General features: G+C 64.5%; 93 protein-coding genes and 2 pseudogenes (1 of these 95 cut by a window edge). 58 read left to right on the forward strand and 37 right to left on the reverse strand.

What is annotated here, in order from left to right:
* The 4 genes from CAG00_RS14350 to CAG00_RS14365 all read right to left on the reverse strand — a co-directional run.
* Positions 1-144, reverse strand: the beginning of a protein-coding gene (locus CAG00_RS14350) for a hemagglutinin repeat-containing protein (protein WP_085664559.1). The gene continues 4,380 nt to the left of window position 1, outside the view; the window shows 144 of its 4,524 coding nt (coding positions 1-144); it begins with the start codon at positions 142-144; its stop codon lies beyond the left edge, outside the window.
* A 27-nt stretch (positions 145-171) separates the two neighbouring features.
* A complete protein-coding gene (locus CAG00_RS14355) occupies positions 172-1,854 on the reverse strand; it encodes a ShlB/FhaC/HecB family hemolysin secretion/activation protein (RefSeq protein ID WP_085664560.1) in 1,683 nt (560 codons plus the stop codon).
* 160 nt (positions 1,855-2,014) lie between these two features.
* Positions 2,015-2,569 carry a murein L,D-transpeptidase family protein gene (locus tag CAG00_RS14360; RefSeq protein ID WP_025337906.1) on the reverse strand — a complete coding sequence of 185 codons (555 nt, stop codon included), beginning with the start codon at positions 2,567-2,569 and terminating at the stop codon, positions 2,015-2,017.
* Between the two features lie 22 nt (positions 2,570-2,591).
* Positions 2,592-3,143 carry an NUDIX hydrolase gene (locus tag CAG00_RS14365; RefSeq protein WP_085664561.1) on the reverse strand — a complete coding sequence of 184 codons (552 nt, stop codon included), beginning with the start codon at positions 3,141-3,143 and terminating at the stop codon, positions 2,592-2,594.
* Positions 3,144-3,267: 124 nt separating this feature from the next.
* Here CAG00_RS14365 and CAG00_RS14370 point away from each other — a divergent pair, with 124 nt between their 5' ends.
* The 5 genes from CAG00_RS14370 (at position 3,268) to purT (ending at position 6,554) form a co-directional block, all read left to right on the forward strand.
* The gene (locus CAG00_RS14370; protein ID WP_003252125.1) at positions 3,268-3,867 is read left to right on the forward strand and encodes a CoA pyrophosphatase; all 600 of its coding nucleotides are present in this window, start codon (positions 3,268-3,270) and stop codon (positions 3,865-3,867) included.
* A gap of 45 nt (positions 3,868-3,912) precedes the next feature.
* Complete coding sequence (locus tag CAG00_RS14375) at positions 3,913-4,437, forward strand: gamma carbonic anhydrase family protein (RefSeq protein ID WP_015269134.1); 525 nt, start codon at positions 3,913-3,915, stop codon at positions 4,435-4,437.
* Entirely contained in the window at positions 4,430-4,624 is a 195-nt protein-coding gene (locus CAG00_RS14380) for a DUF1289 domain-containing protein (RefSeq protein ID WP_024086383.1), read from the forward strand. The genes CAG00_RS14375 and CAG00_RS14380 overlap by 8 nt, the downstream gene beginning before the upstream one ends.
* 204 nt (positions 4,625-4,828) lie before the next feature.
* On the forward strand, positions 4,829-5,296 hold the full coding sequence (locus tag CAG00_RS14390) for a VUT family protein (protein ID WP_003252131.1): 468 nt from the start codon (positions 4,829-4,831) through the stop codon (positions 5,294-5,296).
* 76 nt (positions 5,297-5,372) lie between these two features.
* Positions 5,373-6,554, forward strand: a complete 1,182-nt coding sequence (gene purT / locus CAG00_RS14395; RefSeq protein WP_025337909.1) for a formate-dependent phosphoribosylglycinamide formyltransferase — start codon at positions 5,373-5,375, stop codon at positions 6,552-6,554.
* A gap of 114 nt (positions 6,555-6,668) precedes the next feature.
* Here the strand turns inward: purT and CAG00_RS14400 are convergent, their stop codons facing one another.
* The 3 genes from CAG00_RS14400 to CAG00_RS14410 all read right to left on the reverse strand — a co-directional run bounded on the left by CAG00_RS14400 (position 6,669) and on the right by CAG00_RS14410 (position 10,270).
* Entirely contained in the window at positions 6,669-7,970 is a 1,302-nt protein-coding gene (locus tag CAG00_RS14400; protein ID WP_054573205.1) for an MFS transporter, read from the reverse strand.
* A 275-nt stretch (positions 7,971-8,245) separates the two neighbouring features.
* On the reverse strand, positions 8,246-9,451 hold the full coding sequence (locus CAG00_RS14405) for a transporter associated domain-containing protein (RefSeq protein ID WP_085587600.1): 1,206 nt from the start codon (positions 9,449-9,451) through the stop codon (positions 8,246-8,248).
* 9 nt (positions 9,452-9,460) lie between these two features.
* Positions 9,461-10,270, reverse strand: a complete 810-nt coding sequence (locus tag CAG00_RS14410; RefSeq protein WP_025337912.1) for an inner membrane protein YpjD — start codon at positions 10,268-10,270, stop codon at positions 9,461-9,463.
* A gap of 324 nt (positions 10,271-10,594) precedes the next feature.
* Here CAG00_RS14410 and ffh point away from each other — a divergent pair, with 324 nt between their 5' ends.
* From ffh to CAG00_RS14470, 12 genes are all read left to right on the forward strand, one after another.
* Positions 10,595-11,971 carry a signal recognition particle protein gene (gene ffh, locus CAG00_RS14415; protein ID WP_013971189.1) on the forward strand — a complete coding sequence of 459 codons (1,377 nt, stop codon included), beginning with the start codon at positions 10,595-10,597 and terminating at the stop codon, positions 11,969-11,971.
* Between the two features lie 259 nt (positions 11,972-12,230).
* The gene (gene rpsP, locus CAG00_RS14420) at positions 12,231-12,482 is read left to right on the forward strand and encodes a 30S ribosomal protein S16 (protein ID WP_003259424.1); all 252 of its coding nucleotides are present in this window, start codon (positions 12,231-12,233) and stop codon (positions 12,480-12,482) included.
* Positions 12,483-12,487: 5 nt separating this feature from the next.
* A complete protein-coding gene (gene rimM / locus CAG00_RS14425) occupies positions 12,488-13,024 on the forward strand; it encodes a ribosome maturation factor RimM (RefSeq protein WP_025337913.1) in 537 nt (178 codons plus the stop codon).
* Positions 13,025-13,027: 3 nt separating this feature from the next.
* Positions 13,028-13,780 carry a tRNA (guanosine(37)-N1)-methyltransferase TrmD gene (gene trmD / locus CAG00_RS14430; RefSeq protein ID WP_085664562.1) on the forward strand — a complete coding sequence of 251 codons (753 nt, stop codon included), beginning with the start codon at positions 13,028-13,030 and terminating at the stop codon, positions 13,778-13,780.
* 42 nt (positions 13,781-13,822) lie between these two features.
* The gene (gene rplS / locus CAG00_RS14435; protein ID WP_003252148.1) at positions 13,823-14,173 is read left to right on the forward strand and encodes a 50S ribosomal protein L19; all 351 of its coding nucleotides are present in this window, start codon (positions 13,823-13,825) and stop codon (positions 14,171-14,173) included.
* A 94-nt stretch (positions 14,174-14,267) separates the two neighbouring features.
* Positions 14,268-14,675, forward strand: coding sequence for an acyl-CoA thioesterase (locus CAG00_RS14440; RefSeq protein ID WP_025337914.1), 408 nt, complete (start codon positions 14,268-14,270; stop codon positions 14,673-14,675).
* Between the two features lie 170 nt (positions 14,676-14,845).
* Complete coding sequence (xerD, locus tag CAG00_RS14445) at positions 14,846-15,742, forward strand: site-specific tyrosine recombinase XerD (RefSeq protein ID WP_046616083.1); 897 nt, start codon at positions 14,846-14,848, stop codon at positions 15,740-15,742.
* 153 nt (positions 15,743-15,895) lie between these two features.
* Complete coding sequence (locus CAG00_RS14450) at positions 15,896-16,639, forward strand: thioredoxin fold domain-containing protein (protein WP_085664563.1); 744 nt, start codon at positions 15,896-15,898, stop codon at positions 16,637-16,639.
* A gap of 83 nt (positions 16,640-16,722) precedes the next feature.
* Positions 16,723-18,027: a homoserine dehydrogenase gene (locus tag CAG00_RS14455; RefSeq protein ID WP_046616085.1), complete on the forward strand. Its 1,305-nt coding sequence runs from the start codon at positions 16,723-16,725 to the stop codon at positions 18,025-18,027.
* Between the two features lie 58 nt (positions 18,028-18,085).
* Entirely contained in the window at positions 18,086-19,495 is a 1,410-nt protein-coding gene (gene thrC / locus CAG00_RS14460; RefSeq protein WP_010952565.1) for a threonine synthase, read from the forward strand.
* A gap of 216 nt (positions 19,496-19,711) precedes the next feature.
* On the forward strand, positions 19,712-20,131 hold the full coding sequence (locus tag CAG00_RS14465) for a response regulator (protein WP_085664564.1): 420 nt from the start codon (positions 19,712-19,714) through the stop codon (positions 20,129-20,131).
* Positions 20,132-20,210: 79 nt separating this feature from the next.
* Positions 20,211-20,492: a DUF3509 domain-containing protein gene (locus CAG00_RS14470; protein WP_085664565.1), complete on the forward strand. Its 282-nt coding sequence runs from the start codon at positions 20,211-20,213 to the stop codon at positions 20,490-20,492.
* Between the two features lie 286 nt (positions 20,493-20,778).
* Here CAG00_RS14470 and CAG00_RS14475 read toward each other — a convergent pair whose 3' ends face one another.
* Positions 20,779-21,654 carry a TIGR02285 family protein gene (locus CAG00_RS14475; RefSeq protein WP_085664566.1) on the reverse strand — a complete coding sequence of 292 codons (876 nt, stop codon included), beginning with the start codon at positions 21,652-21,654 and terminating at the stop codon, positions 20,779-20,781.
* Positions 21,655-21,674: 20 nt separating this feature from the next.
* Positions 21,675-22,874: a CaiB/BaiF CoA-transferase family protein gene (locus CAG00_RS14480; protein WP_085664567.1), complete on the reverse strand. Its 1,200-nt coding sequence runs from the start codon at positions 22,872-22,874 to the stop codon at positions 21,675-21,677.
* Positions 22,875-23,007: 133 nt separating this feature from the next.
* Here CAG00_RS14480 and CAG00_RS14485 point away from each other — a divergent pair, with 133 nt between their 5' ends.
* Together CAG00_RS14485 and recJ are read left to right on the forward strand one after the other, a co-directional pair.
* Complete coding sequence (locus tag CAG00_RS14485; RefSeq protein ID WP_013971198.1) at positions 23,008-23,550, forward strand: YaeQ family protein; 543 nt, start codon at positions 23,008-23,010, stop codon at positions 23,548-23,550.
* 8 nt (positions 23,551-23,558) lie between these two features.
* Entirely contained in the window at positions 23,559-25,268 is a 1,710-nt protein-coding gene (gene recJ / locus CAG00_RS14490; protein ID WP_085664568.1) for a single-stranded-DNA-specific exonuclease RecJ, read from the forward strand.
* 417 nt (positions 25,269-25,685) lie between these two features.
* Here recJ and CAG00_RS14505 read toward each other — a convergent pair whose 3' ends face one another.
* On the reverse strand, positions 25,686-25,949 hold the full coding sequence (locus CAG00_RS14505) for a DUF3077 domain-containing protein (RefSeq protein WP_085664569.1): 264 nt from the start codon (positions 25,947-25,949) through the stop codon (positions 25,686-25,688).
* Positions 25,950-26,506: 557 nt separating this feature from the next.
* Here CAG00_RS14505 and CAG00_RS14510 point away from each other — a divergent pair.
* Complete coding sequence (locus CAG00_RS14510) at positions 26,507-27,613, forward strand: NADH:flavin oxidoreductase/NADH oxidase (RefSeq protein WP_085664570.1); 1,107 nt, start codon at positions 26,507-26,509, stop codon at positions 27,611-27,613.
* Between the two features lie 364 nt (positions 27,614-27,977).
* On the opposite strand, the gene CAG00_RS14515 is transcribed toward CAG00_RS14510, so the two are convergent.
* From CAG00_RS14515 to ydcS, 5 genes are all read right to left on the reverse strand, one after another.
* Positions 27,978-29,402 (reverse strand): gamma-aminobutyraldehyde dehydrogenase, encoded by a 1,425-nt coding sequence (locus tag CAG00_RS14515; protein ID WP_085664571.1) that lies wholly within the window; start codon positions 29,400-29,402, stop codon positions 27,978-27,980.
* Between the two features lie 17 nt (positions 29,403-29,419).
* Positions 29,420-30,226, reverse strand: a complete 807-nt coding sequence (locus CAG00_RS14520) for an ABC transporter permease (protein WP_085664572.1) — start codon at positions 30,224-30,226, stop codon at positions 29,420-29,422.
* Positions 30,216-31,127 carry an ABC transporter permease gene (locus CAG00_RS14525; protein WP_085664573.1) on the reverse strand — a complete coding sequence of 304 codons (912 nt, stop codon included), beginning with the start codon at positions 31,125-31,127 and terminating at the stop codon, positions 30,216-30,218. The genes CAG00_RS14520 and CAG00_RS14525 overlap by 11 nt, the downstream gene beginning before the upstream one ends.
* Position 31,128: 1 nt before the next feature.
* Entirely contained in the window at positions 31,129-32,160 is a 1,032-nt protein-coding gene (locus tag CAG00_RS14530) for an ABC transporter ATP-binding protein (protein ID WP_085664574.1), read from the reverse strand.
* 152 nt (positions 32,161-32,312) lie between these two features.
* The gene (gene ydcS, locus CAG00_RS14535) at positions 32,313-33,464 is read right to left on the reverse strand and encodes a putative ABC transporter substrate-binding protein YdcS (protein WP_085664575.1); all 1,152 of its coding nucleotides are present in this window, start codon (positions 33,462-33,464) and stop codon (positions 32,313-32,315) included.
* A gap of 216 nt (positions 33,465-33,680) precedes the next feature.
* Here ydcS and CAG00_RS14540 point away from each other — a divergent pair, with 216 nt between their 5' ends.
* The 15 genes from CAG00_RS14540 to CAG00_RS14605 all read left to right on the forward strand — a co-directional run bounded on the left by CAG00_RS14540 (position 33,681) and on the right by CAG00_RS14605 (position 50,108).
* Positions 33,681-34,373 carry a tellurite resistance TerB family protein gene (locus CAG00_RS14540; RefSeq protein ID WP_075043955.1) on the forward strand — a complete coding sequence of 231 codons (693 nt, stop codon included), beginning with the start codon at positions 33,681-33,683 and terminating at the stop codon, positions 34,371-34,373.
* A gap of 256 nt (positions 34,374-34,629) precedes the next feature.
* Positions 34,630-36,252, forward strand: a complete 1,623-nt coding sequence (locus CAG00_RS14545; RefSeq protein WP_085587625.1) for a methyl-accepting chemotaxis protein — start codon at positions 34,630-34,632, stop codon at positions 36,250-36,252.
* A 5-nt stretch (positions 36,253-36,257) separates the two neighbouring features.
* Positions 36,258-36,764, forward strand: coding sequence for a chemotaxis protein CheW (locus tag CAG00_RS14550; RefSeq protein WP_025337931.1), 507 nt, complete (start codon positions 36,258-36,260; stop codon positions 36,762-36,764).
* Entirely contained in the window at positions 36,761-38,035 is a 1,275-nt protein-coding gene (locus CAG00_RS14555; RefSeq protein ID WP_085664576.1) for a protein-glutamate O-methyltransferase CheR, read from the forward strand. The genes CAG00_RS14550 and CAG00_RS14555 overlap by 4 nt, the downstream gene beginning before the upstream one ends.
* Positions 38,032-38,694 carry a chemotaxis protein CheW gene (locus CAG00_RS14560; RefSeq protein ID WP_084785060.1) on the forward strand — a complete coding sequence of 221 codons (663 nt, stop codon included), beginning with the start codon at positions 38,032-38,034 and terminating at the stop codon, positions 38,692-38,694. The genes CAG00_RS14555 and CAG00_RS14560 overlap by 4 nt, the downstream gene beginning before the upstream one ends.
* On the forward strand, positions 38,691-40,994 hold the full coding sequence (locus tag CAG00_RS14565) for a hybrid sensor histidine kinase/response regulator (RefSeq protein ID WP_085618257.1): 2,304 nt from the start codon (positions 38,691-38,693) through the stop codon (positions 40,992-40,994). The genes CAG00_RS14560 and CAG00_RS14565 overlap by 4 nt, the downstream gene beginning before the upstream one ends.
* Positions 40,991-42,004, forward strand: a complete 1,014-nt coding sequence (gene wspF / locus CAG00_RS14570; RefSeq protein WP_025337935.1) for a Wsp signal transduction system protein-glutamate methylesterase WspF — start codon at positions 40,991-40,993, stop codon at positions 42,002-42,004. The genes CAG00_RS14565 and wspF overlap by 4 nt, the downstream gene beginning before the upstream one ends.
* Positions 42,005-42,055: 51 nt before the next feature.
* On the forward strand, positions 42,056-43,060 hold the full coding sequence (wspR, locus tag CAG00_RS14575; protein ID WP_085618259.1) for a Wsp signal transduction system regulator diguanylate cyclase WspR: 1,005 nt from the start codon (positions 42,056-42,058) through the stop codon (positions 43,058-43,060).
* Positions 43,061-43,297: 237 nt separating this feature from the next.
* Positions 43,298-44,393 (forward strand): peptide chain release factor 2 gene (gene prfB / locus CAG00_RS28080; RefSeq protein WP_108480361.1). Its coding sequence is split into 2 segments (ribosomal slippage): positions 43,298-43,369 and positions 43,371-44,393, totalling 1,095 coding nucleotides; the frame shifts between segments, so codons are not numbered across the junction.
* Positions 44,394-44,486: 93 nt separating this feature from the next.
* Entirely contained in the window at positions 44,487-45,989 is a 1,503-nt protein-coding gene (gene lysS, locus CAG00_RS14580; protein ID WP_013971217.1) for a lysine--tRNA ligase, read from the forward strand.
* 205 nt (positions 45,990-46,194) lie between these two features.
* Positions 46,195-46,899, forward strand: coding sequence for a TetR/AcrR family transcriptional regulator (locus CAG00_RS14585; RefSeq protein WP_025337938.1), 705 nt, complete (start codon positions 46,195-46,197; stop codon positions 46,897-46,899).
* 29 nt (positions 46,900-46,928) lie between these two features.
* Complete coding sequence (locus CAG00_RS14590) at positions 46,929-47,477, forward strand: hypothetical protein (RefSeq protein WP_003258915.1); 549 nt, start codon at positions 46,929-46,931, stop codon at positions 47,475-47,477.
* A 135-nt stretch (positions 47,478-47,612) separates the two neighbouring features.
* Positions 47,613-48,890: a flavohemoglobin expression-modulating QEGLA motif protein gene (locus CAG00_RS14595; RefSeq protein ID WP_085618263.1), complete on the forward strand. Its 1,278-nt coding sequence runs from the start codon at positions 47,613-47,615 to the stop codon at positions 48,888-48,890.
* Positions 48,862-49,785 (forward strand): alpha/beta hydrolase, encoded by a 924-nt coding sequence (locus CAG00_RS14600; RefSeq protein WP_085664577.1) that lies wholly within the window; start codon positions 48,862-48,864, stop codon positions 49,783-49,785. The genes CAG00_RS14595 and CAG00_RS14600 overlap by 29 nt, the downstream gene beginning before the upstream one ends.
* A complete protein-coding gene (locus CAG00_RS14605) occupies positions 49,782-50,108 on the forward strand; it encodes a hypothetical protein (RefSeq protein ID WP_003252219.1) in 327 nt (108 codons plus the stop codon). Before CAG00_RS14600 ends, CAG00_RS14605 begins: the two co-directional genes overlap by 4 nt.
* Positions 50,109-50,269: 161 nt before the next feature.
* Here CAG00_RS14605 and CAG00_RS14610 read toward each other — a convergent pair whose 3' ends face one another.
* The 3 genes from CAG00_RS14610 to CAG00_RS14620 form a co-directional block, all read right to left on the reverse strand.
* Positions 50,270-51,061 carry an OmpA family protein gene (locus CAG00_RS14610; RefSeq protein WP_025337942.1) on the reverse strand — a complete coding sequence of 264 codons (792 nt, stop codon included), beginning with the start codon at positions 51,059-51,061 and terminating at the stop codon, positions 50,270-50,272.
* Positions 51,062-51,111: 50 nt separating this feature from the next.
* Positions 51,112-51,525, reverse strand: coding sequence for a DUF4398 domain-containing protein (locus CAG00_RS14615; RefSeq protein WP_003258911.1), 414 nt, complete (start codon positions 51,523-51,525; stop codon positions 51,112-51,114).
* A gap of 275 nt (positions 51,526-51,800) precedes the next feature.
* Entirely contained in the window at positions 51,801-52,145 is a 345-nt protein-coding gene (locus CAG00_RS14620) for a type 1 pili tip component (RefSeq protein ID WP_013971223.1), read from the reverse strand.
* A gap of 283 nt (positions 52,146-52,428) precedes the next feature.
* Here CAG00_RS14620 and ppc point away from each other — a divergent pair, with 283 nt between their 5' ends.
* The 7 genes from ppc (at position 52,429) to CAG00_RS14655 (ending at position 59,787) form a co-directional block, all read left to right on the forward strand.
* Positions 52,429-55,056 carry a phosphoenolpyruvate carboxylase gene (ppc, locus tag CAG00_RS14625; RefSeq protein WP_085664578.1) on the forward strand — a complete coding sequence of 876 codons (2,628 nt, stop codon included), beginning with the start codon at positions 52,429-52,431 and terminating at the stop codon, positions 55,054-55,056.
* 257 nt (positions 55,057-55,313) lie between these two features.
* Positions 55,314-55,964, forward strand: coding sequence for an adenylate kinase (adk, locus tag CAG00_RS14630; protein WP_003259830.1), 651 nt, complete (start codon positions 55,314-55,316; stop codon positions 55,962-55,964).
* Positions 55,965-56,269: 305 nt separating this feature from the next.
* The gene (gene tsaB, locus CAG00_RS14635; protein ID WP_085664579.1) at positions 56,270-56,944 is read left to right on the forward strand and encodes a tRNA (adenosine(37)-N6)-threonylcarbamoyltransferase complex dimerization subunit type 1 TsaB; all 675 of its coding nucleotides are present in this window, start codon (positions 56,270-56,272) and stop codon (positions 56,942-56,944) included.
* A 131-nt stretch (positions 56,945-57,075) separates the two neighbouring features.
* Positions 57,076-57,366, forward strand: coding sequence for a hypothetical protein (locus CAG00_RS14640; protein WP_025337946.1), 291 nt, complete (start codon positions 57,076-57,078; stop codon positions 57,364-57,366).
* Between the two features lie 3 nt (positions 57,367-57,369).
* Positions 57,370-58,239: a DUF72 domain-containing protein gene (locus tag CAG00_RS14645; protein ID WP_085664580.1), complete on the forward strand. Its 870-nt coding sequence runs from the start codon at positions 57,370-57,372 to the stop codon at positions 58,237-58,239.
* A gap of 28 nt (positions 58,240-58,267) precedes the next feature.
* The gene (locus CAG00_RS14650; protein WP_085664581.1) at positions 58,268-59,098 is read left to right on the forward strand and encodes an oxaloacetate decarboxylase; all 831 of its coding nucleotides are present in this window, start codon (positions 58,268-58,270) and stop codon (positions 59,096-59,098) included.
* Entirely contained in the window at positions 59,098-59,787 is a 690-nt protein-coding gene (locus tag CAG00_RS14655) for an extensin family protein (protein ID WP_085664582.1), read from the forward strand. Before CAG00_RS14650 ends, CAG00_RS14655 begins: the two co-directional genes overlap by 1 nt.
* A 12-nt stretch (positions 59,788-59,799) precedes the next feature.
* Here the strand turns inward: CAG00_RS14655 and CAG00_RS14660 are convergent, their stop codons facing one another.
* Positions 59,800-60,420: a hypothetical protein gene (locus CAG00_RS14660; RefSeq protein WP_025337950.1), complete on the reverse strand. Its 621-nt coding sequence runs from the start codon at positions 60,418-60,420 to the stop codon at positions 59,800-59,802.
* Positions 60,421-60,523: 103 nt separating this feature from the next.
* Between CAG00_RS14660 and CAG00_RS14665 the strand changes: the two genes are divergently transcribed.
* Positions 60,524-61,300, forward strand: coding sequence for a class I SAM-dependent methyltransferase (locus CAG00_RS14665; protein WP_085664583.1), 777 nt, complete (start codon positions 60,524-60,526; stop codon positions 61,298-61,300).
* Positions 61,301-61,429: 129 nt separating this feature from the next.
* Here CAG00_RS14665 and CAG00_RS14670 read toward each other — a convergent pair whose 3' ends face one another.
* A complete protein-coding gene (locus tag CAG00_RS14670; RefSeq protein WP_085664584.1) occupies positions 61,430-62,071 on the reverse strand; it encodes a TetR/AcrR family transcriptional regulator in 642 nt (213 codons plus the stop codon).
* A 149-nt stretch (positions 62,072-62,220) separates the two neighbouring features.
* On the opposite strand from CAG00_RS14670, the pseudogene CAG00_RS29065 reads away from it, so the two are divergent.
* A pseudogene (locus CAG00_RS29065) lies at positions 62,221-62,369 on the forward strand (DNA-binding response regulator); the annotation flags it as partial.
* A gap of 38 nt (positions 62,370-62,407) precedes the next feature.
* On the opposite strand, the pseudogene CAG00_RS14680 reads toward CAG00_RS29065, so the two are convergent.
* Positions 62,408-62,802 (reverse strand): annotated as a pseudogene (locus CAG00_RS14680) (DUF5801 repeats-in-toxin domain-containing protein); the annotation flags it as partial.
* Positions 62,803-62,974: 172 nt separating this feature from the next.
* Between CAG00_RS14680 and CAG00_RS14685 the strand changes: the two are divergent.
* Positions 62,975-64,075 (forward strand): efflux RND transporter periplasmic adaptor subunit, encoded by a 1,101-nt coding sequence (locus CAG00_RS14685; RefSeq protein WP_085664585.1) that lies wholly within the window; start codon positions 62,975-62,977, stop codon positions 64,073-64,075.
* A 6-nt stretch (positions 64,076-64,081) separates the two neighbouring features.
* Positions 64,082-67,147: an efflux RND transporter permease subunit gene (locus CAG00_RS14690; RefSeq protein WP_025337956.1), complete on the forward strand. Its 3,066-nt coding sequence runs from the start codon at positions 64,082-64,084 to the stop codon at positions 67,145-67,147.
* A gap of 129 nt (positions 67,148-67,276) precedes the next feature.
* Here CAG00_RS14690 and CAG00_RS14695 read toward each other — a convergent pair whose 3' ends face one another.
* From CAG00_RS14695 to plsB, 3 genes are all read right to left on the reverse strand, one after another.
* On the reverse strand, positions 67,277-67,966 hold the full coding sequence (locus tag CAG00_RS14695; protein WP_085664586.1) for a DUF4197 domain-containing protein: 690 nt from the start codon (positions 67,964-67,966) through the stop codon (positions 67,277-67,279).
* A 33-nt stretch (positions 67,967-67,999) separates the two neighbouring features.
* The gene (locus CAG00_RS14700) at positions 68,000-68,398 is read right to left on the reverse strand and encodes a YbaY family lipoprotein (protein WP_085664587.1); all 399 of its coding nucleotides are present in this window, start codon (positions 68,396-68,398) and stop codon (positions 68,000-68,002) included.
* Positions 68,399-68,474: 76 nt separating this feature from the next.
* On the reverse strand, positions 68,475-70,961 hold the full coding sequence (plsB, locus tag CAG00_RS14705; RefSeq protein WP_085664588.1) for a glycerol-3-phosphate 1-O-acyltransferase PlsB: 2,487 nt from the start codon (positions 70,959-70,961) through the stop codon (positions 68,475-68,477).
* A gap of 231 nt (positions 70,962-71,192) precedes the next feature.
* On the opposite strand from plsB, the gene CAG00_RS14710 reads away from it, so the two are divergent.
* Positions 71,193-71,402 carry a cold-shock protein gene (locus CAG00_RS14710; RefSeq protein WP_003252255.1) on the forward strand — a complete coding sequence of 70 codons (210 nt, stop codon included), beginning with the start codon at positions 71,193-71,195 and terminating at the stop codon, positions 71,400-71,402.
* A 153-nt stretch (positions 71,403-71,555) separates the two neighbouring features.
* Here the strand turns inward: CAG00_RS14710 and CAG00_RS14715 are convergent, their stop codons facing one another.
* From CAG00_RS14715 to CAG00_RS14730, 4 genes are all read right to left on the reverse strand, one after another.
* Positions 71,556-71,936: a hypothetical protein gene (locus tag CAG00_RS14715; RefSeq protein ID WP_039614802.1), complete on the reverse strand. Its 381-nt coding sequence runs from the start codon at positions 71,934-71,936 to the stop codon at positions 71,556-71,558.
* A 17-nt stretch (positions 71,937-71,953) separates the two neighbouring features.
* Positions 71,954-72,766, reverse strand: a complete 813-nt coding sequence (locus CAG00_RS14720; protein ID WP_025337963.1) for a putative RNA methyltransferase — start codon at positions 72,764-72,766, stop codon at positions 71,954-71,956.
* Complete coding sequence (dapE, locus tag CAG00_RS14725; RefSeq protein ID WP_085587666.1) at positions 72,766-73,917, reverse strand: succinyl-diaminopimelate desuccinylase; 1,152 nt, start codon at positions 73,915-73,917, stop codon at positions 72,766-72,768. The genes CAG00_RS14720 and dapE overlap by 1 nt, the downstream gene beginning before the upstream one ends.
* A 202-nt stretch (positions 73,918-74,119) precedes the next feature.
* Positions 74,120-76,711, reverse strand: a complete 2,592-nt coding sequence (locus CAG00_RS14730; RefSeq protein ID WP_075043974.1) for a glycosyltransferase — start codon at positions 76,709-76,711, stop codon at positions 74,120-74,122.
* 119 nt (positions 76,712-76,830) lie between these two features.
* Here CAG00_RS14730 and tcdA point away from each other — a divergent pair, with 119 nt between their 5' ends.
* Positions 76,831-77,640: a tRNA cyclic N6-threonylcarbamoyladenosine(37) synthase TcdA gene (gene tcdA / locus CAG00_RS14735; RefSeq protein ID WP_162276773.1), complete on the forward strand. Its 810-nt coding sequence runs from the start codon at positions 76,831-76,833 to the stop codon at positions 77,638-77,640.
* A gap of 212 nt (positions 77,641-77,852) precedes the next feature.
* Here tcdA and CAG00_RS14740 read toward each other — a convergent pair whose 3' ends face one another.
* The 6 genes from CAG00_RS14740 to CAG00_RS14765 all read right to left on the reverse strand — a co-directional run bounded on the left by CAG00_RS14740 (position 77,853) and on the right by CAG00_RS14765 (position 81,711).
* On the reverse strand, positions 77,853-78,263 hold the full coding sequence (locus CAG00_RS14740; RefSeq protein WP_085664589.1) for a SufE family protein: 411 nt from the start codon (positions 78,261-78,263) through the stop codon (positions 77,853-77,855).
* Positions 78,260-79,465, reverse strand: coding sequence for a cysteine desulfurase (locus tag CAG00_RS14745; protein ID WP_085664590.1), 1,206 nt, complete (start codon positions 79,463-79,465; stop codon positions 78,260-78,262). The genes CAG00_RS14740 and CAG00_RS14745 overlap by 4 nt, the downstream gene beginning before the upstream one ends.
* Before the next feature lie 120 nt (positions 79,466-79,585).
* The gene (dapD, locus tag CAG00_RS14750; RefSeq protein WP_025337969.1) at positions 79,586-80,620 is read right to left on the reverse strand and encodes a 2,3,4,5-tetrahydropyridine-2,6-dicarboxylate N-succinyltransferase; all 1,035 of its coding nucleotides are present in this window, start codon (positions 80,618-80,620) and stop codon (positions 79,586-79,588) included.
* A gap of 30 nt (positions 80,621-80,650) precedes the next feature.
* On the reverse strand, positions 80,651-80,998 hold the full coding sequence (locus CAG00_RS14755; protein ID WP_075043977.1) for an ArsC family reductase: 348 nt from the start codon (positions 80,996-80,998) through the stop codon (positions 80,651-80,653).
* A gap of 126 nt (positions 80,999-81,124) precedes the next feature.
* Positions 81,125-81,424, reverse strand: a complete 300-nt coding sequence (gene graA, locus CAG00_RS14760) for a type II toxin-antitoxin system antitoxin GraA (RefSeq protein WP_004375387.1) — start codon at positions 81,422-81,424, stop codon at positions 81,125-81,127.
* Between the two features lie 8 nt (positions 81,425-81,432).
* Positions 81,433-81,711 (reverse strand): type II toxin-antitoxin system RelE/ParE family toxin, encoded by a 279-nt coding sequence (locus CAG00_RS14765; RefSeq protein WP_082810539.1) that lies wholly within the window; start codon positions 81,709-81,711, stop codon positions 81,433-81,435.
* Positions 81,712-81,959: 248 nt separating this feature from the next.
* Here CAG00_RS14765 and CAG00_RS14770 point away from each other — a divergent pair, with 248 nt between their 5' ends.
* Positions 81,960-83,606, forward strand: a complete 1,647-nt coding sequence (locus tag CAG00_RS14770) for a Na+/H+ antiporter (protein ID WP_085664591.1) — start codon at positions 81,960-81,962, stop codon at positions 83,604-83,606.
* 151 nt (positions 83,607-83,757) lie between these two features.
* On the opposite strand, the gene dapC is transcribed toward CAG00_RS14770, so the two are convergent.
* Genes dapC through map form a run of 3 tightly spaced genes read right to left on the reverse strand, consistent with a single transcriptional unit; the run spans position 83,758 to position 88,512 of the window.
* Positions 83,758-84,954, reverse strand: a complete 1,197-nt coding sequence (gene dapC / locus CAG00_RS14775; protein WP_085664592.1) for a succinyldiaminopimelate transaminase — start codon at positions 84,952-84,954, stop codon at positions 83,758-83,760.
* Between the two features lie 30 nt (positions 84,955-84,984).
* Positions 84,985-87,687: a [protein-PII] uridylyltransferase gene (locus CAG00_RS14780; RefSeq protein WP_085664593.1), complete on the reverse strand. Its 2,703-nt coding sequence runs from the start codon at positions 87,685-87,687 to the stop codon at positions 84,985-84,987.
* Between the two features lie 42 nt (positions 87,688-87,729).
* The gene (map, locus tag CAG00_RS14785; protein WP_025337973.1) at positions 87,730-88,512 is read right to left on the reverse strand and encodes a type I methionyl aminopeptidase; all 783 of its coding nucleotides are present in this window, start codon (positions 88,510-88,512) and stop codon (positions 87,730-87,732) included.
* A gap of 346 nt (positions 88,513-88,858) precedes the next feature.
* On the opposite strand from map, the gene rpsB reads away from it, so the two are divergent.
* The 9 genes from rpsB to CAG00_RS14830 form a co-directional block, all read left to right on the forward strand.
* Positions 88,859-89,596 (forward strand): 30S ribosomal protein S2, encoded by a 738-nt coding sequence (gene rpsB, locus CAG00_RS14790; protein ID WP_003252287.1) that lies wholly within the window; start codon positions 88,859-88,861, stop codon positions 89,594-89,596.
* 186 nt (positions 89,597-89,782) lie between these two features.
* Positions 89,783-90,646, forward strand: coding sequence for a translation elongation factor Ts (gene tsf / locus CAG00_RS14795; RefSeq protein WP_075043981.1), 864 nt, complete (start codon positions 89,783-89,785; stop codon positions 90,644-90,646).
* A gap of 180 nt (positions 90,647-90,826) precedes the next feature.
* Entirely contained in the window at positions 90,827-91,570 is a 744-nt protein-coding gene (gene pyrH / locus CAG00_RS14800) for a UMP kinase (RefSeq protein WP_003252294.1), read from the forward strand.
* Complete coding sequence (gene frr / locus CAG00_RS14805; RefSeq protein ID WP_025337974.1) at positions 91,567-92,124, forward strand: ribosome recycling factor; 558 nt, start codon at positions 91,567-91,569, stop codon at positions 92,122-92,124. The genes pyrH and frr overlap by 4 nt, the downstream gene beginning before the upstream one ends.
* 15 nt (positions 92,125-92,139) lie before the next feature.
* On the forward strand, positions 92,140-92,895 hold the full coding sequence (gene uppS / locus CAG00_RS14810) for a polyprenyl diphosphate synthase (protein ID WP_015269194.1): 756 nt from the start codon (positions 92,140-92,142) through the stop codon (positions 92,893-92,895).
* Positions 92,895-93,710: a phosphatidate cytidylyltransferase gene (locus CAG00_RS14815; RefSeq protein ID WP_013971253.1), complete on the forward strand. Its 816-nt coding sequence runs from the start codon at positions 92,895-92,897 to the stop codon at positions 93,708-93,710. The genes uppS and CAG00_RS14815 overlap by 1 nt, the downstream gene beginning before the upstream one ends.
* Positions 93,707-94,897: a 1-deoxy-D-xylulose-5-phosphate reductoisomerase gene (gene ispC / locus CAG00_RS14820; RefSeq protein WP_085587678.1), complete on the forward strand. Its 1,191-nt coding sequence runs from the start codon at positions 93,707-93,709 to the stop codon at positions 94,895-94,897. The genes CAG00_RS14815 and ispC overlap by 4 nt, the downstream gene beginning before the upstream one ends.
* A 71-nt stretch (positions 94,898-94,968) precedes the next feature.
* Entirely contained in the window at positions 94,969-96,321 is a 1,353-nt protein-coding gene (gene rseP / locus CAG00_RS14825; protein ID WP_085587702.1) for an RIP metalloprotease RseP, read from the forward strand.
* 74 nt (positions 96,322-96,395) lie between these two features.
* Positions 96,396-96,932: POTRA domain-containing protein (locus CAG00_RS14830; RefSeq protein ID WP_305880048.1), on the forward strand; the 537-nt coding region annotated here is incomplete at its 3' end.

A 96,932-nucleotide genomic window follows, 5' to 3' on the forward strand; every position in this document is an offset into this window, starting at 1 on the left:
GTCGTTGATGACCGGTGTACCGCCGGGGCCGCTGGTTGCTGTCAGGCCGCCCTGGGCCAGTGCGGCGCCGGGCCCGAGCAGGGCGAGGAAGATGGCCCAGCGCAAGGTATCTGGGCGGGAAGACGACTGCGAGAGTGTTTGCATGTTCTCGTTCTCTTTGTTGTGGGTGAATCAGATGTTCAGGGCCAGTTCCACTACCCAGAAGCCAGGTTCCAGCAGCGGACGGGGCAGGTCGCTGGCGTACAGCGCGCGTTGGTAGCCCAGGCGCAGGTGGCTGCCGGGCAGGCTCAGTTCGGCACCGGCGGTGGCCCCGGCAAGGCGTTGTGAAGGCTTGCCTTCGGCAGTGCGGGTCCAGCCCAGGTCCAGGCCGATGTAGGGGCGTATTTGCAGGGGAGCGGTCCAGCCCTCCGGCAGCGGCTGACTGACGGTGTTGCGCCAGGCGGCGCTGCTGGCACCGGAGTAGGTACGCAGGCGAAACCCGCGCACGGCCGAATCGTCGCTGACCAGCAACTGCTCGACGGCGGGTAGTGGGTCACTGCTGTATTGCAGACTCAGCTCGCTCTGCCAGCGCCATGGGCGGCTGGCCGGGCCCTGGCGCAGGTGCAGCAGGTTGGCGCGGTACTTGCGAAAATCCGGGCGCAGGCGTTCCGCCCCCAGCGGTGAGCGGTCAGCGCCGAAGGCGTCGATACCCTGGGCGACACCGAGGTAGCCATTCCACAGGCCTCCCTGGAGCCAAAGCAGGTTGATACCCGCCTCCACGGAGACCAGGGTGGGGCTCTGCTGGACGATCACCGCGCCAGCGCTGCGGTTGACCATTTGCTTGCGGTCCAGCCGGGCGTTGGCGCTGAGCATGCCTTGCTGGTTGCGCCACAGTACCCGCTCGACGCTCAAGCCCTGGTAGCTGCTGCTGCCGTCGGTTACCTGGCGGCTGTGGGGGAGCGGCGCCTCGTAACGCAGTTCGCTGGCGCTGAGCGCGAAGGTCCAGGCGCCGTAGGGGATGCTGTAGTACAGCGAGATGCCTTGGCTTTGCCCGGGCGCATCGAGCACCGTGCGGTTCAGCGACAGGCGCAGGTCATCATTTAGGCCCAGCGGGCTGTCCAGGCCGAAGCCGAGGTTCAGGCGATGACGCCCGGTCAGGTCGCTGCCGCGGTTGTCGAAGCGGCTGTCCAGGTGCCCGCGCGAGGCCACCTTGCGCGGCTGCACGACAACCCGGGTGCCGCCGTGCAGTTCGCCGGGCAGCAATTCTGCTGACAGGTCATAAGCGCGAAGGCGATTGAGCTGGTCGAGGCCTTGCTCCAGGGCTGGCAGGTACAGTGGCTGCCCGAGCAGGCCGGGAAAGGCGCCGGGGAGGGACAGGGGCAATTCAGGGCCGGCCATTTCGATGGACTCGACGAACCCCTCGACGATGACCAGGTTCAGCGGTGCGCCGTCTTGTGGCGGTTGCTGCAGGTAAGGCCGGCTGGTGGGGTATCCGGCTTGTACATAGCGCTGGGTTATGGCTTTCAGCAGCCCGTTGATTTCCGCAATGCCCATGCACGGGGTAATGAACCTGCGAAGGGTTGGCGTTAGCGCCGAGTCGGAAAGCTTGCGGTTGCCGGCCACGCGTACGCCGGTGATGGCCCAGCAGCGCTGGTCGTGCGGGAGGGGGGCGGTGGTGTCGTGGCTTTCAGCCGGGGCGGGCTGGCGCTGCCAGCGTTCCAGCCGCTGTTGCTGTTCCAGCTGTTGCAGCCCGCGCTGCTGATCGCGCAGTTGCTGGCTGGCGGGGTCGTCGGCCAGCGCCTGGGGCGCGGCCAGCAAACCGGACAGGCAGCAGGTGAGCGCCCAGCAGGTGGCGCGGTGAATGTGGAACGGCATTGAAGCACCCCGCAAATGATGTACGGATTTCGTACTCGTCTGCGTGGATGCTAAAAATTAAGGGGTTCGCCTGGATGCAGTACCCGGCCTAAGCGCTTGTAAGGCGCGTTCTTGCCTGGAGGTGGGAAGCTTCCTACAGCATCAGTTGAAAGGCCCGCTATCAGGGCCGAATTTCGATCAACGTGCCATCCCGCACCAGGTCCCACACTTCCTGCATGTCGCGGTTACGCATGGCAATACAGCCGTCCGTCCAGTCCAGGGTGTGGAAGTACCACTCTGGATACTCGTCGTTGATCGGCGTGCCATGGATCATGATCATGCTGCCGGCGCTCACCCCTTCGCGGGTGGCACGGGCGGCATCGGTGATGTTCGGGTAATTGATGTGCATGGCCAGGTTGAAGCGGTCGCTCTGCTTGCGCCAGTCCAGCCAGTACAGGCCCTCGGGGGTTTTCTTGTCGCCTTCGCGCTCCTTGGCGCCTTTTGGCTGCTTGCCCAGCGAGATACGGTAGGTTTTCAGCGGTTCGCCACGGCTGATCAGCTGCAGGCGGCGCTCGGACTTGATCACCAGTACCTTGTCGATCAGCGGTTGCATGGCCTGCTGCGAAGGCGATGGGGTTTGCGCTGCCGGCTGGGGCTTGCGGATGATGGTCTCGGTGAAGGCCGCCTGGGACACCGAGGTAACGCAAAGGCAGAAAAGGGCAAGCAACCAGCGCATGTAACGGTATCCCTGAAGGCTTCTAGGTAATGGGCGAGACGTTCATCGGCGGCAGGTATTCATGGCCTATGGGGTAGTGCTGCCCGATGCGATCGCGATAGTAGCATTCTAGTGTGCGAGTGACGGTGCGGAAAGCCAGCTCGCCCCACGGTATCTCATGTTCCTCGAACAGCCGCACCTCCAGGCTTTCTACACCGACAGCGAAATCAAGGTCCGCCAGCTCGGCGCGGAAGAACACATGCACCTGGTTGATGTGTGGCAGGTCGAACAGCTGGTACAGGCTCATGCTGCCGACCCGGGCGCAGGCCTCCTCGACGGTTTCGCGACGGGCGGCCTGATCGAGGGTTTCGCCGTTCTCCATGAAACCGGCAGGCAGGGTCCAGAAACCGCGGCGTGGCTCGATGGCGCGCCGGCACAGCAGCACCTGGCTGCCCCAGGTCGGCAACACGCCGGCGACGATGTTGGGGTTCTGGTAGTGGATGGCCTGGCAAGACTCGCAGACATACCGCAGGCGGCTGTCGCCCTCGGGGATCCGCTGAGTGACCGGCTGGCCGCACGCGCTGCAGAATTTCATGTGTCGTTCCTTTTGCTCTGGGCTATCTTGGCGCGCCGGCCGTGCTGCCGCAAGCGCACGGGGCTTGGGTGCTTCGCGCCTTTGGTGCATCATGCAAGGCAGGTCTTGGATACGAGCGTGCGCAATGCTGGACGAGCTACTTCGCCGAATGAGCAACCACCAACCCGCATCACTGGAAACCGACCGGCGGTTCCCCGAAGCGGCGGTCCTCTTGCCCATTACCCGCAGCGAAGCGCCCGAACTGGTCCTGACCCTGCGCGCCAAGGGCCTGTCCACCCACGGCGGCGAAGTGGCCTTTCCCGGTGGCCGCCGCGACCCGGAAGACCCGGACCTGGTGTTCACCGCGCTGCGTGAAGCGGAAGAAGAAATCGGCCTGCCGCCAGGCCTGGTGGAAGTGATCGGCCCACTCAGCCCGCTGATTTCGCTGCACGGCCTGAAAGTGACGCCATTCGTCGGGCTTATCCCCGATTTTGTCGAATACCGTGCCAATGATGCCGAGATCGCGGCAGTATTCACCGTGCCGCTGGAATTCTTCCGCCAGGACCCGCGCGACCATACCCACCGTATCGATTACCAGGGGCGCAGCTGGTATGTGCCCAGCTATCGCTATGGCGAATACAAGATCTGGGGGTTGTCGGCGATCATGATCGTCGAACTGGTCAACCTGCTGTTCGATGCCGGCATCAGCCTGCACCAACCCCCTGAGCGTTACATCGAAAACTGAGCGGGGCCCAACCCCGTCGTCTGCGTTGCAGCCTGAGGAGCAAGCATGAAATACCGCCTGGGCGACCTGCGGGTCGAGAGCCACCCTACCAGTTGGGCCGCACCCAACGCCACGCTGATCGGCAAGGTGCGCCTGCAGGCCGATGCCAGCGTGTGGTTTGGTGCGGTGCTGCGCGGGGACAACGAGCTGATCGACATTGGCGAGGGCAGCAACGTGCAGGATGGCACGGTGATGCACACCGACATGGGCTCGCCGCTGACCCTGGGCAAGGGCGTGACCGTTGGCCACAACGCCATGCTGCATGGTTGCACGGTGGGCGACTACAGCCTGGTAGGCATCAATGCGGTGATCCTCAATGGAGCGCGTATCGGCAAGCATTGCATCATCGGCGCCAATGCGCTGATTGCAGAAGGCAAGGAGATCCCCGACGGTTCGCTGGTGATGGGCTCGCCGGGCAAGGTGGTGCGCGAGCTGACCGAACAGCAGAAGCGCATGCTCGAAGCCAGTGCCGCGCATTACGTGCACAATGCCCAGCGTTATGCACGGGAGTTGGTGGTTGACGATGAGTGATGTGGTGGAGCGGCCGGTGGCCTCGCCGTGCGTGAGTATCTGTGCGTTGGACGAGCAGGATATCTGCACAGGTTGCCAGCGGACCGTGGCCGAGATCGGCCGCTGGGGGCGGATGGACAACGACGAGCGCCGGGCGGTGCTCAAACTTTGCCATGAAAGGGCAGTAGAGGCCGGCCTCATCCTGTAGGGCTGACTCGCCCCCCCTGTGGGAGCGGGTTCACCCGCGAACACCGGCGCAGCCGGTGCCATCCACCGTGTTGGATTCTTCGCGGGTGAACCCGCTCCCACAGGCTGCGCGTAGCCCTCGAACCTGATGCTGTACCTTTGAGAGCGGGTTTACCCGCGAACCAGCCAGCGGTAATCTGTGCGGCTTGCCCACAGACTACCCGCCATGTTCTATCTGATTGCCTACATCAGCAGCGTAGTGCTGATCAACTACGCCTTCTCCAGCGCGCCACACCTGGACATCATCTGGTCCGCCTGGGGCGGCCTGGTGTTCATCCTGCGCGACATGGTGCAGACCCGCTTCGGCCATGGCGCCCTGGTCGCCATGCTGGCGGCACTGGTGCTGTCCTATGTCACTTCGGAACCGGCCATCGCCCTGGCCAGCGCCACCGCGTTCTTCATTTCCGAACTGATCGACTGGCTGGTGTTCAGCATCACCCGCCGGCCGCTGCGCGACCGCCTGTGGCTGAGTTCGGCGCTGAGCATCCCGGTGGACACCTTCATCTTCTTCGGCATGATCGGCGCCCTGACCCCAGCCGTGATCGGCACCGCCATGGCCTCGAAATTCGCCGGTGTCACCGCTGTGTGGCTGGCCATGGCATTTCGCGCCCGGCGGGCCGCCGTGGCGGGTTGATGGTGTAGAATAGCGGTCCTTTTTCAGCGGGCGGCGCCAAGCCTGGTGCGGCCCCGGACGCCTTCGAGGACCTGAAATGACCCGTATCGGAACCCCCTTGTCGCCCACCGCGACCCGTGTACTGCTCTGCGGCTGTGGCGAGCTGGGCAAGGAAGTGGTGATCGAGCTGCAGCGCCTGGGCGTCGAAGTGATCGCCGTCGATCGCTACGCCAATGCCCCGGCAATGCAGGTGGCGCACCGCAGCCACGTGGTCAACATGCTCGATGGCGTGGCCCTGCGCGCGGTGATCGAGGCCGAGAAGCCGCACTACATCGTCCCTGAAATCGAAGCCATCGCCACCGCCACCTTGGTCGAGCTGGAGAACGAAGGTTTCAACGTGGTGCCGACCGCCCGCGCCACCCAGCTCACCATGAACCGTGAAGGCATCCGCCGCCTGGCCGCCGAAGAGCTGGACCTGCCAACCTCGCCGTACCACTTCGCCGACACCTACGAAGACTACGCCAAGGCCGTGGCCGATGTTGGCTACCCATGCGTGGTCAAGCCGGTGATGAGCTCGTCGGGCAAGGGCCAGAGCCTGCTGCGCAGCGATGCCGACCTGCAGAAGTCGTGGGACTACGCCCAGGAAGGCGGCCGCGCCGGCAAAGGCCGGGTCATCGTCGAGGGCTTCATCGACTTCGAATACGAAATTACCCTGCTGACCGTGCGCCACGTTGGCGGCACCACCTTCCTCGAGCCAGTCGGCCACCGCCAGGAGAAGGGCGACTACCAGGAATCGTGGCAGCCGCAGGCCATGAGCCCGAAGGCGCTGGCCGAGTCGCAGCGGGTGGCCAAGGCGGTCACCGATGCCCTGGGCGGTCGTGGCCTGTTTGGCGTGGAACTGTTCGTGAAGGGCGACCAGGTGTGGTTCAGCGAAGTCTCGCCACGCCCGCATGACACCGGCCTGGTGACCCTGATTTCCCAGGACCTGTCGCAGTTTGCCCTGCATGCCCGGGCCATTCTTGGCCTGCCGATTCCGGTAGTGCGCCAGTTCGGCCCTTCGGCTTCGGCGGTGATCTTGCCCGAGGGGCAGTCGCAGCAGACCAGCTTTGCCAACCTGGGCGCGGCGCTGAGCGAGCCGGATACTGCCATTCGCCTGTTCGGCAAGCCGGAAATCAACGGTACCCGCCGCATGGGCGTGTGCCTGGCGCGTGACGAGTCGGTCGAAGCGGCGCGTGCCAAGGCGACCCGTGCTTCGCAGGCGGTCAAGGTCGAGTTCTGATCCGATCGGGGCTGCGTTGCAGCCCTTCGCGGGCACGCCTGCTCCCACAGGTTTCGGCGCTACCCCTGTGGGAGCGGGCGTGCCCGCGAAGGGCCGCAACGCGGCCCCAATTACTTACAGCTGCGTATTGCGGGTCTCTTTCAGGCACAGCACGGCAATCAAGCTGATCACCGCCGCCACCGACACATAACCTCCCACCCAGCTCAACCCACCCATGCTCACCAGCTTCTGGGCAAAGAACGGTGCCGCCGATGCGCCGACGATGCCGCCCAGGTTGTATGCCGCCGAAGCGCCGGTGTAACGCACGTGGGTCGGGAACAGTTCAGGCAGCAGTGCCCCCATCGGCGCAAAGGTCACGCCCATCAGGAACAGTTCGATGGCCAGGAACAGCGCCACACCTGCGGTCGACCCCGAAGTCAGCAGCGGCTCCATGGTAAAGCCCGAGGCCACTGCCAGCAGGCCGCCGACGATCAGCACCGGTTTGCGCCCGTAGCGGTCGCTGAGCCAGGCCGACAGTGGTGTGGCCAGGGCCATGAACACTACCGCGAAGCACAGCAGGCCAAGGAACGTCTCGCGGCTGTAGCCCAGCGTGGTCACGCCATAGCTCAGCGAGAACACCGTGGAGATGTAGAACAGCGCGTAGCACACCACCATCGCCGCTGCGCCCAGCAGGGTCGGCAGCCAGTATCTGGAAAACAGGTCGACCACCGGCATTTTCACCCGCTCGTGGCGGGCGACGGCCTTGGCGAATACCGGGCTTTCTTCAAGCTTCAGGCGCACATACAGGCCCACCAGTACCAGCGCGGCGCTGAGCAGGAACGGAATGCGCCAGCCCCACTCGCGGAACTGCTCGTCGCTGAGCACCAGGGCCAGGGTCAGGAACAGGCCGTTGGCGGCCAAAAAGCCGATCGACGGGCCCAGCTGCGGGAACATGCCGAACCAGGCGCGCTTGCCTTCGGGCGCGTTCTCGGTGGCCAGCAAGGCCGCGCCACCCCATTCGCCACCCAGGCCCAGGCCTTGGCCAAAGCGCAACAGGCAGAGGATGATCGGCGCCCATACACCAATGCTGTCGTAGCCTGGCAGCACGCCGATGGCCGTGGTGGACACGCCCATCAGCAGCAGCGAGGCGACCAGGGTCGACTTGCGGCCGATACGGTCGCCAAAGTGGCCGAACAGTGCCGAGCCCAGCGGGCGCGCCAGGAAGGCGATACCGAAGGTGAGGAAGGCCGCCAGCATCTGCGCGGTGCCCGACCCGGACGGGAAGAACACCGGGCCGATCACCAGGGCGGCGGCAGTGGCGTAGACGTAGAAATCGTAGAACTCGATGGCGGTGCCGATGAAGCTGGCGGTGGCTACCCGCGCGGGCGAGTTGACCGGTGCGGCAGGCGCTTCGGCATAGGTGCTGCTGGTTGTCATTGAATAGGTCCCTGACAGTCTGGTCCGGCTCCATTGGGATAAGCCCCGCGGCGTGCAATGCAAAAGGGCAGGCACGGTGGCGCGGGCGCCGGAGCGTTTTGTTGTTGTGTGCGCCCGACTGACGATAGCCCAAGGGGGATAGGGGCGGGGGCGGGCACTGTTCGGGGTGTTGAAGCAGGACCGCAGGGCGTGTCAGTGGAGCGGACTGGCCGTGGAGCGCCGGGTGCGGGTAGCAGGCGGGACGGCGGGGCTGGGTAAGCGTGACCCGAGTATAGCTATCGGGTCACGGTCCACACCAGTACCTTGCTGGCACAATTGTCCTCTGTTTCGAGGATTTCCAGGCGATAGCGGCCGATCTTCAGGCAAACGGCGCTTTCCGGGATGCTTTCCAGCGCTTCGGTGACCAGCCCGTTGAGGGTCTTCGGCCCGCCGTCGCAGGGCAGGTGCCAGCCCAGGCTGCGGTTGATCTCGCGCAGCGAAGCGGTGCCGTCGATGACGAAGGTGCCATCGGGCTGCGGGTGCACGTGAGGGTTGTCCAGGCTGTGTTCATCCTCGAACTCGCCAACGATCTCCTCGAGGATGTCTTCCAGGGTGACGATGCCCAGCACTTCGCCGTACTCGTCCACCACCACGCCCATGCGGCGCTGCTGTTTGTGGAAGTTCAGCAGCTGCATTTGCAGGGGCGTGCTCTCGGGCACGAAATAGGGCTCGTAGCAGGCGCCGAGCAGCATCTCCAAGGTCAGCTCGGCCTTGGGCAGCAGGTGGCTGATCAGCTTGGTATTGAGGATTGCTTCAACCTGGTTGATGTCGCTGTGGTACACCGGCAGACGGGTGTGGCGGCTGACGATCAGTTGCTCGATGATGCGCTCGATCGGCTCGTCGAGGCTGATGCCGTCCACTTCGTTGCGCGGTACCAGGATGTCGTTGACGGTCATCTTGTCCAGTGACTGCAAGCCGTCGAGCAGGCCGTGACGCGGTGCTTCGTGTTCCTCATCCTCGTCGAACTCATCGGCCTCCTGCGGGTGCAGGGCCACGGCCGTGGGTTGCACGCGGAACGGACGCAGGATCAGCTTGGCAATGCCATCCAGCAGGTAGGCCAGCGGTTGCAACAGGGCGAGGGGGACTTTCAGCAGGCTGGTGCCGAGGCTGACGAACGCCTGCGGGTTGCGCCGGGCCAGGCGCCGCGGCAGGTATTCGGCAAACACCAGCAGGACGAGGGTGGCGGCCAAACCGGCCAGCCAGAAGCCGTGCTCGCCGCTATGGCGCTGGCCAACCAGGCAGGCCAGGCCCAGCACCAGCAGCTTGCCCAGGCTGGCGCACAGCACCAGGGCCTGGGCCGGCAGCACGGGCTGGCCATCCTCGCCGGTGCGCAGCGCGCCATTGAGTTGCAGGCGGGCGGCATCCACCGCGGTGAACAGCGCCGACCACAACAGCGCCAGTGCCAGGGTGCCGAATAGCGGTGCGTACGGCAGGGTATCCATGGGCGGCCGTCAGATATGCAGGATGAATTCGCGAACCAGCTTGCTGCCGAAATAGGCCAGCATCAGCAGGCAGAAACCGGCCAGCGTCCAGCGGATGGCCTTGTGGCCACGCCAGCCCAGGCGGGTGCGACCCCACAGCAGCACGCTGAATACCACCCAGGCGACACAGGCCAGCAGGGTCTTGTGTGCCAGGTGCTGGGCGAACAGGTTGTCGAGGAACAGCCAGCCGGAGATCAGCGACAGCGACAGCAGGCACCAGCCGGCCCAGAGGAAGCCGAACAGCAGGCTTTCCATGGTTTGCAGCGGCGGGAAGTTGCGGATCAGCCCGGACGGGTGCTTGTTCTTCAGCTGGCGGTCCTGCAGCAGCAGCAACAGTGCCTGGAACACCGCGATGGTGAACAGCCCGTAGGCGAGGATCGACAGCAGAATATGCGCGAGGATGCCCGGCTCTTCGTTGACCAGCGGCACCGTGCCGGGGGGCGCGAACTGGGCCAGCAGCGCGGTCACCGCGCCCAGCGGGAACAGCAGCACCAGCAGGTTTTCCACGGGTATGCGCAAGCAGGCCAGCAGAGTCAGGGCGATGACCGCCACGGCGATCAGGCTGGCGGCACTGAAGAAGTCCAGGCTCAGGCCCAGCGGGGTGATCAGCTGGAAGAACAGCGCACCGGCCTGGGCGAGTACCGCGAAGGCACCCAGCAGGGCAAGCAGGCGCTTGTCGGCCTTGCGGTTCTGGGCAAGGTAAGAGCCCTGGTAGATTGCCGCAGCTATATATAGGCCGGCGGCGATCAGGTTGGGGATGAGGCTGGGTGAGGAGAACATAAGTCCTGGTTGGCGAGCCTTAAAGAGACGGAGTTTGGCATAGATCGCGCTGGTCTAGGAAGACTGGCAGACCGCGGTGCGGCATTCGCGGGTGAACCCGCTCCCACAGGTACGGCGCCGGTTTCGAATGTGGTGCAGACCCTGTGGGAGCGGGTTCACCCGCGAAGAGGCCGGCACAGCCACCGAATATCTACCAGGCCGCCAGCAAGGTGTGCGCCGCCGCCGCACTTCGCTATAATCGCCGCCTTGCTGTGCCCGGCGGGTATGCATTCCCCCCTGGGCGCCTGACAAACCTCGGCTTTTACTGGGCCTGAAAGGATCACCATGTTCGAAAACCTGACCGACCGCCTGTCACAGACGCTGCGCCATGTCACCGGCAAGGCCAAGCTGACCGAAGACAACATCAAGGACACGCTGCGCGAAGTGCGCATGGCCCTGCTCGAGGCCGACGTTGCCCTGCCGGTGGTCAAGGATTTCGTCAACAGCGTCAAGGACCGTGCAGTCGGCACCGAAGTGTCGCGCAGCCTGACCCCGGGCCAGGCGTTCGTGAAGATCGTCCAGGCCGAGCTGGAAAGCCTGATGGGCGCGGCCAACGAAGACCTCGCGCTGAACGCCGCCCCGCCCGCCGTGGTGCTGATGGCCGGCCTGCAGGGCGCCGGTAAGACCACCACCGCCGGCAAGCTGGCGCGCTTCCTCAAGGAGCGCAAGAAAAAGAGCGTGATGGTGGTGTCCGCCGACGTCTACCGCCCGGCAGCGATCAAGCAGCTGGAAACCCTGGCCAACGACATCGGCGTCACCTTCTTCCCGTCCGACATCAGCCAGAAGCCGGTGGCCATCGCCGAAGCGGCCATCCGCGAAGCCAAGCTGAAGTTCATCGATGTGGTCATCGTCGATACCGCCGGCCGTCTGCACATCGACGCCGACATGATGGACGAGATCAAGGCGCTGCATGCCGCGGTCAAGCCGATCGAGACCCTGTTCGTGGTCGACGCCATGACCGGCCAGGACGCCGCCAACACCGCCAAGGCCTTTGGCGAGGCGCTGCCGCTGACCGGCGTGGTGCTGACCAAGGTCGACGGTGACGCCCGTGGCGGTGCCGCGCTGTCGGTGCGTGCCATCACCGGCAAGCCGATCAAGTTCATCGGTATGGGCGAGAAGACCGAAGCCCTCGAACCGTTCCACCCCGACCGCGTCGCCTCGCGCATCCTCGGCATGGGTGACGTGCTCAGCCTGATCGAGCAGGCCGAGCAGAACATCGACAAGGCCAAGGCCGACAAGCTGGCCAAGAAGCTGAAGAAGGGCAAGGGCTTCGACCTCGAAGACTTCCGCGACCAGCTGCAACAGATGAAGAACATGGGCGGCCTCGGTGGCCTGATGGACAAGCTGCCGAGCATCGGCGGGGTCAACCTGTCGCAGATGGGCAACGCCCAGGGCGCCGCCGAGAAGCAGTTCAAGCAGATGGAAGCGATCATCAACTCCATGACCCCGGCCGAACGCCGTGATCCGGAGCTGATCAGCGGCTCGCGCAAGCGCCGTATCGCCATCGGTTCCGGCACCCAGGTGCAGGACGTCGGCCGCCTGATCAAGCAGCACAAGCAAATGCAGAAGATGATGAAGAAATTCTCCGCCAAGGGCGGCATGGCCAAGATGATGCGCGGCCTTGGCGGGATGCTGCCGGGCGGCGGCATGCCGAAGCTGTAAACCCTATTCCGGGGGCCTGCCGTTTGTCCGGCAGGCGCCCAGAACCCCCGCCGTGGCGGGGCAATGGCCGCGGATTTCGCGGCTCAACCGGCAGATCTGGACGGCAGGGCAGGGCCTTGCCGAAAAAGTCATTTGCAAATGTCCGTGTATTCCCCGAGAATATGCGGCCTTTTGGGCACCCGTGTGCCTATTTGGCATTCAGATTTGCAGTACCAGCTGCTGTATCAACTGCAGCACCGACTATAGGAACGATGTTCACATGGTAACCATTCGTCTGGCCCGTGGCGGCTCGAAAAAGCGCCCATTCTATCACCTGACCGTGACCAACTCGCGTAACGCCCGTGACGGCCGTTTCGTTGAGCGCGTAGGTTTCTTCAACCCGATCGCTGCTGGCGCCGAAGTCAAGCTGTCGGTCAACCAAGAGCGCGTCAACTACTGGCTGAGCCAGGGTGCACAGCCGTCTGAGCGCGTTGCTCAGCTGCTGAAGGACGCTGCCAAGGCTGCTGCCTGAGTAGTATGAACGCGACGCCAGAAAAGGCTGACGACCTCATCGTCGTTGGCAAGATTTTTTCGGTTCACGGCGTTCGCGGCGAGGTGAAGGTGTATTCCTTTACCGATCCGATTGAAAACCTGTTGGATTATCCGCGCTGGACGCTTCGGCACGAAGGCAAGGTAAAGCAGGTCGAGCTGGTCAACGGTCGTGGCTCCCAGAAGGGCCTGGTCGTGAAACTGAAAGGCCTCGATGATCGTGATGAAGCCCGTCTTCTGAGCGGTTACGAAATCTGCATTCCGCGGAGCCTTTTGCCCAACCTGGCTGCTGACGAGTACTACTGGTACCAGTTGGTGGGCCTGAAGGTCATCAACCAGGACGAACAACTGTTCGGCAAGGTCGATCACCTGTTGGAGACCGGTGCGAACGATGTAATGGTGGTCAAGCCCTGCGCAGGCAGCCTGGATGATCGCGAGCGTCTGTTGCCCTATACGGCGCAATGCGTGCTCGACATCGACCTGGAAGCAGGCGTGATGCGGGTTGAATGGGACGCGGACTTCTAAACGATGGGTAACCTTCGCGTAGACGTCATCACGTTGTTCCCCGAGATGTTCTCGGCCATCACGGAGTACGGCATTACCAGCCGCGCGGTGAAACAGGGGTTGCTTCAGGTGACTTGCTGGAACCCGCGGGACTACACCGCAGATCGTCACCACACGGTGGATGATCGGCCGTTTGGCGGTGGTCCGGGCATGGTGATGAAAATCAAGCCTCTGGAAGACGCCCTGGTTAGCGCCAGGCAAGCGACCGGAGCAGCGGCGAAGGTGATCTACCTTTCGCCACAAGGCCGCAAGCTGACTCAGCAGGCGGTCAAAGGCCTGGCCGAACAGGAATCGTTGATCCTGATCGCCGGTCGTTATGAAGGCATCGACGAGCGCTTTATCGAGGCTCATGTCGATGAGGAGTGGTCGATTGGCGACTATGTGCTTTCCGGTGGCGAGCTGCCGGCCATGGTACTGATCGATGCGGTTACACGGCTGCTGCCCGGAGCTTTAGGGCATGTGGATTCGGCGGAAGAAGATTCCTTCACCGACGGTCTGCTCGATTGCCCGCACTACACCCGGCCTGAGGTGTATGCGGATCAGCGTGTTCCCGACGTGTTGCTAAGTGGCAACCATGCACACATCCGGCGTTGGAGAATGAAGCAGTCCCTTGGTAGGACCTTCGAACGACGCGCCGATCTTCTGGAAAGTCGCTCGCTTTCTGGAGAAGAGAAGAAGCTGCTCGAGGAATATCTCCGCGAGCGGGACGATAGTTAAACGTATCGATGGTGGATCACGTATCCATCTTAGGAGCACAGCATGACCAACAAGATCATCCAGCAGCTCGAAGCCGAGCAGATGAGCAAGGAAATCCCGACCTTCGCACCAGGCGACACCGTTGTCGTTCAGGTTAAAGTGAAGGAAGGTGAGCGTTCCCGTCTGCAGGCGTTCGAAGGCGTCGTTATCGCCAAGCGTAACCGCGGTCTGAACAGCGCCTTCACCGTGCGCAAGATCTCCAGCGGCGTTGGCGTAGAGCGTACCTTCCAGACCTACAGCCCGCAAATCGACAGCCTGGCCGTGAAACGTCGTGGTGACGTGCGTAAAGCCAAGCTGTACTACCTGCGCGACCTGTCCGGCAAAGCCGCTCGCATCAAGGAAAAACTGTCCTGAGTGCAGTTTGCCCGGTGGCCAAGGCCGCCTAGCGAGAAAAAAGCAGCCTTCGGGCTGCTTTTTTGCGTTTTGAACCCCCGAAGATGTGATTGCCATGACTACCCGAGACCAGGAAATCCTGCGCCGCACCGAGCTGTCGGTGACCCGCGTGACCAAGGCGGTGTTCCCCAACACCACCAACCACCACAACACCCTGTTCGGCGGCACCGCCCTGGCCTGGATGGACGAAGTGTCGTTCATCGCCGCCACGCGCTTCTGCCGCCTGCCGCTGGTGACCGTGTCCACTGACCGCATCGACTTCAAGCACCCGATCCCGGCGGGCTCGATCGTCGAGTTGGTGGGGTCGGTCATCAAGGTGGGTAATACCAGCTTGCAGGTGCAGGTGGATGTGTTCGTCGAGAACATGTACCTGGATGGGCGCGAGCGAGCGATTCATGGGGTGTTCAGCTTCGTCGCCATCGACGAGGACAAGCGGCCGGTGCCGGTTTTGCCCCAGGCCTGAGTTCTCCTGCACTGGCCCTTTCGCGGCTAAAGCCGCTCCCACAGGGATCGCACATACCTCGAGGGCGGTGATATTCCTGTGGGAGCGGCTTTAGCCGCGAAGAGGCCAGTACAGACAACAATTATGCTGCTGTGAAACACTAAGCCATCTCCAACACCCAGCAGCCCCGAATGCCCGCCCTAGACCACCCCCTGATCGACCAGTTCCTCGACGCCCTGTGGCTTGAAAAGGGCCTGTCCGACAACACCCGCATGTCCTACCGCAGCGACCTGGCTCTGTTCAACGGCTGGCTGCAGGAACACGGCGTCAGCTTGCCCGACGCCGGCCGCGACCTGATTCTTGACCACCTGGCCTGGCGCCTCGACCAGGGCTACAAGCCGCGCTCCACGGCACGCTTCCTGTCCGGCCTGCGCGGCTTCTTCCGCTACCTGCTGCGGGAAAAGCTGGTGGCCATCGACCCGACCCTGCAAGTCGACATGCCGCAACTGGGCAAGCCGCTGCCCAAGTCGTTGTCCGAAGCCGACGTCGAAGCCTTGCTGCAGGCCCCGGACCTGGGCGAAGCCATCGGCCAGCGTGACCGCGCCATGCTCGAAGTGCTTTACGCCTGCGGCCTGCGGGTCACCGAACTGGTCAGCCTGGCCCTCGACCAGGTCAACCTGCGCCAGGGCGTGCTGCGGGTGATGGGCAAGGGCAGCAAGGAGCGCCTGGTGCCCATGGGCGAAGAGGCGGTGGTGTGGCTGCAACGCTACCTGCGCGATGGCCGCGCCGAACTGCTCAATGGCCGCCCCAGCGATGTCTTGTTCCCCAGCCAGCGTGGCGAGCAGATGACCCGCCAGACCTTCTGGCATCGCATCAAGCACCATGCCCGGGTCGCCGGCATCGACAAGCCGCTGTCGCCGCACACCCTGCGCCATGCCTTCGCTACTCATCTGCTCAACCATGGCGCCGACCTGCGCGTGGTACAGATGCTGCTGGGCCACAGTGACCTGTCGACCACGCAGATCTATACCCATGTCGCCAAGGCCCGCCTGCAGCAATTGCACGCCCAGCACCACCCGCGTGGATGAATGTTTTTCATGTTCCGCCGACCGGTCCTTGCAAGGCCCTTCACCGGCGGTGTGATGTGGTAGGCTTGGGCGGTTTGCACCAAGGGCCGCACGGTCACCGCGTATTTTCCGCAGGTGGCGCCCTCCGGCCCCTGTCCGCCTTCAGGAGTTCCCATGCGCGTGACCCAGTTTTTCGCCGCCGCCGCGTTGGCGCTGGCCAGTACCTTTGCCGTTGCTGCGGCAACCGACAGCAATGCCACCGCCGAGCAGGCCATCCGTAAGTCGTTGCAGAACCTCGAGCTGGAAGTGCCCGTCGAAAGCGTGGCCAGCAGCCCGGTCAGTGGCCTGTATGAAGTCAAGCTGCAGGGCGGCCGCGTGCTTTATGCCAGCGGCGACGGCCAGTTCGTGATGCAGGGCTACCTGTTCCAGATCCAGGACGGCAAGCCGGTCAACCTCACCGAGAAGACCGAGCGCCTGGGCATTGCCAAGCTCATCAACGGCATTCCAGCCGCCGAGATGGTGGTTTATCCTGCCAAGGGCGAGACCAAGTCGCACATCACGGTATTCACCGACACCACCTGCCCGTACTGCCACAAGCTGCACGCCGAGGTGCCCGAGCTCAACCGCCGCGGTATTGAAGTGCGCTATGTCGCCTTCCCGCGTCAGGGCCTCGGTTCGCCGGGTGACCAGCAGTTGCAGGCCGTCTGGTGTTCCAGCGACCGCCGTGCGGCGATGGACAAGATGATCGAGGGTGAGGAAATCAAGGCTGCCAAGTGCGCCAACCCGGTCAGCAAGCAGTTCCAGCTGGGCCAGTCGATCGGCGTCAACGGCACGCCGGCGATCGTCCTTGAAAGCGGCCAGGTCATTCCGGGCTACCAGCCGGCACCGCAGGTCGCCAAGCTGGCACTGGCCAAGTAATCCAATTCAGTACGCCGTCGTCATGGGGTGACGGCATGTTTCACGGTCGGCATAGGTGTCGGCCGTTCAATGGGGAGTTCACAGTGAAACCGGTCAAAGTAGGCATCTGTGGGTTGGGGACCGTCGGTGGCGGAACCTTCAATGTACTTCAGCGCAACGCCGAGGAGATCGCCCGCCGTGCCGGGCGCGGTATTGAAGTGGCACAGATTGCCATGCGCTCGCAGAACCCGAACTGCCAGATTACCGGTACCCCCATTACCGCTGATGTGTTCGAAGTTGCGAGCAACCCGGAGATCGACATTGTCATCGAGCTGATCGGTGGCTACACCGTGGCCCGCGAACTGGTGCTCAAGGCCATCGAAAACGGCAAGCACGTGGTCACCGCCAACAAGGCGCTGATTGCCGTGCACGGCAATGAAATCTTCGCCAAGGCCCGCGAGAAGGGCGTGATCGTCGCCTTCGAAGCGGCCGTGGCCGGTGGCATCCCGGTGATCAAGGCCATCCGCGAAGGCCTGTCGGCCAACCACATCAACTGGCTGGCCGGCATCATCAACGGCACCGGCAACTTCATCCTCACCGAAATGCGTGAGAAGGGCCGCGCCTTCCCGGACGTGCTGGCCGAAGCCCAGGCGCTGGGTTACGCCGAAGCCGACCCGACTTTCGACGTTGAAGGCATCGATGCCGCGCACAAGTTGACCATCCTGGCCTCGATCGCTTTCGGCATCCCGCTGCAATTCGACAAGGCCTACACCGAAGGCATCACCCAGCTGACCACTGCTGACGTGAATTATGCCGAGGCCCTGGGCTACCGCATCAAGCACCTGGGTGTGGCCCGCCGCACTGCCGAAGGTATCGAGCTGCGCGTACACCCGACGCTGATCCCGGCCGACCGCCTGATCGCCAACGTCAACGGCGTGATGAACGCCGTCATGGTCAACGGCGACGCCGCCGGTTCCACCCTGTACTACGGCGCCGGTGCCGGCATGGAGCCTACCGCTTCGTCGGTGGTCGGTGATCTGGTCGATGTGGTCCGTGCCATGACCTCCGACCCGGAAAACCGCGTGCCGCACCTGGCCTTCCAGCCGGATTCGCTGTCGGCCCACCCGATCCTGCCGATCGAAGCCTGCGAAAGCGCCTATTACCTGCGCATCCAGGCCAAGGATCACCCTGGCGTACTGGCCCAGGTGGCCAGCATCCTCTCGGAGCGTGGCATCAACATCGAGTCGATCATGCAGAAGGAAGCCGAGGAACAGGACGGCCTGGTGCCGATGATCCTGCTGACCCATCGCGTGGTCGAGCAGCGTATCAACGACGCCATCGTCGCCCTGGAAGCCCTGCAGGACGTGGTCGGCAAGGTCGTGCGCATTCGCGTCGAGCAGCTCAACTAACAATAGTGCCGGCGGGCCGCCAGTGCGGCCCCGGCCCCAGCATCGAAGGTTTGCACCCATGCGCTATATCAGTACCCGCGGCCAGGCTCCGGCCCTCAATTTCGAAGACGTCCTGCTGGCTGGCCTGGCCAGCGACGGCGGCCTGTACGTCCCGGAAAACCTGCCACGCTTCACCCAGGAAGAAATCGCCTCGTGGGCCGGCCTGCCGTACCACGAACTTGCCTTCCGGGTGATGCGCCCGTTCGTCGAAGGCAGCATCGCCGACGCCGACTTCAAGAAGATCCTCGAAGAAACCTACGGCGAGTTCGCCCACGCCGCGGTTGCCCCGCTGCGTCAGCTGAACAGCAACGAGTGGGTGCTGGAGCTGTTCCACGGCCCGACCCTGGCGTTCAAGGACTTCGCCCTGCAACTGCTCGGCCGCCTGCTGGACCACGTGCTGGCCAAGCGCAACGAGCGCGTGGTGATCATTGGTGCCACCAGCGGTGACACCGGTTCCGCCGCCATCGAAGGTTGCCGCCGTTGCGACAACGTCGACATCTTCATCCTGCACCCGCACCAGCGCGTGTCGGAAGTGCAGCGCCGGCAGATGACCACCATCTTCGGCGACAACATCCACAACATCGCCATCGAAGGCAACTTCGACGACTGCCAGGAAATGGTCAAGGCCAGCTTCGCCGACCAGTCGTTCCTCAAGGGCACCCGCCTGGTTGCGGTCAACTCGATCAACTGGGCGCGGATCATGGCCCAGATCGTCTACTACTTCCACGCTGCCCTGCAGCTGGGTGGCCCGGCGCGTTCCGTGGCGTTCTCGGTGCCGACCGGCAACTTCGGCGACATCTTCGCTGGCTACCTGGCACGTAACATGGGCCTGCCGGTCAGCCAGCTGATCGTCGCCACCAACCGCAACGACATCCTGCACCGCTTCATGAGCGGCAACCAGTACGTCAAGGAAACCCTGCACGCGACCCTGTCGCCGTCGATGGACATCATGGTCTCGTCCAACTTCGAACGCCTGCTGTTCGACCTGCACGGCCGCAACGGCGGCGCCATTGCCGAGCTGATGGCCAACTTCAAGCAAGGTGGCGGCTTCAGCGTCGAGCAAGACCGCTGGACCGAAGCGCGCAAGCTGTTCGACTCGCTGGCAGTGAGTGACGAGCAGACCTGCGAAACCATCGCCGAAGTGTTCGCCGCTACCGGCGAAGTGCTCGACCCGCACACCGCAATCGGCGTCAAGGCCGCCCGCGAGTGCCGCCGCAGCCTGGACACGCCGATGGTGGTGCTGGGTACCGCGCACCCGGTCAAGTTCCCGGAAGCGGTGGAGAAGGCCGGTGTGGGCAAGGCGCTGGAGCTGCCGGCGCACCTCAGCGACCTGTTCAGCCGTGAGGAGCGTTGCACGGTGCTGGCCAATGACCTGAAGGCTGTGCAGGGCTTTGTCAGCCAGCATGGCAACCGCGGCAAGCCGCTGTAACGGCGTTGCTTTCCGGGGCTGCTACGCAGCCCTTTCGCGACACAAGGCCGCTCCTACAGGAGAATCGCGTTCCCCTGTAGGAGCGGCCTTGTGTCGCGACGGGCCGCAAAGCGGCCCCAAAATCTAAGCCTTTTCCCACATCTCCATCAGAAACATCCTATTCGGCCCGCCCAGCGCAAAGCCTAAATTAGCCGGTCCTCCCATAAGGAGCGGCTCATGCACCAGCCCTACGTGTTGATCCATCAGGCTCGCCCATCCCATCAGATCCTCCTGCACCAGGCCCTCAATGCCCAAGGCATGTTCCATGTGCGCATCAGCGAAACCAGCGCAGACCTCGACGCCTGCCTGAACGCCGATCACCGCCCCGATCTGTTGATCCTTGACCACGCCATGCCTACCCGGGCCGGCCTTGCCTTGCTCGAACAGCAGCACCGAACCCACGCTTTGCTGTTCGTCGGCCAGGCTACCCCCAAGCGCCGCAACCTTGCCCAAGAGGCCAGAAACCGGGGCCTGTGGGTGCTCGCCGAACTGCCCTGGCCGCTGTCGATGCCAAGCCTGCAGCGTGCCCTGCAAGCACTGCAGGCGCGCCCGTGGCGGCGTATTCAAACTGTCACGTCCGCCCCGCATGCTCACTGAAGCAGCCGCGGTGTAACGAACTTTCCGCTGCGTCTGTTGGTCAGTTCCTCTATATCCCACCACGCAGCGAGTGATCCGGATGGAAAGAATCTGCAGACTGCTCAATGAAGCCCTGACCCCCTATCAGACCCACCTCAGCGTCGCCGATGCCGAGGGTAATCGCCAATTGACCATTCACGACCGCCTCGCCGGCATCACCCTGCGGCGCACGGTCAGCGAGCGCCAGTTGCAGGAACAAAGCCTGTTGATCGACCTGGTGGATGGCCTGCACCGCGACCTGCAGATCGCCGAAGGGCGTTTGCAGCCCTGTGTGATCGCGGCATTGCAGCAGCGCCAGCAACCCCATGGAACCTTTGCCTGAGTGGTTTATCAGACACTGTAGGGGCAGCCGGGCCAGTGCTTTGCTCCGGCGCTGGCAAGGCTGTCACGGGAAGCCCCCAAGGGCTTTCGCTTGGCCCCGGGCGTGTTTCCCCAGCGCCCGGGGTTTCTTTTTTTGGGGGGACAGGCACATATCCTTGTAGGAGCGGCCTTGTGTCGCGACCGGCCGCAAAGCGGCCCCGGCAATCTTCGCGGCGAAGCTGAAAATGTGGAGCCGCTACGCGCCCCGTCGCGACACAAGGCCGCTCCTACAGGGGCCGATCGGGCAGCTAGTGGTCTTCGAAGAAGCGCTTGCTCTCTTCCAGGTAGTCTTCCTGCAACGCCGGGTCCAGCCAGCGTGCATACAACCCCGGCAACACATCCCGGCGCAAGGCAGGCAGCAGTTGGTCGATGTGCGCAATCGCTTCACGCCCCAGCTCGCTGTTCGAACAACCTACATGCAGAAACTGGTAGCGGTTCACCCCTTGCACAGGATGAAACCGGTAGTCAGCCAGTGCCCCGCCTTGCTGCTCCACCAGGTAGCGCACTTCGGGCCAGTAGCCGAGCACCATGCGCAGGCGCCCGAGCTGTTGCATCTGTAGCAGGTTGGCGGTGGCGTCGTTGCCGTAGTGGCGGCTGAACGCGCTGTCGGGCAACTGGCGCAGGATGGCGTCGATCTGCGTGCCATAGCTGCGCTCGGCGACAACCCCCAGCTTCAGCGGGGCCTTGCTCAGCAGGGCATGCAGGTCTACCTCCTGGCCGTCGAGGTAAGGCGCCACCAGCGCCTCGCTGTCCTTGCGCAGCACCAGGCCGCCACTGAGTACGCCCAGGGATGGCACGGAAAACCGCACATATTCGGCGCGCTCCGGCGTCCACAGCAGGGTAGGGTCGCAGGTGAAGCTATTCAGGTCCTGCAGCATCTGGATGCCGCGGGCGCGGTTGACCCGCACGATGCTGTGGTCGTACTCGGGCATCTGCCTGATCAGCAGGGGCAACAGCTGGTCGATCACCCCTTGGCCTGTCTCCGGCCCTTCCAGAATGGTGAACGGCGGCAGGTCGCGCACCAGCCAGAAGATGCGCTCCTTGGCACTGGCAGGCTGCAACAGCAATGCGGGCAGCAGCCCGCACAGCAGGGCTAGGTGGCGTAGGCAACGGGCAGCGCGCATGGACCAGGGCCGCGCCAGGGTCAGACCGTGCCTGCTTCGCGCAGGCTGGCGATGGCCGCCGCGTCGTAGCCCAGGCTGCCGAGCAGTGCCTCGGTGTGTTCGCCCAGCGCCGGGCCTACCCACTCGGTGGAGCCGGGGGTCTCCGACAGCTTGGGCACGATGCCCGGCATGCGGAATGGCTTGCCGTCCGGCAGCTTGGCCTGCAGGAACATTTCGCGTGCCAGGTACTGCGGGTCGTTGAACATGTCCTCGGCCGAATAGATGCGGCTGGCCGGCACTTCGGCGGTGTTCAGCACCTGTATCAGTTGCTCCAGCGGCAGGCTGTTGGCCCAGCGGTCGATTACCCCGTACAGCTCGTCACGGCGCAGGTCGCGGCCATCGTTGGTGGCCAGGGTCGGGTCGTCGGCCAGGTCGGCGCGGCCAATGGCCTGCATGAAGCGCTTGAAGATCGCATCGCCGTTGGCGCCGATCTGCACATGCTTGCCGTCGGCGCTGGTGTGGATGGAGGAGGGCGTGATGCCGGGCATGATGTTGCCGGTGCGTTCGCGGATAAAGCCGAACACATCGAATTCCGGGACCATGCTTTCCATCATGGCGAAGATCGCTTCGTACAGGGCCACGTCCACCACCTGGCCCTGGCCGCCGTTGACTTCACGGTGTCGCAGCGCCATTAGTGCTCCGATCACCCCCCACAGGGCAGCAATCGAGTCACCGATGGAAATGCCCGTGCGCACCGGTGGGCGGTCGTCGAAGCCGGTGATGTAGCGCAGGCCGCCCATCGACTCGCCCACGGCGCCGAAGCCCGGCTGGTCCTTCATCGGCCCGGTCTGGCCGAAGCCCGACAGGCGCACCATTACCAGGCGCGGGTTGAGCGCGTGCAGCACGTCCCAGCCCAGGCCGAGTTTTTCCAGCACGCCCGGGCGGAAGTTTTCGATCAGGATGTCGGCCTCGGCCAGCAGGCGCTTGAGAATCTCGCGGCCCTCTGGGTGCTTGAGGTTGAGGGTGAGCGACTGCTTGTTGCGAGCCTGCACGAACCACCACAGCGAGGTGCCTTCGTACAGCTTGCGCCATTTGCGCAACGGGTCGCCGCCATCGGGCGATTCGACCTTGACCACCTCGGCGCCGAATTCGGCACAGATGCGCGAGGCGAACGGGCCAGCGATAAGGGTGCCGAGTTCGACAACTTTGAGACCGGCGAGGGGTTTGCTGGGCGTAGTCATGGGGCATCCGTGGCAGCTGGGCAGATGCGTGGTTTTATCATAGGTCCGAAGCGGCAGATACTGCTGCGGGGCAACGAAGGGCAGTATCGGTTAGACTGTGTCACTTTTTCTCTGCGCAAGAAGCCCGTCGACCATGGCCCAGCCGTCCACCACCTACAAATTCGAACTGAACCTGACCGACCTCGACCGCGGCGTGTACGAAAACGTCCGTCAGACCATCGCCCGCCACCCTTCGGAAACCGAAGAGCGCATGGCCGTACGCCTGCTGGCCTACGCCCTTTGGTACAACGAGAACCTGTCGTTCGGCCGTGGCCTGTCCGATGTGGACGAGGCGGCGCTGTGGGAAAAGAGCCTGGACGATCGCATCCTGCACTGGATCGAAGTGGGCCAGCCGGACGCCGACCGACTGACCTGGTGCTCGCGCCGCACCGAGCGTACCAGCCTGCTGGCCTACGGCAGCCTGCGCGTATGGCAGAACAAGGTGGTGGACGCGGTCAAGGGTTTGAAGAACCTGAGCATCGCCGCGGTGCCGCAAGAGGTGCTGGAAACCCTCGCCACCGACATGCCCCGCACCATCAAGTGGGACGTGATGATCAGTGAAGGCACCTTGTTCGTCACCGACGACCGTGGCCAGCACGAAGTGCAGCTGGAGTGGCTGCTTGGTGAGCGCGGCTGAAGTACCCCATGCGTATCGAACCTCGCCCGCTGCCGCCGACCCTGCCATTCCTGGGTAACCTGCCACCCTTGCTGACCCGCCTGTACGCCGCGCGCGGCGTGCAGAGCGAGGCCGAGCTGGACAAAAGCCTCGCGCGCCTGCTGCCGTACCAGCAGCTCAAGGGCATCGAGGCCGGCGTGGACCTACTGGTCGAGGCTATCGACCAGCGCCAGCGCATCCTCATCGTCGGCGACTTCGATGCCGACGGCGCCACTGCCAGTACTGTCGGCGTGCTGGGCCTGCGCCTGCTGGGCGCGGCCCACGTCGACTACCTTGTGCCCAACCGCTTCGAATACGGTTACGGCCTGACCCCGGAAATCGTCGAGGTGGCGCTGCAACGCCAGCCGCAGCTGCTGATCACCGTGGACAACGGCATTTCCAGCGTCGACGGTGTGGCAGCCGCCAAGGCCGCCGGGCTCAAGGTGCTGGTCACCGACCACCACCTGCCGGGCGCGGAGTTGCCCGACGCCGACGCCATCATCAACCCCAACCAGCCGGGCTGCAGTTTCCCGAGCAAGGCGCTGGCCGGGGTAGGGGTGATCTTCTACGTGCTGATGGCCCTGCGTGCGCGCCTGCGCAGCCTGGGGCGCTACGAAACGCAGCCGCAGCCGAACATCGGCGAATTGCTCGACCTGGTTGCCCTGGGCAGCGTCGCCGACGTGGTGCCATTGGATGCCAACAACCGCATCCTGGTGCACCAGGGCCTCGAGCGCATTCGCGCCGGCCGCGCCCGGCCGGGGCTCAAGGCCATTCTTGAAGTGGCCCGTCGCGATCACCGGCGCATCACCTCGACCGACCTTGGCTTCATCCTGGGCCCGCGGCTGAACGCTGCAGGGCGCCTGGATGACATGAGCCTGGGCATCGAATGCCTGCTGTGTGAAGACGCGGCCCTGGCCCAGGACATGGCCCAGCAGCTGGACGACCTGAACCAGGACCGCAAGTCCATCGAACAGGGCATGCAGCGCGAGGCCCTGGCCCAGCTCAAGGACCTGCCTGTCGAGTCGATGCCATATGGCCTGTGCCTGTTCGATGCCGACTGGCACCAGGGGGTTATCGGTATTCTGGCTTCGCGCCTGAAGGAGCGTTACCACCGGCCGACCATCGCTTTCGCCGACGCTGGCGAGGGCATGCTCAAAGGGTCGGCGCGTTCTGTGTCGGGGTTCCATATTCGCGATGCGCTGGATGCCGTGGCGGCGCGCCACCCGCAGTTGATCAGCAAGTTCGGCGGCCACGCGATGGCGGCGGGGTTGTCGTTGCCCGAGGCCAATTTCCCGGCATTTGCCGAGGCGTTCGACGAAGAAGTGCGACGCCAGCTGCGCGAAGAGGACCTGACCGGTCGGCTGTTGTCCGATGGCAGCCTGGCGGTGGAGGAGTTTCACCTCGACCTGGCCAAGGCCCTGCGCCATGCCGGGCCCTGGGGGCAGCACTTCCCCGAGCCGCTGTTCCACGGCGTGTTCCAGTTGGTGGAGCAGCGCGTGGTGGGCGAGCGGCACCTGAAGGTGGTGCTCAAGAGCGAGTGCGGCTCGGTGCGGCTGGACGGCATTGCCTTTGGCATTGACCGCGAAGTGTGGCCGAACCCGACGGTGCGTTGGGTCGAGTTGGCGTACAAGCTGGATGTGAACGAGTTTCGTGGTAATGAAAGTGTGCAGTTGATGATTGCCCACATGGAGCCGCGCTGAGGGTAGATACGCCGCTGCTGACGGCCTGGCGCTGGCCCGTTGTGGGAGCGGGTTCACCCGCGAACACCGGCGAAGCCGGTGCCATCCACCGCGTCGCCTGCTTCGCGGGTAAACCCGCTCCCACAGGGCCTGCGGCGGGCTTGAGACTTGCGCTGTACCTGTGGGAGCAGGCTTGTCGGCGATCACCGGCGAAGCCGGTGCCATCCACCGAGTCGCTGCTTCGCGGGCATGCCCGCTCCCACAGGGCCTGCACCGGGCTCAAGGCTTGCGCTGTACCTGTGGGAGCGGGTTCACCCGCGAACACCGGCGAAGCCGGTGCCATGCACCAAGTCGCATTCTTCGCGGGTAAACCCGCCCACAAGGCTCTGCGGCGGGCTGGCTAATGTGCTCCATGTGCGATCGATGATCACACCAAACTCAGCGCGCCATACCTAACTCGGCATCATCCATCAGTGCCTTGGCCATCGCACTGAGATAGTGCGCAGCCCAGATCATCGTGGGTTTCTCATCCATCAGCCCGACGATGGTCAACTCCCGCACATAGCCCATCAATTCCGAAGCCTGATCACGGGCGTCTCGGCACGGAATGCCCGCTTCGATGCGAAATAATGGGTGGGTCTGGTTTTCACCCTGAAAGAAAGTGGTCTTGCCGACGGTGAACTGGGTGTCTTCTGTGTTCATTGATCCCTCTCCTGATCATTCTGAGCGTTTTGTCGAAGGAGAAGAAATGAGGGGGGATCAGGGACTGTCATTTTCATATCAATCACTCGTATGGTTGCTGATTGACCGCCTCTCCGATTCCACACGAAGGGTGGCAGTTGTACGCGGTGTGGAATCCAGGCTACGAGTAAACCCGGTAGGCTTTGCGGCCTTCCGCGCACAACTGCCATGACGACAGCTACTCGGTAATTGATCGGGATTCCACCCCCGGCCGCTGAATGCCAGCGACCAGCAAAGGCTAGAGAGTCAGGATTCCAGTAACAATCAGACGCGAGTCGACAGGACTTGTAGGTTATTTCTTCAACCTAGGCTTCACCATATCTGGGCCGTAAGGGATATCTGAAACTCTGATCAGACATGGGGCTGGTAACGCAGAGCCGTTCAACCTCTACCAAATCCCATGGAAGCTCCCCCCCAACCATTCTGGTCTAGTCTGAAGTTATGACCGGACCTGGGCCAGGGACGTGCAATTGAGTGTCCGGGCCGGATCACCATTGGAGTCCTTGGGAGGTGCCCTCATGAGCCTGCTGCTCGAGCCTTACACCCTGCGTCAGCTGACCCTGCCCAACCGCATCGCCGTTTCGCCGATGTGCCAGTATTCCGCCGTCGATGGCCTGGCCAACGATTGGCACCTCGTCCATTTAGGCAGCCGCGCCGTGGGTGGCGCTGGCCTGGTAATCACTGAAGCCGTGGCGGTGACCGCCGATGGCCGCATCACCGCTGAAGACCTCGGCCTGTGGGACGACGCTCAGATCGCCCCGCTGCAACGCATCACCCGTTTCATCACCGCCCAGGGGAGCGTGCCCGGCATCCAACTGGCTCACGCCGGGCGCAAGGCCAGCACCTATCGCCCATGGCTGGGCAAGCAAGGCAGCGTCAAGCTCGAAGAGGGCGGCTGGCAGCCGGTGGGCCCGTCGAAAATCGCCTTCGACCCGCAGCACACCGCGCCGCGTGAATTGAACCAAGATGAAATCCAGGAGGTGATCGCCGCCTTCGTCGCCTCGACCGAGCGCGCCCTGAAGGCCGGTTTCAAGGTGGTCGAAATCCACGCCGCCCATGGCTACCTGTTGCACCAGTTCCTGTCGCCGCTGAGCAACCAGCGTCGCGACGACTACGGCAGTTGCTTCGAAAACCGTATCCGCCTGACCCTGGAGGTGGTCGAGGCCGTGCGCAAGGTCTGGCCTGCCGAGTTACCGCTGTTCGTGCGGGTATCGGCGACCGACTGGGTCGAGGACGGCTGGAACCCGGATGAAACCGTCGAACTGGCCCGCCGCCTGCGTGGCTTGGGCGTCGACCTGATCGACGTGTCCTCCGGCGGCACCTCGGTCAACGCCGAAATCCCCACCGGCCCGGGTTACCAGACGCGCTTCGCCGAGCGTGTGCGCAAGGAATCGGAAATCGCCACCGGCACCGTGGGCATGATCACCGAACCGGCCCAGGCCGAGCACATTCTGCGCACTGGCCAGGCCGACATCATCTTCCTCGCCCGCGAACTGCTGCGCGACCCGTACTGGCCGCTGCATGCCGACGACGACCTGGGCGGCAACAAAGCTACCTGGCCTGCGCAATATCAGCGCGCCACCAGCCGGGCCAACCCGATTCACGAGTCGGACCTGCGGGATTGACTTGACCCAAGCATTACGCTGTCGTTGTAGGAGCGGCCTTGTGTCGCGAAAGGGCTGCGAAGCGGCCCCAGGTTTTTAGCTCCGCCGCTGATATTACCGGGGCCGCTTTGCGGCCCTTTCGCGACACAAGGCCGCTCCTACACAGTATTGCACCGCCTTTGAATGCGATGCTGTATCTGTGGGAGCGGGCATGCCCGCGAAGAAGGCGACTCGGTGTATGGCACCGGCTTTGCCGGTGTTCGCGGGTGAACCCGCTCCCACAGAGGTCGCGCAAAATCAGGCGTTGATACTTACTCCTGTTCTATTGGCTACTTTGCAGGAAAGCTCCTGGACTGAGGTGCCGGTCTCAGCCCAGGCATTACCCTCAATGCTTGATCATCACATGCCGCACACAGGTGTAGTCCTCCAGCCCATACATCGACATGTCCTTGCCATACCCCGAATGCTTCTGCCCGCCATGGGGCATTTCGCTGACCAGCATGAAGTGGGTGTTCACCCACGTGCAGCCATACTGCAGGCGCGCCGCCAGGCGGTGGGCGCGGCCGGTGTCGCGGGTCCATACCGATGAGGCCAGGCCGTAGTTGGAGTCGTTGGCCCATTCCAGCGCCTGCGCTTCGTCGTTGAAGCGGGTCACCGACACTACCGGGCCAAACACTTCGTTGCGCACGATTTCGTCGTCCTGCAGGGCGTCGGCCAGCACGGTCGGTTCGAAGAAGAAACCGTCGCCATCAATCGCCTTGCCACCGGTAACCAGGCGAATGTGCGGCTGGGCGATGGCCCGTTGCACCAGCCCTGCGACCTTGTCGCGGTGCTGGGCACTGATCAGTGGCCCCAGTTCGGTGTCCTCGGCTTCCTGCAGGCCCGGCTTGAGGCTGGCCACTGCGGCCCCCAGGCGTTCGACGAAACGCTCGTAGATGCCATCCTGCACGTACAGCCGACAGGCGGCGGTGCAGTCCTGGCCGGCGTTGTAGAAGCCGAAGGTACGGATGCCGTCGATGGCGGCATCGATGTCGGCATCGTCGAACACCAGCACCGGGGCCTTGCCGCCCAGTTCCATGTGCATGCGTTTCACGCTGTCGGCGGTGGCGCTGATGATGTGAGCGCCGGTGGGGATCGAGCCGGTCAGCGACACCATGCGCACCTTGGGGTGGTTGACCAGCGGGTTGCCGACCGTCTGGCCACGGCCGAAGAGGATGTTCAGCACCCCCGGTGGCAGCAGGTCCCGGGCCAGTTCGCCGAGGCGCAGGGCGGTCAGCGGGGTCAGCTCGGAGGGCTTGATCACCACCGTGTTGCCGGCAGCCAGGGCCGGGGCGATCTTCCACGCCAGCATCATCAACGGGTAGTTCCACGGTGCGATCGAGGCCACCACGCCCAGCGGGTCGCGGCGGATCATCGAAGTATGCCCCGGCAGGTACTCGCCGGCTGCCGAGCCACCCAGGCAGCGCGCCGCACCGGCGAAGTAGCGGAACACGTCGGCAATTGCCGGGATCTCGTCATTCAGCGCGGCGCTCAGCGGCTTGCCGCAGTTCTGCGATTCCAGTCGGGCCAGTTCATCGCCATGGGCTTCGATAGCGTCGGCCAGCGCCAGCAAGGCTTGCGAGCGTTCCTTGGGGCTGGTTTGCGACCAGCTGTCGAAGGCCTGGTCGGCGGCGCGCACGGCGCTGTCCACCTGGGCTTCGCTGGCTTCGTTGATCTGCGCCAGGGCACTGCCCAGCGCCGGGTTGAGCACGGTCCAGGCCGGGCCTTCGCCAGCGACCAGCTGGCCATTGATCAGCATCTGCGTTTGCATCGGGGACTCCTCCAGGGTCATTTGCCGCTGCCCGCGACGCTTTCACCGCCACGGGTCAGGTAATAGGCGCCAAGGATCGGCAGCATGGTCACCAGCATCACCAGCATGGCGACCACGTTGGTCACCGGCACGTCGCGCGGGCGGCTGAGCTGGTTGAGCAGCCAGATCGGCAGGGTGCGTTCGTGGCCGGCAGTGAAGGTGGTGACGATGATTTCGTCGAACGACAGGGCAAAGGCCAGCATTCCACCGGCCAGCAGCGCCGAGCCGAGGTTGGGCAGGATGATGTAGCGGAAGGTCTGCCAGCCATCGGCGCCCAGGTCCATCGAGGCTTCGATCAGGCTCTGCGAAGTACGCCGCAGGCGGGCGATCACGTTGTTGTAGACGATCACCACGCAGAACGTGGCATGGCCGACCACGATGGTGAACATCCCGGGCTCGATCCCCAAGGTCTTGAACGCCGAGAGCAGGGCGATACCGGTGATGATGCCGGGCAGGGCGATGGGCAGGATCAGCATCAGCGAAATGCTCTCCTTGCCGAAAAAGCTGCGCCGGTACAGCGCCGCCGAGGCCAGCGTGCCGAGCACCAGGGCGATCAGCGTGGCCAGGCAGGCCACCTGCAGTGACAGCTTGATCGCTTCCAGCACATCGGGCCGGGCGAAGGCCACGGCGAACCACTTCAGGGTAAATCCCTTGGGCGGGAAGCTGAATGCCGCGTCTTCGGTGTTGAAGGCATACAGGAAGATGATCAGGATCGGGAAGTGCAGGAACAGCAACCCGCCCCAGGCCGCCAGGCGCAGCCCGGTCGAGGCTTTTTCAGAGTGCATCGAAGGCCCCCAGTCGCTTGACGATGGACAGGTACACCGCGATCAGCACGATCGGCACCAGGGTGAACGCGGCGGCCATCGGCATGTTGCCGATCGCCCCTTGCTGGGCATAGACCATGCTGCCGATGAAATAGCCGGGCGGGCCGATCAGCTGCGGCACGATGAAGTCGCCCAGGGTCAGCGAGAAGGTGAAGATCGAGCCGGCGGCAATGCCCGGGATCGACAGCGGCAGTATCACCTGCACGAAGGTTTGCCCGGGCCGGGCGCCGAGGTCTGCCGAGGCTTGCAGCAGCGATGGCGGCAAGCGTTCCAGCGAGGCCTGGATCGGCAGGATCATGAACGGCAGCCAGATGTACACGAACACCATGAAGCGCCCCAGGTGCGAAGTCGACAGCGTGCTGCCGCCCACGCCCGGTACCGCCAGCACCGTTTGCAGCAGGGCATCCAGGTGCAGTTGCTGGACGAACCATTGGGCCACGCCACCCTTGGCCAGCAGCAGGCTCCAGGCGTAGGTCTTGACGATGTAGCTGGCCCACATCGGCATCATCACCGCGATATAGAAAAACGCCTTGGTCTTGCCGCTGGTATAGCGCGCCATGTAGTACGCGATGGGGAAGGCAAGCACCGCACTGGCCAGCGACACTGCCAGCGCCATGCCCAGGGTGCGCAGGATGATGTCGAAGTTCGACGGGTTGAACAGCGCGGCGAAGTTGCCCAGGGTCAGGTCCGGCGTCACCGCCATGGTGAAGTCGTCGAAGGTATAGAAGCCCTGCCACAGCAGGTTCAGCAGCGAGCCCAGGTAGATAGCGCCGAACCAGGTCAGCGGTGGGATCAGCAGCAGGGCCAGGTACAGGTTGGGGCGCCGGTACAGCAGGTTGGACAGGCCGCGCAGTGTGCTCATGTCAGCGGCCCTCGGTTTCCTGCAGCACCGTCATGGCTTCGCGGGGCCAGTGCGCCTGTACCCGTTGCCCGGGTTGCCAGGCCTGTGCCTGTGTCTGCCAGCGGTCGTTGGCCTGGCTCACCGCCAGCAGCTGGCCGCTGTCCAGTTGCAGCTCGTAGCGGGTGGCACTGCCCTGGTACTGGATATCGCGCAGCTGGCCGCTGACCTGGACGTGCTGGCCGGCTGTGGCCGGGTCGCCGAGGCGGATGTGTTCGGGGCGGATGGAGAAGGGCGCCGGGCTGCCATTGAGCAACGTGGCCAGTTCGCCACGCACCACATTGGAGGTGCCGACGAATTCGGCGACGAAGGTGGTGGCCGGCTGCATGTACAGGTTGCGCGGGGTGTCGACCTGCTCGATACGGCCGCGGTTGAACACTGCGACGCGATCGGACATCGACAGCGCCTCGGTCTGGTCGTGGGTGACGAAGATGAAGGTGATGCCCAGCTGGCGCTGCAGCTTTTTCAGCTCGCCCTGCATCTGTTCGCGCAAATTCAGGTCCAGCGCGCCAAGCGGCTCGTCCAGCAGCAGTACCCGTGGCCGGTTGACCAGCGCGCGGGCCAGGGCCACGCGTTGGCGCTGGCCCCCGGACAACTGCGCCGGTTTGCGCGCGCCGTAGCCGGCCAGGGCCACCATCGCCAGGGCTTCTTCGGCGCGGCTGTGGCGTTCGGCCTTGGCCACGCCTTTTACCTTCAGGCCGTAGGCGATGTTGTCCAGTACGTTCATGTGCGGGAACAGGGCGTAGTCCTGGAATACGGTGTTGACGTCGCGCTGGTAGGGCGGTACGCCGGCAGCCTCGACGCCGTGGATGCGGATCGAACCGCTGCTGGGTTGCTCCAAGCCGGCGATCAGGCGCAGGCAGGTGGTCTTGCCCGAACCAGAGGGGCCGAGCATGGAGAAGAATTCGCCATCGATGATGTCGATGCTGACCTGGTCGACGGCCTTGACCTCGCCGAAGGTGCGCGAAACCTGGGTGAACTGGACGGCTAGGGGCATGCATAGGCTCCGGACAACTGGCTTACTCCTGTGCTGGCCTCTTCGCGGGTGAACCCGCTCCTACAGGTTCATCACCGCCTGTAAGGGTGGTGTGCTTTACCTGTGGGAGCGGGTTCACCCGCGAAGAGGCCGGCACAGGCATTCAGGCAACCTCAGCGCCCGCCCATGATCGCAATGTAATCCTGGGTCCAGCGGCTATACGGCACGAACTTGCCGCCCTGGGCCTGCGGGGTTTTCCAGAAGGCGATCTTGTCGAAGTTGTCGAAACCGTTGGTCTTGCAGCCTTCGGCCCCCAGCAGCTCGCTGCCGGTGCAGGCCGCCGGCACCGCCGGCAACGAACCGAACCAGGCCGCCACATCACCCTGTACTTTCGGCTGCAGCGACCAGTCCATCCATTTGTAGGCACAGTTGGGGTGCTTGGCCTCGCTGTGCAGCATGGTGGTGTCGGCCCAGCCGGTCGCGCCTTCCTTGGGAATGGTCGAGGCCACGGGCTGCTTCTCGGCCTTGAGGCCATTGACCATGTAGCCCCAGGAGCTGGAGGCAACCACGCCTTCGTTCTTCACGTCGCTCATCTGCACCGTGGCGTCATGCCAGTAGCGGTGGATCAGCGGTTGCTGCTGGCGCAGCAGCTCCAGCACGGCCTTGTACTGCGCTTCGCTCAGCTCGTACGGGTCCTGGATGCCCAGCTCCGGCTTGGCCGCCTTCAGGTACAACGCCGCATCGGCGATGTAGATCGGCCCATCGTAGGCCTGCACGCGGCCCTTGTTCGGCTTGCCGTCGGGAAGGTTCTGCGGCTCGAACAGCACGCCCCAGCTGGTGGGCGCCTGCTTGAATACGTCGGTGTTGTACAGCAGCACGTTCGGCCCCCATTGGTAAGGGGTGCCGTAGACCTGCTTGTCGACCACGTACCAGCCACCGTTCTGCAGCCGTGGGTCGATGTTCTTCCAGTTGGGGATCAAGGCGGTGTTGATCGGCTGTACCCGCTTGCCCGCGATCAGCCGCAGCGAGGCATCGCCCGAGGCGGTGACCAGGTCGTAGCCGCCCTTGGTCATCAGGCTGACCATCTCGTCCGAGGTGGCGGCGGTCTTGACGCTGACCTTGCAGCCGGTTTCCTTCTCGAAGCCGGTCACCCAGTCGTAGGCCTTGTCGCTTTCACCGCGCTCGATGTAGCCGGGCCAGGCGACGATGTCCAGGCGGCCCTCGCCGGGCCCCAGGGCCTTGGGCGGTTCGGCAGCCTGCAGGCTGGCGTTGGCCAGCAGGGCGCAGGCGGTTGCGCCGAGCAATGCGGTCTTGTGCACTGACATGGTGTTCCCTCTTCTTGGAGATTTTGGTCGGGGCAGTCATCAAGCAAGCCGTGAAGCGATCGTCATGAACGTGGTGCGGTTAGCGCGGTATTGGCGATATCGAGTCTAGTTGGCTTTTTGCCAGCCAATGCAACATCCGGAAGCAAATCCCCCCATGGCGATCGGGCGGGCAGGGCTTAACCTGACGGCTCCCTTGGCCAACGTGGAGACCGTTTGATGAATACCCGGGGATTGCTCGACCAGTTGCTCAAGTCCGGCCAGGACTTGCTCGCCAGCCAGGCCGGCAAGGGCAGCTCTGGCAAGCCAGGCACCAGTGCCGGCGGCCTTGGCAGCCTGCTTTCCGGTGCCGGTGGCGGCGCCCTGGCGGCGGGCGCCATGGGCTTGCTGCTGGGCAACAAGAAGGCCCGCAAATATGGCGGCAAGGCCCTCACCTATGGCGGCCTGGCCGCGCTCGGTGTGCTGGCTTACAAGGCCTACGGCAACTGGCAGGCGCGCCAGCAGGTGGCCGCCACCGAGCCACAGACCGTCGACCGCCTGCCGCCGGCCCAGGCCGAGCTGCACAGCCAGGCGGTACTGCGGGCGCTGGTGGCGGCGGCCAAGTCCGATGGCCATATCGACGAACGCGAGCGTGCGCTGATCGAGGGTGAATTCACCCGCCTGGACAACGACCGCGAGTTGCAGCACTGGCTGCATGCCGAGCTGAACAAGCCGCTGGACCCGGCCGAAGTGGCCCGTGCAGCGCAAACGCCGGAAATGGCCGCCGAGATGTACCTGGCCAGCGTGATGATGGTCGACCAGGAAAACTTCATGGAGCGCGCCTACCTGGACGAACTGGCCCGCCAGCTGCGCCTGGACCCGGCCCTGCGTCAGGAACTGGAAAGCCAGGCAAGGCTTGCCGCCGGCCAGTGATGGGGGCTGCGTTGCAGCCCATCGCCGGCAAGCCGGCTCCCACAGGGATCGCACATGGCCTGAGGTCATGCGGTCGAGGTGGGAGCCTGGCTTGCCGGCGATGGGCCGCACAGCGGCCCCAATGGCGTTGGGCACAAATGACCGGTCTGTCGGCAAGGTTACCCGGTTACTCCACATTTCAGCCGCATGAGCACTGGGCGCCTGGGCTATACTTCGGCGATTTTTCCCGCTCGTTGTGAATTCCTGAGGGCTGAATGTGAAGAACTGGACCTTGCGCCAACGGATCCTGGCAAGTTTCGCCGTGATCATCGCCATCATGCTGCTGATGATCGTGGCCGCCTACTCGCGGTTGGTGACCATCGCATCCGCCGAGCAGGCAGTGGGGACCGACAGCATTCCCGGCCTCTACTACAGCTCGATGATCCGCAGTGCCTGGGTCGACAGTTACGTCACCAGCCAGCAGCTGGTGGGGCTGTCCAATCACCGCGAATTCACTTCGGCCGACGCAGAGCTGTTCAAGAGCTTCCAGGACCGCCTGAAAGAGCACATGGACAGCTACCAGGGCACCATTCAGGACGATGACGACCAGGCGCGCTTCGACACCTTCATCCAGATGAAAGATGCCTACCTCAAGATCGTCGACCAGGTGCTGGAAGCCTATCGACAGCGCAACTACGCGGAAGCCCAGCGGTTGATCACCGATGTGCTCACCCCGGCCTGGATCGAAGGCCGCAAGCACCTGAACGAAGTGATCGAGCACAACCGCGCCTCCGCCGACACCGACACCAACGAGATCGTCGGCGCCGTAAGCACGGCCAAGGGCAGCATGATAGTTTCGCTGCTGCTGGCGATCATCGCCGCCGGTATCTGCGGCCTGTTGCTGATGCGCGCCATCACCGCGCCCATGCAGCGCATTGTCCATGCCCTCGACAAACTGCGCTCGGGCGACCTGAGCATGCGCCTGAGCCTGGACCGCAAGGACGAATTCGGCGCCATCGAAAGCGGCTTCAACGAAATGGCCGAGGCCCTGGCCAACCTGGTGGCCCAGGCCCAGCGTTCGTCGGTGCAGGTGACCACCTCGGTGACCGAAATCGCTGCAACCTCCAAGCAACAGCAGGCCACCGCCACCGAAACGGCCGCCACCACCACCGAAATCGGCGCCACCTCGCGGGAAATCGCCGCCACTTCGCGTGACCTGGTGCGCACCATGACCGAAGTCACCTCGGCCGCCGACCAGGCCTCCAGCCTGGCCGGTTCCGGCCAGCAGGGCCTGGCACGCATGGAAGAAACCATGCACCAGGTGATGGGCGCCGCCGACCTGGTCAACGCCAAGCTGGGCATCCTCAACGAAAAGGCCAGCAACATCACCCAGATGGTGGTGACCATCGTCAAGGTCGCCGACCAGACCAACCTGCTGTCGCTCAACGCTGCCATCGAAGCGGAAAAGGCCGGCGAGTACGGCCGCGGCTTTGCCGTGGTAGCCACCGAAGTGCGCCGCCTGGCCGACCAGACCGCCGTGGCCACCTACGATATCGAACAGATGGTGCGCGAGATCCAGTCGGCGGTGTCGGCCGGGGTCATGGGCATGGACAAGTTTTCCGAAGAAGTGCGCCGCGGCATGTTCGAAGTGCAGCAGGTGGGCGAACAGCTCAGCCAGATCATTCACCAGGTGCAGGCCCTGGCCCCACGCGTGCTGATGGTCAACGAAGGCATGCAGGCACAGGCCACCGGTGCCGAGCAGATCAACCAGGCGCTGGCCCAGCTCAGCGATGCCAGCACCCAGACGGTCGAATCGCTGCGCCAGGCCAGTTTCGCCATCGATGAGCTGAGCCAGGTGGCCGCTGGCCTGCGTGGCGGCGTGTCGCGCTTCAAAGTCTGACTGCGATGAACGACTTGCAACCGCGCGCCGCGCGGGCGGTCAACGCCAAGGGGGCGTTGTACCTGCAGTTTCGCATCCGGGAGCAACGCTTTGCCCTGAGCGTGCACGAGGTGATCGAGGTGCTGCCGCGCCAGCCGCTCAAGCCGATCGCCAAGGCGCCTGCCTGGGTCGCAGGCATCCTTGCACACCGGGGCCTGCTGGTACCGGTGGTCGACCTGGCGGCATTGAGCTTCGGCCAGCCGGCGGCGCAGCGCACCAGTACCCGCCTGGTGCTGGTGCACTACCGAGGTGGCCTGCAGCTTGGCCTGATCCTGGAGCAGGCCACCGAAACCCTGCGTTGCCACCCCGACGAGTTCCAGCCGTATGGCGTGGACAGCGGTGAAGCCCCGTACCTGGGGCCGGTGCGTCAGGATGAGCAGGGCTTGTTGCAGCGCATCGAAGTCAACGACCTGCTGCCCGATGCCGTGCACGAGTTGCTGTACGCGGATGATCCGACAGGGATGCCGACATGAACGAACAGCATTTTTTCCGCTTCCTGCGCGAACGCATCGGCCTGGACGTGGAATCGGTGGGCGCGCCCATGGTCGAGCGTGCGCTGCGCCAGCGCTGTGTGGCCGTGAACGCTGCGGACCTGGATGATTACTGGCTGCACCTGCAGCAGTCGATGGATGAGCAACAGGCGCTGATCGAAGCGGTCATCGTCCCGGAAACCTGGTTCTTCCGTTACCCCGAATCCTTCACCGCCTTGGCCAGCCTGGCGCACAAGCGCCTGGCCGAGCTGGCCGGGGCGCGCCCGCTGCGTTTGCTCAGCCTGCCTTGCTCGACCGGCGAGGAACCCTATTCGCTGGCCATGGCCTTGCTCGATGCCGGTATCGCGCCGGGGGCGTTCATGATCGACGGCATGGACATCAGCCCCAGTTCCGTGGCCAAGGCCGGGCAGGCGGTGTACGGGCGCAATGCCTTCCGTGGCAGCGACCTGGGCTTTCGCGAGCGTTACTTCGATGCCCTCGACGAAGGCCACCTCCTGCATGAGCGGGTGCGCGAGCAAGTCAGCCTGCAGGTGGGCAATGTGCTCGACCCGGCGCTGGCCAGCCGCGATGGCCTGTACGACTTCGTGTTCTGCCGCAACCTGCTGATCTATTTCGACGTGCCGACCCAACAACGGGTGTTCGAAGTGCTCAAGCGCTTGTTGCACCCACAGGGTGTGCTGTTCATCGGCCCGGCCGAAGGCAGCTTGCTGGCGCGATTGGGCATGCGCCCGCTGGGGATTGCCCAGTCGTTCGCCTATGTGCGCCAGGAGGGTGGCGGCGCTGCGTTGGCTACGCCCCCGGTCCAGCCCTTGCGGCGCACATCGCCAGCACCGGCCAAGCCAGGCTATCCGTTACCGAGCGCAGCGTCGCCGCGCCCACTGCGGGTGCTGCCCGTGGCCGCCAAGCCAGCGCCGGCGCGCGAGCACAAGCGCGAGGAGGCAAGCGAGTTGCTGGCCAGCATTGCCCGGCTTGCCAATGCCGGCGCCAGCGAGCAGGCCCGTGCCGAATGCCAGCGCTACCTGGGCCAGTTCGCGCCTTCGGCGCAGGTTTACTACTGGCTGGGGCTGCTCAGCGATACCGAAGGCGATGCGCAGCAGGCACTGACCCACTATCGCAAAGCCCTGTACCTGGAACCGCAGCACCCCGAGGCGCTGGTGCACCTGGCGGCCTTGCTGGCGGCCCAGGGTGACCTGGCCGGTGCCCGGCGCCTGCAGGAGCGCGCCGCACGGGTTGGCAGGGAGTCTGAACGATGAAGGAATCCGCGATGCAATTGCTCGCCGAGGATGACGCGCACATCGACGACTGCTGGAACCGCATTGGCGTGCACGGCGACAAGCAGTGCCCGCTGCTGGAGCGTCACGTTCACTGCCGTAACTGCGAGGTATATGCCGCAGCAGCCACACGCCTGCTCGACCGCTACGCGTTGATGCAGGACCACCAGGCTGCCGTGGCGCCACCGGTCGAGGAAAACACCGGCCGCTCCATGCTGCTGTTCCGCCTGGGCGAAGAGTGGCTGGCGCTGGCCACCGCCTGCCTGGCCGAAATTGCCCCGCTGCAGGCGGTGCATTCGCTGCCGCACCAGCGCTCGCGGGTGTTGCAGGGGGTGGCCAACGTGCGCGGTGCGCTGGTGCCGTGCCTGTCACTGGCCGACCTGCTGGGTGTGCAGGCCAGCGCTGCCGAGCAACGTGGCGGCCGGGCGATGCCACGCATGCTGATCCTGGCCGCGGATGGCGGGCCGGTGGTGATGGCGGTCGAGGAAATCGACGGCATTCACCGGCTCGACCCGCTGCTGCTGGGCAGCGGCCAGGACGCCTCCCACTTCACCGCAGCGGTCCTGCAATGGCGTGGCCGCAGCGTGCGGGTGCTGGACGATCAACACTTACTGTCTGCCGTGCAGCGGAGCCTGTCATGACCCCAGAGCAAATGCGCGACGCATCGTTGCTCGAACTGTTCAGCCTGGAGGCCGAGGCGCAGACCCAGGTGCTCAGCGTCGGCCTGATGGCGCTGGAGCGTAATCCCACGCAGGCCGACCAGCTCGAGGCTTGCATGCGCGCGGCCCATTCGCTGAAGGGCGCGGCGCGGATTGTCGGGGTGGACGCTGGCGTCAGCGTCGCCCACGTCATGGAAGACTGCCTGGTGGCCGCCCAGGAGGGCCGCCTGCGGCTGAGCGCCGAGCATATCGATGCCCTGTTGCAGGGCACTGACCTGTTGATGCGCATCGCCACGCCTGGCGATGCCGGGGCGCAGGCGACCCTGCCGGTGTTCCTTGCGCAAATGGCCAACCTGCTCGACCCGGGGGCGGCAGCCGTGCCCCCCGCGCCACCAGCCGTGCCAGCGCTGCCGGAAGCGCCGGTGCAAACCGTGCAAGCCGAACCTTTGCCGCTGCCTGTCGAACCCTTGGAGCCTGAGCCCGAGCCCGAGCAGGCCCCACGTCGCAAGGCCGGCAAGCGCACCGGCGAAGGTACGGAGCGGGTGCTGCGGGTCACCGCCGACCGCCTCAACAGCCTGCTCGACTTGTCCAGCAAGTCGCTGGTGGAAACCCAGCGGCTCAAGCCTTACCTGGCCACCCTGCAGCGCCTCAAGCGCATGCACGGCCAGGGCATGCAGGCGCTTGATGGCCTGCGCATGCAACTGGAGGACAGTGGCCAGAGCAGCGAGGTGCTCGAAGCCCTGGCACAGACCCAGCGCCTGCTGGCGGAAACCCAGCAGATCCTGCAGCAGCAGGCTGCCGACCTGGACGAGTTCGGCTGGCAGGCCAGCCAGCGCGCACAACTGCTGTACGACACCGCGCTGGCCTGCCGGATGCGGCCGTTTGCCGATGTGCTGACCGGCCAGAGCCGCATGGTGCGCGACCTTGGCCGTTCGCTGGGCAAGCCGGTGCGGCTGCTGGTGGAAGGTGACAAGACCCAGGTCGACCGCGATGTGCTGGAAAAGCTCGAAGCACCGCTGACCCACCTGTTGCGCAATGCGGTCGACCACGGCATCGAGCTGCCCGAGCGGCGCCTGCTGGCGGGCAAGGCGGAGGAGGGGGTTATCCGCCTGCGGGCCTCGCACCAGGCCGGAATGCTCAGCCTGGAACTGATCGACGACGGTGCCGGCATCGACCTCGAGCGCCTGCGCAGCAGCATTGTCGGGCGTGCCCTGTCGCCCGCCGACACGGTGGCGCGGATGAGCGAGGCAGAGTTGCTGACGTTCCTGTTCTTGCCCGGTTTCAGCCTGCGCGACAAAGTCACCGAGGTGTCCGGGCGCGGCGTGGGCCTGGATGCGGTGCAGCACATGATCCGTGAACTGCGCGGTTCTATCGAGCTGACCCAGCTGGCCGGGCAGGGCTGCCGTTTCCATCTGCAGGTGCCACTGACCCTGTCGGTGGTGCGCAGCCTGGTGGTCGAGGTGGGCGGCGAGGCCTATGCCTTCCCGCTCGCTCATATCGAACGCACGCTGGAAGTGAGCGCCGAAGAGATCGTGCAGATCGAGGGGCGCCAGCACTTCTGGCACGAAGGCCGGCACATCGGCCTGGTGGCGGCCAGCCAACTGCTCAACCGCCCGGCCGGGCAAACGCAGGAGAGCAGCCTGCGGGTAGTGGTGATCCGCGAGCGCGAGCAACTGTACGGCGTGGCCGTGGAGCGGCTGGTGGGCGAGCGGGTGCTGGTGGTGATGCCGCTCGACCCACGGCTGGGCAAGGTGCAGGACATTTCTTCCGGCGCCTTGCTCGACGATGGCTCGGTGGTGCTGATCGTCGATGTCGAGGACCTGCTGCGCTCGGTGGAGAAACTGCTCAGCACCGGCAGCCTGGAACGCATCGAACGCGGCAGCAGCGGCGCCCGTGGCGTGGCGCGCCAGCGCATCCTGGTGGTCGACGATTCGCTGACCGTGCGTGAACTGCAGCGCAAGCTGCTCGGCAACCGTGGCTATGACGTGGCCGTGGCGGTGGACGGCATGGACGGCTGGAACGCCTTGCGTGGCGAGGACTTCGACCTGCTGATCACCGACATCGACATGCCGCGCATGGACGGCATCGAGCTGGTCACCCTGGTGCGCCGCGACCAGCGCCTGCAATCGCTGCCGGTGATGGTGGTGTCCTACAAGGACCGTGAGGAAGACCGACGGCGTGGCCTGGATGCCGGCGCCGACTACTATTTGGCAAAGGCCAGTTTCCATGACGATGCGTTGCTGGATGCTGTGGTTGAGCTGATCGGAGGTGCTCAGGGATGAAGATCGCCATCGTCAACGACATGCCCATGGCCGTGGAGGCGCTGCGCCGGGCGGTCGCCCTGGAGCCGGCGCACGAGGTGGTATGGGTGGCCAGCAATGGCGCCGAGGCGGTGCAGCGCTGCACCGAGCAGCAGCCAGACCTGATCCTCATGGACCTGATAATGCCGGTCATGGATGGCGTCGAGGCCACCCGGCGGATCATGGCCGAAACCCCATGCGCCATCGTCATCGTCACGGTCGACCGCAAGCAGAACGTGCACCGGGTGTTCGAGGCCATGGGCTACGGCGCACTCGACGTGGTAGACACGCCGGCGCTGGGCGCGGGCGATCCCCGTGAAGCGGCGGCGCCACTGCTGCGCAAAATCCTCAATATCGGCTGGCTGATCGGCCAGCAACGTTCGCCTGCCGCCCGCCCGGTGGCCACGCCGCTGCGCGAGGCTTCCCAGCGCCGCGGCCTGGTGGCGATCGGCTCGTCGGCAGGTGGCCCGGCGGCGCTGGAAGTGTTGCTGCAGGGCCTGCCGGCGGCATTTCCGGCGGCCATCGTGCTGGTCCAGCATGTGGACCAGGTGTTTGCCGCGGGCATGGCCGAATGGCTCAGCAGCGCTGCCGGGCTGCCGGTGCGCCTGGCCCGTGAAGGCGAGCCGCCGCAGCCGGGGCAGGTGTTGCTGGCAGGCACCAATCACCACATCCGCCTGCTACAGAACGGCCAACTGGCCTACACTGCCGAACCTGTCAATGAAATTTACCGGCCCTCGATCGATGTGTTCTTCGAGAGTGTGGCGCGCTATTGGACCGGCGATGCGGTAGGCGTGTTGCTTACCGGCATGGGCCGCGATGGTGCCCAGGGCCTGAAGCTGATGCGCCAGCAGGGCTTCCTGACCATTGCCCAGGACCAGGCCAGCAGTGCGGTGTACGGGATGCCCAAGGCCGCTGCGGCCATCGATGCCGCAGTGGAAATCCGCCCGCTGGAACGCATAGCCGGGCGCTTGATGGAATTTTTCGCAAAATGACGAAGTGTATTGAATCACGCCGCCAGGCCGGCAGTGATCGGGTGAACAGGTATGAATGATTTACCGATCGAAGGTTTCACGACCCCCAACGAGAACTCGGCGATGGTGCTGCTGGTCGACGACCAGGCCATGATCGGCGAGGCGGTGCGGCGTGGCCTGGCCCATGAAGAGAACATCGACTTCCACTTCTGCGCCGACCCGCACCAGGCGGTGGCCCAGGCCGTGCGCATCAAGCCCACGGTGATCCTGCAGGACCTGATCATGCCTGGCCTGGACGGGCTGACCCTGGTGCGTGAATACCGCAACAACCCGGCGACCCAGGATATCCCGATCATCGTTCTGTCGACCAAGGAAGACCCGCTGGTCAAGAGCGCAGCCTTTGCTGCCGGGGCCAACGATTACCTGGTCAAGCTGCCGGATACCATCGAGCTGGTGGCGCGCATCCGCTATCACTCGCGTTCCTACCTTACCCTGTTGCAGCGCGACGAGGCCTACCGCGCCCTGCGCGTCAGCCAGCAGCAACTGCTCGATACCAACCTGATGCTGCAGCGGCTGATGAATTCCGATGGCCTGACCGGGTTGTCCAACCGCCGCCACTTCGACGAGTACCTGGAACTGGAGTGGCGCCGGGCCATGCGTGAGCAGCAGCAGTTGTCGCTGCTGATGATCGACGTGGACTACTTCAAGGCCTACAACGACAGCTTTGGCCACCTGGCCGGTGACGAGGCCTTGCGCCAGGTGGCCGAGGCGATCCGCGGCTCGTGCTCGCGGCCGACCGACCTGCCGGCGCGCTATGGTGGCGAGGAATTCGTCCTGGTATTGCCCAACACCACGCCGGGCGGGGCACGCCTGGTGGCCGAGAAGCTGCGCCAGACCGTGCTCGGCCTGGGCATCCCGCACACCGCGCCGGTGCCCGACTCGTATCTGACCGTGAGCATTGGCCTGGCCACCCAGACTCCGTCCATAGGCAGCCATAGCCGGCAACTGATTTCGGCTGCGGACAAAGGTCTGTACCAGGCCAAGAATGGCGGGCGCAACCAGGTTGGTATCGCCTGACAGGGCCTGCACCGTACCCTTGTAGGAGCGGCCTTGTGTCGCGATGGGGCGCGCAGCGGCCCCTTGCAGTATCTGCTGCGAAGCTGAATTCCGGGGCCGCTGCGCGCCCCATCGCGACACAAGGCCGCTCCTACACGAGTAATTGCGGCCATTCGGGCGCCCGGCGGGTCTGCCGCCCTGCGGCGGACTCGGTTATACTCGCAGGCTTTTCACCGAATTCGTGCGAGTAGCCAGCCCATGGAAATCCAACCGATCCTGAACACCATCAAGGACCTCACCGAGCGTTCCCAGTCCATTCGGGGGTATCTTTGACTACGATCACAAGCATGACCGCCTGATCGAAGTCAACCGCGAGCTGGAAGACCCCAACGTCTGGAACAAGCCCGAGTACGCCCAGGCCCTGGGCCGCGAGCGTGCCATGCTGGCACAGGTCGTCGAGACCCTGGACAAGCTGTCCGGCGGCCTGGCCGACTGCCAGGACCTGCTCGACATGGCCGTCGAGGAAAATGACGAAGGCGCCGTCGGCGACGTCGTGACCGAACTGGAAGGCCTGGAAGAAAAACTGGCCCAGCTCGAGTTCCGTCGCATGTTCAGCGGCGAGATGGACATGAACAACGCCTACCTGGACATCCAGGCCGGCTCCGGTGGTACCGAGGCGCAGGACTGGGCCAACATCCTGCTGCGCATGTACCTGCGCTGGGCCGACAAGCGTGGTTTCGACGCTACCATCATCGAGCTTTCCGAAGGTGAAGTCGCCGGTATCAAGGGCGCCACCGTGCATATCAAGGGCGAGTACGCCTTCGGCTGGCTGCGCACCGAGATCGGCGTGCACCGCCTGGTACGCAAGAGCCCGTTCGACTCCGGTGCCCGTCGCCACACCTCGTTCTCGGCGGTGTTCGTGTCGCCCGAGATCGACGACAAGGTCGAGATCGAGATCAACCCGGCCGACCTGCGTATCGACACCTACCGTTCCTCCGGTGCCGGTGGTCAGCACGTGAACACCACCGACTCGGCGGTGCGTATTACCCACGTACCGACCAACACCGTGGTGGCTTGCCAGAACGAACGCTCCCAGCACGCCAACAAGGACACCGCCATGAAAATGCTGCGGGCCAAGTTGTACGAGCTGGAAATGCAGAAGCGCAATGCCGCCTCGCAGGCGCTGGAAGACAGCAAGTCGGACATCGGCTGGGGCCACCAGATCCGCTCCTACGTGCTGGATGACTCGCGTATCAAGGACCTGCGTACCGGTGTCGAGCGCAGCGACTGCCAGAAGGTGCTGGACGGCGACCTCGACCAGTACCTGGAAGCGAGCCTCAAGCAGGGGCTGTAAACCGCACACAACCGCCGCGGTACCTGGCCTGGGTCCGGTATCGCGTGCCCTGCCCGAAAGGGGCACCGAACACCTGATGGAAAGAATGACGAAATGAGCGACCTCAAGACCGAAGCGCAAGACCTGCAACAGGAAGAAAACGCCCTGATCGCCCTGCGCAAGGAAAAGCTTGCCGCCGAGCGCGCCAAGGGCAATGCCTTCCCCAATGACTTCCGTCGCGACAGCTACTGCAACGACCTGCAGAAGCAGTATGCGGACAAGACCAAGGAAGAACTGGAAGCTGCAGCGATTCCGGTCAAGGTTGCCGGCCGCATCATGCTCAACCGCGGCTCGTTCATGGTCATTCAGGACATGACTGGCCGTATCCAGGTCTACGTCAACCGCAAGACCCTGCCGGAAGAAACCCTGGCCGCGGTCAAGACCTGGGACCTGGGCGACATCATCAGCGCCGAAGGCACCCTGGCCCGTTCCGGCAAGGGCGACCTGTACGTCGAAATGACCAACGTGCGCCTGCTGACCAAGTCGCTGCGCCCGCTGCCCGACAAGCACCACGGCCTGACCGACACCGAGCAGCGCTACCGCCAGCGTTACGTCGACCTGATGGTCAATGAAGAAACCCGCCACACCTTCCGTGTGCGTTCGCAGGTGATCTCGCACATCCGCAAGTTCCTCATCGAGCGCGACTTCCTCGAAGTCGAGACGCCGATGCTGCAAACCATCCCGGGTGGTGCTGCGGCCAAGCCGTTCGAAACCCACCACAACGCCCTGGACATGGCCATGTTCCTGCGCATTGCGCCGGAGCTGTACCTCAAGCGCCTGGTGGTTGGTGGCTTCGAGAAGGTGTTCGAGATCAACCGCAACTTCCGTAACGAAGGCGTTTCGACTCGTCACAACCCTGAATTCACCATGCTCGAGTTCTACCAGGCCTACGCCGACTACCGCGACAACATGGACCTCACCGAGGAACTGTTCCGCGAGCTGGCGCAGCTGGTACTGGGCACTACCGACGTGCCGTACGGCGACAAGGTGTTCCACTTCGGCGAGCCGTTCGCCCGCCTGTCGGTATTCGACTCGATCCTCAAGTACAACCCGGAGCTGACCGCTGCCGACCTGCAGGACGTCGACCGCGCCCGCGACATCGCCAAAAAGGCCGGTGCCAAGGTGCTGGGCCACGAAGGCCTGGGCAAGCTGCAGGTGATGATTTTCGAAGAGCTGGTCGAGCACAAGCTGGAGCAGCCGCACTTCATCACCGAGTACCCGTTCGAAGTGTCGCCGCTGGCCCGTCGCAACGACGACAACCCGGCTGTTACCGACCGTTTCGAGCTGTTCATCGGTGGCCGCGAGATCGCCAACGCCTACTCCGAGCTCAACGATGCCGAAGACCAGGCCGAGCGCTTCCTGGCCCAGGTGGCCGAGAAGGACGCCGGTGACGACGAAGCCATGCACTACGACGCCGACTTCGTTCGCGCCCTGGAGTACGGCATGCCGCCGACTGCAGGTGAAGGCATCGGCATCGACCGCCTGGTGATGCTGCTGACCAACTCGCCGTCGATCCGCGACGTGATCCTGTTCCCGCACATGCGTCCGCAGGCCTGAGTGAATTGAATGAGCCGCCTTTCGAGGCGGCTTTTTCTTGCCCGTACACTTGAATTGCCTGTACCGGCCCTTTCGCGGCTAAAGCCGCTCCCACTGGGACCCCACTACCCTCAGGCTGGTGCGGTCCCTGTGGGAGCGGCTTTAGCCGCGAAGAGGCCGGCACTGACGAAACACTGTCCATGAGGTACACCCCGTGACACCCGCAATGCCTCACCAGGGCGCCGCCGGCATCGCCACCGCCGTCGCCGAAAGCGTGCAATACCAAGGCCGCAAGACTGCCCGCCAGGGCAGCGAGCAGCGTCGCCAACTGATCCTCGACGCCGCCATGCGCATTGTCGTGCGCGATGGCGTACGCGGTGTGCGCCATCGCGCCGTCGCCGCCGAGGCCGGTGTGCCACTGTCGGCCACCACCTACTACTTCAAGGACATCGAGGACCTGCTCACCGATACCTTCGCCCAGTACGTTGAACGCAGCGCCGCCTACATGGCCAAGCTGTGGGCCAATACCGAGGTGGTGTTGCGCCAGTTGCTGGCCGAGGGTGACGGCAGCCCGCAGGCGCGGGCACGCCTGGCTGACGAGGTAGCGCGCATGACAGCCGACTACGTGCAGCGGCAACTGCTGAACCGCCGCGACTTCCTGATGGCCGAGCAGGCCTTCCGCCAGGAGGCGCTGCTGTGCCCGCGCCTGGCTCAACTGGTGTGCGCCCATGAACAGATCCTGCTGCATGGCACCCGCCAATTGCTGCAGGTGGTGGGCTCGCAGCAACCGGAACAGGACGCCCAAATGTTGACGGCGATTATCGAGCAGATGGAATATCAGGGCCTGCTCAAGGATGCGAACGCGCAAGCCGATGGGCAGATGCTCGCTATGCTTAGCCGATACCTGCAGCTGGTGCTGGCATCGGCCTGAGCCGAGACCGACTTTTCAAGGAGAACCTGATGAAAGCCTGGCGTGTGGTGTTGTTGACTTTGTCATTCCTGCTGCTGGGCGGTTGTCTGGTGACCTTCCACGAGCCCTTGCCGAGCAACCAGGCGGCGCCCAAGGCCCTGCTCGGCAAGTGGAGCAGCAAGGACGCCTGGGGCGAGCCGCTGAAGCTGGTGATCAGCCGTAGCGGTGGCGATGCCTACAAGGCAGTGGCCACGGCCAAGGGCAAGGCCCCCGAGGAATACGTGTTCACCGTGTCGCGCCACGGCAACCGCTGGTACCTGTCGGCTGGCGTGCCGAAGCGCCTGGGTGGCAACTTCCTGATCGGCGGTTTCGATATCGTCGATGGCAAGGAACTGGTGGTCTACAACCTGGATGTCGAGCAGGTGCAGCAGGCGGTGGACAAGAAGGAGCTGACCGGGCGCAGCACCGAGGTGCCGGAGGACAACGGCGACGGCGTGCTGATCGACAGCCCGTCGGCGCGGGTGCTGGCATACCTGGACGACCCGGCCAACTCCGACCTGTTCGTTGAAGTGGCGCGGTTCCAGCGCTCCGGCAAATGACCGTGCTGGCTTCTTCGCGGCTGAAGCCGCTCCCACAGGGACCGCATCGGTTTCGAGCCTGATGCAGTACCTGTGGGAGCGGCTTTAGCCGCGAAGAGGCCGGTACAGGTTTCCTGTACTAGAAAGGAGTCCCCGGTGGACGAATACCAGCAAACCATCCGTGCCCTGTCCGACCGCATCGTTGCGGCACAGACCCCGATCCGGGTTCTGGACGCGGTGAAGTGGGACGACAACATCCGCCAGGGTTTCCTCAAGGCCAAGGGCAAGGAGCCGCCGGCCGTCGACCGTGCCTACTACCAGTCGCGCCCGCTGGCGTTCGACTCCAGCGCGGTCAAGGCCGAGTTCCAGGGCATCGAGCGCGACATCATTCGCCAGCTCGGCCAGTTCAACCCGGTCGGGCAGATCATGAAGCGCATGTGCCGCGAATACCGCATGGTGGTGCGCATGCTCGAAGCGCGTGGCACCGAGGATTTCGGGCTGATCTCCCAGGAACTGTACGGCGCCGCCTCGGATGCCTTCCACGCTGGTGATCCGACCTTGGCCGACCTCGGCCTGATGCTGTCGGACTACCTGAACAACATCGATGGCCGTGGCGACCTCAAGGACGAACCGAAGAACCTCACTGCCAAGGAGGCCGTGGAAATCCTCCAGCACCGGCTGAACAAGGTGTTCGGCGAGGCCGAGGGGACCATCCGTGTGTTCGAGTCCGACGGCATCGTCGCCGATGCCGCGGCCGGGGCCGACTACATCAAGGTGCGTGCCGACGCCATGTTCAATGCCCGTGACGTGCGCGCCCTGGAGGTGCACGAAGGGCTGGTGCATGTCGGCACCACGCTCAACGGCCTGAACCAGCCGATCTGTACCTTCCTGGCCAAGGGCCCGCCCTCGTCGACGGTGACCCAGGAAGGCCTGGCCATCCTCATGGAGGTGATCGCCTTCGCCTCCTACCCCAGCCGCCTGCGCAAGCTCACCAATCGGACCCGCGCCATCCACATGGTCGAGGAGGGTGCCGATTTCATGCAGATCTACAACTTCTTCCGCGAGCAGGGGTTCGAGATGGCGCAGAGCTACAGCAACGCCAGTCGGGTGTTCCGTGGGTCGGTGCCCAATGGCCTGCCATTTACCAAGGACTTGTCCTACCTCAAAGGCTTCATCATGGTTTACAACTACATTCAGTTGGCCGTGAAGAAGGGCAAGCTCGAACAGATCCCGTTGCTGTTCTGTGGCAAGACCACCCTGGAAGACATGCGTACCCTGCGACAGCTGGTCGAGGAAGGCCTGGTCGAGCCGCCCAAGTACCTGCCCGAGCAGTTCCGCGACCTCAACGCGCTGTCGGCCTGGATGTGCTTCTCCAACTTCCTCAACCACCTGAGCCTGGACCGCATTGAAGCCGATTACGCGAACATTCTCTGAGTGCTGCCGCCTGCTGGCCCTGGGTTTGATCCTGCTGGGCCTGGGCGGTTGCAGCAGCCTGCTGTTCTATCCCGAGCGCGGCCAGCCGTTCACGCCCGAGCGGGCCAGGCTCGAGTACCGCGATGTCACCTTGACCACTGCTGATGGCATCCGCCTGCACGGCTGGTGGTTGCCGGCCAAGGCCGGGGTCGAGGTCAAGGGCACGGTGCTGCACCTGCATGGCAATGGCGGCAACCTGCCTGGGCACCTGGGCGGCAGCTACTGGCTGCCGGAGCAGGGTTACCAGGTGTTGATGATCGATTACCGCGGCTATGGCCTGTCCCAGGGCGAGCCTAGCCTGCCCGAGGTGTACGAGGACATCGCCGCGGCCATGGCCTGGCTGGAGCAGGCTCCCGAGGTCAAGGGCAAGCCACTGGTACTGCTGGGGCAGAGCCTTGGCGGGGCCATGGCCATTCACTACCTGGCGGCCCACCCGGAGCAGCGCCAGCGTTTCAGTGCCCTGGTGTTCGACGGTGTGCCGGCCAGTTACCGTGCGGTCGGACGCTTTGCCCTCAGCACCTCGTGGATGACCTGGCCGCTGCAGGTGCCGCTGTCGTGGCTGGTGCCGGACGGTGACAGCGCGATCCGCTCGATCGAGCAGCTGAGCAGCCCGCCCAAGCTGTTCTTCCACAGCATCGACGACACCCTGGTGCCGATGGACAACGGCATCCGCCTGTACCAGCACGCGCCAGCGCCACGGGTGCTGCAACTGACCCGTGGTGGCCACGTGCAGACCTTCGCCGACCCGACCTGGCGCCAGGTGATGTTGCGTTTCCTCGACGACCCCAGCCATTTCAACGGCCTGCGGCGGCTGGCCGAAGTACCCAATTACCCTGACGAGAAGAACAAGCAATGAGTGAAGAACGCAACGCCATCCCGCTGATCCTGACCGGTGTCGGCAGCATCATCGTGACGGTGGGGGCCTTGTGGTACTACGGTTACCTGCATTTCGCCAAGCCCGAGGATGCCCTGTTGCTGCAGGACTTCACCATGCTCAAGACCATCCCCGGCGAGGACTACAAGGTCTCGCTGGACCCGGCGCCACAAGTGGCCCAGTGCGTCGATGGCGTGCTGGTGCTGTTCGACACCCAGCAGAAAGGCCTGACCGGGGTGCTGGTGGACAACCGCAAGCGCGCGGTGCGTTGCATGGGCGAGGAAACCCCGCAGCAGGTGCAGTGAGCCATTATCGCTACTGCCTGTGCCGGCCCTTTCGCGGCTGAAGCCGCTCCTACAGGGAGCGCGCCAGTCCCTGTGGGAGCGGCTTTAGCCGCGAAGAGGCCGGAACAGGCAAAAGAAAGCCCCGCTTCGATCGCGGGGCTTGTCAGTTCAGCTAGCCAGCCTTACTGCTGTACCTGGCTCACCGAGCGCGGCGCCACCGGCTGGTTGTCGTTGGAGATGGTCACCTCCACCCGACGGTTCTGCGCACGCCCCGAATTGCTCGAGTTGTCCGCTACCGGGTACTCCTTGCCATAGCCCTGGGCGACGATGCGCGCCGGGTCGACGCCGGCACGTACCAGTGCCATGCGCACGCTGTTGGCGCGGCGCTCCGACAGGCCCTGGTTGTAGTTGGCCGAGCCGACGCTGTCGGTGTAACCCTCGACGATCACCTTGCGTTCCGGGTTTTCCTGGAGGAACTGCGCCAGCTTGGTGACGTTCGGGTAGGCGTTGCTCTTGAGTTCGGCCTTGTTGAAGTCGAACAGCACGTCACCGAAGGTGACCAGCGTGCCGCGGTCGGTCTGCTTGGCGTTGAGGCTGTCCTGCAACTTGGCGATCTGTGCGTCGCGGGCGTCCAGCTTGGCCTGGGCGCGCTGGGCCGAGGCGTTCTTCAGTTCGCCTTCGGCAGTGCGCAGGGCGATGGTCTGCTTGGCCACTTCGACGCGCTGGTTGGTCAGGTAGGCCAACTGGTCGACCTTCTTCTCGTCTTCACGGTCCATGTAGGCCTTGTCGGCCTTGTTCAGCCAGTCCTGAGCGTCCTTGGTCTCCAGCGCGGCAACCTTGCTCGATTGCGGGTCGCTCTGCAGCGAGGAGAAGTTGGTGCGGGCCGATTCGAGGTTGGCGTTAGGGTCGTGCGAGCAGGCAGCAAGGCCGACGCTCAGGGCCAGCAGGGCGGGAATCATGACGTAGTTGCGCATAGTGTTCATCCTTTGATCGTGTGCGAAGGCCGAGGTGGGCGGGGCAGGGCTCACTGAGCGCTGCGCAGGCCTTCCTCACGTACGTCCTGAACGCCCTGGCGGGCATCCTGCACGGCCTTCTGGGCCTTGGCCGCCTGGGCCTTGCGTTCGGCGAGGCGGGCGTCCCACTCGGCCTGTTCGGCCAGGCGCCTGGCGTCGTCGTACTTCTTGTCATGCATGGCGATCTCGGCCTGTTTGAACTTGTCCTGTGCCGCTTTCATTTCCACGGCGGCGAACTCGGTGCCGCCAGCGCTGACGGCGGAGTTCACGGCGGACTGGGTGACTGCATACTGCTCGGTAGGCGGGTTGCCCGCACAGCCGGCCAGGACCAGGCTGCTGCCCAGGGCCAGCGCTGCCAGCTTGAACCCGCGCACATGAGTGGATGAGGGTTTGTAGATGCGGGTGTTCTTGGTGGTCAGTTCCATTGGATCACTCCTGTTTACGACGTTGTCCGTAGCAGTCCATCGCTCGTTCCCTGACACGTGCACGCGCTTCAGCTCAACGGTGCACAACGGCAGGTGTGCAGGGTTTTAGCGTGATGGCTATTGGCTGTGACTGGCGCGTTTTTCGGATAGTTCAGAAAAAATCATCCTGAGCGGATAACTATTTCTGACTAATCGGTCAGTGCGATTCGCCCGGAACTTTCGCGGAGCGTAGCGGTATTCCGGGCCTTCGCCAGGCCCGGAGCGGGGGCGGCGGGTTACTTCTCGCTGTCGGCTGCTGGGTTGCTCAGGGCGTGCAGATGCTGTCGCGAAAGTGACAGAAAGCGCGGTGTAGGACCGATGTCCTCGTACAGCGGGTCGCCTTCCTCGTCGGTGGCAATGACCTGGCGGCCTTGCACATAGGGGAAGCTGGCTTCCAGTTCCTCGAGGGCTGCCGCGACCAGCTCACCGAGCAGTTCCTCGGCGGTGCGCTTGGGGTACATGTCGATCAGCGCGGCCAGGCGCGCTTCGGACTCAAGGTCCAGATGCAGGACATGGCCCGTGGGGCTGAGGGTACCGGCGGCATTCTGTTCCCAGTGCTGGGCGAGTTCACGGATTTTCATGCTGACCTCTGTTGACGCCTGAAAGGGCTGCAATGCATGGGAGTGTCGTGCTTTCACTTTAGTTTGCTTTGGCCGATCACGGCTTGCCATCGGTGCCTGGCTGTGGGCACTCTTGGGGCGAATACCGCGCCCCCCTGTGGGAGCGGGTTCACCCGCGAACACCGGCGCAGCCGGTGCCAGGCACCGCGCTGGATGCTTCGCGGGTGAACCCGCTCCCACAGGGGATCGCGTAAAGGCTGAAAAAGGGATGCAATGCGCCAGAGCCGCGCCGGAGAGAGGGCCAATGACCGATATCGATGTGCGTTTGCGTGAAGATGTCCATGTGTTGGGTGAGCTGCTCGGCGATACCATTCGCCAGCAGCATGGCGAGGCGTTCCTGCAGAAGATCGAGGACATCCGCCACAGTGCCAAGGCCGACCGTCGCGTTGCCGGCGAGCAACTGAGCTCGACCCTGGCGGATCTGGCCGATGAAGACTTGCTGCCCGTGGCCAGGGCCTTCAACCAGTTCCTCAACCTGGCCAACATGGCCGAGCAGTACCAGTTGATCCGCCGCCGCGACGCCGACCAGCCCGAGCCGTTCGAGGCCCGGGTGCTGCCCGAGCTGCTGGCGCGCCTGAAGCAGGCCGGGCACAGCAATGATGCCCTGGCCCGGCAATTGGCCAAGCTCGACATCCAGCTGGTGCTCACTGCGCACCCCACCGAAGTGGCCCGCCGCACCCTGATCCAGAAGTACGACGCCATCGCCGGCCAACTGGCTGCCCAGGACCACCGCGACCTGACCCCGGCCGAACGCCAGCAGGTGCGCGAGCGCCTGCGCCGGCTGATCGCCGAGGCCTGGCACACCGAAGAAATCCGCCGCACCCGACCGACGCCGGTGGACGAAGCCAAGTGGGGCTTTGCGGTGATCGAGCATTCGCTGTGGCACGCCATCCCCAGCCACTTGCGCAAGGTCGACAAGGCCCTGCTGGAGGCTACCGGCCTGCGCCTGCCGCTGGAGGCGGCGCCGATCCGCTTCGCCTCGTGGATGGGCGGTGACCGTGATGGCAACCCCAACGTGACCGCAGCGGTCACCCGCGAAGTCCTGCTGCTGGCGCGCTGGATGGCTGCCGACCTGTTCCTGCGCGACATCGATGCGCTGGCGTCCGAGTTGTCCATGCAGCAGGCCGACGATGCCCTGCGTGAGCGGGTCGGCGATAGCGCCGAACCCTACCGCTCCCTGCTCAAGCAACTGCGCGATCGCCTGCGGGCGACGCGCGCCTGGGCGCATTCGGCATTGACCAGCAGCCAGCCGGCCAGCGCCGAGGTGCTGGTCGACAACCGCGACCTGATCGCGCCGCTGGAGCTGTGCTACCAGTCCCTGCACGCCTGCGGCATGGGTGTGATCGCCGAAGGCCCGTTGCTCGACTGCCTGCGCCGCGCCGTGACCTTCGGCCTGTTCCTGGGGCGCCTGGACGTGCGCCAGGACGCCGCCCGCCACCGTGATGCGTTGAGCGAGATTACCGACTACCTGGGCCTGGGGCGCTATGCCGACTGGGATGAAGAGCAGCGCATCGAGTTCCTCCAGGCCGAGCTGAAAAACCGCCGGCCACTGCTGCCCGCGCACTTCAAGCCGCAGGCCGATACCGCCGAGGTGCTGGCCACCTGCCGGGAAATTGCCGCTGCACCAGCCGCCTCGCTGGGCTCTTACGTCATCTCCATGGCCGGTGCTGCCTCGGATGTGCTGGCGGTGCAGCTGCTCCTGAAGGAGGCCGGCCTGACTCGGCCAATGCGCGTGGTGCCGCTGTTCGAGACCTTGGCCGACCTCGACAATGCCGGCCCGGTGATGCAGCGCCTGCTCGGCCTGCCAGGCTACCGCGCCAACCTGCGCGGCCCGCAGGAAGTGATGATCGGCTATTCCGACTCGGCCAAGGACGCTGGTACCACGGCTGCAGCCTGGGCGCAGTACCGGGCCCAGGAAAACCTGGTGCGTATCTGCGCCGAGCACCAGGTCGAGTTGCTGCTGTTCCACGGCCGTGGCGGCACGGTAGGCCGCGGCGGCGGCCCGGCCCACGCGGCGATCCTGTCGCAGCCACCGGGTTCGGTGGCGGGGCGCTTCCGTACCACCGAGCAGGGCGAGATGATCCGCTTCAAGTTCGGCTTGCCGGGCATCGCCGAGCAGAACCTGAACCTGTACCTGGCCGCCGTGCTCGAAGCCACCTTGTTGCCACCGCCCCCACCGCAGCCGGCCTGGCGGGAGGTGATGGACCAACTGGCCGCTGATGGCGTCAAGGCCTACCGCGGCGTGGTGCGGGAGAACCCCGATTTTGTCGAGTACTTCCGCCAGTCCACCCCGGAGCAGGAACTTGGGCGCCTGCCGCTGGGCAGCCGCCCGGCCAAGCGTCGCGCCGGTGGCATCGAAAGCCTGAGGGCCATCCCCTGGATCTTCGGCTGGACCCAGACCCGCCTGATGCTGCCGGCCTGGCTTGGCTGGGAAACGGCATTGAACAATGCCCTGGCCCGTGGCCAGGGTGAACTGCTGGCGCAGATGCGCGAGCAATGGCCGTTCTTCCGCACCCGCATCGACATGCTCGAGATGGTGCTGGCCAAGGCCGATGCGCAGATCGCCGAGGCCTACGACGAACGTCTAGTGCAACCGCACCTGCTGCCTTTGGGTGCGCACCTGCGCGACCTATTGTCGCAGTCGTGCCAGGTGGTACTGGGCCTTACCGGGCAGCCGGTGCTACTGGCGCACAGCCCCGAGACGCTGGAATTCATCAGCCTGCGCAATACCTACCTGGACCCGTTGCACCGCCTGCAGGCCGAGTTGCTGGCCCGCTCGCGCAGCCGCGAAGCCGCTCTGGACAGCCCGTTGGAGCAGGCCTTGCTGGTGACCGTGGCGGGTATTGCAGCCGGCCTGCGCAACACCGGCTGAGGGTAGGCCCGGGGCGCACAGGGCAGGTGCCGTGCGGGGGATGCAAGTGGGCGAAGAGGGTGGTTGCGCCGGGCGCAACCGCCTGCCAGGCCAGCCGTAGGTGGCGCATTCCTGCAACTTTGGGACGCTTGTCTGGCTGCCGGGCGCTGTGTATCTTGAGCAGCCTTCTGACCGATTTATGGTCATACCCGATTTTCCGGACTTGGCCCTGGTCGCCGAATCCATTGAATTTCATAAAAAAATTTGAGGAGCACGAGATGCGCGTAATTCTGCTGGGAGCTCCCGGGGCCGGTAAAGGTACTCAGGCAAAGTTCATCACCGAAAAGTTCGGTATCCCCCAGATTTCCACCGGTGACATGCTGCGTGCCGCCGTCAAGGCCGGTACCCCGCTGGGCCTGGAGCTGAAGAAAGTCATGGATGCCGGCCAGCTGGTCTCCGACGAGTTGATCATCAGCCTGGTCAAGGAGCGCATCGCCCAGCCTGATTGCGCCAAGGGCTGCCTGTTCGACGGCTTCCCACGTACCATCCCGCAAGCCGAAGCCATGGTCGCTGCCGGTGTCGACATCGACGCCGTCGTGGAAATCGCCGTGGACGACGAGGAAATCGTCGGCCGCATGGCTGGCCGCCGCGTGCACCTGGCCTCGGGCCGCACCTACCACATTCAGTACAACCCGCCGAAAGTGGAAGGCAAGGACGACGAGACGGGTGAAGACCTGATCCAGCGTGATGACGACAAGGAAGAGACCGTTCGCCATCGCCTGTCGGTCTACCACAGCCAGACCAAGCCACTGGTGGACTTCTACCAGAAGCTGTCCGCCGCCAATGCCGGCAAGCCGAAGTACAGCCACATCGAAGGCGTTGGCTCGGTCGAAGCCATCACCGCCAAGGTCCTGGCAGCCCTGAGCTGATCCAGCGCCCGACGCACCTCGACAACGGCCCGCTTGCGGGCCGTTGTCGTTTGTGGCCCTGTTGCCACATGCGATCCCTGTAGGAGCGGCCTTGTGTCGCGATGGGGCGCGCAGCGGCCCCAAAAACTCAGCTTCGCCGCGAAAATTGCTGGGGCCGCTTTGCGGCCCATCGCGACACAAGGCCGCTCCTACAGGGACCGCGCCAGCCGAGCGGGCAATGGCCGTACAGCTGCCCCTTGCGGACACAACGCCGCTGCTGCTCTATACTGCCGCTCTTTTCCCCCTAGTACCTGGATACCCGTTCGATGACCACCCTCCTGGCCCTGGATACCGCCACCGAAGCCTGTTCCGTCGCACTGCTGCATGACGGCAAGGTAACCAGCCATTACGAGGTGATCCCGCGCATGCATGCCCAGAAGCTGCTGCCGATGATCAAGCAGCTGCTGGCCGAGTCCGGCGTGGCGCTGAATGCGCTGGATGCCATCGCCTTTGGCCGTGGCCCGGGCGCGTTCACCGGCGTGCGCATTGCCATCGGTGTGGTCCAGGGCCTGGCCTTCGCCCTGGAGCGCCCGGTTTTGCCGGTGTCCAACCTGGCCGCACTGGCCCAGGGCGCGCTGCGCGAGCACAGCGTGCAGCAAGTGGCGGCCGCCATCGATGCGCGCATGGATGAAGTGTATTGGGGCTGCTACCAGGCCACCGAAGGCGAAATGCGCCTGGTCGGCCAGGAGGCAGTGCTGCCGCCCGAGCAGGTGGCGCTGCCGGCGGGCAGCGCTGGCGAGTGGTTCGGTGCCGGTACCGGTTGGGGCTATGCCGAGCGCCTGGCGGTGCAGGTGGCAGCCAGCAATGCCAGTGCCTTGCCCAACGCCCTGGACATCCTCAGCCTGGCCAGCTTTGCCTGGGCACGCGGCGAGGCGATCGTTGCCGAACAGGCACAACCGGTCTACCTGCGCGATAATGTAGCGACACCCAAGAAGCGCTGAGTGTTGTTCGTCGGTTATCGCCGATGACACTAAAACCTTTTGCGCGATCTGTGGTCCAGTTATCACTCGAGCATTAGCGATGGAACCCTGATGCTGCTAAATTGCCATCATTGGTTCTGAGTGCTCATGCCATGCGTATCGACGGTTTCTCATCGCAGTCCTACCCGATCAAGCGCACCCCACGCAAGGCAGCGGTGCGTGACGAGGCCATCGATGATGCCGAGGTGATCGAGGAGGTCGAAACCGCCCCTCAGGAAGCCACCGCCCGCCGTCGCAGCGGTGGCCTGCCAGCCCGCCAGCAGGACATGATCTTCCCCCGCGCCCGTGACCGCCGCACCGCTACCGCATTGGCCAGCTACCTGAGCACCGCCGGTTTCACCGACTGGGACATGGAAGTACTGGGGCTCGACCTGTACATTTAGTGGATGAGTCCATCAGCACTGCCTTATTTTCTCGGTTGCCCGTCATGGAGCGAAAACGCCTGGCGCGACTACCTGTATCCCGCCGACGCCAACAGCAGTGAAATGCTCGGCTACTACAGCCAGGTGTTCAACGCCGTCGAGGGCAATACCACTTTCTACGCACGCCCCGCACCCGGCACCATTGCGCGCTGGGCGCAGATCATGCCCGAACACTTCCGCTTCACTGCCAAGTTCCCCCGGGACATCAGCCATGAAGGCGACCTGCGCGATCAGCTGGAACCGGCCTTTGACTTCACCCGCCTGATGGCCCCGCTGGGCCAGCGCGTAGCGCCGTACTGGCTGCAGTTGCCGGCCCAGTTCAGCCCCGCACGGCTGGGCGAGCTTTGCCACTTCCTTGACGAAGTCGGAGTGCCGGTGGCCGTGGAGGTGCGCAACCAGGCCTTCTTCGCCAAGGGTGAAGAAGAGCGGTTGCTCAACCGCCTGCTGCATGAGCGTGGCGTGGAGCGTATCTGCCTCGACCCGCGTGCCTTGTTCAGCTGCACCTCCCGTGACCCCGCCGTGCTGCATGCGCAGGCGAAGAAGCCCAAGGTACCGCCACGCCCGGCAGCCTTCAGCCAGCACCCGCAGGTGCGCTTCATCGGCCACCCGCAGCTGGAGGCCAACGAGGCCTTTCTTACCCCCTGGGTGGACAAGGTCGCCGCCTGGATCGAGGAAGGCCGCAACCCCTACATCTTCCTGCACACCTCGGACAACCGCCTGGCAGCGGCATTGGCCCAGCGCTTTCACCAACGCCTGATGCAGCGCCTGCCGGGCCTTGCCGCGTTGCCGGAATTGCCGCGCACCCCCGAGGTCGAACAACTGGGGCTACTCTGACCTTTCCCTGACTGCCGGAGGTTGAACCATGGATGTGCAAACCCTGCGAGCCGAAGCCTTCAAGACCCTGCACGAGCGTGACAGCGCCTTCGTCATCCCCAACCCGTGGGATGCTGGCTCGGCCAAGTTGCTGGCCAGCCTGGGCTTCGAGGCGCTGGCCACCACCAGTGCCGGCCTGGCTTTCAGCCTGGGCCGTCCGGACGCCGAAGGCGCCTTGAGCCTGGACGATACCCTCGATAATGCTGGCGAGATTGTCGACGCTACCCCCTTGCCGGTGGCCGCTGACCTGGAGAACGGCTTTGGCGACCTGCCCGAAGATTGCGCCCAGACCATTCTGCGGGCCGCCGAAGTCGGCTTGGTGGGTGGCTCTATCGAGGATGCCAGTGGTCACAGCGATACGCCGATCTATGATTTCGGGCTGGCAGTAGAGCGTGTGCGCGCAGCCGTGCAGGCCGCACGCAGCCTGCCGTTCCCGTTCACCCTGTGCGCCCGGGCAGAGAACCTGCTGCACGGGCGCATGGACCTGGACGACACCATCCTGCGCCTGCAGGCCTATGCCGAGGCTGGGGCTGATGTGCTTTATGCGCCCGGGCTGCGTACTGTCGAGGAAATCCGCGCGGTGGTGCAGGCCGTCGCGCCGCGGCCGGTGAATGTGCTGATGGGCATGGCGGGCGTGCCGCTGAGCGTCAACCAGTTGCAAGACCTGGGTGTACGCCGCATCAGCGTCGGCTCGTCGCTTGCCCGTGCCGCGTTGGGGGCCTTCCACCGGGCCGCGCTGGAGATTCGCGATGAGGGCACCTTCGGCTACGGTGAGCAGGCGCTGCCGTTCGCCCAACTCAACGACCTGTTCCGCCGTTGATGAAGGCCGTGCTGGCGTTGCTGGCCGGCCTGTCGGTGCTTGCGGGGCTGGCCTGGCACCTGGGTTGGCGGCTGCCCGCCGCGTGGAACCCGTGGGCGCCGCTGGACGTGCGTCAGCCCCCCAACCTGCTGACCCCCTACAAGCTGTCCCGCCTTCGTGATGACCCGACGCTGTGTCGCCTGGCACTTCAAACCAGCCAGCTGCGCTACCGGGCACAAGCCGACAGTTCGGCTGCTGCCGACTGCCCATTGCGGAACGTATGGCGTATCGACGGTGGTCAGGCGCGGCTCGGCGGCAGCTTCCTGGCCAGTTGTCCGTTGGCAGTGGCGTATGCACTGTTCGAAAACCATGGCCTGCAGCCTGTGGCGCAACGGGTGTTGGGGCAGCCGGTGGCTCAGGTCGACCACCTGGGCAGTTTTGCCTGCCGCAATGTCTACCACCGCAAGCAGGGCCGGCTGAGCCAGCACGCCACGGCCGATGCCCTGGACATCAGTGGCTTTCGCCTGCAGGACGGCCAGCGCATCGTCCTTGCGCGGGACTGGCAGGCGGGCGGGCAGAAAGCGGAATTCCTTCGCGAGGTGCAGCAGGCGGCCTGTGACAGCTTCAGCACGGTACTGGGGCCGGACTACAACGCTGCACACCACAACCACTTTCATGTGGACATGGGCCGCTGGCAGATCTGTCGTTGAGCGTGGGCGCGTTCAGGCGTGGGCGCGCACGTTGTTCAGCACCACCGGGCGTGCCCAGTGGATGTCGAACTCCAGGTCGGTCTGCTGCTTGGCCAGGGTGGCGTCATCGAACGGTTCGGGCGCCGGGTCCAGCAGGTTGGTCTCGAACTCGGCGATCGGCAGGAACAGCGAGCGTGGGGTAGGACCGGGGCCGGGTTCGGCAATCGGGTGACCTTGGCTCATCACCACCGGGCGTAGCCAGCTGTTGCTGATGTCGAGCTGGCGCTGCTGCTCGATCAACTCGACTGCGCTGAACGGCTCGGGGGCGGGCGGCAGCAGGTTGGCTTCGAGTTCTGCTTTGGGCAGGAACAGTGGCTCGGGCGGTGCCACCTCGGTGTCGTGTACCGGGCAGGCACGCTGGGCGTCGATCAGGGCCAGCGCACGGGCGCCGCCGATCGGCTCGCCGCTGCTCTGGTCGTATTGCACGAACGACTGGCTGACGCTGTCTACCGGCTCTTCCTGCTGCTCGGCCATGGCCCGGGCAAAAAAATCCTGCCACAGGTGGCTGACGCCCCCGAGTGCCTGGGTGTTGTGCTGACTGTAGTTGCCGACAGGCGACAGGTAGGTCAAGCCGATGGGAAGAGTATCTGACATGGCAGTCGCGCGCGTTGTGCTCTGGCAGAATAGCGGGATATTGCCTGTATCGGCCGAAGTAGCCGATACATTAACGGCTGGGTTCAATTTCTAGGTGTGAATGATGGAAGAGCAGGGCACAGGTATCCGGGTCGAGGCGCTGTCGGCTGAATTCGAGGCGCAAGCCGCTGCATGGGCACAGCGCCTTGAATTGCCGCTGCTGGACGATGCTGCCGGGTTTGCCGTGCAGGTGGGCGTTGATGGCTTGCAGATCCAGCAATTGGGCCCGCAGGCCCCGGGGCCGGTGCGGGTCGACTTCGTCGAAGGCCAGGCCGCGCACCGGCGCATGTTCGGTGGTGGCAACGGGCAGATGATCGCCAAGGCGGTGGGCATTGCCCAAGGCGTGCGTCCGCAGGTGCTGGATGCCACTGCCGGGCTGGGCAAGGATGCGTTCGTGCTGGCCAGCCTGGGCTGCCAGATGACCCTGATCGAACGCCAGCCGCTGATTGCCGCATTGCTGGAGGATGGCCTGGCGCGGGCGCGGTCGGATGAAGAGGTGGGGCCGATCGTGGGGCGCATGCGCCTGCTGACCGGCAACGCCATCGAGCGCATGCGCGCCTGGGAAGGCGAGGCGCCACAGGTGATCTACCTCGACCCGATGTTCCCGCACCGGGACAAGAGTGCACTGGTGAAGAAAGAAATGCGTGTGTTCCGGCCCTTGGTGGGTGATGACCTGGATGCCCCGGCCCTGCTCGAAGCTGCCCTGGCGCTGGCCAGCCACCGGGTGGTGGTGAAGCGGCCGCGCAAGGCGCCGATCATCGACGGGCCGAAGCCGAGCCACAGCCTGGAGGGCAAGTCGAGCCGGTATGACATTTACCCGAAGAAGGCCCTCAAGGCCTGATTTGGCTATGCCTGTTCGGGCATCTTCGCGGGTAAACCCGCTCCCACAGGTGCTGTACAAACTTCAAGATCACATCGACCCTGTGGGAGCGGGTTTACCCGCGAAGAGGCCCGCACAGACAGCCTGATCTCAGGGCTGGAATGCCCGCAGGAACACACCTACCACCTCGCGCACATGCGCCTCGGCCTCATCCCCCTCCAGCGGCCCCACGCACCCAAGCAGCAACCGGTAATCCGGTGCGCCCTTGACCAGGCAGAAGAAGTGCTCCGCCGCACGCAGCGGGTTGTCGATGCGCAGCAGCCCGCGCTCGTGCGCCCCGCGCAGCAAAGCTTCCATCCCCGCCAGCACGCGCTTGGGCCCGGCTTCGTAGAAGTACTCGCCAAAGCTCGGGTCCAGGCTGCCCTGGGCCATGATCAGGCGGCTGAGCTTGACCGCTTCATCGCTGCTGATCAGCGCCTGGAAGCCACGGGCAATGGTCAGCAGCACCTCTTCCACCGGCGCCCCCTCGGGGTACTCGAACAGCAGGTCGGGCAACTGGATCTGGCAGGTTGCCATGACCGCCGAGGAGAACAGCGTCTGCTTGTCGGTGAAGTGGCTGTATACGGTGAGCTTTGAAACACCTGCCGCCGCAGCGACCGCATCCATGCTGGTGTTGGCGTAGCCAAGGCTGAGGAACAAGGCCTTGGCTGCTTCGAGAATCGCCTCGCGTTTGGCCAGATCCTTGGGCCGGCCCGGGCCGATGGGGGCGTCGTTGGACATTGTGGTCTGCATCTGGTTGAAGAAACACCATCTTAACGGGTCAGGCGCCATCCGGCTAAAGCCTGCGGGCAAAACCTGCTGTTTGTCAGCGAAAAGCTGATCGACAGTGAGGTAGGAGATCGAGTGCAGCAAAAGCCCGACGCATGGCAAAAAATTGACGGTTCCCAGATGCGCTGGACCCGCTCGGGGTAGTTGCCGAACTCGCGCGCACTGGCGGAATGAAAGTGCTGGTGCTCAAGGGGGTGTACGAGACCGTCCCCGTTGCCCAGGCCATCGAGGCAGCGCGCTTGGCATCGTACTGGCCGAGGATTCGCCGTCGAGGCGAGTGCTTTGGCGGAGAAGAACACGATCTCCGTCGGTCTTGGTCGCGGTCAAGGTCACCAGGTTGTTGGCGGTCAGGGTCTTCGAGTCATCGGGGTTGCTGGTGTCGGGGTGCACGATGGCGCGAAGCTGGTTGAGGGTAACGGAACCGTTGCTGGCGAGGCTGACGGTGAACACCAGATGGTTGCCGATGGCGAACGGCCTTCCACCACGGCGCCATTGAGCGACAGGTTGACAGCCGAGCCGGTGGCCGTGTCGGTCAGGCCAGAGGTGCCCGTCACCACGCGCAGGGCGTAGGTGAGCGTACCGGCACCATCGTTGCCGAAGGCCGAGGTGAAGTTGGCGGCGAAGCTTTGCGTGGCGTCGGTCGTCAGGTCCGTTTCATCGACGGTCAGGACCGGTTCCGTGCCGGTGGTGCCGATGAACACCTTGTTCAGCAGATTGACGGCATCGTCAGGATTGCCCGTGTTCGGGTGCTTCAGCGGCTGGTATTCCACCGTCCAGATCTTTGCCGCCTCTTCCCGGCATCCGTTGCCTGACTTAATATACTCTCCAGTACAAATATTGAATGTGCCCTCCGCGAAAGGATTCATCATGTTGCGCCATGCCTTGTCCATCGCTCTGTCCGCCGCTGTCGTGCTGTTGCTGGCGGCGTGCGGCCAGGAAGCCGCCCCACCCGCAGCGCCGCGCCCGGCGCTGGTGGTGCAGCCGCAGCCGGCCGAAGCCGCTGCCGACAGTTACCCCGGCGAAGTGCGGGCGCGCTTCGAGCCGGAACTGGCTTTCCGCATTGGCGGCAAGGTCAGCAAGCGCCTGGTCGAGGAAGGGCAGCGGGTCAAGGCCGACCAGCCGCTGGCCGAGCTGGACCCGCAGGATGTGCGCCTGCAACTGGAAGCCAACCGTGCCCAGCTGGCGGCCGCCGAGGCCAACCTGTCGCTGGTGCGCGCCGAGCGCGATCGCTACCAGAAGCTGCTGGACCGGCAGATGGTCAGCCATTCCCAGTTCGATAACGCCGAAAACCTCTACCGCGCCGGCCTGGCCCGGCTGAAACAGGCCAAGGCCGAGTTCGACGTGGCTGGCAACCAGGCTGAATATGCTGTGCTGCGCGCACCCCAGGCCGGGGTGATCGCCAAGCGCCAGGTGGAAGTGGGCCAGGTGGTCGCCGCAGGGCAGACCGTGTTCACCCTGGCCGCCGATGGCGAGCGGGAAGTGGCCATCGGCCTGCCGGAGCAGCAGTTCGCCCGCTTCGCCGTGGGCCAGCCGGTGAGCGTGGAGCTGTGGTCGCACCCGCAAGAGCGCTTCCAGGGGCGTATCCGCGAGTTGTCACCGGCGGCCGACCCGCGTTCGCGCACCTTCGCTGCCCGCATCGCCTTTATCACGGCCGCCACGCCGGCGGAGCTGGGCCAGAGCGCCCGGGTGTTCATCGCCCACGAAGGGCTGGTCCCGCTGGCGGTGCCGCTGTCGGCAGTCACTGCGGAAAACGGCCAGGCCTACGTCTGGCGGGTCAACAAGGACAGCCGCCTGGAGCGGGCAGTGGTGCGCCTGGGGCCCTACGGCGCCGACAGCGTGCCCGTGCTCGAAGGCCTCGCCCCCGGCGACTGGGTTGTCGCCGCAGGTGGCCATGTATTGCGCGAGGGCCAGGAGATACGCCCCGTGGACCGTACCAACCGCGTAGTGAACCTGACGGCCAAGGAGTAAGTCCCGATGGGTTTCAACCTTTCTGCCTGGGCGCTGCGCAACCGCCAGATCGTCCTGTTCCTGATGATCCTGCTGGCGGCCATTGGCGCCATGTCCTACACCAAGCTCGGCCAGAGCGAGGACCCGCCGTTCACCTTCAAGGCCATGGTCATCCGTACCCTGTGGCCCGGTGCCACTGCCGAGGAAGTGTCGCGCCAGGTCACCGAGCGCATCGAGAAGAAGCTGATGGAAACCGGCGAGTACGAGCGGATCGTCTCGTTCTCCCGCCCGGGCGAATCGCAGGTCACCTTCATGGCCCGCGACTCGCTGCATTCCAAGGACATCCCCGAGCTGTGGTACCAGATCCGCAAGAAGGTCGCGGACATCCGCCACACCTTGCCGCCGGAAATCCAGGGCCCGTTCTTCAATGACGAGTTCGGCACCACCTTCGGCAATATCTATGCGCTGACGGGTGAGGGCTTCGACTACGCGGTGCTCAAGGACTATGCCGACCGTATCCAGATCCAGTTGCAGCGGGTCAAGGACGTGGGCAAGGTCGAGCTGATCGGCCTGCAGGACGAGAAAATCTGGATCGAGCTGTCCAACCTCAAGCTGGCCACCCTCGGCGTGCCGCTGGAGGCCGTGCAGCAGGCCCTGCAGGAGCAGAATGCGGTCAGCACCGCCGGCTTCTTCGAAACGCCCAGCGAGCGCCTGCAACTGCGGGTGAGCGGGCGCTTCGACAGCGTCGAGCAGATTCGCCAGTTCCCCATCCGCGTGGGGGACCGCACCTTCCGTATCGGCGATGTGGCCGAGGTGCACCGCGGTTTCAACGACCCACCCGCACCGCGCATGCGCTTCATGGGCGAGGATGCCATTGGCCTGGCGGTGTCGATGAAGGACGGCGGCGACATTCTGGTGCTGGGCAAGGCATTGGAAAGCGAGTTCGAACGCCTGGCGCGCAGCCTGCCGGCCGGCATGGAGCTGCGCAAGGTCTCGGACCAGCCGGCGGCGGTCAAGGCTGGCGTGGGCGAGTTTGTCCAGGTGCTGGTCGAGGCGCTGGTCATCGTGCTGCTGGTGAGCTTCTTCTCGCTGGGCCTGCGCACGGGGTTGGTGGTGGCGCTGGCCATCCCGCTGGTGCTGGCCATGACCTTCGCCGCCATGCACTACTTCGGCATCGGCCTGCACAAGATCTCCCTTGGCGCGCTGGTGCTGGCCCTGGGCTTGTTGGTCGATGACGCGATCATTGCCGTGGAGATGATGGCGATCAAGATGGAGCAGGGCTACGACCGCCTCAAGGCGGCTAGCTACGCCTGGAGCAGCACCGCCTTCCCGATGCTCACCGGCACCCTGATCACGGCGGCGGGCTTCCTGCCCATCGCCACGGCAGCCTCCAGTACGGGCGAATATACCCGTTCGATCTTCCAGGTGGTGACCATTGCCTTGCTGACCTCCTGGGTGGCCGCAGTGGTATTCGTGCCTTACCTGGGCGAGCGCCTGCTGCCGGACCTGGCCAAGCTGCATGCCGCGCGCCATGGCAAGGACGGCCACGCGCCAGACCCTTACGCCACACCGTTCTACCAACGTGTGCGGCGTGTGGTGGAGTGGTGCGTGCGGCGGCGCAAGACGGTGATCCTGCTGACCATTGCCGCCTTTGTCGGCAGTATCCTGCTGTTCCGTTTCGTGCCCCAGCAGTTCTTCCCGGCCTCCGGGCGCCCGGAGTTGATGGTCGACCTGAAACTGGCCGAGGGTGCCTCGCTGGCCAACACCGCCGAGCGGGTCAAGCAACTGGAGGCGTTGCTCAAGCAGCAGGAGGGAATCGACAACTACGTGGCCTATGTGGGCACCGGTTCGCCGCGTTTCTACCTGCCGCTGGACCAGCAGCTGCCGGCGGCCAGCTTCGCCCAGTTCGTGGTACTGGCCAAGTCGATGGAAGACCGTGAGCGCCTGCGCAGCTGGCTGATCAGCACCATGGACCAGCAGTTCCCCGACCTGCGTGCCCGGGTCACTCGCCTGGAAAACGGCCCGCCCGTGGGTTACCCGGTGCAGTTCCGGGTGACTGGCGAGCACATCGAGAAGGCCCGTGCGCTGGCCCGCGAGGTGGCCGACAAGGTGCGCCAGAACCCGCATGTGGTGAACGTTCACCTGGACTGGGAGGAGCCGAGCAAGGCGGTGTTCCTCGAGATCGACCAGGACCGCGCCCGCGCCCTGGGCGTGAGCACCGCGCACCTGTCGAGCTTCCTGCAAAGCTCGCTGACCGGCACCACGGTCAGCCAGTACCGCGAGGACAACGAGCTGATCGAGATCCTGCTGCGCGGCACCCGGCAGGAACGCAACGAGCTGGGCAACCTCGGCAGCCTGGCATTGCCGACCGACAATGGCCAGAGCGTGGCGCTGTCGCAGGTTGCGACCCTGGAGTACGGCTTCGAGGAAGGCATCATCTGGCACCGTAACCGCTTGCCGACGGTGACCGTGCGCGCCGATATATACGACAAGGAGCAGCCGGCGACGCTGGTGAAGCAAATCGAGCCTACCCTGCATGATATCCGCGCCAAGCTGCCGGATGGCTATTTGCTGGAAGTGGGCGGCACGGTCGAGGACTCCGAGCGCGGGCAGAAGTCGGTGAATGCCGGCATGCCGCTGTTCGTGGTGGTGGTGCTGAGCTTGCTGATGATCCAGCTGCGCAGCTTCTCGCGCACGGTGATGGTGTTCCTCACCGCGCCGCTGGGGCTGATTGGCGTGACCTTGTTCCTTTTGGTGTTCCGCCAGCCGTTCGGCTTTGTCGCCATGCTCGGCACCATTGCCCTGGCGGGGATGATCATGCGCAACTCGGTGATCCTGGTGGACCAGATCGAGCAGGACATCGCGGCGGGGCTGGAGCGCTGGCAGGCGATCATCGAAGCCACGGTGCGGCGCTTCCGCCCGATCGTGTTGACCGCACTGGCAGCGGTGCTGGCGATGATTCCTTTGTCGCGCAGTGTGTTCTACGGGCCGATGGCGGTGGCGATCATGGGCGGGTTGATCGTGGCCACGGTGCTGACCCTGCTGTTCTTGCCGGCGTTGTATGCGGCCTGGTTCAGGGTGAAGAAGGGCTGAAGACCGCAGGGGAGGGCTTTGCCCTCCTATCGCGACACAAGGCCGCTCCTACAAAGGTCCTGCATTCGCCGATCAATGTGGGAGCGGCCTTGTGTCGCGATGGGCTGCAAAGCAGCCCCCAGGGGGCCCTCAGAGGGCGCCGAAGACCTTCTTGGCCAGGCTGGTAGCCGCCTCAGCCGGGTTCTGGCGAATGCTCTGCTCCTGCTTGGCAATCATTTCGAACAGGCCATCCAGTGCCTTTTCAGTCACGTAGTTCTCGATGCTGGCGCTCTTGGCATCGACCACACCCAACGCCACGGCCTGCCCGGCAAAGTTGTTGTACTGCTGAGCCAGGCCAACCTTGTCGGTAGCCTGCTTGACGATCGGCAGGAACTTGGCGCGGATCTGCTCGCGGCTGCTCTTGTTCAGGTACTGGGTGGCCGAGTCGTCACCGCCGCTGAGGATGCCCTTGGCATCGGTCACGCTCATGTTCTTCACGGCATCTACCAGAATCGCCTGGGCCTGCGGCACGGCAGCCTCGGCGGCCTTGTTCATGCTGGTTTCCAGGGCTTCGACCTGTTCACCCTTGCCGAACATCTTCATCGCCTTGGCGGCCTTGCCCAGGTTGCCAGGCAGTTCGATGCGCACGTCGGGGTTGTCGCTGAAGCCGCCCGGGGTGCTCAGCTGCTTGACGGCCAATTGTGCGCCTTGGGTCAGTGCATCCTTCAGGCCGCCAGTGGCATCTTTCTGGGTCAGATCGCCAAGCGACAGGGCCAGGGCACTGGCCGACAGTAGCAGGCCGGCACACAGGGTGGTGAAGCGCAGGGAAGTGCGGATCATGAAGCTTTCCTTGTAAACAGATGAATACGGGGGTCAGCGGACCGGATCGACCTTGATCCGCACGGGCTGTGGGTCACTGCCGTCGAGCATGACGCCGTGGTGTTCGGTGTTGATGAACAGCAGCTTGCCGTCCAGCTCGATGCGCGCGCTTACCGCATAGCGGTGGCCGGGCTTGACCTGGGCCGGGTCGTAGGTGAGGTGGAACGGCAGCGGTACGTTGCCTTTGACCGGGCCGGCCTGACGGGCCAGGGTCACCGCCGGGGCGTCCATCAGCGAGACGTCCTGCAGTTCCACGCTGAGGGTGGCGGCAGGTGGCAGGGCGCTGCGCTGCAGGTAGAAGACTTCGCCATCCAGGCTGGCCTGGTTGGACGGGGCGTGGCTGGAACAGGCTGCGAGCAAGGATGCGCAACACAGCATAAAGAGCTTTTTCATGGTATCTCCGAAGTCCTTGGCGTTGGCTTTTGGCCAACCCCAGGGACTTTAGCGGATTTTCCCGGCTGATAAAGCCTCAGATGGTGGAAGTTTCCAGCCCGTCTTCACGGTGCAATGCCACCTGGCGGATCGACAGGCGCAGTTCCGCCGACAGCACGCGCTTGGCCACGCCTTCGGCCAGCTCGCCGAGCTTGTCGTGATAACCCAGCTTGCCCTGGGCATCTGCATGCAGCACGCCTTGCTCGAGCAGGGTCTGGATGAAGTGGCGGAACAGGGTCTTGTCGAAGAACTCCGGGGCGTTCAGGCCGTGCAGGATCGACAGGCGCTGGGCCATCATCACGCACAGGTCTTCCAGTTCTTCGGCGCTGAGGCTGTTCTGGCCGCTGTTCAGCAGCAGCGAGGTGGCCATGTAGAAGCGCTGCAGGGTCTGGGTGATGGTGCGGGCGAGCAGGGTCAGCAACACGAACTGCCGCGAGCTGGGTGCCGGGCGAATGTAGGTGTCGTTGTCCTGGCGCAGCAGCCCTTGCTCGACCAGTACGGTCAGCCACTGGTCGATCACCGCATCCAGTTGCTCCGGCGTCCAGCGCAGGAACAGTTCGGCCTGCAGGTAGGGGTACAGCGCGTGCACATACTGGCCCAGCAGTTCGCGGCTCATGCGCGAACTGCTGAGGAAGAAGCTGGCCAGCAGCGCCGGCAGGGCGAAGATGTGCAGCACGTTGTTGCGGTAATAGGTCATCAGTACCGCGTTGCCTTCATCCAGGTACAGGATGCGGCCCAGGGCGTCCTTCTGCTCGGCCACCAGGTTCATCCCGCGCACGTGTTCGATCAGCGCCTGGCCGTCGCCGTCCGGCAGGGTGGTGTGCGGTGAGTAGGGCACCTGGCGCAGCAAGGCCAGGTACAGGTCGAGCACGCGGGTCAGGGCGCGCTCGTCCAGGGCCAGGCGGCTGGTGGACAGCAGCGCCAGGGCCACCAGGTTGACCGGGTTGATCGCGGCCGCCTCGTTGAGGTGGCGGGCCACGGTTTCACCCAGGCGGGTGGTAGTGGCGTTGAGCCAGGCCGGGCGGTACTGCGGGCCGTGGTCCTGTTCACGCCAGCCGGGCTGTTGCTGGTCGAGGAAGCCGGCCAGGCGGATCGGCTCACCGAAGTTCACGTATACCTGGCCAAAGCGCTGCTTGAGCGCGCCGAACACCTTGAAGATATCGAAGATCGACTCTTTCTTCTTGCTGGCACCGCGCAGCTCGCCCAGGTAGGTGCGGCCTTCGAGCACGCGCTCGTAGCCGATGTACACCGGCACGAACACGATCGGCGTGCGCGACGAACGCAGGAAGCTGCGCAGGGTAATGGCCAGCATCCCGGTGCGCGGCTGCAGCATGCGCCCGGTGCGCGAGCGGCCGCCTTCGACGAAGTACTCGACCGGGAAGCCCTTGGTGTACAGGGTGTGCAGGTACTCGTTGAACACCGCGGTGTACAGCGGGTTGCCCTTGAACGTGCGGCGCATGAAGAAGGCACCGCCACGGCGCAGCAGGTTACCCACCAGCGGCATGTTGAGGTTGATGCCCGCAGCCACATGCGGCGGTGTCAGGCCGTTGCGGAACAGCAGGTACGACAGCAGCAGGTAGTCGATATGGCTGCGGTGGCACGGCACATAGATCACTTCGTGGCCGGGGGCGATGCCTTGCACCTGCTCGATGTGGTTGACCTTGATGCCGTCGTAGATCTTGTTCCAGAACCAGCTCAGCACCACTTCGAGGAAGCGGATGGCGGTGTAGGTGTAGTCCGAGGCGATTTCGTTGCCATAGCGCAGAGCCTGGGCTTCGGCCTTGGCCAGCGGCAGGTTTTCGCGCTGCGCCTCATCGACGATGGCCTGGCGCACCTGGGGCGCGTGGATCAGGCCCTTGACCAGGTTGCGCCGGTGCGAGATGTCCGGGCCGATGACGGCGGTCTTGAGGTTGCGAAAGTGCACGCGCATCAGGCGCTGGGCCATGCGCACGGTGCGCTCGTGGCCTTTGTTGTGCTGTACCAGTTCGCGCAGGTGGATGGGTGCGGAGAACTGCACCCGGGTCTTGCGCCCGAGGATCAGCACGGTCAGCAGCCGGCGCAGGCGCCCGGTAACCGCCCAGCTGTCGGCGAACAGCAACTTCCACGGGCTGGATTCACTCGCCGGGGTCTGGCCCCAGAACACACTGACCGGAATGATCTGCGCATCCTCTTCGGCGTGCTGGCTGACGGCGGCGACCAGGCGCTCCAGGGTAGGCGGGGCGCCGCGCTTGTCATGGCGGCCGAGCCAGTCCGGGTCCGGGGTCAGGTAGAAGAACGCCGCCGGTTCCTGCAGCGGGCCAACCGCCACCGGCAGCACCGGGCGCGGCAGGCCTGCCTTGGTGCATTCATGGTCGAGCACGGCCAGGTCGGTGAGCGCGGGCGAGGGCAGGGCATAGAACACCGGGCGGCTGCGGTCGAGCTTGAGGGTGAGGGAGGACTGGTTGATGGTCTCGGAGCGCACCCACAGGTACAACAGGCGACGCAGGGCGCCGAAGATCAGGCGGCGCAGGGGGGAACGGGTCATGGGGTGTGTGCCCTGGGTGTGGTTTTCAGGTGGGTATCCAGCCAATTAGTCTGCCGTATCCGCGCAAGTTCAGCAAAAATCGCCGAACGGCGCGACGGTCATCAAATTTTTTTGTTCTGTGTCATATACTCGGCCTGCCACTTGCAAGATATTTGCGCAAGCGGCGTCGACACAGGGAGGGACTCTGTGTCTGCAAGGCGATCTTCACAATAAAAATCCGGAGTAGTTCAGATGTCGTCTCGTGAGACTGGGAATGTAAAGTGGTTCAACGATGCCAAGGGTTATGGCTTCATTCAGCGCGAAGGTGGTGCGGATGTATTCGTCCACTATCGGGCGATCCGCGGTGAGGGGCATCGTACCCTGGTCGAAGGACAGCGGGTGGAATACGCCTGCGTGCAGGGCCAGAAAGGCCTGCAAGCCGAGGACGTGGTAGGCCTCTGAGCCTCTGCTGTAATGGCCGGCTGACGCGGCCTGTGTAGGAGCGGCCTTGTGTCGCGAAAGGGCTGCGTAGCGGCCCCGGCAACAGGTGCCGTGCCGCCATTGTCAGGGGGCCGCTTTGCGGCCCTTCGCGACACAAGGCCGCTCCTACAGGAATCAACCTCCGGTGCGCCAGGTGATTTCCTCTTCACCGTCGGCACTGATGCGGACCCAGCGGTCGGCATCTTCTTCCCCATCTTCCTCCACCCAGCCACCTGGCGCGCAGCGCACTTCCACGCCCAGTGCGGCGAATGCGGCGCGGGCGCAGGCAACGTCATCGGCCCACGGCGTCTGGTCGCTTTCCAGGTACAGGCTGTTCCATTTCCCTACAGCCTTGGGTAACCAGGTGACCGGAATGTTACCGGCCTGGCATTTGAAGGTATGGCCTTTCTGCTTCCATTCGCTGCATGGGCCGATTGCCTGGGCGAGCCACTCGGCAATCTGCTTGTGGTCGACGTCGGCGTCCTTCAGGTAGATCTCGATATCAGGTTGGCGCATAAGGGCTCCGGGTGTGCTCAGTCTTGGCGCACGAAATAGTCATAACGCATGGAAACCGTGACCTCGAACGGCTCGGGCTGGTCGATCACCCGGGCACGCTTTTCGGCACTGGCACGCCAGCCGTGCGGGGTCATGGCCAGCAGGTCGGCGCGGGCCTTGGGCGCGGCCAGGCTCAGGCGGAACTCCAGGGTTTCGCTGTGGGCATGGGCCATGCCTTCGGGGACCAGGGCCAGGTGTTTGTCGTCGGCGTAAGGGCGTACTTCATCGTAGAGCACTTCGCGCAGCTCCATCAGGTGGCCGCTGGTGGGGCCGACCCGCATCAGGCCGCCGCCGGGGCTGAGCAGGCGCTTGGCCTCGGCCCAGTCCAGCGGGCTGAACACGCTGGCGATGAACTGGCAGCTGGCGTCGGCCAGCGGCACGCGGGCCATGCTGGCGACCATCCAGGTAACCTCGGGCGCGCGGCGGCAGGCACGCTTGACCGCCTCACGGGAGATGTCCAGGGCGTAGCCGTCGGCGGCCGGCAGCGCCTGGGCGATCTGCGCGGTGTAGTAACCCTCGCCACAGCCGATGTCCAGCCAGGCACCGGGCTGGCGCTCGGCGGCCAGCTCGGCCAGGCGGCGCGCCACCGGCGCGTAGTGGCCGGCGTCGAGGAAATCGCGGCGGGCTTCGACCATGGCCTGGTTGTCACCCGGGTCGCGGCTGTTCTTGTGCTGCACCGGCAGCAGGTTCAGGTAACCCTGGCGGGCGCGGTCGAAGCGGTGGCCGGCCGGGCACACCACACCGTTGTCGAGCCGGCTCAGCGGTGCCTGGCAAAGAGGGCAGGCGAGCATCAGGCGAGCAACCGGACCAGGGTCTGGTAATAGATTTCGGTCAGCAAATCGAGGTCGCTGGCCAGGATCCGCTCATCCACCTGGTGGATGGTGGCGTTGACCGGGCCGAGCTCGACCACCTGGGTGCCCATGGTGGCGATGAAGCGGCCATCGGAAGTACCACCGCTGGTGGACGGCTGGGTGTCGCGGCCGGTGACGCCCTTGATGCTGGCCGAGACGGCGTCCAGCAGTTCGCCCGGTTCGGTGAGGAACGGCAGACCCGACAGCGCCCAGTCGATCGACCAGTCCAGTTCATGCTTGTCGAGGATAGCCGACACCCGCGCCTGCAGGCCTTCGACGGTGGACTCGGTGGAGAAGCGGAAGTTGAACAGTGCGGTCAGCTCGCCCGGTACCACGTTGGTGGCGCCGGTACCGGAGTTGAGATTGGAGATCTGGAAGCTGGTCGGCGGGAAGAACGCATTGCCTTCGTCCCAGTGCTCGGCCGCCAGTTCCGCCAGGGCCGGTGCGGCCAGGTGGATCGGATTGCGCGCCAGGTGCGGGTAGGCCACATGGCCCTGCTTGCCGCGCACGGTCAGCTTGGCGCCCAGCGAGCCACGGCGGCCGTTCTTGACCACGTCACCCAGCAGGGTGGTGCTGGAGGGTTCGCCGACGATGCACCAGTCCAGGCGCTCGTTGCGTGCTTTCAGGCGCTCGACCACGGCCTTGGTGCCATGGTGGGCCGGGCCTTCCTCGTCGCTGGTGATCAGGAACGCGACCTTGCCGCGGTGGTCCGGGTAGTCCTGCACGAAGCGCTCGCTGGCAATCACCATGGAGGCCAGGCTGCCTTTCATGTCGGCGGCGCCACGGCCGCAGAGCATGCCGTCGGCGTCGATCAGCGCTTCGAACGGCTCATGCTGCCATTGCTGCACCGGGCCGGTCGGTACCACGTCGGTGTGGCCGGCAAAACACAGCACCGGGCCATCCTGGCTGCCGTGGGTGGCCCAGAAGTTGTCGACGTCCTCGAAGCGCATCGGCTCGAGCTGGAAGCCCACGGCGCCCAGGCGGTTCATCATCTGCGCCTGGCAGTCGGCGTCGACGGGGGTGACCGAGGGGCGGCGGATCAGGTCGCAGGCCAGTTGAAGGGTAGGCGAGAGCTCGGCAGGGGCCGTCATGGGGGACTCCGGGGCAAGGCAAGGCGGGGAAATCTGAGGGGCGTTATCTTATATCAAACCGTCAGGCCGATGGGGCCGCTTTGCGGCCCATCGCGACACAAGGCCGCTCCTACAGGCGATCTCGCCATATCTGACGGGATGCGATCCCCTGTAGGAGCGGCCTTGTGTCGCGATAGGGGCGCAAAGCGCCCCCCCGCCATTCTCAAGCCTGCTGCGCCTCGACGGCCTTTTCCCCTGGCTTGGGCAGCGAAGACAGGAACGCCATCACCAGCGCCGCCACATAAGGCAACGACTGCACCAGCAACATCGCCACCCAGAAGCGCATGTCCGAGCTCGGCAGCCCCTGTACCAGGTAGATGCCCAGCGCTGCGCCCCACAGCAGCAACATGATGAACAGCTCTTCCCGCGCCTCGGAAATCGCCACCAGCAGCCCGTGGCTGTCGGCGTTCTTCGGTGTGCGGAAGAACGGCATGCTGCTGGTGAAGAACCCGTACAGCACCGCCTTGGCAATGGTATGCGACAGCGCCAGCCCGGCCAGCGCCGCAGCAAAGGCATCCTTCAGGTTCACCCCTACCGCGCGGCGGTAGAGGAAGATGATCTTGCCGACCTTGAAGAAGAACAGTGCCAGCGGCGGAATGGCAAAGATCATCAGCGGCGGGTCGACCCGGTGCGGCACGATGATCATCGCCGCCGACCACAGCAGCGCGCCGATGGTAAAGAAGATGTTCATGCCATCGGCGATCCATGGCAGCCAGCCGGCCAGGAAGTGGTAGCGCTGGCCGCGGGTCAGCTCGCTGCCCTTGCCGCGCAGCAGGGCGCTGGCGTGGTGCTTGATGATCTGGATGGCGCCGTAGGCCCAGCGGAAGCGTTGCTTCTTGAAGTCGATGAAGGTGTCGGGCATCAGGCCCTTGCCGTAGCTGTTGTGGGCATAGGCGGCCGACAGGCCCTTCTCGAATACCCGCAAGCCCAGTTCGGCGTCCTCGCAGATGCACCACTCGGCCCAGCCCAGCTCTTCCAGCACGCTGCGCCGGGTCATGGTCATGGTGCCGTGCTGGATGATCGCGTCACGGTCGTTGCGGGTGACCATGCCAATGTGGAAGAAGCCCTTGTACTCGCTGTAGCACAGCTTCTTGAAGGCGCTTTCGTGCTGGTCGCGGTAGTCCTGCGGCGACTGCACCACGGCAATCTTCGGGTCGGCGAAGTGCGGCACCATGTGCTTGAGCCAGTTGCGGTCGACGCAGTAGTCCGAGTCGATCACCGCGATCACTTCGGCGTCCTTGGCGGTGTGCGGGATCAGGTAGTTCAGCGCGCCGCCCTTGAAACCGGCCAGGGGCGCGACGTGGAAGAACCTGAAGCGCTCGCCGAGCTTCTCGCAATGGGCCTTGAGCGGCTCCCACACGGCCGGGTCCTTGGTGTTGTTGTCGATCACCAGCACTTCGTAGTCGGGGTAGTCCAGCGCGGCCAGGGCATCTAGGGTCTGTTTGACCATCTCCGGCGGCTCGTTGTAGCACGGCACATGCACCGACACCTTGGGCCGGTAGGCGCTGTCGGCCTGCACCGGCAGGAATTCGCGCCGGCGCTTGTGTATCCATACCGCCTCGGCCAGTTCGTGGGCCTCGGTCAGCAGCACGATGAACACGCCCAGCGCGCCGAGGGCCAGCAGCACGCCCACGGTCAGGCTGAACCAGGTGCTGTATTGCTGGCTGTAGTCGTAGGCGATCCATACCAGCACCGACCCGCACAGGAAGGTGATGAAGGTCAGGAAGGTGCGGCCGCGCTGGCGCAGGGCCGAACCGTCGATGAACAGCACCATCAGGGCAATCATCGCCAGCACCACCGAGGCCACCGCCAGGGCGCGCCATTGCGGGATCGCCACCACCGGGCCGTCAAAGTTGAATTTTTGCTGGCGCTCGGCGTTGTACACGCCCCAGTAGGCGCCGACCGAGCCTTCGTCACTGGCCTTCCACGGCTGGTCGTAGGCCTCGATGACGAAGTAATTGTAACCACGGCGGTTGAGGGTGTTGACCAGGGTACGCAGGTAGATGGCCTGGTCGGCCTGGGTGGCATCGGCGCCGCCGCGCATGCGGCCGTTGCTCGGCCAGCCGACTTCCGACAGCAGCAGGGGTTTGCGCGGGAACTGGTGCTTCAGTTCGCGGGCGCGGTCGAGCACGAACTCGACCGAATCCTTCATCGGCACGAACTCCCAGTACGGCAGGATGTGCGCGGCAATCAGGTCGACGTGCTTGGCCAGCTGCGGGTTTTCCTTCCAGATGTGCCACTGCTCACTGGTGGTCACCGGCACCTTGACCGCTGCGCGTACCCGGTCCAGGTACTTGATCAGGTTTTCCGGGGTGACTTCTTCGCGGAACAGTGCCTCGTTGCCGACCACAACCCGCACCACGCTGCGCGAGGTGTTGGCCAGCTGGATGGCTGTGGCGATTTCGCGTTCGTTGCGCTCCAGGTCCGGGCTGATCCAGATGCCCAGCGTCACCCGCAGGCCGAATTCCTCGGCCAGGCGCGGGATATCCGCCTGGGTACCCTCCACGGTGTAGATCCGGATGCTGTCGGTCAGTTTGCTCAACTGCTCCAGGTCCTGGCGCATCTCGTCGTCACTGGGGTACTGGCCCTTCTGCGGGCTTTCGCCCAGACGGAACGGTGAATACGAGAATCCAGAGATCTGTTCTGGCCAGGCGGGGGCGGAGACCGGGCGGTTGATCAGCGCCCAGAACCCGGTGAACAACGCGGCGATGGCCAGGACCACGACCAGGTTCAGGCCGAATTTACGTGAAGACATTGTCGTCCATATGTGTCGAAGTGATAGGACATTAAAGCAGGGTTGATAGTCTCTTTCCTAACGATGCAGGCCATGGGCCCGCTGGCATATAATGCGCGCCGGTTTTTTGGGGTATGAACATGAGCACAGAAGATCCACGCTTCGCCGGCGTTGCCCGGCTGTATGGCGACCAGGGGTTGCACCGTCTGGGCCAGGCCCATGTGGCCGTGGTCGGTATTGGCGGGGTAGGCTCGTGGGCGGCGGAAGCGCTGGCCCGCAGTGGCGTGGGCGAGATAACCCTGTTCGACCTCGACGACGTGTGCGTCAGCAACACCAACCGCCAGGCCCATGCGCTGGATGGGCAGGTGGGGCGGCCCAAGGTCGAGGTCATGGCCGAGCGCCTGCGGGCGATCAACCCGGCGTGCACGGTGCATGCAGTGGCCGACTTCGTCACCCGCGACACCATGGTCGAGTACATTACCGAGAACCTCGACTGTGTGATCGACTGCATCGACAGCGTCATGGCCAAGGCGGCGCTGATTGCCTGGTGCCGGCGGCGCAAGATCGCCATCGTCACCACGGGTGGCGCCGGTGGGCAGATCGACCCGACACAGATCCAGATCGCCGACCTGAACAAGACCTTCAACGACCCGCTGGCCTCGCGAGTGCGTTCCACCCTGCGCCGCGACTACAACTTCTCGCGCAATGTCAGCCGCAACTATGGCGTGCCATGCGTGTTCTCCAGCGAACAGCTGCGCTACCCCAAGGGCGATGGCAGCGTTTGCCTGCAGAAAAGCTTCGTGGGTGAGGGCGTGCGGCTGGACTGCTCGGGTGGCTTTGGCGCGGTGATGATGGTGACCGCGACCTTTGGCATGGTGGCGGCGAGCAAGGCGGTGGAAAAACTGGTAGCGGGGGCGCGGCGACCTTCGGAGCGGGTCAAGCCTGAATAACTGCTTCTGGCCCACTCGGTCCTTGTAGGAGCGGCCTTGTGTCGCGAAAGGGGCGCGTAGCGGCCCCAGGTTCCCAGTTCCACCACAGAGATTGATGGGGCCGCTTTGCGGCCCTTTCGCGACACAAGGCCGCTCCTACAGGTACAGCGCCAGCCAAAACGCCCCGCGATACCTGTGGGAGCGGGCGAGCCCGCGAAGAGGCCAGCACCGATTCAACGGTTGGACGCCAGCTCCGACATCCGCTGCAACACCGCATGCAGCCCATTGCTGCGCGACGGCGAAAGCTGGCGCTCCAGGCCCAGCTGAGTGAACCACTCACGCAGATCGAGCCCGGCGAGTTCTTCACTGGCCAATCCCTGCACCCGCACCAGCAACAACGCCAGCAGCCCACGCAACAGGCGTGCATCGCTGCTGGCCTTGAACCGCCACAGGCCCTCGACCTGCTCGGCCACCAGCCATACCAGGCTTTCGCAGCCATGCACCCGGTTGGCCTCGGTCTTTTCAATGTCCGCCAGCGGTTCCAGCCGGTCGCCCCATTGCATTAGCAGCCGCGCACGCTGTTCCCAGCCCTTGCCCTGCTCGAAAGCTTCCAGCGCCTGGCGAGCCTGATCCGGCAGGGTCATCGCAACAGCTCCAGGCCTTGATCCAGCGCCGCGAAGAAACGCTGCAAGTCATCGCTGTCGTTATACAGCCCCAATGACACGCGGATTGCGCCCTCCAGGCCCAGGCCCTGCAGCAGCGGCATGGCACAGTGGTGCCCGGCACGCACGGCAATGCCTTGCTCGGTCAGCAGGTGGGCGATGTCGGCGTTGTGCACGCCGTCGATGACGAAACTGGCAAGGGCCGCCTGTGGCGTGCCCAGGATGCGCACGCCATCGCGGTCCGCCAGGCCGCGCAGCAGGTACTGGTGCAGGCTGGTTTCATGGGCTTCGAGCGCCTGGGCATCGAGGCTGGCCAGGTAGTCCAGGGTTGCACCCAGGCCGATCACCCCGGCGATCGGCGGCGTGCCTGCCTCGAACCCCAGTGGTGCCGGGCGGAAGCTGGCGCTGTGGTATTCGGCCAGTTGCACCATCTCGCCACCGAACTGCCAGTGGTGCAGCAGTTCCAGCGCCTGGCTGCGGCCGTACAGCACACCGACGCCTTCCGGGCCGTACAGCTTGTGGCTGGAGAACACATAGAAGTCGCAGCCAAGCTGTTGCACATCATGGCGGCCATGCACCACACCCTGGGCACCGTCGACCACGGTCAGCGCGCCTTGGGAGCGGGCATGGGCCAGCAGCGCCGGCAGCGGCTGCCAGGTACCCAGTACGTTGGACAGCTGGCTCACCGCCAGCACCCGGGTGCGCGGGCCGATCAGTTGCAGCGCCTGGTCCAGGTCGATGCGGCCATGGGCATCCAGCGGCAGCACCACCAGGCGCAGGTTGCGCCGGCGCGCCAGCTGTTGCCAGGGCAGCAGGTTGGCATGGTGCTCCAGGGCACTGACGGCAATTTCGTCACCGGCCTCGAAGCGGTGTTCCAGGCCATAGGCCAGCAGGTTCAGCGCCGAAGTGGCACCGTGGGTGAAGATGATCTGCCGCGAGTCTGCCGCATTGAGCCAGGCGGCAACCTTGTCGCGGCTGGTTTCGAAGGCCTGGGTCGCCAGTGCGCCGGGCAAGTGCTGGGCACGGTGCACGTTGGCTGCGCCATGGCCGTAGTAATGGCTCAGGGCATCGAGCAGGGCTTGCGGCTTCTGGGTAGTGGCGGCGCTGTCCAGGTAGGTCTGGTGCTGCCGTTGCAGGGCGGCGATGGCGGGAAAATCGGCACGCCAGGGGGAGGGCTGAAACATGGTCGCGGGGCCTGGAATGAAAATCGGGTCTGGCGTGGTGCCAGACCCGATCTTAACATTTCAAACGCTGAGAATCCGCTGTTCGCGAGCAAGCTAGCTCCGGCAGCGGTTGAAGGGTTCTCAGTTGTGCGCGTGCAGCGCCTCGTTCAGCTCGATGGCCGACTTGTGGGTCTTGCACTCCACCGCGCCGTTCAGCGAGTTGCGGCGGAACAGCAGGTCGGTCTGGCCGGCCAGGTCGCGGGCCTTGACCACTTTGACCAGCTGGTTGTTCTCGTCCAGCAGGTTCACCTTGGTACCGGCGGTGATGTACAGGCCGGCTTCGACGGTGTTGCGGTCGCCCAGCGGAATGCCGATACCGGCATTGGCGCCGATCAGGCAGCCTTCGCCAACCTTGATGACGATGTTGCCGCCACCGGACAGGGTGCCCATGGTCGAGCAGCCGCCGCCCAGGTCCGAGCCCTTGCCGACGAATACGCCAGCGGAAACGCGGCCTTCGATCATGCCCGGGCCTTCGGTGCCAGCGTTAAAGTTGACGAAGCCTTCGTGCATGATGGTGGTGCCTTCGCCGATGTAGGCGCCCAGGCGCACGCGGGCGGTGTCGGCGATACGCACGCCGGCCGGGACCACGTAGTCGGTCATTTTCGGGAACTTGTCCACCGAGAACACTTCCAGCAGCTCGCCCTTCAGGCGCGCCTCCAGTTGCAGTTCGGCGAGTTCGGCCAGGTCGACCGCGCCCTGGTTGGTCCAGGCCACGTTCGGCAGCAGTGGGAAGATGCCGGCCAGGCTCACGCCGTGCGGCTTGACCAGGCGGTGCGACAGCAGGTGCAGCTTGAGGTAGGCCTCTGGGGTCGAGGTCAGCGCGGCGTCTTCGGCCAGCAGGGTGGCGACCAGCGGCTTGTGGCTTTCGGCCAGGCGGGTCAGCAGGGCGGCCTGGGCGGCATCCACGCCTTTCACGGCTTCGGCCAGTTGCGCGGCCTGGGCGTTGCTGAAGGCGATGGCCTGGTTGCCACCTTGGTAACCGAGAACAGGGGCTACTGCAGCGACCAGTTCGGCGCTCGGGTTGAGCAGCGGTTGTGCGTAGAACACTTCCAGCCAGGCGCCCTGGCGGTTCTGGGAGCCGACACCGAAGGCCAGGCTGAACAGGGTATTGGACATGTGATTACCTCGTGCGAAATAGGGTAGGGCTCAGGCCAGGGCAGCGGCGTACAGGTCGGGCTTGAAGCCGACCAGGGTACGCGCGCCAAGGTCGAGCACCGGGCGCTTGATCATCGACGGCTGGGCCAGCATCAGCTCGACGGCCTTGGCCTGGTCGAGGTCGGCCTTGCTGGCGTCGTCCAGCTTGCGGAAGGTGGTGCCGGCACGGTTGAGGATGACTTCCCAGCCGTGTTCGTCGCACCAGCGGTTCAGGCTGTCACGGTCGATGCCTTGGGTTTTGTAGTCGTGGAATTCGTAGGCGATGGCCTGGTCTTCGAGCCAGGTACGTGCCTTTTTCATGGTGTCACAGGCTTTGATGCCGTAGAGCGTGTAGGTCATTGTGTGCATTGGGGATCACAGGTTGCCCCAATCTCTCCGTTTTCCGATTTCAGTCGCGGGATTATGCGGGAACGATCCTCGCGGCGCCACGCCCGTGGTGCCCATGTTTACTGATCAAGGTATGTCTCAAGCGACCAGGCGCTGTACCGAACCGATGATCTCATCACCGTGTTGCTGTTCGGCGGTGCGCAGATCGAAGGCGGTCTGCAGGTTGAGCCAGAACTCGGGGGTGGTGTCCAGGCAGATGGACAGGCGCAGCGCCATGTCGGCGGAAACACCGCCCCGTTCACGCAGGATGTTGTTGACGGTTGGCGTGGCAACGCCTAGCGCCCGGGCCAGTGCCGCGGCGCTGAAACCCATTTCTTTCTGGAAGTCCTCACGCAGGACTTCTCCGGGATGAATCGGACGCATACCGTTCTTGAGCATGATGCACCTCAGTGGTAATCGACAATTTCAACGTTAATCGGCCCGTTGTCGGTCCAGATAAAGCACAGGCGCCATTGGTCATTGACACGGATACTGTGCTGGCCTGCACGGTTGCCGCTCAATGCCTCGAGACGGTTGCCAGGTGGCGACCGAAGGTCTCGCAGCTCTGTTGCGGCATCGAGCATGGCCAGTTTGCGTTCCGCAACTGACTTGATATCTGACCAACGCCGTGTCTTTCCATGAGTAAAAAGTGCTTCCGTGTCGGCACAGCTAAAGCTTCGAATCATGAGGCTGAATGCTTAACGTTATTCGTTAAGGTTGATTATACGACGGGATTCCAGCAATTCAAGCCTGATTAGCGCACGATGCTCGCCAACGTCAGTTACGATTGCTGGGTATCATCATGTTACATATTCATCCGCCACCTGCGACTATCGTGCAGCGGCCCCGAATCGCCCACCGCCACTAACATATTGTTTCAATGGCGATGTTTCGCCCTGTTGTCGTTTCTGGTTCACAAAGGAAGCTTTCCCGGATGCAGTCCGCCTACACCGTCCTCATCCTGCTGACGCTGGTCAGCGTGTCGAAGCTGGTCGGCCGCATGATTCCGCTGCCCTTGCCGCTGGTACAGATCGCCGCTGGTGCCTTGCTCGCTTGGCCGACACTGGGCCTGCATGTGGCACTGGACCCCGAGCTGTTCCTGTTCCTGTTCCTGCCACCGTTGCTGTTCGCCGACGGCTGGCGCATTCCCAAGCGTGAGTTGTGGCGCATTCGTGGGCCGGTGGTGGCGTTGGCCGTGGGCCTGGTGCTGTTTACCGTGGTTGGGGCCGGTTACTTCATTCACTGGCTGCTGCCGAGCATCCCGCTGTCCGTGGCCTTCGCCCTGGCCGCAGTGTTGTCGCCAACCGACGCCGTGGCGGTTTCGGCCATTACCCAGGACCGCCTGCCCACCCCGCTGATGCACATGCTCCAGGGCGAGGCCCTGATGAACGATGCCTCGGGCCTGGTGACCTTCAAGTTCGCCCTGGCGGCGGCGATCACCGGGGTGTTCTCGCTGACCGACGCAAGCTTCAGCTTCGTACTGGTCGCCCTGGGCGGCCTGGCGGTGGGCGTGGCCCTGAGCTGGCTGATCGGCCGCCTGCGTGCCTGGATGATCGCCCGCGGCTGGGACGACCCGGCCACCCACGTGGTGTTCATGTTGCTGCTGCCGTTCGCTGCCTACGTGCTGGCCGAGCGCCTGGGCGTGTCGGGCATCCTTTCGGCGGTAGCGGCTGGCATGATGCAGAGCTGGCTCGACCTGCTGCCACGGCAGACCAGCACGCGCCTGCTCAACCGCAGCGTGTGGTCACTGCTGGAGTTCGCTTTCAACGGCCTGATCTTCCTGCTGCTGGGCCTGCAGTTGCCGGACATCATCAAGGCCGTGGTCAGCCATGAACCCACCGTCTGGCCGACCCTGGCCTGGCGCTGCCTGGACGTGGTGGCGATCTTTGTGGCGCTGATCTTGCTGCGGTTCATCTGGGTCCAGAGCATCTGGCGCTCGATCGGTGTGGTACGCCGCTGGCGCGGCAAGCCGGCGCTGGTGCTGATGCCCACGGCGCGCTCCTGCTGGTTGCTGACCCTGGGTGGTGTGCGCGGTGCGGTCACCCTGGCCGGTGTGATGTCGATCCCGTTGCTGATGGGAGCAGGCAAGGCCTTCCCGGAGCGTGACCTGCTGATCTTCATTGCGGCCGGGGTGATCCTGCTGTCGTTGATCAGTGCCTGTATCGCGTTGCCGCTGTTGCTGCGCGGGGTGACCAAGAGCCCGGACGAGCGCTTGCACCAGGAGGTGCAGGAGGCCTGGCGACGCACGGCCGAGGCGGCGATCCATGCGCTGGAGGCAGAGGAAGTGATCGACAGCAATGCGCCGCAGGATGCCGCGCAGGCGACCCTGGCGACCGAGTTGAAGGCGCGCTTGATGGCGGAATACCGCGATGAGCTGGATAGCTACAACGACAGTGCCGAGGCCAAGGCGCTGGCCGAGCAGATGGACCTGCTGGAGCGGCGTTTGCGCTTGCGGGCGCTGCGGGCGCAGCGGCTGGAGCTGTATGAGCTGCATCGCCAGCATCTGGTGGGGGATGAAGTGGTGCGGCAGGTGCTGGGTGAGCTGGATATGAGTGAAGCGAACCTAGGGTCAGTCAGGTAGACCGCAGGGGGCCGCTTTGCGGCCCTGTGGGAGCGGGTTTACCCGCGAATCAGGCGATGCGGTGCATGGCACCGGCTGTGCCGGTGTTCGCGGGTAAACCCGCTCCTACAGGTACTGCACAACACTCGAGAGTTGTACGGCCCCTGTCGAATCAGCGGTTTTGCAGGAACTCGCGAATCCGCTCCGCCGCCTCGATGCACTCGGCCAGCGGTGCAACCAGTGCCATGCGCACGCGCCCGGCGCCCGGGTTCACGCCATCCACTTCGCGCGACAGGTACGACCCCGGCACCACCGTCACATGCTGGGCCTCGAACAGGTCGCGGGTGAACTCGGCATCGCCGCCGGGTACCTTGGCCCACAGGTAGAAGCTGCCATCCGGTCGCTGCACGTCCAGCACCGGCTGCAGGATATCCAGCACGGCATCGTACTTGGCGCGGTACTGGTCGCGGTTCTCGCGCACATGCGCCTCGTCCTGCCAGGCAGCGATGCTGGCCAGCTGGGTTTGTACCGGCATGGCGCAACCGTGATAGGTACGGTACAGCAGGAACGGCTTGATGATCTCGGCGTCACCGGCGACGAAGCCCGAGCGCAGGCCCGGCAGGTTGGAGCGCTTGGACAGGCTGTGGAATACCACGCAGCGCTTGAAGTCGTTGCGGCCCAGTTCCGCACAGGCAGTCAGCAGGCCTGGTGGCGGGGCATCCTCGTCGAAGTACAGCTCGCTGTAGCACTCGTCGGCGGCAATCACGAAGTCGTGCTCGTCGGCCAGGGCAATCAGCTTCTTCAGGGTGTCCATCGGCACCAGTGCGCCGGTGGGGTTGCCCGGCGAGCACAGGAACAGGATCTGGCAACGCTTCCACACTTCAGCCGGCACGGCGTCGAAGTCGGGGTTGAAACCGTTGCTTTCCAGGCACGGCAGGTAGTGCGGGGTGGCACCGGCCAGCAGCGCTGCGCCTTCGTAGATCTGGTAGAACGGGTTGGGGCTGACCACCAGGCCGTCATCGGCGCGGTTGACCACGGCCTGGGTGAAGGCGAACAGCGCTTCACGGGTACCGTTGACCGGCAGGATGTGGCGGTCGGCATCCAGCCATCCGGCCGGTACGCCGAAGCGCCGCTCGCACCACTGGCCGATGGCCTGGCGCAGGGCGGGCAGGCCGATGGTGCTCGGGTACACCGCCAGCTTGTCGAGGTTGTCGGCCATGGCCTGGGCGACGAACGCCGGCGATTCGTGCTTCGGCTCACCGATCGACAGGGCGATGGCGCGCTTGTCCGCCGCAGGTGCAACGCTGCCCAGCAGGGCGCGAAGTTTCTCGAACGGGTAGGGCTGAAGCTGGGTCAAGGCATGGTTCATCGGCGCAAGGTCTCGTCAATCGTCTAGTCGTTAAAAGGTCACGCGGGTGGGGCTGGCATCGCTGGCCTGGCCGGCCTGCAGCTGCTGGACGATGGCCTCCTGCAGTCGGCTGCACAGCTGTGGGTCGGACAGCGGCTGGTTGTCGGCATCGGTGATGAAGAACACGTCTTCCACCCGCTCGCCAAGGGTGGCGATCTTGGCGTTCTGCAGCGACAGGTCGAACTCCAGGAAGATTCGCCCCAGCCGGGCCAGCAGGCCTGGGCGGTCGGGCGCGGTGATTTCGAGGATGGTCACCGGCCGCTGGGCATCGTTGAGGATGGTCACCTGTGGCGGGAAGTCGAAGTGCTTGAGCTGGCGCGGTACCCGGCGCTGGATGATGGTCGGGTAGTCCTCGGGGTTGCGCAGCGCTTCGGTCAGGCCGTCGCGAATCTGCTTGACCCGCTGCGGGTTGTCGCCGATCGAGCCGCCGTCGTTGTCCAGCACGATGTAGGTGTCGAGGGTGAACTGGCTGCTCGAGGTGATGATTCGCGCGTCATGAATGTTCAGGTTCAGCTGCGACATGGCCGCCACCGTCACGGCGAAGAAGTCGTGCTGGTCGGGGGCATAGATGAAGATCTGCGTGCCACCCTCGAACTCGCGCTGGGTGGTTTCCTTGATCAGCACCAGCGGCCCGCCATCGGCCGGCTGCTGGAGGATCGCGTCACTGTGCCAGGCCACGTCGGCGGCGGTGTGCTTGAGGAAGTAGTCATCGCCCAGCTGCGACCACAGCTGCTCGACGTCGTCCGGGTCGGTGCCTTCGCGCACCAGGATATCCAGCGCCGCCGATTGGGTCTGGCGAATCTGCTCCTCGCGGTCCAGCGGGTTTTCCAGGCCACGGCGCAGGGCGCGCTTGGTCTCGGTGTACAGCTGGCGCAGCAGGCTGGCGCGCCAAGAATTCCACAGACTGGGGTTGGTGGCGTTGATATCGGCCACGGTCAGCACGTACAGGTAGTCCAGGCGTGTCTCGTCGCCCACGTGCAGGGCAAAATCGTTGATCACCTGAGGGTCGGACAGGTCCTTGCGCTGGGCGGTGGTCGACATCACCAGGTGGTTCTGCACCAGCCAGACGATCAGCCGGCTGTCCCAGGCCGGCAACTGGTGGCGCTCGCAGAACTTCTGCGCATCCACGGCGCCCAGCTCGGAATGGTCGCCCTGGCGGCCCTTGCCGATGTCGTGGTACAGGCCGGCCAGGTAGATCAGTTCGGGCTTGGGCAGGCGGCCCATGAGCTTGCTGGCCAGCGGGAATTTCTCGGACACCGGCGTGTATTGCAGCTTGCGCAGGTGCTTGATGAGGTTGAGGGTGTGCGCATCGACCGTATAGATGTGGAACAGGTCGTGCTGCATCTGCCCGACGATCAGGCCGAACTCCGGCAGGTAGCGGCCGAGGATGCCGTAGCGGTTCATCCGCCGCAGGTTGCGGTGGATGCCGATTTCGCACTTGAACAGCTCGATGAACAGGCTGGTGTTGCGGATATCGGTGCGGAAGGTATCGTCGATCAGGTGCCGGTGCTCGCGCAGCAGCCGCACGGTATCGGCGCGTACGCCCTTGATCTCGGGGTGCTGGGCCATCAGCACGAAGATTTCCAGCATGGCGAACGGCGTGCGCTTGAACACGTTCGGCCTGGCCGCTTCTATGTAGCCGTCATGCAGGCGGAAGCGCGCGTTCAGCGGCTGGGTGGTGCCGCTGTCGTCATCGGCGAGGATGACCTCCTCGAAGTGCTGGATGATCAGGTCGCACAGCTGGCTGATGCTCATCACCACCCGGTAGTACTGCTGCATGAACTGCTCGATCGCCCGCTTGGGGTTGTCGTCGCTGTAGCCCAGCAGCGCGGCGATGCTGCGCTGGTGGTCGAACAGCAGGCGGTCCTCGGCGCGCCCGGCCAGCATGTGCAAGGCGTAGCGCACCCTCCACAGGAAGTCCTGGGACGAGGCCAGCAGTTCGTTCTCGCTTTCCAGCAGGAAACCCTCGCCGGCCAGTGCGTGCAGATTGAGGGTGCCGTACTGGCGGCGGGCCACCCACAGCACTGTCTGGATGTCGCGCAGGCCGCCGGGTGAACCTTTCACATTGGGTTCGAGGTTGTACTCGGTGTCGTTGTACTTGTGGTGGCGGGCCTTGAGTTCGGCTCGCTTGGCCAGGAAGAAGTCCTTGCTCGGCCACATGTGCGCAGTGCTGGTCACCTCCAGCATGCGCTGGCGCAGGGCCTCGGGGCCGGCAATGGTGCGGCTTTCCATCAGGTTGGTGATGACCGTCAGGTCGGCACGGGCCTGCTCGGCGCACTCGTCGACGGTGCGCACGCTCTGGCCCACTTCCAGGCCGATGTCCCACAGCAGGGTGAGAAACCGCTCGATGGCATCGCGATACTGCTCGTGTTCGGCAGCACCCAGCAGGATCAGCAGGTCGATGTCCGAATGCGGGTGCAGCTCACCGCGCCCGTAGCCACCCACCGCGACCAGGGCGATGCCGCTCTGGTCGCCCCAGTCGAACTGGTTCCAGGCCTGTTGCAGGATGTTGTCGACGAGCCAGGCGCGGGCCTCGATCAGTGGGCGGATTTCGCAGCCACTGCGGAAACGCTTGTCGAGCACCTCGCCGGCCTGGCGGATGGCTTTCTTGAAGGCGGCGATGGGGCTCGCCTTGAGGGCCAGTTCCGCCTGGAACTGGCCGCGGTCGAACAGCTCGGGGTCCACCTGGGGCATCGCGTCACGTTCCTGTCGTGGGGGTGGCCTGTGGGAGTGCGGTCAGGCCGAGGTGCGCGGGATGGTGTCGTCCTTGCGCAGGGTGAAGATCTCGTAGCCGGTCGCGGTCACCACCAGGGTGTGCTCCCACTGGGCCGAGAGCTTGCGGTCCTTGGTGATGGCGGTCCAGCCGTCGCCCAGCACCTTGGTGTCGGCCTTGCCCTGGTTGATCATCGGCTCGATGGTGAAGGTCATGCCTTCCTTCAGCTCCATGCCGGTGCCAGCGCGGCCGTAGTGCAGGATCTGCGGCTCTTCGTGGAACACCTTGCCAATGCCGTGGCCGCAGAACTCGCGCACCACCGAGAAGCCGTTCTTTTCAGCGTGCTTCTGGATCACTTCGCCGATGTCGCCCAGGCGGCAGCCCGGCTTGACCAGTTCGATGGCCTTGTACATGCACTCCTGGGTGACCTTGGACAGGCGCTCGGCCCATACCGGCACGGTGCCGACGTGGAACATGCGGCTGGTGTCGCCGTGGTAGCCGTCCTTGATCACGGTGACGTCGATGTTCAGCGTGTCACCGTCCTTGAGCGGCTTGTCGTTGGGGATGCCGTGGCAGACCACATGGTTGATCGAGGTGCAGATCGACTTCGGGTAGCCCTTGTAGTTGAGCGGTGCCGGGATGGCCTGCTGGACGTTGACGATGTAGTCGTGGCACAGGCGGTCCAGCTCTTCGGTGGTGACACCGGGCTTGACGTGTTCCTCGATCATTTCCAGCACGTCGGCGGCCAGGCGGCCAGCGATGCGCATCTTCTCGATGTCTTCTGCGGTCTTGATGGTGACGGTCATTACAGGCTCTCTACAGCGCCGCATGCGGCGCGAACAAACGGGAAAGGCCGGATTCTAGCAGAGCAGGGCGCCGATCGGTCGGGATAAAGGCGGCCATGCTGCTGTCTACAGCTGGCATTCTGGCGCGAAAGCCGGGGTGCTGCAAAAACCGCTGACGGACGCAACAGTATCCGGGTTCCGTTCGGCCGCGGTCTGTGGTATAAAATGCGCCGCTTTCGGGGACGACCCCGTCAGCACTTAACCCACACACGTGTCGACACGATGACCTGGGTGCCCCGAGTTGCAGAATTCGCGGGTTGGTCATTGGGATACGTGGAGGCCCAACCCGACTTATCAAGGAACTATCATGTCCCAAGTCAACATGCGCGATATGCTGAAGGCCGGTGTGCACTTCGGCCACCAGACCCGTTACTGGAACCCGAAAATGGGCAAGTACATTTTCGGCGCGCGTAACAAGATCCACATCGTCAACCTGGAAAAAACCCTGCCAATGTTCAACGACGCTCTGTCGTTCGTAGAGCGCCTGGCCCAGGGCAAGAACAAGATCCTGTTCGTCGGCACCAAGCGTTCCGCCGGCAAGATCGTCGCCGAGCAAGCTGCTCGTTGCGGTTCGCCGTACGTTGACCACCGTTGGTTGGGCGGCATGCTGACCAACTACAAGACCATCCGCGCTTCGATCAAGCGTCTGCGCGACCTGGAAACCCAGGCCGAAGACGGCACTTTCGCCAAGCTGACCAAGAAAGAAGCCCTGATGCGCTCCCGCGACCTGGAAAAACTGGATCGCAGCCTGGGCGGCATCAAGGACATGGGCGGTCTGCCAGACGCTCTGTTCGTTATCGACGTTGATCACGAGCGCATCGCGATCACCGAAGCCAACAAGCTGGGCATCCCGGTTATCGGCGTTGTCGATACCAACAGCAGCCCGGAAGGTGTTGACTACATCATCCCAGGTAACGATGACGCCATCCGCGCTATCGAGCTGTACATGACTTCGATGGCTGACGCAGTCATCCGCGGCCGTAACAACGTTGCCGGCGGCACCGAAGTTTACGCTGAAGAAGCGGCTGCACCTGCTGCCGAGTAATTAGACGCTAGCGTCGACTTGGCACGCAAAAAGGGGGCTCTGCCCCCTTTTTGCCACCTTGAAATCCTGCTGTCAGCATCGGCCCCGCATCATGGGCTCGCTGAGATAAACACAGCGGATTTGCAGAATTGAACGCCCGTGACGAACGGGTGGAATGGTTGAAAAACTTTCCAAGAGGATTTTGAAATGGCAGCAATTACTGCAGCGCTGGTCAAAGAACTGCGCGAGCGTACCGGCGAAGGCATGATGGATTGCAAGAAGGCCCTGGAAAAGGCCGGCGGCGACATCGAAAAAGCCATTGACGACATGCGTGCCTCGGGCGCCATCAAGGCCGCCAAAAAGGCTGGCAACGTCGCTGCTGAAGGCGCTATCGCCGTCAAGACCGACGGTAAATCCGCCGTCCTGCTGGAAGTGAACTCGCAGACCGACTTCCTGGCCCTGCAAGACGACTTCAAGAACTTCGTTGCCGAGAGCATCGAAGAAGCCTTCGCCCAGAAGCTGACCGACGCTGCTCCGCTGATCGCCTCGCGTGAAGCTGCTCGTGAAGCCCTGGTTGCCAAGTGCGGCGAGAACGTCAACATCCGTCGCCTGGTGCGCGTTGAAGGTGACGTTGTCGGTGCCTACCTGCACGGCAACAAGATCGGCGCTGCCGTTGTCCTGAAAGGCGGCGACGTCGATCTGGCCAAGAACATCGCCATGCACGTTGCAGCTTCGAACCCTGAGTTCCTGCTGCCGTCGGAAGTATCGGCCGAAGCCATCGAGCGCGAGAAGGGCGTCTTCCTGCAGCTGAACGCTGACAAGATCGCCGGCAAGCCGGAAAACATCGTCGAGAACATGATCAAAGGTCGTATCTCGAAGTTCCTGGCCGAAGCCTCGCTGGTCGAGCAAGCCTTCGTCATGAACCCGGAAGTCAAGGTTGGCGAGCTGGCCAAGAAAGCCGGTGCTGAAATCGTTTCCTTCACCTACTTCAAAGTAGGCGAAGGCATCGAGAAGCCAGTCGACGACTTCGCTGCTGAAGTTGCCGCTCAGGTAGCTGCTGCCAAGCAGTAAGACAGCCCCGTCTGTCGCCCCGAAGAGGCTGCCCGCTCACGCGCGCAGCCTCTTTGTCAAAACGGCGAAGGGTTTATAAAACCTGCCGCCGCTGGCACCAAAACGGTGCCACGCTACAGTTAGCAGGCTGCAAACAGCCCGCACGAATTTTCTAAAAGTACGCCGCAGGAGAGACTCGCAATGGCTCAGCAGGTGAGTGGTCGCCAACCTCGCTATAAACGCATTTTGCTCAAACTTAGCGGCGAGGCCCTGATGGGCTCGGAAGACTTCGGGATCGACCCGAAAGTGCTGGATCGCATGGCCCTCGAAGTTGGCCAGCTGGTAGGGATCGGTGTCCAGGTCGGCCTGGTGATCGGTGGTGGCAACCTGTTCCGCGGTGCCGCGCTCAGCGCAGCCGGCATGGACCGCGTCACCGGTGACCACATGGGCATGCTGGCCACCGTGATGAACGGCCTGGCCATGCGCGACGCGCTGGAGCGCTCGAACATCCCGGCCCTGGTCATGTCGGCCATTTCCATGGTCGGTGTCACCGATCATTACGATCGTCGCAAAGCTATTCGCCACCTCAACTCCGGGGATGTGGTAATTTTCTCCGCCGGTACCGGCAACCCGTTCTTCACCACCGACTCCGCGGCCTGTCTGCGCGCCATCGAAATCGATGCCGACGTTGTGCTGAAAGCGACCAAGGTCGATGGTGTGTACACTGCCGATCCATTCAAGGACCCGCATGCCGAGAAGTTCGATCACCTGACCTACGACGAGGTCCTGGATCGCAAGCTGGGTGTGATGGACCTGACCGCAATCTGCCTGTGCCGTGACCACAAGATGCCATTGCGGGTATTCAACATGAACAAGCCTGGCGCCCTGCTGAACATCGTGGTGGGTGGCGCTGAAGGTACTCTGATCGAGGAAGGCCAAGCATGATCAACGACATCAAGAAAGACGCGCAGGAGCGCATGACCAAGTCCCTCGAGGCCCTGGCCCGCAACCTGGCGGCAATCCGCACCGGTCGCGCCCACCCGAGCATCCTGGACAGCGTCAAGGTCCCGGCCTGGGGCAGCGAGATGCCGCTGAACCAGGTGGCCGCGATCACCGTCGAAGATGCCCGCACCCTGAAGATCGTCGCGCACGACAAGAACCTTAGTGCTGCCATCGAAAAGGCCATCCTCACCTCCGACCTGGGCCTGAACCCGTCCAGCGCCGGCACCACCATCCGTGTGCCGATGCCGGCCCTGACCGAGGAAACCCGCAAGGGCTATACCAAGCAGGCCAGCGGCGTTGCCGAGGATGCCAAGGTAGCCGTGCGCAACGTGCGCCGTGACGCCCTGGCCGACCTGAAGAAGCTGACCAAGGACAAGGAAATCAGCGAAGACGAAGAGCGTCGTGCCGCTGACGAAATCCAGAAACTGACCGACAAGTACGTTGCCGAAGTCGATGCCGCCTTCAAAGCCAAGGAAAAGGACCTGATGGCCGTCTAAGGCCGGGGTTTTTTAATGGAAAAGACCAAGCCAGCGGCGCCGTCCTCGGTGCCGCGTCATGTCGCGATCATCATGGATGGCAACAACCGCTGGGCGAAAAAGCGCCTGTTGCCCGGCGTTGCCGGGCACAAGGCGGGTGTCGACGCCGTTCGCGCGGTCATCGAAGTCTGTGCCGAGTCCGGGGTCGAGGTGCTGACCCTGTTCGCCTTCTCCAGTGAGAACTGGCAGCGTCCCGCCGAAGAGGTCGGTGCGCTGATGGAGCTGTTCTTCTCGGCCCTGCGCCGCGAGGCCAAGCGCCTCAACGAGAACAACATCAGCCTGCGTATCATCGGTGACCGTTCGCGTTTCCATCCCGAGCTGCAAGCCGCCATGCGCGAGGCCGAGGCGCTGACCGCCGGCAACAACCGCTTCATTCTGCAGATCGCGGCCAACTACGGTGGCCAGTGGGACATCGCCCAGGCCGCCCAGCGGCTGGCGCGGGAAGTGCAAGCCGGGCACCTGCGCCCGGAAGACATCACCCCGGGCCTGCTGCAGACCTGCCTGGCAACCGGCGAGCTGCCGCTGCCGGACCTGTGCATCCGCACTGGTGGCGAGCACCGCATCAGCAACTTCCTGTTGTGGCAGCTGGCCTACGCCGAGCTGTATTTCTCCGACCTGTACTGGCCGGACTTCAAACACGAGGCCATGCGCAACGCCCTGGCCGATTTCGCTTCGCGCCAGCGCCGCTTCGGTAAGACCAGCGAGCAGGTCGAGGCTGGAGCTCGTGCTTAATGCTTAAACAACGCATCATTACCGCGCTGATCCTGCTGCCGATCGCGCTGGGTGGCTTCTTCCTGCTCAATGGTGGGGATTTCGCCCTGTTCATCGGCTTCGTGGTGACCCTCGGCGCCTGGGAGTGGGCGCGCCTGGCCGGGCTCATGGCCCAGCCACTGCGCATCGCCTATGCCGTGGTCGTCGCCGGAGCGCTGATGTTGCTGTACATCCTTCCGGAGCTGGCGCCTTGGGTGCTGGGCGCTGCGGTGATCTGGTGGGGGTTGGCCACCTGGCTGGTGCTTACCTACCCGCGCAGCAGCGAGCTGTGGGCCAGTGCCGCCTGCCGGTTGCTGATCGGCCTGCTGGTATTGCTGCCGGCCTGGCAGGGGTTGGTGCTGCTCAAGCACTGGCCGCTGGGTAACTGGCTGATCCTGTCGGTCATGGTGTTGGTGTGGGCTGCCGATATTGGCGCGTACTTCTCCGGCCGTGCCTTCGGCAAGCGCAAGCTGGCGCCTCAGGTCAGCCCTGGCAAGAGCTGGGAAGGCGTGTATGGCGGCCTGGCGGTCAGCCTGGTGATCACCCTGGTGGTCGGTATCAGCCGCGACTGGGGCTTCGGCCAGATCCTGCTGGGCCTGCTGAGTGCCGCGCTGGTGGTCATGTCTTCGGTGGTCGGTGACCTGACCGAAAGCATGTTCAAGCGCCGTTCCGGCATCAAGGACAGCAGCAACCTGTTGCCCGGCCATGGTGGGGTGCTCGACCGCATCGACAGCCTGACTGCGGCGATCCCGATTTTCGCCGTGCTGCTGTGGGCTGCCGAATGGGGTGTTATGTGAGCCGCCCGCAGCGTATTACCGTGCTCGGGGCCACCGGCTCCATCGGCCTGAGCACGCTGGATGTCATCGCGCGTCATCCCGACCGCTACCAGGTGTTCGCCCTGAGTGGCTATTCGCGTATCGACGAATTGCAGGCCCTGTGCGTGCGCCATCGCCCGGCATTCGCCGTGGTGCCGAGTGCCGAGGCGGCCGCGCGACTGCGCGAAAGCCTGGTAGCGGCGGGCTGCGCCACCGAGGTGCTGGAAGGCGAGGCCGGGCTGTGCCAGGTGGCTTCTGCGTCGGAAGTGGACGCAGTGATGGCGGCCATCGTCGGCGCCGCCGGCCTGCGCCCCACCCTGGCGGCGGTCGAGGCGGGCAAGAAGGTGTTGCTGGCCAACAAGGAGGCGCTGGTGATGTCCGGCGCGCTGTTCATGGAGGCGGTGCGGCGCAGTGGCGCCGTGCTGCTGCCGATCGACAGCGAGCACAATGCGATCTTCCAGTGCATGCCCGGCGACTACGCGCGCGGCCTGAGTGCCGTCGGCGTACGCCGGATCCTGCTCACCGCCTCCGGTGGCCCGTTCCGCGAGACCCCCGTCGAGGCGCTGCTGGATGTCACCCCGGAACAGGCCTGCGCGCACCCCAACTGGTCCATGGGGCGCAAGATTTCCGTGGATTCGGCCAGCATGATGAACAAGGGCCTGGAGCTGATCGAGGCCTGCTGGTTGTTCGATGCCGCACCGGCCAAGGTCGAGGTGGTGGTGCACCCGCAGAGCGTGATCCACTCCCTGGTGGATTATGTCGACGGTTCGGTGCTGGCGCAGTTGGGTAACCCGGACATGCGCACACCCATTGCCAACGCCCTGGCCTGGCCCGAGCGGATCGATTCCGGGGTGGCACCGCTGGACCTGTTCGCCATCGCCCGTCTGGATTTCCAGGCGCCCGACGAACAGCGCTTCCCTTGCCTGCGCCTGGCGCGGCAGGCTGCCGAGGCCGGCAACAGCGCACCGGCCGTGCTCAATGCGGCCAACGAGGTTGCGGTCGAGGCATTTCTCCAGCGGCGTATCCGCTTCCCGGAGATCGCGGGTATGATCGAACAGGTGCTCGATCAGGAGCCCGTCGTACCGCTGCCGTCGCTGGACGCGGTGTTCGCCGCCGACCAGCGTGCCCGGGAGCTTTCCCGTGAGTGGCTGAGGCGTCACGGTCGCTGATGCAGGCCCGCCACGGTTCACGAGGGGGCTGGGCATGATGCCAGCCCGCTGAACATCATTCGGAGATGGATATGACAGCGCTCTACATGATTATCGGCACCCTCGTAGCCTTGGGTGTACTGGTCACTTTCCATGAATTTGGCCACTTCTGGGTGGCACGCCGCTGCGGTGTCAAGGTGCTGCGCTTCTCGGTGGGCTTCGGCACGCCGCTGCTGCGCTGGCATGACCGCCATGGCACCGAATTCGTGGTCGCTGCGATCCCGCTGGGTGGTTACGTCAAGATGCTCGACGAGCGCGAGGGTGACGTGCCGCCGGCGCTGATCGAGCAGTCGTTCAACCGCAAGTCCGTGCGCCAGCGCATCGCGATCGTCGCGGCGGGCCCGGTTGCCAACTTCCTGCTGGCCATCCTGTTCTTCTGGGTGCTGGCGATGCTGGGTACCCAGCAGATCCGCCCGGTGATCGGTGCGGTCGATGCGGGCAGCCTGGCAGCATCGGCAGGCCTGACCGCAGGTCAGGAAATCGTCTCCATCGACGGCAAGCCGACCAATGGTTGGTCTGCAGTCAACCTGCAACTGGTTCGCCGCCTGGGCGAGAGCGGCACCCTGCAGGTTGGCGTGCGTGAAGAGGGCGCCAGCGCCGAGCGCCAGCTACAGGTGAAGTTGGACAGCTGGCTCAAGGGTGCCGACGAGCCGGACCCGATCCAGTCCCTTGGGCTGCACCCTTGGCGCCCGGCGATCGTGCCGGTGTTGGCCGAGATCGATCCGAAGGGGCCGGCTGCCGCTGCTGGCCTGAAAACCGGTGACAAGCTGCTGGCCCTCGATGGCGTGGCAGTGAGCGAATGGCAGCAGGTGGTCGATGCCGTGCGGGCCCGCCCGCAAGCCAAGGTTGTGGTGCGTGTCGAGCGCGATGGTGCTGCGCTGGACGTCCCGGTCACCCTGGCGCGCAAGGGCGAGGGCAAGGCGGCCGGCGGCTATCTTGGCGCCGGGGTAAAAGGTGGCGAATGGCCTGCCAACATGCTCCGCGAAGTCAGCTACGGCCCGCTGGATGCGGTGGGTGAGGGCTTGTCACGCACCTGGAACATGAGCGTCCTGACCCTTGAATCGCTGAAGAAAATGCTGTTCGGGGAGCTCTCGGTAAAAAACTTGAGCGGACCGATAACCATTGCTAAAGTGGCGGGCGCTTCAGCCCAGTCCGGCGTGGGGGATTTCCTGAATTTCCTGGCCTACCTGAGCATAAGCCTGGGGGTTCTTAACCTGCTGCCCATCCCGGTTCTGGATGGGGGGCATTTGCTGTTTTACCTGGTCGAGTGGGCGCGCGGTCGTCCGCTGTCGGATCGGGTGCAAGGTTGGGGGGTCCAGATCGGTATCAGTTTGGTCATAGGGGTGATGTTGCTCGCCCTGATCAACGATCTGGGTCGACTATAAAGCTTCGCTCAATTGCGAAACCTGCCGTCTTGTCGCGGCGGGCTGTTTATTGCCAGTTGGAATAAAAGGACTTCATGAAACGTCTGCTGCTAACTGCGGTCATGTCCGCACTGATGATCGCTGAAGTTCACGCCGAGTCCTTCACCATCTCCGATATCCGCGTCAACGGCCTGCAGCGGGTTTCCGCCGGCAGTGTCTTCGGTGCCTTGCCGCTGAACGTCGGCGACCAGGCCGATGACCGCCGACTGGTGGAGTCGACCCGTTCCCTGTTCAAGACCGGCTTCTTCCAGGACATCCAGCTGAACCGCGATGGCAATGTCCTGATCATCAACGTGGTCGAGCGCCCGTCGGTGTCGAGCATCGAGATCGAAGGCAACAAGGCCATCAGCACCGAAGACCTGATGAAGGGCCTGAAGCAATCCGGCCTGGCCGAAGGCGAGATCTTCCAGCGTGCCACCCTCGAAGGTGTGCGTAACGAACTGCAGCGCCAGTACGTGGCCCAGGGCCGCTACTCGGCCGAGGTCGACGCCGAGGTGGTGCCGCAGCCGCGCAACCGTGTGGCACTGAAGATCAAGATCAACGAAGGCACCGTCGCCGCCATCCAGCACATC

The organism is Pseudomonas sp. B5(2017) (assembly GCF_002112825.1).
Taxonomy (GTDB): domain Bacteria; phylum Pseudomonadota; class Gammaproteobacteria; order Pseudomonadales; family Pseudomonadaceae; genus Aquipseudomonas; species Aquipseudomonas putida_Z.

Bases quoted from the DNA above. Each gene is read 5' to 3' on its own strand.
- CAG00_RS14355 (WP_085664560.1), bottom strand. From the start codon at position 1,854: ATGCCGTTCCACATTCACCGCGCCACCTGCTGGGCGCTCACCTGCTGC.
- CAG00_RS14360 (WP_025337906.1), bottom strand. From the start codon at position 2,569: ATGCGCTGGTTGCTTGCCCTTTTCTGCCTTTGCGTTACCTCGGTGTCC.
- CAG00_RS14365 (WP_085664561.1), bottom strand. From the start codon at position 3,143: ATGAAATTCTGCAGCGCGTGCGGCCAGCCGGTCACTCAGCGGATCCCC.
- CAG00_RS14370 (WP_003252125.1), top strand. From the start codon at position 3,268: ATGCTGGACGAGCTACTTCGCCGAATGAGCAACCACCAACCCGCATCA.
- CAG00_RS14375 (WP_015269134.1), top strand. From the start codon at position 3,913: ATGAAATACCGCCTGGGCGACCTGCGGGTCGAGAGCCACCCTACCAGT.
- CAG00_RS14380 (WP_024086383.1), top strand. From the start codon at position 4,430: ATGAGTGATGTGGTGGAGCGGCCGGTGGCCTCGCCGTGCGTGAGTATC.
- CAG00_RS14390 (WP_003252131.1), top strand. From the start codon at position 4,829: ATGTTCTATCTGATTGCCTACATCAGCAGCGTAGTGCTGATCAACTAC.
- purT (WP_025337909.1), top strand. From the start codon at position 5,373: ATGACCCGTATCGGAACCCCCTTGTCGCCCACCGCGACCCGTGTACTG.
- CAG00_RS14400 (WP_054573205.1), bottom strand. From the start codon at position 7,970: ATGACAACCAGCAGCACCTATGCCGAAGCGCCTGCCGCACCGGTCAAC.
- CAG00_RS14405 (WP_085587600.1), bottom strand. From the start codon at position 9,451: ATGGATACCCTGCCGTACGCACCGCTATTCGGCACCCTGGCACTGGCG.
- CAG00_RS14410 (WP_025337912.1), bottom strand. From the start codon at position 10,270: ATGTTCTCCTCACCCAGCCTCATCCCCAACCTGATCGCCGCCGGCCTA.
- ffh (WP_013971189.1), top strand. From the start codon at position 10,595: ATGTTCGAAAACCTGACCGACCGCCTGTCACAGACGCTGCGCCATGTC.
- rpsP (WP_003259424.1), top strand. From the start codon at position 12,231: ATGGTAACCATTCGTCTGGCCCGTGGCGGCTCGAAAAAGCGCCCATTC.
- rimM (WP_025337913.1), top strand. From the start codon at position 12,488: ATGAACGCGACGCCAGAAAAGGCTGACGACCTCATCGTCGTTGGCAAG.
- trmD (WP_085664562.1), top strand. From the start codon at position 13,028: ATGGGTAACCTTCGCGTAGACGTCATCACGTTGTTCCCCGAGATGTTC.
- rplS (WP_003252148.1), top strand. From the start codon at position 13,823: ATGACCAACAAGATCATCCAGCAGCTCGAAGCCGAGCAGATGAGCAAG.
- CAG00_RS14440 (WP_025337914.1), top strand. From the start codon at position 14,268: ATGACTACCCGAGACCAGGAAATCCTGCGCCGCACCGAGCTGTCGGTG.
- xerD (WP_046616083.1), top strand. From the start codon at position 14,846: ATGCCCGCCCTAGACCACCCCCTGATCGACCAGTTCCTCGACGCCCTG.
- CAG00_RS14450 (WP_085664563.1), top strand. From the start codon at position 15,896: ATGCGCGTGACCCAGTTTTTCGCCGCCGCCGCGTTGGCGCTGGCCAGT.
- thrC (WP_010952565.1), top strand. From the start codon at position 18,086: ATGCGCTATATCAGTACCCGCGGCCAGGCTCCGGCCCTCAATTTCGAA.
- CAG00_RS14465 (WP_085664564.1), top strand. From the start codon at position 19,712: ATGCACCAGCCCTACGTGTTGATCCATCAGGCTCGCCCATCCCATCAG.
- CAG00_RS14470 (WP_085664565.1), top strand. From the start codon at position 20,211: ATGGAAAGAATCTGCAGACTGCTCAATGAAGCCCTGACCCCCTATCAG.
- CAG00_RS14475 (WP_085664566.1), bottom strand. From the start codon at position 21,654: ATGCGCGCTGCCCGTTGCCTACGCCACCTAGCCCTGCTGTGCGGGCTG.
- CAG00_RS14480 (WP_085664567.1), bottom strand. From the start codon at position 22,874: ATGACTACGCCCAGCAAACCCCTCGCCGGTCTCAAAGTTGTCGAACTC.
- CAG00_RS14485 (WP_013971198.1), top strand. From the start codon at position 23,008: ATGGCCCAGCCGTCCACCACCTACAAATTCGAACTGAACCTGACCGAC.
- recJ (WP_085664568.1), top strand. From the start codon at position 23,559: ATGCGTATCGAACCTCGCCCGCTGCCGCCGACCCTGCCATTCCTGGGT.
- CAG00_RS14505 (WP_085664569.1), bottom strand. From the start codon at position 25,949: ATGAACACAGAAGACACCCAGTTCACCGTCGGCAAGACCACTTTCTTT.
- CAG00_RS14510 (WP_085664570.1), top strand. From the start codon at position 26,507: ATGAGCCTGCTGCTCGAGCCTTACACCCTGCGTCAGCTGACCCTGCCC.
- CAG00_RS14515 (WP_085664571.1), bottom strand. From the start codon at position 29,402: ATGCAAACGCAGATGCTGATCAATGGCCAGCTGGTCGCTGGCGAAGGC.
- CAG00_RS14520 (WP_085664572.1), bottom strand. From the start codon at position 30,226: ATGCACTCTGAAAAAGCCTCGACCGGGCTGCGCCTGGCGGCCTGGGGC.
- CAG00_RS14525 (WP_085664573.1), bottom strand. From the start codon at position 31,127: ATGAGCACACTGCGCGGCCTGTCCAACCTGCTGTACCGGCGCCCCAAC.
- CAG00_RS14530 (WP_085664574.1), bottom strand. From the start codon at position 32,160: ATGCCCCTAGCCGTCCAGTTCACCCAGGTTTCGCGCACCTTCGGCGAG.
- ydcS (WP_085664575.1), bottom strand. From the start codon at position 33,464: ATGTCAGTGCACAAGACCGCATTGCTCGGCGCAACCGCCTGCGCCCTG.
- CAG00_RS14540 (WP_075043955.1), top strand. From the start codon at position 33,681: ATGAATACCCGGGGATTGCTCGACCAGTTGCTCAAGTCCGGCCAGGAC.
- CAG00_RS14550 (WP_025337931.1), top strand. From the start codon at position 36,258: ATGAACGACTTGCAACCGCGCGCCGCGCGGGCGGTCAACGCCAAGGGG.
- CAG00_RS14555 (WP_085664576.1), top strand. From the start codon at position 36,761: ATGAACGAACAGCATTTTTTCCGCTTCCTGCGCGAACGCATCGGCCTG.
- CAG00_RS14560 (WP_084785060.1), top strand. From the start codon at position 38,032: ATGAAGGAATCCGCGATGCAATTGCTCGCCGAGGATGACGCGCACATC.
- CAG00_RS14565 (WP_085618257.1), top strand. From the start codon at position 38,691: ATGACCCCAGAGCAAATGCGCGACGCATCGTTGCTCGAACTGTTCAGC.
- wspF (WP_025337935.1), top strand. From the start codon at position 40,991: ATGAAGATCGCCATCGTCAACGACATGCCCATGGCCGTGGAGGCGCTG.
- wspR (WP_085618259.1), top strand. From the start codon at position 42,056: ATGAATGATTTACCGATCGAAGGTTTCACGACCCCCAACGAGAACTCG.
- lysS (WP_013971217.1), top strand. From the start codon at position 44,487: ATGAGCGACCTCAAGACCGAAGCGCAAGACCTGCAACAGGAAGAAAAC.
- CAG00_RS14585 (WP_025337938.1), top strand. From the start codon at position 46,195: ATGCCTCACCAGGGCGCCGCCGGCATCGCCACCGCCGTCGCCGAAAGC.
- CAG00_RS14590 (WP_003258915.1), top strand. From the start codon at position 46,929: ATGAAAGCCTGGCGTGTGGTGTTGTTGACTTTGTCATTCCTGCTGCTG.
- CAG00_RS14605 (WP_003252219.1), top strand. From the start codon at position 49,782: ATGAGTGAAGAACGCAACGCCATCCCGCTGATCCTGACCGGTGTCGGC.
- CAG00_RS14610 (WP_025337942.1), bottom strand. From the start codon at position 51,061: ATGCGCAACTACGTCATGATTCCCGCCCTGCTGGCCCTGAGCGTCGGC.
- CAG00_RS14615 (WP_003258911.1), bottom strand. From the start codon at position 51,525: ATGGAACTGACCACCAAGAACACCCGCATCTACAAACCCTCATCCACT.
- CAG00_RS14620 (WP_013971223.1), bottom strand. From the start codon at position 52,145: ATGAAAATCCGTGAACTCGCCCAGCACTGGGAACAGAATGCCGCCGGT.
- ppc (WP_085664578.1), top strand. From the start codon at position 52,429: ATGACCGATATCGATGTGCGTTTGCGTGAAGATGTCCATGTGTTGGGT.
- adk (WP_003259830.1), top strand. From the start codon at position 55,314: ATGCGCGTAATTCTGCTGGGAGCTCCCGGGGCCGGTAAAGGTACTCAG.
- tsaB (WP_085664579.1), top strand. From the start codon at position 56,270: ATGACCACCCTCCTGGCCCTGGATACCGCCACCGAAGCCTGTTCCGTC.
- CAG00_RS14640 (WP_025337946.1), top strand. From the start codon at position 57,076: ATGCGTATCGACGGTTTCTCATCGCAGTCCTACCCGATCAAGCGCACC.
- CAG00_RS14645 (WP_085664580.1), top strand. From the start codon at position 57,370: ATGAGTCCATCAGCACTGCCTTATTTTCTCGGTTGCCCGTCATGGAGC.
- CAG00_RS14650 (WP_085664581.1), top strand. From the start codon at position 58,268: ATGGATGTGCAAACCCTGCGAGCCGAAGCCTTCAAGACCCTGCACGAG.
- CAG00_RS14655 (WP_085664582.1), top strand. From the start codon at position 59,098: ATGAAGGCCGTGCTGGCGTTGCTGGCCGGCCTGTCGGTGCTTGCGGGG.
- CAG00_RS14660 (WP_025337950.1), bottom strand. From the start codon at position 60,420: ATGTCAGATACTCTTCCCATCGGCTTGACCTACCTGTCGCCTGTCGGC.
- CAG00_RS14665 (WP_085664583.1), top strand. From the start codon at position 60,524: ATGGAAGAGCAGGGCACAGGTATCCGGGTCGAGGCGCTGTCGGCTGAA.
- CAG00_RS14670 (WP_085664584.1), bottom strand. From the start codon at position 62,071: ATGCAGACCACAATGTCCAACGACGCCCCCATCGGCCCGGGCCGGCCC.
- CAG00_RS14685 (WP_085664585.1), top strand. From the start codon at position 62,975: ATGTTGCGCCATGCCTTGTCCATCGCTCTGTCCGCCGCTGTCGTGCTG.
- CAG00_RS14690 (WP_025337956.1), top strand. From the start codon at position 64,082: ATGGGTTTCAACCTTTCTGCCTGGGCGCTGCGCAACCGCCAGATCGTC.
- CAG00_RS14695 (WP_085664586.1), bottom strand. From the start codon at position 67,966: ATGATCCGCACTTCCCTGCGCTTCACCACCCTGTGTGCCGGCCTGCTA.
- CAG00_RS14700 (WP_085664587.1), bottom strand. From the start codon at position 68,398: ATGAAAAAGCTCTTTATGCTGTGTTGCGCATCCTTGCTCGCAGCCTGT.
- plsB (WP_085664588.1), bottom strand. From the start codon at position 70,961: ATGACCCGTTCCCCCCTGCGCCGCCTGATCTTCGGCGCCCTGCGTCGC.
- CAG00_RS14710 (WP_003252255.1), top strand. From the start codon at position 71,193: ATGTCGTCTCGTGAGACTGGGAATGTAAAGTGGTTCAACGATGCCAAG.
- CAG00_RS14715 (WP_039614802.1), bottom strand. From the start codon at position 71,936: ATGCGCCAACCTGATATCGAGATCTACCTGAAGGACGCCGACGTCGAC.
- CAG00_RS14720 (WP_025337963.1), bottom strand. From the start codon at position 72,766: ATGCTCGCCTGCCCTCTTTGCCAGGCACCGCTGAGCCGGCTCGACAAC.
- dapE (WP_085587666.1), bottom strand. From the start codon at position 73,917: ATGACGGCCCCTGCCGAGCTCTCGCCTACCCTTCAACTGGCCTGCGAC.
- CAG00_RS14730 (WP_075043974.1), bottom strand. From the start codon at position 76,711: ATGTCTTCACGTAAATTCGGCCTGAACCTGGTCGTGGTCCTGGCCATC.
- tcdA (WP_162276773.1), top strand. From the start codon at position 76,831: ATGAGCACAGAAGATCCACGCTTCGCCGGCGTTGCCCGGCTGTATGGC.
- CAG00_RS14740 (WP_085664589.1), bottom strand. From the start codon at position 78,263: ATGACCCTGCCGGATCAGGCTCGCCAGGCGCTGGAAGCTTTCGAGCAG.
- CAG00_RS14745 (WP_085664590.1), bottom strand. From the start codon at position 79,465: ATGTTTCAGCCCTCCCCCTGGCGTGCCGATTTTCCCGCCATCGCCGCC.
- dapD (WP_025337969.1), bottom strand. From the start codon at position 80,620: ATGTCCAATACCCTGTTCAGCCTGGCCTTCGGTGTCGGCTCCCAGAAC.
- CAG00_RS14755 (WP_075043977.1), bottom strand. From the start codon at position 80,998: ATGACCTACACGCTCTACGGCATCAAAGCCTGTGACACCATGAAAAAG.
- graA (WP_004375387.1), bottom strand. From the start codon at position 81,424: ATGCTCAAGAACGGTATGCGTCCGATTCATCCCGGAGAAGTCCTGCGT.
- CAG00_RS14765 (WP_082810539.1), bottom strand. From the start codon at position 81,711: ATGATTCGAAGCTTTAGCTGTGCCGACACGGAAGCACTTTTTACTCAT.
- CAG00_RS14770 (WP_085664591.1), top strand. From the start codon at position 81,960: ATGCAGTCCGCCTACACCGTCCTCATCCTGCTGACGCTGGTCAGCGTG.
- dapC (WP_085664592.1), bottom strand. From the start codon at position 84,954: ATGAACCATGCCTTGACCCAGCTTCAGCCCTACCCGTTCGAGAAACTT.
- CAG00_RS14780 (WP_085664593.1), bottom strand. From the start codon at position 87,687: ATGCCCCAGGTGGACCCCGAGCTGTTCGACCGCGGCCAGTTCCAGGCG.
- map (WP_025337973.1), bottom strand. From the start codon at position 88,512: ATGACCGTCACCATCAAGACCGCAGAAGACATCGAGAAGATGCGCATC.
- rpsB (WP_003252287.1), top strand. From the start codon at position 88,859: ATGTCCCAAGTCAACATGCGCGATATGCTGAAGGCCGGTGTGCACTTC.
- tsf (WP_075043981.1), top strand. From the start codon at position 89,783: ATGGCAGCAATTACTGCAGCGCTGGTCAAAGAACTGCGCGAGCGTACC.
- pyrH (WP_003252294.1), top strand. From the start codon at position 90,827: ATGGCTCAGCAGGTGAGTGGTCGCCAACCTCGCTATAAACGCATTTTG.
- frr (WP_025337974.1), top strand. From the start codon at position 91,567: ATGATCAACGACATCAAGAAAGACGCGCAGGAGCGCATGACCAAGTCC.
- uppS (WP_015269194.1), top strand. From the start codon at position 92,140: ATGGAAAAGACCAAGCCAGCGGCGCCGTCCTCGGTGCCGCGTCATGTC.
- CAG00_RS14815 (WP_013971253.1), top strand. From the start codon at position 92,895: ATGCTTAAACAACGCATCATTACCGCGCTGATCCTGCTGCCGATCGCG.
- rseP (WP_085587702.1), top strand. From the start codon at position 94,969: ATGACAGCGCTCTACATGATTATCGGCACCCTCGTAGCCTTGGGTGTA.